This window comes from Alcaligenes sp. CHO6 (genome assembly GCF_037120595.1).
GTDB classification, from domain to species: Bacteria; Pseudomonadota; Gammaproteobacteria; order Burkholderiales; family Burkholderiaceae_B; genus Alcaligenes; species Alcaligenes ammonioxydans.
Map to the genome: position 1 here is coordinate 328,511 of NZ_JBANCI010000001.1, position 114,971 is coordinate 443,481.

Sequence of the window (114,971 nt, forward strand, 5' to 3'; positions counted from 1 at the left end):
TCGCGGTCACGGTTGAATGCGGGGCGTTCACGGCGCTCACCGGAGAACTCACGACGTTCACCCGATTGTGGGCGGCTGTCGCGGTCACGGTTAAATGCGGGGCGTTCGCGGCGTTCACCGGAGAACTCACGACGCTCACCGGATTGTGGGCGGCTGTCGCGGTCGCGGTTGAATGCGGGGCGTTCACGGCGCTCCTGATCGCGCTTTTCTACGTAGGGACGGGCCTCTCGTTGGGCACCGCCCTGGCGGTCCTGCTGCAGGCTGGCTGCTCGGGCGCGTGCACCCGAACGCACGCGGGGTTCCGCGTTGCTGGCTTTCTTTTTGGCGCCTGGGTTCAGGCTTAGTGTCTTGCGTTCAGATTGGTCTGACATGAATAAGGTATTAGAAGGGTTTTATAACCACCAGGATGAGGACCAGCAGCAGAACGATGACCGGAATTTCATTGAACCAGCGGAAGAATACGTGTGAGCGGTTTTGCTGTCCTTGCTGGAACTGCCGCAGATAGCGTCCGCACACACCGTGAAAGGCAAACAGAACCAGAACCAGGGTCAGCTTGGCGTGCATCCATCCCTGTCCTTTGCCTATGCCGTAATACAAAAACAGCCCCAGGCCCGTCAGCAAGGTCAGGACGGCTAGGGGCGCCATGAAGCGATACAGGCGTCGAGCCATGCCCAGCAGCGTTTCATGGGTTTTGGGGTCGTGCTCCTGGGCCAGGTTGACATAAATGCGGGGCAGGTAGAAGAGCCCGGCAAACCAGGAGGTCACAAACAGGATGTGAAAGGTCTTTAGCCAAAGCATCATTTAACCACGCATCTGGCCGTTGCCGTGCAACACCCATTTATAAGTCGTCAGCCCTTCCAGGCCGACTGGACCACGGGCATGAAGACGGTTGGTGGAAATGCCGATTTCGGCTCCCAGGCCATACTCGAAGCCGTCGGCAAAACAGGTGGGCAGGTTTACCATGACAGAGCTGGAATCGACTTCACGTTGGAAACGTTCGGCCTGGCTCAGGTTTTCCGTCACAATGGATTCGGTGTGTTCGGAGCTGTACTGAGCGATATGGTCCATGGCTTGATCCATGGAGTCCACAATGCGTACGGCCAGTATGGCCGCGGCAAACTCGGTCTCCCAATCCTCTTCGGTAGCGGGAGCGACATTGGCGACCAGCGCACGGGTCTGCTCACAGCCTCGTAGTTCCACGCCTTTTTCCTGTAGTTGGCGGGCCATTTCCGGCAGGAAAGCAGGTGCAATGCTGCGGTGAACCAACAAGGTCTCCATCGTGCCGCAAATACCATAGCGGTAGGTTTTGGCATTAAAGACAATACGATTGGCTTTTTCCAGATCGGCGAACTCGTCCACGTATACGTGGCAGTTGCCATCCAGATGCTTGATCAGCGGCACGGTTGCTTCGGCGCTCAGGCGTTGGATCAGGCTTTTGCCACCACGCGGCACGATGACGTCCACGTAGTCATTCATGGTCACCAGCAGGCCGACGGCATCGCGGTCGGTCGTGGGCACTACTTGCACGGCGTCTTTGGGCAATCCGGCGCGCTCCAGACTGTTGGAAATAATCTGCGCCAAAGCCTGGTTGGAGTGGAATGCTTCGCTGCCACCGCGCAAAATCGTGGCATTGCCCGATTTCAGGCACAGGGCGGCGGCGTCAATGGTCACGTTGGGGCGCGATTCGTAAATGATGCCGATCACGCCCAATGGCACGCGCATCTGGGCGACGCGCATCCCGTTGGGGCGAGTACGCGAGGCGCTGATCTGTCCGACCGGATCGTCCATGTCGGCAATCTGACGCAGGCCTGTGGTCATGATCTCCAGGGCACGGTCGGACAGGGCCAGACGCTCGATCATGGCCGGGGCAATCTGACGTTCACGTGCCGCTTGCAGGTCCAGCTCGTTGGCCGCCTGCAACTGGGCTTTTTGTTCAATCAGGGCGTCAGCCATGTAGCGCAGGGCGTCAGCCTTGGCTTTGCCGGTGGCGGCGCGCATGCGGCGTGCAGCAAGCTGGGCACGCTTGCCCAAATCTTGCATCATGGAGGACAGATCGCCGACCTGGGTGGCGGCAGAGGACTGGGTGATATCGTTCATAGCCGTGTAACTCTCCGGTTCAAGAGAGCATTATCGCAACAATTAAGACATTAAGGGGTATTGGACGCTTAGCGACGGGGCGCTTGTGTCGCGACCGCGATACGCATGGTCAGGCGGCGCATTTCTTCCCACGGGTCTTGCTGACGTCCGTTGGGGTGCAGGCCTTTAATCAAACGGTCTATATCGTGGGCGTGCAGAACCGAGGCGGGCCAGCTGTGGGGCGGGATGCGATCCAGCGCCTGGCGTACCAGTTTTTCACGCGGACCGAAAATGCGGTATTGACGAAACAGGTTGGATAAATCCATCCCTTGCTGACGCGCTTGCGACAGGCGCGCCAGGGTGCGGACCTCTTCACCCACGGCCCACAAGACCAGAGGCAAGGCCTCGCCTTCTGCCTGCAAGCCATCCAGTATGGTGAGCGCCCGTTGGCTATGGCCCGCCAGCATGGCGTCGCGCAGATCAAACACGCTGTATCGTGCCACATTCAGTACCGCGCTCTCCAGTTCTTGCTGGGTGAGCTGTCCAGGTGGGTAAATCAGGGCCAGTTTCTGGATTTCCTGATGCGCAGCCAACAGATTGCCCTCAACCTTGTCAGCCATCCATTCCAGGCTGTTGCGCTCCAGGCTTTGGTCCTGAGCCTGGAGGCGCTGGGCAATCCAGCCCGCCAGGGAGTGGCGACTGATGGGCTGAATTTCAACCCAGTAGGCCGCTTGTTCCAGAGCTTGACACCATTTGCTGTTGCGCGTGGCCTTGTCCAATCTGGGCAGTTGGATCAGAAAGCTGGTGCCGTCCATCTGGCCACCGCTAATCAGTTCGCACAGTTTTTGCAGGGCGTCGCCCCCCGGTTTGCCGGGTTTGCCACTGGGGATGTTGATATCCACCAGCTTTTGATCGCCAAACAAGGAGATGTTCTGGGCCACCGCAAATAGCTGGGACCAGTCTGCGCGTGCATCCAGCGTAAAGCTGCTGCGTTCTGTAAAACCATCCTGACGGGCACGGGCGCGTACCGCGTCGGCTGCTTCAACCAGCAAGAGGGGCTCGTCGCCAGACACCACATAAAGTGGTTGGAAAGCGGCGGATGGCGTAGCCAGTTCGCGCAGCAAGGTGTCGTGGTCGGCCCTGCGTCCCATACTTACAACGGCGCCTGTTCTCGCGCGGGCAGCAGTTCCATCTCTTCCATCGAGCTGGCCTCGGGCTGACTGCGCAGGAAGTGGTAGGCGCTGGCGACATCGGGAGAGCTCAGGCGGCGCACGATTCGGTTGATCAGTGACTGTTCCATGTCACGGAAAATCATCTCGATCTCGCTGTCTTTGGCCTGAACCGCTTCAGCGTCATAAGGCACCTCTCGAATCACGTTCAAGGTGGTGGGAGGCAGGATGGGGCGGCCCTTGGCGTCCAGCAGTTCAAACACGAAGGTCAGCTGCAGCTCGTACTCTTCCACCTGACCTTTGGCGTTGATGGAGATCTCACGTTGATTACGGTTGAGCGAGAGCTGTTGCAAGAGGGCCTCTGCCTCTTGCGGGCGCTCAACAAAGCGGGTCTGCGGCGAGCTGGCCGATAAAGTGCGGCGCAGGTTCGCGCCAAAAGCGCTGTTGTCCGTAATGTTCGTGTATAGCGTGTCAAACGGCAGCGGAGACACGCCTTTCAGATGGAAACCGCAGGCGGTCAACACCAGGCTGAGCAGGACGATCAGGCCCGCCAGTCCCCAGAACCTGGGTGCAGGAGCAGACATGGAGCTGGAAGAAAACAGGCGGGCTGAGTGCATGATTAACCTACGACGTTAACGAGTTTGCCGGGCACGACGATAATGCGTTTGGCAGGGCGGCCTTCCAAATACTTGAGCACGGCGGCGTGTTGGGCAGCGGCTTGTTCAATGGCGGCTTTTTCTGCTCCCTGAGGCACGACCAGTGAGCCGCGCAGCTTGCCGTTGACTTGCAGCATCAGTTCAATTTCGTCGGCAATCAAGGCCTGTTCATCAACGTCGGGCCAGGCTGCATCGAGCAGATCACCCAGCGTATCAGCCCAACCCAGCTCACGCCACAACTGCCAGGTGATGTGGGGGACAACCGGGTACAGAACACGCAACAGGATGGAGGTGGTCTCGGCCAGCGCACGTTGTGCTGCCGGTGTGTCTTCCCACTGCGTCTGTTCCAGCGTGTTGAGCATTTTCATGCACGCCGAAACAACCGTGTTGTATTGAATGCGCTCGTAATCGTAATTGGCTTGCTTGAGCAGCGAGTGAATTTCCAGGCGTGCGCGCTTGGCAGCGGCGTCCAGATCACTCCAATCGGTAGCTTGGGCGTTGCCGGCGCGCAGCGCATCGGCGTGGTTGTAGCAGAAGGCCCACAGGCGACGCAGGAAGCGGTTGGCGCCATCCACACCCGAATCAGACCACTCCAGCGTCTGTTCTGGCGGGCTGGCGAACATGATGAACAGGCGGGCGGTGTCCGCACCCAGCGTGTCGATCAGGGATTGAGGGTCCACGCCGTTGTTCTTGGACTTGGACATGGTGCCAATGCCGTTGTACTGCACGGGCTGACCATCGCTCTTTAAGCGGGCACCGATAATCGCGCCTTTTTCGTCGTAAACGTTTTCGACAGTTTCAGGCCAGAAGTATTCGATACCCCCTTGTGGGGTGCGGCGGGTGTAGCTGTGGTTCAGCACCATGCCCTGGCACAGCAGGCGGGTGAAGGGCTCGTCAATCTTGACCAGGCCCATGTCGCGCATGACTTTGGTCCAGAAGCGGGCGTACAGCAAGTGCAGCACAGCGTGTTCGATACCACCGATGTACTGATCCATGGGCATCCAGTAATCGGTGCGTGGATCGGTCATGGAATCGTTCAGATTGGGTGTGGTGTAGCGCAGGAAGTACCAGGACGAGTCCACAAAGGTGTCCATGGTATCTGTTTCACGGCGTGCGGGTTTGCCACAAGAAGGGCAAGCGCACTTCAGGAAGGCGTCATGCTTGTTCAGCGGGTTGCCGCTGCCATCGGGAATCAGCTCTTCGGGCAAGACCACGGGCAGATCTTTTTCTGGAACAGGAACCGGTCCGCAATCGTCGCAGTGGATGATCGGGATCGGGGTGCCCCAGTAACGCTGACGGGAAATGCCCCAGTCGCGCAGACGATAGGTGGTTTGTTTTTCGCCCAGTTCCTTGGCGTTCAGGTCTGCGGCAATGGCATCCACGGCCGCGACGTGCGTCAGGCCGTCGTACTTGCCGGAATTGATGGTTTGACCTTGCTGCTTGTCGCCGTACCAGTCTTGCCATTGGGTGGCGTCGTATTCCTTGCCTTCTACCCCAATGACCTGATTGATAGGCAATTGGTATTTCAGGGCGAAGGCGAAGTCGCGCTCGTCGTGAGCAGGCACGCCCATCACGGCACCGTCACCGTAGCTCATCAAGACATAGTTACCGACCCAGACAGGAACGTCCGCGCCCGTCAGGGGGTGCTTGACGCTCAGGCCGGTCGGCAGACCTTCTTTTTCGCGGGTAGCCATGTCGGCTTCCGTGGTGCCGCCTTTCTTGCATTCTTCAATAAAGGCCGTCAGCTCGGGATTGTTGCGGGCAGCCAGGGCAGCCAGCGGGTGCTCAGGAGCAACCGCACAGAAGGTAACGCCCATGATGGTGTCCACGCGGGTGGTGAACACGTACAGACGACCGTCCTGAATCAGTTGGCCTTGCTCGTCACGAATGTCGTGAGGGAACGCAAAGCGTACACCCTGGCTCTTGCCGATCCAGTTCTCCTGCATCAGGCGTACACGCTCGGGCCATCCGGGCAGGCCGGTTTTCACGGTATCCAGCAGCTCTTCGGCGTAATCGGTAATGCGCAGGTAGTAGCCGGGGATTTCACGCTTTTCAACCAGCGCACCGGAGCGCCAGCCACGGCCTTCAATAACCTGTTCGTTGGCCAGAACGGTTTGGTCCACTGGGTCCCAGTTCACCGTCTGGGTCTTGCGGTAGGCAATGCCTTTTTCCAGCATCTTCAGGAACAGCCACTGGTTCCATTTGTAGTATTCGGGATCGCAGGCACACATTTCGCGCGACCAGTCGATTGCCAGCCCCATCGCCTGCATTTGCTTTTTCATGTAGGCGATATTGTCGTAAGTCCACTTGGCAGGCGGCACTTGTGACTTGATGGCGGCGTTTTCGGCGGGCATGCCAAAAGCATCCCAGCCCATGGGCATGAGAACGTTAAAACCGCGCATGCGTAGCTGGCGCGCCATCATGTCGTTGATGGTGTAGTTGCGCACGTGGCCCATGTGTAGCTTGCCACTGGGGTAGGGCAGCATGGAGCATGCGTAAAACTTGGGTTTGAGCGAGCCATCCGAAGCGGTGGCGTTCTCGACGGCACGATAGGCGTCCCGATCGGTCCAGTTTTGCTGAGCGAGTTGTTCGACCTCGCTGGGGTTGTAACGTTCCTGCATGAGTGGCAATACCGTTTTAGACAGAAGTAAAGGAGTATCCGCCATTATACGGGGCAAATCTCGCTGTGGACGGCTGCAAGGCGGGCAGTGTGCATGAGCGTAATGGCAGACAGGAGGCGGGCATGTCACAGCAGCCTGTGAAGGGCAAAAAAAACCCCTGCAGGGCAGGGGCTTTTTTGAAAACCAATCCGCTGCAGGAGCGGGCGCGAATTAACGCAGCTTGGTTTCTTTGTACTCGACGTGCTTGCGAACGACGGGGTCAAATTTCTTGATCACCATCTTTTCAGGCATGTTGCGCTTGTTTTTGGTGGTGGTGTAGAAGTGACCCGTACCGGCGGACGATTCGAGTTTGATTTTTTCGCGTATACCTTTTGCCATGATGAGCTCCTGGTTAAATGTTTAAGAAGCGCAGCTTAGTACTTTTCGCCGCGGGAGCGCATTTCGGCCAGAACGGAGTCGATACCGTTCTTGTCGATGGTGCGGATAGCGTTAGCGGAAACGCGCAGGCGAACCCAGCGGTTTTCACTTTCAACCCAGAAACGACGGGACTGCAGGTTTGGCAGGAAGCGACGCTTGGTCTTATTGTTGGCGTGCGAAACATTGTTGCCCGACATTGGGCCTTTTCCGGTCACTTGGCATACGCGTGCCATGGTCATACCCCTTGAGATCTAAATCAGCCTCCGCTAAACGAAAAAAGCCGCGGGCGATTGTAAAATTAGGATCGTGTTAACCCCAGTGCTGGGGTACAAAGAAGATTATTCTAATATGGAAAAATCACTTAGATCAAGTTTTACCGTGCTTTCCTTGCTGCATTGCGGCCAAACAGCCACGATAAGACACCACAGCCGGCCAGGACCGCGGTCAGGGGCAGGGCATCGGGAGATGCCCAACTGCTGACTGCAAAACCGGCCAGGGCGCCACATAGCATTTGCAAGGCTCCCATCAGGGCGGAGGCGGTTCCCAGGCGATGGCCCTGTTCGGACAGGGCCAGGGCGGCGGAGTTGGGGTTTACAAAACCCTGACACGCCATAAAGCCCATTAAGGTCACCATCAACCAGGTCAGGTCCAGCATGCCTAGCAGGGTCAAAATGGCACCCAGCAGGGTAAAGATCACCTGCAGTCCCTGTGCCACGCGCAACAAAGTGGGTGGGCTATACGTATTGAGCAAACGGGCGCTGATTTGAGAGAAAACAATCAGACAGGCGGCATTGGCGCCAAAATAAAAACCGAAATGACGCGGCTCGACAGAAAATAAATCAATAAAGACGCGGGGCGATCCGGCGATATAGGCAAACATGCCCGCAGAACTGAAACCGGCAGCCAGGGAATAAAACATGAAGGGCCGGTCGCGCAGCAAGGCGCTGTAATTATGAGCGATCAATTTAGGTTGCAATGGCAGCACACGCTCGGGAGCGAGCGACTCTTTCATGGTGAAAAAAGTCAGCAACCAGAGCAAGATGCCACTGCCGGTCATGAAGAAGAAAATGCCTCGCCAGTCACTGAACAGCAGGATCTGGCCGCCGATCAGAGGCGCCAGAATAGGCATCACTCCCATGATAAGCATTAGCATGGACAAGGCGCGGGCGGCTTCCCGGGTTTCAAAGCGATCGCGGATGACCGCGCGTGGGATCGCCATACCGGCCGCGCCCCCAAAGGCCTGGATAATGCGCCAGACAGTAAGCTCATCAATCGTGCTGGCGCGAGCACAGAAAAAAGAGGCCAATGTAAAGAGCAGGACGCCAAGCAGCAGCGGCCGCTTACGCCCGAAGCGGTCTGCCATGGGGCCATAGACCAGTTGCGCCAGGCCCACGCCCAGCAGAAAACCGGCCAGCGTGCGCTCTACCATGCCCGCCGAGGTATTCAGGCCCTGGGCCATCGCCGGGAAGGCGGGCAGGTACATATCAATGGCCAGGGGGCCCAGGGCAGTGAGCAGCCCCATCAAAACGAGCCAGGGAGGAAATGCAGGAGAGTGGTTGCGTGTCATCGGGCCAAGTATTAAGGTGAGGCAGATCCTGGCCGAGAGCCTGAACCCACTACCGTCTGCCGCGCATCAATACAAGCCGATGCAAAGGGCCAAAGGCAGGCAGTTTAGCATGGGGGACGATCAATTTCGGCGTAAGTGCTTTAGGTTTGAAGTACACGGTCCGTGACTTTAGTGCAACGGATTTAGGGTCAAGATGTATTAGGCTACAGGATTGACGGCTTACGGGCGGTGTGTCGACACAGATGACACATCGTCATCTTTGTTTGTTTACATACAAGGAGGCGAAGTTGAGTTCAATTTCATCAATGGTCCAGGCCAAACTCGATCAGCTCAGCATTCCGGTTCGGCTGACCCTGCCTAGCGGGGAACAGGTGGGCGATGCCAATGCGTCAGTGCATCTGAGCATCAAGGACAATGCGACGCTGGCGCAGTTGGCTGCCGGACAATCGGGTCAGTTGGGCGAGGCCTATGTGGAAGGGCGCATGGATTTTGAAGGCTCCATGCGGGATCTGATGCAACTGGCCGCCGATATTTTGCCCGGTTCGCCTGTTGATGCAGCCCAAGCAGGCTGGCTGACTTCGATCATCAAGCACTTGACCTCCGTGTGGCGTCACACTCAGGAAAAGGACGCCAGGCAGATTCAGTTTCATTATGATTTGTCGGACGACTTCTATGCCTTGTGGCTGGACCCTCGCCGGGTCTATTCCTGCGCCTATTATCGTGAACCGGACATGACGCTGGCGCAGGCTCAGGAAGCAAAGCTGGATCTCATTTGCCGCAAGCTGCGCTTGCAGCCCGGTGAGCGCTTTCTGGATGTAGGGGCCGGATGGGGTGGATTGTTGATGTGGGCCGCCGAAAACTACGATGTGGATGTAACAGGCATCACCCTGTCTCGTAACCAGCATGCCTATGTGAACGGGCTGATCGAGCAAAAAGGCCTGTCGGGCCGGGCCCGCATGATGTTGCTCGATTATCGCGAGCTGGATGAACTCAAACCGTATGACAAACTGGCGTCGGTGGGGATGTTCGAGCATGTGGGCCGCGCTCAGCTCAGCGCCTATTTTGACAAGCTGCGGCGTTTGGTAAAGCCAGGGGGGCTGATTCTCAATCATGGCATTACCGCCGGTGGGGTTGACAATAGCCAGCTGGGAGCGGGAATGGGCGACTTCATCGAGAAATATATTTTCCCTGGTGGAGAGCTGACCCATATCAGTCACGTCTTGCGTCACTTGGCCGAGGGAGGCTTGGAGGGGCTGGATATTGAGAATTTGCGCCCTCACTATGCCCGTACCTTATGGGCCTGGAGCGACGCCTTGGAGAAACAGTTGGATAAAGCCAGGGCAACCCTTAATTCCGAGCAGGGGGAAAAGTCCCTGCGTGCCTACCGGGTGTACTTGGCCGGCTGCGCGATGGGGTTTGAGCACGGCTGGATTGCGCTTCATCAGGTTTTGGCTCAGGCACAAAGCGCTGTCAGGGCGCAGGAGCTGGATTACGCGCCGAACTTGATGTATCCATGGCGCCGGGATTATATGTACCAGCGCTAACCTCTTGTTTTAAATGGCAAATGACAAGGTTTGATGCCTTGTCATTTGTTTTTCTCGTGCACGTAACGACCCTAGCAGCGCTTCGTTCCTGAGATTTTGAATTAATAAGTAACAAAAAAAAATTCATAAAATGGCTAAAACCACGTCAAACAAGGGTTTTGTTGTGTTTTTACCATTGACATATTCGCTGTTTTTTCGGTTTTTATACGGTAAGAATTTGTTTTTGATTGCAAAGGGCCGTAGAATGGCCTCCTTATCAGATTCATCAATTCGATTCAGAACCGCCCGAACAGCGTGTTTTGTTCGCAGCAATCATCGCCCCGCGCGGTGTAACCCTGGCCCAGCCGTGTTGTTTCGGTCAAGGCAGGGAGCGGTAGGAAAAAGGGGCTTGACCCCCTGACCGTTCCGGGTTTTTCGTGAGTGCCTGGCACTCGCTCTTTACGTAGGTATGTATTGGCGATAAGAGCATCGTCTTCCGCACACCCCTTTAGCCTTGGCGCCGACTGATCATGCAGGACGCGTCCACAGTAACTCAAGGAGGAGCATCATGTCTTCATACTTCCCTCACGCCGGTGCCAAGTCGCGCTTGCACCGTTTTCCCCTGATTCAAGCCTCTGTGCTGACCAGCCTTCTGCTGGGGCTGTCCTCTGCCGCGCAGGCGGCAAGTCCGGCAGCCTGCGAGCTGGACCGCGCAGTCCGCTTTGGTGGCATGAATTGGGAATCGAATCTGGTCCTGACTGAAGTTGAGCGTTTTATCGCTGACAAAGGTTATGGCTGCAAGACCGAGGTCGTCTCGGTCGAGACGCTCCCGGCCTTGGCTGCACTGGAGCGAGGCGACCTGGATGTCAACTCGGAAATCTGGCTCAACAGTGTGGCTGACCCCTGGAAACAGGCCGAGGCCAAGGGAAATGTAAAACGTATTGGCGACATCTATATGGGCGGCGAAGCCTGGTTCATCCCACGCTATACCGCTGAGCGCCTGCCCGAACTGAAGTCGGCAGCCGACCTGCCCAAATTCAAGGATGAGTTCAAGGACCCGGAAGAGCCTGGTAAAGGCCGTTTTTATGGCTGCCCGGCAGGCTGGGGATGTGAAGTGGTCAGTGGCAATTTGTTCAATGCCCTGAAGTTGGGGGATACCTACACCTTGTTCTCGCCCGGTACCGGTGCCACCCAGAAGGCTGCGCTGACTTCTGCGTATCAGCGCAAGGAAAACGTGGTGTTCTACTACTGGTACCCCACGCCACTGGTGGGCTCCATGGATCTGGTCAAGCTGGAACTGCCGGCTTACGACGAGAAAAAGCATGGGTGTCTGACCGACCCCAATTGTGCCAATCCAGAGCCTAGTGACTACCCCGAAAACCCGGTATTCACGGCCGTGAATACGGAATTCTCCAAGCAGGCTCCCGAACTGACGGCTTTCCTGGCCAATGTCAGCATGCCCCTGGAGCTGATGAACGAAACCATGGCGCACATGGAAAAAACCGAAGGTGAACCCGAAGATGTGGCGCACTGGTTCTTGAAAGAACACGAGGACACCTGGTCCAAGTGGGTGCCTATGGAAGTGGCTCAGCGCGTAAAAGCCGCTCTTTAGTATTCGTGATGGTGTAGGGCGAGGCCGGCCTTGGTGGCTGCATCCTGTCTGGGTGCAGGAACCGAGCCGTACCTCGCTTTTCTGCCTGGCCCGTCCTGGGTCGGCAGGATCATGGCCGGGCCACAAGCCCGCGCTGCAAGCACGAGTTTTACGGAGTGTTTTTTATGTTTCCTGAGTTGATTGATCCGCGCGCCTTACGTTTGCCCATCGATCAGTTCGTTGGCGATCTGGTGGCCAATTATTCCAGTACCCTGCGGGCCATGACCCAGCCCCTGCTGGATATGCTGGTTTTCATGGAGTCGGTCCTGCGCAGCAGCCCTTGGTGGGCCGTGGTGCTGGTGGTGGTTCTGCTCGGTTGGCTGGCCAGCCGCCGTGTGCTGTTCTCCGTGGCCATGGGGGCCATGTTGTTTGTGATCGGCCTGATTGGCCTGTGGGATGCGGCCATGCAGACCCTGGCGCTCATGATTGTGGCCGTTTTTCTGTCTGTGCTGATAGGCATACCGCTGGGTTTGCTGATGGCCAGCTTCAATTGGCTGCGTCGTATCATGATGCCGGTGCTGGATGTGATGCAAACCATGCCCAGCTTTGTGTATTTGATCCCCGTGGTGATGTTGTTCAATCTGGGCAAGATCGCCGCACTGATTGCCACGATTATTTATGCCATTGCTCCCGTCATTCGCCTGACCGATCTGGGTATACGCCTGGTCGACAGCGAAGTGCTGGAAGCCTCTCGCTCTTTCGGCTCCAATCGTTGGCAGCAGCTTTATGGCGTGCAATTGCCTCTAGCCATGCCCAACATCATGGCCGGCATCAACCAGACAACCATGATGGCCCTGGCCATGGTGGTGATCGCCTCCATGATTGGTGTGCGCGGGCTGGGCTACGAAGTGCTGCAAGGCATTAACCGCCTGCAAGTGGGCCGTGGCCTGATGGCTGGCCTGGGTATTGTGCTGCTGGCCATCCTGTTTGACCGGATTACGCAAGAGTTCGGCCGTCGCTTTCAGACTCGGGAGGCCTCATGAGCAAGATTGAAGTGCGCAATATTTACAAGATCTTCGGCTCTCAACCCGAGCGCTGGCTCGATGAGGCTCGCAATGGTGTGCGCAAGGACGAACTGCTGGCAAAAAGCGGCCATACCCTGGGCTTGCGTGACATCAGCCTGTCTATTGAGCACGGCAGCATTTACGTCATTATGGGCTTGTCCGGTTCGGGTAAGTCCACCTTGATCCGCCACTTCAACCGGTTGATTGAGCCAACTGCCGGGCAAATTCTGGTGGACGATGTGGATGTGATGAGTCTGGACGGCAAGGCACTGATGCAGTTCCGTCAGCAAAAGATCAGCATGGTCTTTCAGCGCTTTGGTCTGTTTCCGCATCGCACCGTGCTGGAAAATGCGGCCTATGGCCTGCAGGTACAAGGCATGGGGCGCGCGGCTCGCGAAGAAAAAGCCACGTATTGGCTTGAGCAGGTTGGGTTGCAGGGCTTTGAAAGGCAGTATCCGCACCAGTTGTCTGGCGGTATGCAGCAGCGTGTGGGTCTGGCTCGTGCCCTGGCAACCGATGCCGACATCCTTTTGATGGATGAGGCCTTCTCGGCTTTGGACCCCTTGATTCGGCGCGAAATGCAGGATCAGTTGCTGGAGCTGCAGGCTCGTTTGAACAAGACCATTGTGTTCATTACGCATGATCTTGACGAGGCCCTGCGATTGGGGAACCGGATAGCCATTCTGAAAGATGGCGAGCTGATTCAGGAAGGGTCTCCCGAGGACATCCTTCTGTCACCGGCCAGCGATTATGTTCAGGCGTTCCTGCAGGACGTGAACCGCAGCAAAGTGCTCAATGCCGCCCATGCCGTGCGCGATTCCAGCAAGACCCTGACCTTTACCATGCGTACCCGGGCGGTTCATGCGCTTGAGCGTTTGAGCGAGCGCGGCGTGCGTTATGCACCGGTGCTCGATGGCAAACGCTTGGCGGGCGTGCTGATGCGTTCGCGGGCGCAGGAAGCTGTGCAGCAAGGTGCGCGGGATATTTCCGCGTTCGTAGATGAGATGAGTTCGGTACCTGCCACCATGGGACTGGATGAGATTCTCGGTCAATTGCTGCGTAGCAGCGAGCCCTTGGCGGTTACCGGTGAGAACGACGAGTTTCTGGGTTTGCTCTCGCGCAGCAAGGTAGTGGATCTGGTTAGCCCCCTCATTGATGCGGTCGAGGCATCACCTAACACCGTCAAAGACGATACGGCGGCAGTTCTGGAGGCCATTGAGGGCAGCCAAGTGCGTTGACGAACGTGTTGTTGTGCCGCAGCAAACAAGAAAAGGGCCTGTTTCCTAACAGGCCCTTTTCTTGCTGGGTTCTTCGTGCTGCAGGCAGTACCGGATGGGTTTGTCGGCCCCCACTGGTAGGGGTGCCTGTTCCTCCCAACTCAGGGGCGCCTTTACCCGCCCTTTTATAAGTGCGGCGAGCTCAAGGCGCTAAGCGGCAGCCTCTTGCCTATTGATGGGTGCAAGTCTTGCGCCGCGCGGGATTGTAGAGACGCAATATGTGGCTGTACCAGAACAGCAGCAGCAAGGCGGAGGCTCCCAATCCCAGACTGGCCATGGTCCACAGGCTTGCGGCGCCTAGGGGAGCGCCGGGTGCCAGCCATTGAATGATACTGTCCAATGCTCCGGCGCCTGGGCCAAAACCAAACCACCAGCCTCCACCCAGGCCCAGCACGCTCAAGGCGAAAAACTGCAGCAGCATGGGTACAAAAGCCACTTTGTAAGCGCGCAGCAGATAGGAGATCAGGCACTGGAACGCATCGCAAAAGTGGAAGAAAGGCAGTAGCTGCAGCAAGAGCAGGGCCAGCAGGGCGACATCGGGATCGTCGGTGTAGGCATTGGCCAGGCTGGGTCGCAGCAGCACCAGCAAGGTAATGGTAAGGGCAACCCCGGCCAGTACGATGGCCAGGCTTAACATGCCCACATGGCGGGCACGATGAAACTGTCCCGCGCCAATCGCCTGTGCGCTGACTGAGGCGGCTGCTACGCCCACTGCCATAGGCACCATAAAGCAGACGGCGGCCAGATTGGCCATGATCTGGTGAGCGCCAGACGCAAATACACCTTCACGCGCGACGAGCAAGGCCATGAAGCTGAAGGCGCAGATTTCAATCAGGTAAGAGCCGCCCATGGGCAGACCCAGGCGCAGCAGTTCTTTCTGTGCTGCCCAGGTGGGCAGGCCCAGTTTGAGGCTAAAGGGTTGGTAATAGCGGTCGGCACGTAGCAGCCATAGGCCGGCGGCCAGCATCAGCCAGGATACGACCGTGGTCGCCAGACCTGAGCCTACGGCACCCATTGCCGGCAAACCCAGTTTGCCAAAAATCAGCACCCAGTTGAATAGAGCCTTGAAGGCCACGCTGAACAGGTTGATCAACATGACCGCCTTGGGATGCGAGGTTGCCGTCCCCAGGCAGTAAATTGTCCTGAACACCAGAGCGGCGGGCAAGGCCAGTATCAGGCTGCGCAGATACCAGGTGACCCGCTCATGAACCTCAGGGCTCAGGTCACCTGACCAGCGCAGCCATATATCCGGAAACGCCAGCCCCAAGGTGCCGATCAGGGTGAGCAAAAGGGCCAGCCATACTCCTTGCCCCCACCAGCGGCCCACTTCTGTAAGGCGGCGTGCGCCAAATTGCTGGGCAATGATCGGGATCAGGGCGTGGATGACCCCCATTAAACCGATAAAAACGGTGATGTAAATGGAAACGCCCAGGCCCATGGCCTGCAGGTCTATGGCGCTGCTGTGGCCAACCATCACCGTATCCAGAACGCCAAAAGCGATACCTGCCCAGGAGCCGACCAGCACGGGCCAGGCCTGGCGCAGGATCTGGCCTGCCTGACCCTTCCAGTTGTGATGAAACACGGAGGACATGATGAAAACTTAGTGAGCCTGTATGCGCAGCAGACGAAATGCTTCGTGACGATCTGGCCCGCGTTTGCCTTGCCAGAGCTGGACGGCATTGTCCGGAATAGGGGCCTTGCCGTCCTGCAGATCGCGCAAGGAGAACTGTTCCAGTACCAGGGAGCAGCGATTGTCGAAGTTGATGTTGATGTTGTCAAACACCAGGAAGGAGGCCCGTTGTCCCGAGCCCAGTCCCCAGGAGCGCAGGCATTCGCCGGGCTGCTTGTGTTCACGCAAAGCCGCGGACAATTCGCCAGACACTTCGCGGTAACTACGTACGTAGTCTAACGAAGGCATCCACAGCGTGACCAGCAGGAGCCAGGTCGTAATCAGGCCACCCGCCGACAAGACGGTACCGCGCAGCAAGCCAGGCGGATTGCTTGACAGCCGCCAGCGCACCAGCGCAATCCAGGCAAGCGTGCCGAGCACGGCAATGATCATGACCGGCCAGGAGATGAACGTGTCGTATCCCTGGGTCTGGCGGGCAATATTGTGTGAAATCTGCCGTGGCCAGCCCGTTTGCTGGGCGATCCAGCCCAGCCAGACCGTGGCTGCCGTCAGTGAGAAACACATGATGGCAAACCAGTCCAGGGTGTTGATGACCCCCCGACGCAAGGTGGGCAGCGAGAAGGCAGCCAGAATGGCGCAGGGAACCACCAGCAAGGCATATTCTGGCTCGAAAGCATCGCGCATGAAGAGCAGGCTGAGCAAGGGGATCAGAAAGCTGATGGCGGGCACATAAATGTGGGGCGCCTTGAGCCAACTGCGCCATTGCCACAGCGCCAGCAAGGCCAAAGGCCAGATCGGCCAGAGGAACCACAGCAGATCGCGCAGGTTGTTCAACTGCTCCTTGAAGCCGGCCCACCCCCAGGCGGCCAGATGCCAAAGACGCCATTGCTCGGTCCAATACACGCTGACCCGTTTGGCGGGTATCCACCATGCCATGATGATTGCCAGCGTCAGGACGGCACTGAGGGCCAGCCATTGGCTATGCTGGCGCAAGGGGCCCCGGGGAATAAAGCACAAAACGGTTGCCAGCATGATGGGGCCGGCTCCCAGCCAGCCACGGGTCAGGAAGCAGGCGCCCAGGGACAGGCCCAGCATGATCGCCCCCGATGCCGGGCGGTCGAACATGCGCACCAGGCTGTATAAAGCCAGTGCCTGCAAAGCGATGATGGCCGGCACTTCCGAGGTTTCGTGCATGCGCCAGATGATGCCCACGGTTGCAACGGTCAGCAGCAAGGTGGCATCGGCAATCATGCGTCCATATGCGGTGGAGGACGGCTCGCCTCCGAAGGGCAGACGCAGCGGTTGAGCCTCTGGGCGGCGGGCCAGCCAGTATGCACTGTGCCAGACCGAGGCCGCCAGCATGCCGAACCACAGCAGATTGGGCAGGCGGGATGCCACGATGTTGGCATTCAGCTCGGAGGTGAAGAGTTTGAGCAGGGGGGCAAAGAGCGTGATGAACAGGGCACCCAGCCAGGTGCTCAGTGGGCCGTCCTGGGCATGGGCCAGATCTCCTACCTGGGGCAACAACAGGGCCTGACCGCTGGGGTCAGACAAAGCGGTCAACATGGTCGCCAGCCCGATGACATCGTCTGCTTTCCAGGGGTCACGAAAAAACAGGCCCGCAAGAATATAGATGGTCCCAACAACAAGAAGAACCAGGCGGGGGAGTTTGACGGCAGCGGTGGCGGTCAGGCGGGCAGGGGTGGAGGTGGGTATGAGGCTGGATGACACGTCTAGGGTAAAACAGTCTGTTGATTCGCCCTATCTTAATGCAAAGGGGGCGCCTTGGCCGCGAAATTTGCGGTAAAAAAGGACCCCCACGCAGCGCCTTGGGCTTGCGCTCCACCTCGCGGCCTGAATGCGGCTTGGATTCGCCAGGCACACAGCAGTTCGCAATGAGCTGTTGTGTATCCGGACTCATCCCCGAGGGGGCTATTGACCTTGGGGCGACCCGGCGGATAAAAAAAGGCAGCCAAAGCTGCCTTTTTGCGCTGAACGCGGTATGCCGAGAAAGAGAGCTTATTCGCCTTTCTTGACGGTACCAGCCGTACGGGCAAAACGGGCGCGGAATTTTTCAACGCGGCCAGTTTCCACGATACGGGTTTGAGCGCCCGTGTAGAAGGGGTGCGACTCGGACGTCACGTCACACTTGAACAGCGGGTAGGTCTTGCCGTCTTTTTCGGTGGTTTCGCGAGTCTGGACGGTGGAACGGGTGATAAAGGAGTTGCCCGTTTGCAGGTCCAGAAACACCACGTCACGGTATTCTGGGTGAATGCCTTCTTTCATGATGATTCCTGTTTTGACAAGTTAGGACCGCCAGCAAGGCACGTATCTACAAAAAATGGCGTAAAGCAGGGCTCACGTCCTCGTCCTGTAAATACCGGCACTAAAAAGCTAGAGGACTGTTTTTTTAACCGGGTTTGTAAAGCGCCCGATTGAATAATGCCTAAAGACTTTTTGCCACGTATCCGATAAAGCCTGAAATTTTAGCATTGAGCAGGCGCTTTTCAAAGAAAACTCGGCAAAAGCGCGGCACAAGTGCAACAAGGCGTGGATTGAACCGCCCCGTGTCTGCCTGGAAAGCACGCAAAACCGTGCCTGGCCGTGCCGCAGAGAAGTGGCAGCTCTATGTGTTCGAACACGGGATGCCTAGTGCTGGTGGCGGGTGCTTCCTATCGTGCGGACGAGGTCGAGTCGAGAAGGTCAGTGGATGGTTGGCAGTTCGCGTCCTGCTGTCAGTCCAGAGAGCGGAGAATGGCACGAACCGGACTCGCATCTGCCTGAATCAGGGCCAGAGGCAAAGCGATGAGCTCGTAGTCGCCCGGAGCAATTTCGTCCAACACCAGATTTTCGAGCACGCGCATAGCATGATGACGTAGGACCTGATGACTTTCCAGTGTCTTGCTGCTGGCCGGATCGACGCTGGGCGTGTCGATGCCCACCAGTTGTATGCCCTGGTCGGCTAATAATTGCAAACTTGAAGGGGCGAAGGCTGTGAAATGATCGCTCCAGGCATCGTACTTGGCCTTGGCGGTGGTACTGACCAGGATGCGCGGCGGGCAATTGCTCAAATGAGGCAGCAGATCGGCTGGCTCGATCAGTGGGCGGCCATGACGGGCGTGGATGACGCGGCAGGGTCCCAGAAATGGCTCCAGCGCCATGTGGCCGGCACTTGGGCCGTGAGGGTCGTAGTGCAGGGGGGCGTCGGCATGCGCCCCCAGATGGGTAGACAAGCGGATTTCCGCCACATTGACCGGGCAGTGGGTGTCCAGGGTGGCTGTCCAGCGTTGCTGGTAGGCGGTGTCACCGGGGAAAACCGGCGATCGATCACTGACAGGCGGGGAAATGTCCCAGATCGTACGCATGCTGTGCTCGCTGCTGCTAAAAGAAGTAAGAGTCAGTGTAGAGGATTCCCGGCCCATTGGCCTGGCGGTGCGGTGCGCTTGGCTCTAGCCTGATCCGGGCGACAACGTGACAAGGTCCTGTATTGGGCATCGAAATCAGCGCATTACCCAGTCTCACTGCACGGGGCGCCACCATTGTGCGCTGTAAAAAAGCAGCCCGAAATCCGTGTCACGGTTGCGTTTCGGGCTGCGTCCCGCTCAAGGCGGGCACACTGTTTCAGCCTTTATGCTGCCGCTTGCGAAAGGACAGAATCCATAAGCCCACGGCCAGCTCCAGAGCCGCGATAATCCACAAGCCACTTTGGAAGCTGCCGCTGGAGTCTTTGAGGGCGCCCAACATAAAGGGCGCGCCAAAGCCGGCCAGATTGGCGACAGAGTTAATGAAGGCCACCCCGATAGCTGCCGCCGAGCCCGCCAGGACCGTGTTGGGCAATTGCCAGTAAACAGGAATGCATCCCATGGTGCCGGACACGGCAATAATCAGGCTGATAAAGGCCAGGGCAGTGTTATTGCCCAGGAACAGTCCTACCCCCGCCAGACCGATTGCTCCGATGATGACAGGGACGCCAGTGTGCAGACGGGCTTCGCGATGACGGTCGGCACTAAAGCCCAGCGCCAGTTGAAAGACCGCTCCAAAGACATAGACCAGTCCGACCAGCAGGCCAACCTGTAAAGGATCGCTGGGGCCCAGTGAGCGAACCAGGGTGGGCGCGAAAAAGGCCAAGGTGGAGTTGGCAGCCACAATGCCAAAAAACATCAGGGTCAAGGTCCACAGGTCGGGGTTGCCCAAGGCTTTTTTGAAGCTGTGTTCGCGTGGTCCTGCGGCCTTGGCGTCCAGAGCCAGTTCTTGCTTGATCAGATCTTTTTCCCGTTGACTGAGCCAACTGGCTTTTTCGGGGCTGTCGACGATGAACATCACGGCCAGAATGCCAGCAAAAATTGTGGGCAGCCCTTCAAGCAGGAACAACCATTGCCAGCCAGACCAGTCGTTGACCCCGTCCAGGCGGGTCATGATCAGGCCCGCCAGGGGCGCGCCTACGACCGAGGCCACCGCCGAGGCCGAGATGAAGACCGCGAAGGCTTTGGCTCGCCGATGAGCCGGGAACCAGAACGTCAGGAACAGCAGCACGCCAGGCTGAAAGCCGGCCTCGAACGCACCCAGCAAAAAGCGCATCACATAAAAGTAGGCAGCTGTTTTGGTAAACATCATCAGCACACAGATCAGCCCCCAGCCAAAGGCGATACGGGCCAAGGTCTTGCGCGCACCAATGCGCAGCAGCAACCAGTTGCTGGGTACTTCAAAAAAGAAATACCCCAGAAAGAAGATCCCCGCGCCTATGCCGTACACCGTTTCGGAGAACCCGAGTTCGGGCTGCATTTGCAGTTTGGCAAAACCAATATTGAGCCTGTCTATCCAGGCCAGCATCCACAGCAGAAAAATAAAGGGCAAGATCCGCCACATGACCTTCTTGTAGATCTGGTCCAGTTCTTGTTTATCAGCGGACAAGGCGCGCGCGCCGTCCACGAGGGTGCTGCTCGTCATTGAAGTCTCCTGAGGTGGGTACCGCGTGTTAAGGCTAAGTGGGGGGCAGGCGCTGGGCCATCAGCTCGCAGGCAGCAACGATGGGGTTGATGACGGGGACGGCCAGCTTGTTTTGCAGCGCCTGTGCGCTTTGTGCCAGGGGCCCGCCGCCGATGATGACGGCCCGCGCGCCGTCTAGCTCAATACATGCCGCGACGCTGTCGGCCAATTCCTGATACTGACGCTGCGGCGCCTGGGCCAGATCCAGCGGAGCGGTGGGGGTCAGGCGCAGGCCCGCGAATTGTTCGATCCAGCCATAGCGTCTGACCTGATTCAGAATCGATTGCTCCAGCTGTGGCGTGGTGGTGGCGATGCCAAAAGGGGAGCCTACCTGCACGGCTTGCTGCATGGCAGCCTGTCCTATACCGATCACCGGTATGCTCACGCTCTGGCTCAGGGGCTGCAGGCCAGGGTCACCAAAAGCGCCGATGATGACACCGTCCGCGTTCCTGACCTGAGCCAGTACCAGCGGGTGTTCCGCCATGGCGGCAGCCTGCTCCAACTCCTCCTGGGTGGTCAGCATGCCTGGGCCTTGGGGAGCGCTTAGCCCCCGGACCTGGATATCGCTTCGCTGCAGGCTTTGGAAGCACGCCTGGGCGAGCGCCACCATCATGTCCGTCGTGGGGCGGGAGGTGTTGGGATTGATGAGCAGTACGGTATGAGACATAAATACGAGGGCCGCAGCAACACGGCTTATCCAATTGAAATCAGGTATCGAGGGGGCGACCAAAGGTTTCGGGTGCCAGTTGCAGAACCGCGGCAAAGGTGATGTACATCCCCGCCATCAGGGAGAACATGCCGGCTACGCCATGAGCTTCCAGTACCCAGCCGCTCAGCGTCGGGATGAAAGCGCCCGCCAGGGTACCCAGGGCCAGAATGAATGCGGTTCCAAAGGCTCGCACACGGGTGGGATAAAGCTCGGGGGCGAAAATCCAGATGGTGGTGTTCAGCAGCAGGACGCAAAACTGGAAAGCTGCGCCAAACAGCAGCACCAGATAAATATTGGTACTTAGAAATCCGAAGGCCAGGCCACTGGCGCAGGCCAGCAAGGCTCCCGTGGTAAAGACACGTTTGCGGGGCAGACGCGACCCCAGCCAGGAGGCGGTCAAGGCACCCAGCAGACTGCCTGATTGCATCAGGATCGTAAAGGTGTAGCTTTTCACCAGCGAGTAGCCTTGTTCGACCAGCAAGGAGGGCATCAGCGTCAGAACCGTCAGTTGTGCCCCGTAGGTCATGCACACGGCGATGCCGGTGACCAGTGTACGCATGGCCAGAGGGCCTTGGAAAATCTCGCCCAAGCGCACACGTTCGACTTTTTGCCCTTGCGGACCGCTGTGCAGATAAGGGTAGGGCTGGGCAACAGGGCGGCCCAGCTTGCCCGAAGCCAGAATGTTCAAAACCTGATTGGCCTCCTCGATCCGGCCTTGCGACACCAGAAAACGCGGCGTTTCAGGTATGTAGCGACGATAGAACAGCACCATAAAAGCGGGCATGACCAGCAAGCCAAACACCCAGCGCCAGCTTTCAGGGCCGGGGAACAGGGTGAAGACCAGCAGGCCGAAAGCGGGGGCGAGCATATTGCCCAGGCCGCCGCCTGCCACGTTGATGGTGCCCACGGCGGTTCCGCGAAAGCGCGAGGAGCAGAACTCGGCCAGCATGGTGACGGCAATCGAGATTTCGCCGCCTAGACCAAAGCCCACAATGACCCGGCCCAGCCCTAACACCCAGTAGCTGGGGGCCAGGGCGCAGATCAGGGCTCCCAGCGTAAACAGCGCCAGATTGATGGTCAGCATGACGCGTCGACCATAGTGGTCGGCGATATAGCCCGAGAGCAAGCGCCCCAGGGCAGCAGCGGCGAAGGTCAGGGTGTTCAGAAAGCCGACGTCACGCGGTGTCAGCCCCCAGTGTTCCTGCAGCAGCGGGCCGACCAGGCCCACGGCATTTTGCTCCAGCACATCAAAGAGCACGCCCAGCAAAATCAGGGCCAGCACTTTGCGGTGCGAATGGGTGACGCCTATGGTTTCCAGCGAGTTTTCCAGTTGCTGCTGAACCGTAGGGTGATCGCTGGCCGTAGAACTGGCCGGTGCCGGCCCGGTGTCGGCTGGCAAGGTTTGCTGCTTGCTAGACATGGTTTCTCCTCGTTTCAGGACGCGTATGGCCCAACATCATTTTTTCACTCATTATGAAAATGAAAAAATATTTTCAAAACTAGGGTAAACGAGAAAGTTTTTGCAAATCTTGCGTAAGTCTAGGGCGGGATGTTGATATAAAAGGATTTTTAATAAAAAAAGGATCATCGCAATTTGCGTATGATCCTTATACGATTCCTGCCATGACATCGCCGGGGGCGGCCACACCTGCCTGGGTGGGCGTGCTGGATAAGTGCCTGTGAGGCGAGGGCGGTAAGCTACAGTTCCAGAAAGCTGTCGTGGAAAGCCTCTACCAGGCCTAAATGACGACGTCCGGCAGGACCGGCTTGATCCATGACCTGGCTCAGGATCAAATGGCAAAGGCCGATCACGGCCACATGGTTATCCAGCACACCGGGCGATTGGACGTCACAGCGCAGGGTCCAGCGACAGGCGCTTTTCTCTGCGCTGAGCTGGTCAGTGATGTGCAGCACATTCGGGTTCAGCTGCGCCATCTGTTCAATAAGCTGGTCCATATTGCGCACCCGACGGCGCAGGGCAAAAATGACCACCACGTCGTCGGCATGTATGCCTGCCAGATGTTCGCCCATGGTCTCACCCGGGCCAGGAATCAGTTGAGCCTCGGGGACGATTTGGAGCAATTGCCAGCGAAAGTAGCTGGCCAGGGCCTGGCTGGAGCGAAATCCCAGCACCCATACCTTGCGCGCATCCAGAATGGACTGAGCCACCTCCTTGAGCAGCGATTCGGGCAGGCGTCGGTATGTGGAGGCCAGATTGTTCTGACTTTGCTGCAAATGCGTCGTCAGTGATCGTTCGGCTTCCGTTTCGGTGGCTGCCAGCAGCAGAGGAGAACCCGCTTTTTTTTCAGATCGGACTTGTTTGCGGGCCGCTTCATAATTCCGATAACCCAGTCGCCGGATGAAGCGGGTGACAGTCGCATTGGATACATGGGCCAGGGACGCCAGTTCGGAGGCCGTGTAGCCCGCCAGATCCCCCGGAAAGTCCAGGGCAAATTCCGCCAGGCGTCGTTCAGATGGGGAGAGATCGTGAAGAATGTCACGTATGCGTCCGACAAAGGACTTCACGGCGGTATCAGACATAAGGTTCCGTACTCAGCGTTGGTGTGTTCTGGATTTTACGGGCAAGCGTGTCAAACGGTGGCAAAAACTGATATGCGCCGTCGGGAAGCAGGCTACAGATCTCCGCGTTCGGCCATGGAGACGGTCTGACTGGGGGTGACAATAATATGGTCCAGCAAGCGGATATCCACCAAGGCCAAGGCCTGACGAATATGGCGGGTCAGACGGATATCGGAGGCGCTGGGGTGCGCGGCGCCCGAGGGATGGTTGTGGGCCAGAATCAAGGCGCAGCTGTGATGACGCAGGGCTGAGCGCACAATTTCCCGAGGGTAGACCGATGCTTGATTTATCGTCCCCCGGGCGATCTCTTCCGCACAGATCAAGCGAAGCTGGTTGTCCAGGAACAGGGCCAGACAGTGTTCCACTGGCAAATGACCCAGATGGGCCAGACAGTATTCGCGCACTTTGTCGGCATGGTTCAGCACTGGCAGGCCGTTTAGGGATTCCAGGGCGCAGCGGCGTTGCAGCTCGCGGATGACCAATAGTTCCGTGCATTTGGCTGGGCCGATTCCATCCAGTTGGCGCAGGGCTGAAGCATCGGCCGATAATAATCCTTTGAGTCCGTTAAAATGATCGAGCAACATCTGGCCCAGCTCGACAGCGTTGCGCTCGCGTGTCCCGGTGCGCAGCACAATACCCAGCAGTTCAGCGGTCGTCAGACAGGTGGGGCCGTGCGCCAACATGCGCTCACGGGGCCCTTGGCGGCGTAAAGTGGATGTGGCCATAAGAAACGCTAAAATGCGGTAATTGAATGATTTTCTATAGTGAGCGATCGTGAGTAACTCTGCTAGTTCCGAGCTTGGAATTGTCCGTCAGGATTCCTACCTGACTTTGCACTATCGTATAGAGCTGGCCAGCGGCCCGGCAGCAGGCTCTGTGTTTGCGGATACTTTTACGGGCCGTCCGGCGACCTTGCAGATGGGCAACGGTCAGTGGGCCCCCGGTATGGAAGAGAAGTTGCTGGGGCACCGTGAAGATGAGCGTTTTCAGCTCGACATCGCCCCTGAGGAGGCGTACGGCGCCCGTAATCCTGACCTTTTGCAGCGTATCACCCGCGAAATGCTGGCCAGCAACGCCGCTGAAGGCGTGGAGTTCGTACCCGGTGATATGGTCGAGTTTGCTGCCCCTAATGGCAGCCGCTACTCGGGCGTGCTCAAGGAAATTGACGACAAGACTGCCTTGTTCGATTTCAACCATCCCTTGGCCGGTGTGGCCTTGCGTCTGGATGTTCATATTTTGGGGATTCTGTAATGAGTCAAGTTGCTCCTGTTCAGAACGCTGAGGTTGTTCTGGCCCAGCCCCGCGGATTCTGTGCGGGGGTTGACCGTGCGATTGATATTGTCGAGCGTGCTTTGGAGTTGCACGGCGCGCCTATCTACGTGCGCCACGAAATTGTTCACAACCGGTATGTGGTGGAAGATCTGCGCAGCAAGGGGGCCATCTTCATTAAAGAGCTGGACGAGGCCCCGGCCGGTGCGATCGTCATCTTTTCAGCGCATGGCGTATCGCGTCAGGTGCGTGACGAGGCCGAGCGGCGTGGCCTGAAAGTGTTCGATGCCACCTGCCCGCTGGTGACCAAGGTGCATATTGAAGTGTCCCGTATGCGGGCCGAAGGTCGCGAGATCATCATGATTGGTCATGTGGGCCATCCCGAGGTCGAAGGCACATTGGGTCAAGCCGACGGAGGGATGTACTTGGTCGAGACGCCGGAAGATGTAGCCAAGCTGAATGTGGCCGACCCCGACAAACTGGCCTTTGTGACGCAAACCACCTTGTCGGTGGATGATGCGGCGGTCGTGGCCCAAGCCTTGCGCGAACGTTTCCCCACCATTGTCGAGCCCAAGAAAAGCGATATCTGTTACGCCACCCAGAACCGCCAGGATGCGGTCAAGATCATGGCGCCGCAGTGTGATCTGGTTCTGGTGGTCGGCAGTACCAATAGCTCGAACTCCAATCGTTTGCGTGAAGTAGCCGAGCGCAAGGGCGCGGAAGCTTATCTGCTGGATAAGCCGGAGATGATTGATCCGGCCTGGCTGGTGGGTAAAAAGCGCGTGGGCGTGACAGCGGGCGCATCGGCACCGGAAGTTCTGGTCAATCAGGTGATTCAGCGCTTGCAGGAATTGGGCGTAGGCAAAGTGCGGGCCCTGGATGGGGTGGAAGAAAATATTGCCTTCCCGCTGCCCCGAGAGCTGTCGCGCAAGATTGAAAGCCTGAACAAATAAAAAAACGAATTTTGCAGGGTGGACAGGAGACAAGATGATTCTATATAGCTACTTTCGCAGTTCCGCCGCGTACCGGGTGCGGATCGGTCTGAATCTCAAAGGTCTGGATTACCAGATCAGGCCGGTTCATCTGCTCAAAGATGGGGGACAGCAGCATCAGCCCGATTATGTGCAGGTCAACCCTGTTCAACTGTTGCCCGCCCTGGATGATGACGGTCTGATCATTACGCAATCTCTGGCCATTCTGGAGTATCTGGACGAGCGTTATCCCGAGCTGCCTTTGTTGCCCAAGGCCTCGGCAGATCGGGCCTGGGCGCGATCCATGGCTCAGACGGTAGCCTGCGATATTCACCCCCTGAACAATCTGCGCGTATTGCAGTACCTGAAAAATGATTTACATGTTCAGGAGGATGCGCGCAACCAGTGGTATCGCCACTGGGTCAGCGTTGGCCTGGAAGGGCTGGAGGCCCTGGTGCTGCGGCATGGCAAAAAGGGTCAGGCCTTCATTTTTGGTGATCTCCCCAGCATCGCCGAGATTTGTCTGATTCCGCAAATGTTTAATGCCCGTCGCTTTGACATCGATCTGACCGCCTTCCCCCGCTTGTTGGCCATAGAAGAGAAATGCCTGGAACTGTCTGCCTTTCAGGAAGCAGCTCCCGACCGTCAACCCGATGCTGCTTGAACGCGCGGTGTGACGGTGATCCGGTCGGGGGCCGACCGGACGTTACCCGCCTGTCAGGCGGGTTTTTCTTGACTTCTTGCTGGGAGCTTCCTGGCAGGAGGGCGTAAAGGACGAAACATGATGATTGGTTTTTGTGGGCTGGGCCGGATGGGCCAGCCTATGGTGAGGCGTCTGTTACAGGCGGGTTATCAGGTTCGGGTTTGGAATCGTTCCCGGGACAAGGTGCTCCCCTTGGTAGAGGCTGGTGCCATTTGTTGCGATACGCCGGCACAGATGGCCGAGCAATGTGAGGCCGTGTTTCTGTGCGTTTTTGATGCGCAGGCGGTATACGATACCGTTCTGGGTGAACAGGGGCTGGCCAGCGTCCAGGGCGCGTTGCGCATCGTAGTGGACCATTCCTCGATTTCACCGCAGGCAAGCCGTGACATGGCAGCCCAGTTGCAGCAACGTTGTGGCGCGCACTGGCTGGACGCCCCCGTGTCAGGCGGTGTCGGTGGCGCCGAACAAGGTACGCTGGCCATTATGGTCGGAGGACAGGCAGCGGCATTGGAGCGGGTTCGTCCTGTGCTGGCCGCTTATTCACAGCGCGTGACCCTGATGGGCGCGGTGGGCGCTGGTCAGGTAACAAAATTATGCAATCAGACCATTGTGGCCACAACTTTGACGGCGATTGCCGAGGCGTTGAGCCTGGCCAATGACAATGGCGTGGACGCTTCCCGAATCAGCGAGGCGCTGGGGGGCGGCTGGGCCGATTCGGTTTTGCTGCAATTGTTCGTGCCCCGCATGACCCGTCCGGACACGCAGGTCAAGGCATCGGTGGACACCATGCTGAAGGATTTGAACACGGTGGCGCAGTTGGCCAGTGTCAGTCATACGAGCATGCCGGTGGCCCATGCTGCCCAACAAACGTACCGTAACGCCCACCGGATGGGACTGGGTAAGGAAGATGTCGCTCGCATTACGCAGGTGAATAGTTACAATTACGGGGAATAAACTACCATCAGTCAAACTTAGTTTCGGTATTATGTCGGCTATTTGAAGTTGGGACTGTAGGTCTACAAAAGGGAAGTCATGAAGAAAAGTACAGGGCTGGTCACACTGGTTGTCGTGCTAGCGGCCGCATATGGCGGTTCGACTTGGTACACCGGCAAGAAAACAGAAGCGCTCGTGGGCGAGAAAGTGGCCCAGTTCAACACCCTGGCTGCCGAGCAAATGCAGCAAATGGGAATGAACGAGACGGTCGTCATGAATGTAGTCGACTACCAGCGTGGCGTGTTTTCCTCTACCGCTCGTTACACCCTCACACTCACGCCAGCCGACGCACAAGAGCAACCCTTGGAGTTGACCTTCGACGACAAGATCAGCCACGGTCCGCTGCCCATGTCCGCCTTGGCAATGGGCAACTTCACCCCTGTTGCGGCCTTGTCGCACAGCACCCTGGTCAAGACCAAAGATACGGAAGGCTGGTTCAAGCTGACGGGCGACAAGACTCCCTTGTGGGCCGACAGTCTGGTGGGCTTTGACGGCGCGGTGGACTCCAATGTTCACTTTGAAGCCATCAAGCATCAAGGCGATGAGATCAAGGTCGAGTTCAGCGGCGGCCAGTTGCGTACCAAAGCCGGTGGCAAGAGCAAGGATATTGTTGTGACCGGCAGCTTCCCCAAGCTGTTTGTCGATGACATCAGCGAAGAGCCCTTGAAGCTGGAAGCCTCCAACTTCATCATGGACTTCAAGCAGACCGGTGACATCAATGTCAATGGTAACCAGGTCGGCAAGCTGAGCGTAGATGACGTCAAGATGCAGTCGGCCGAGACCGAGGGTATTACCTTCAAGCAGATCGCTGTCAATTCGGATGCCGTCACCAAAGACTCCATCAGCGATACCAAGGTGAGCTACCTGTTGACCGACCTGGTGTTTGAGGACAAGGTCAAGCTGGGCTCAGTTGAGCTGGTCATGGGTTTTGATCGCGTGTATGCGCCGGCTATCTCCGCCATCTCCAAACTGATTTCTGACACCAAGGTGCAAGACGATCTGGAAGCGGTTGACGGGCCTACCGCCCAGAAGGTGATGGAGCTGGCGCTGCAAGCGCTGGAGCACAAGCCTGTGCTGCGTATCGAACCCCTGCGTTGGTACACAGAGGCTGGTGAATCCAAGGCCAATCTGCGCATGGAGTTCCAAAAGCCCAATGCGACGCAACAAGAATTGCTGGAAAGCCCCGAGCTGTGGGTTGAGGCAATTCCTGCTGCCCAGCTGGATGTCCTGATCTCCAAGCCTATGCTGCGTGGTCTGGCCGCGGAGATGGACAAGGCAGAGGGCCTGTCCGCCGAGGAGGGCAATGCCGCCATGCTGGATATGGTTCTGGATGCCGCCGTGGCTCCTTATGCCGAGTCCAAGATGCTCAACAATGATGAGAACAGCATTTCGACCACGATCAAGTACAACGGTCAGGATCGTGTGTTCGACATCAACGGTCAGCGCTTTACGTCCGAGCAGTTGTTGGGCCTGGTCCTGATGGGCATGATGTAATTGGTCTGGACCTGGTCCAGTGCAAAGCCCACCGGAGTCCGGTGGGCTTTTTAGTGTGGGGCTGCAAACCGTGGATGTGGCCTTTTTTGTTTCTTGTGTTTAAAACGGAGCGGATTTAATGGCCAGCTTAGCGGATCAGTTGTCCAGATTGGTCTACAGCACGGACCAGGGGCGCGTATGCCCGGACTGTGAACAGCCGAAAAACCAGTGCTGTTGCGAGGAGAAGCGCCGTCAGGAAAAGCTGGCCCAGGAGCAGGGGCCAGTGCGTTTGAGTCTGGAGACCAAAGGGCGCAAAGGAAAAGGCGTGACCGTGGTCACAGGACTGGTGATGCCTGAGGAGCAGCTCAAGGCCTTGGTCAAGGAGCTGAAAAACGCCTGCGGGGCAGGCGGGACACTGAAAGAGGCAGGTCTGGAAATTCAGGGAGACCATCGAGCCCTTGTGCAGGCGCGCCTGGAAGAAAAGGGCTTGACGGTCAAACGGGTAGGCAGACCCTGAGAGCCAATTAGAAGCTGTAACCCAGGCCTACTCCGCCAAAGACGCTGCTTTTTTTCTCCACCAAGGGGCTGTCTTTGGCCTCTTCCCCCAAGGTGTTTACGCCCACCAGTCCTTGCAGGGACCAGCTTTCGCTGAGCTTGTGGGTGTACTGGCCGTACAGCGCATAGGAGCGCAGGCCAGCATCTGGGCGGTAGCGTTGCAACTGACCATTGCTGGCGGCGGCCTCATGCGATTTCACCCCGAAGTAGGTACGCATGGCTTTTTCATTGGACCATTTCAGTTCGGCACCCATCGAGAAACTGCTGTCCTGATCATTCCACAGGCGGTAGCTCAAGTCCAGAACGGCTGTGGCACCGTAGCCGCTTTTCAGCGCCTGATAGTAACTGCCCTCGATTTTGGCATTGCCCAGACGGTAGGCCGTAAACACCCCTAGGTTGCCGTGACGGTCAATATCGTCCGTGCCGTGCAGGCGGTCAGCATCACCCGATTTACGGGCACGGGCCAAAGACGCATAGGTGCCGATGGTCCAGTTGTCGGTCAGATTGGTTTGCAGGCCCAGGGCAGGCATGCCAGCTTTGGGGGCCAGAAAGAAGTGCCCATTGCGGTGTGACAGCAGGGGATAGAAGCGGCCGCCGTAGCTGTCAGCCCCCTCATACTTGGGTGCAAAACCGACACCCACGCCCACCGTGGTTTGCTGCGCCAGTGCCTGACTGGTTCCTACGGTACACAGAATGGCTAAAAGGCAGGGACGCAGTGCAGAACGAATGAGAGTGGGCATGGCAGATTTCCTTGTGATACAGGTAAAAACAGGCCCGCTTGTGGCGGGCCTCGTTATCGTATCAAGGTTTGGGGCAGCGGCGACAAAATCATGACCGGTCTGTATGGTCTGTTGTTCTGACCCTACATGCCCTCAGGCGCGAATATAAATCCAGTTTTCAGCCTGTAATTGCACCAGCGTCGTGATGGCTCCCTGCGCCAGAACCTGAAAGCGTTCAGGTGCGCGGAGCGACTGATTGCGCAGCGTATTCGGGCACAGGAAGGTCACGGTGTCCAGATCGTGTTCCATGCCCTGGACACAAGCCTGAACGGCCTGTGCGTTGGCAATGATGCGAATCTGGGCCTCGGGCATGTCCTTGAGCAGGTTACGCGCATTGCTGCGGGCCCGCTCCAGGGCGTCGGGGGTGGGGGCATGCAAGAGTACACGGCTTGTCATGAGTCGGTTTTCCTGGTGAATTAGCGAGGGCCGAAAACCCGTTCGCTGATGTCGGGTGAGGCTCCGGTCTGCATTTGGATACGGCCCTGCTCATCTTGCCAGATCATGGCGGGCGTGGCGCGCAGATCCCATCCCATCATCAAATCTTCGTTGCGGGTCAGGTCGGCCTCAATGTCGCTGGGCACGCTGTCCAGGCCTTTGATACCGGCGCTGCGGTCTTTCAGCATGGCCAGGGAATGCTCGTTCAAGGCCTGGGTGGGATTGTCGGCGGCGAGAATGGCAGCCGACTTCAGACTGCTGCTGGGAGCCAGAATACCCACCATCACATGGCGCAACTGCACTTTTCCGGACTCGACCCAGGGGCGGGCCATTTGCCAGAACTGCATGCAGTAAGGGCAGTTGGGATCGGTGAAGACATAGACTATGCGAGGTGCTGTGTCTTCGCCATCCTTGATCCAGCGGGATTTTTCCAGCTTGCCCAGCATGTCCTTGGCAATGACCGGCTGCACCAGCTTGTCCAGACCCGCCGGGCGTACTTCCTCGCCCTTGGCATCGATCATGGTGCCCACCATCATGTGTTGTCCATCGGGCAGCTTGTAAATGGCCAGCGCCTGATTACCACTGTAGGCCCCCCAGGCTTTCAGCCCGCCCGGGGCGTCAAATTCACCCACAACAGACAGCCCCTGTTCTTCCAGGGCTTTCAAGGCAGCCGGAAGCTCAGCCGCGTAAGCGGCGGTGCTGGCGTACAGTAGGCTGGCCAGAGCCAGACGAATCGAAAAAGAGGAAAGCGGCATGGTGTTAATCCTGCAAAACAGTCGGTGAATGTATATATCCAGAAAACATATACTAAGAGCCATATGGAATAAAAGAATGGGACTAGGTCGCGCAGGGATAGTTCCCCATTCCTGTTCCGAGCGGGCTGTATTTCCGCTGTGGTCTGGACTTAAGTACGCAGCTTCAGGTTGGCCAGCTCCAGCAGGCGGTAGGTTTCATGGACGGGCAGTCCCATGACACCGGTATAGCTGCCACTCAGGTGGCTGACAAACGCTCCGCCCAGACCCTGAATACCATAGGCACCCGCCTTGCCCATCGGTTCCCCGCCCGCGCAATATTCCTGGATTTCCTGCTCACTCAAGGTTTTGAAACTGACTTCACTGATGCTGATGCTTTCAAATTCCACTCCACCTACGCCCAGTGACAAGGCCGTCGTCACTTTGTGGCGGCGGCCCGAGAGTTCGCGCAGGATACGCGCCGCATCGCTCGGATCGGCGGGTTTGCCAAAAATGTCCTCGCCCATGCTCACGGTGGTGTCGGCGCTCAAAATGGCGCGCTCCTGATCCAGCTGGCTGTTTTGCGCGCGCCACTGCAGGGCCCGCTGTAGCTTGTCACGAGCCGTGCGACGTACGTACTCCAGTACGGTTTCTTGTGCCAGACGGGGTTCGTCCTCGCCGGGAGGGCTGGGAACAGCCAGAACCTCATGCGTGATCTGTATGCTGTTGAGCAGGTCGTGGCGGCGAGGACTGGCTGAAGCCAGGTAGATGGGCTGAAAAGGCATAGGAACCAGAAGTAAAAATAGGTTTAGGCGCGATGATAAGGGTGCCCGGTCATCACGGACCAGGCGCGATACAGTTGTTCGGCCAGAAAGATGCGGACCAGCGGATGGGGGAGCGTTAGCGAGGACAGACGCAACATGCCATGGCAGCTCTGCTTTAAGGTCGAATCCAGGCCATCCGGGCCGCCCACCAGAATCGCAATGTCCTGACCACTATTGCGCCAACGCTCCAGCTCCTGGGCCAGTTTGACGGTGGTCAGATCCTTGCCGCGTTCGTCCAGGGCAATGCGCATCGCCTGGGCGGGAATGGCCGCTTCAATACGTTTTGCCTCGGCCTGCATCATCTGGGCAGGCGTTTTGCCGCTGGTACGGGGTTCGGCCTTGATTTCACGGAGTTCTATGGCGCAGTCCTGGGGCATGCGGCGTGCATATTCCTGCCAGCCCTGTTCCACCCAGTCGGGCATACGCTGACCTACCGCGATGACAATGAGTTTCATGAAACGTCGTCAGAAGAAACAAAAAAGAAATGAAGGAAAAAAGGGCCCCCACGCTACGCCTTCGGCTTGCTTCTCCCGACGGGGCGCTTGTTACCTTGGGGCGGCCCGGCGGTAAAAAGCCCTCACGCTGCGCCTTCGGTTTGCGCTCCACCTCGCGGCCAGCAAGCCGCTTGGATTCGCCAGGGGACATTTTTTACCGCAGGCGCCGAGCTTTGGGAGCGGCCCGGCAATAAAAAGGCCGCAAGCTTGGTTGCGGCCTGAGTACCGCCGGGAAAGGGCGGAGGGGGTGCTTAGTCTTCGTCGTCGGCAGCGCTGGCGAAGAAGCCAGCCGGTGGGACCTGACGCGATTGCGGCAGCAGCTCCACTTCGACGGGGCGCTCGCCCCACAGTTCTTCCAGGTTGTAGTACTGGCGGATGGCGGGCTGCATGCAATGCACCACGATGTCACCCAAGTCCAGCAGCACCCATTCACCGGTGTCCTCGCCTTCATGCGCCAGGACTTCGACTTTGTTTTGACGTGCTTTATCAGAAACGCTCTGGGCCAGAGCGCGAGTTTGCCGGTTGGACGTACCACTGGCGATGACCACACGATCGAACAGGCCGGTCATGTGGGTTGTGCTAAAGACCTTGATGTCTTGAGCTTTGACGTCCTCGAGGGCATCGATGACGAGTCGTTGAAGTGTTTCTATATTCATAAAAAGAACTATACAGGGCGCGCCTGTGGGTGGGAAAGATAGAGCCGTTTTTTGTCAATGTATTGAGCGACTTTTTCCGGGACCAGGGCTGTGATGTTGTCACCACGCTGCACTCGCTCCCGAATCTGGGTCGCCGAGACATCCATGGGAAGAAAGTCGATCTGATGTAAACGGCGTTGAAGCCGGCTCAGTTCCTGCTGCAAGGCCGCGGGCGTTTCCAAGGGGCTGCCAGGGCGCTGGGCAACAGCCAGTTCGACGTGCTCGAGAATTTCCTGCCAGTCGTTCCAGCTGCAAAAATTATGCAACTGATCGCTGCCTAAAATCCAGAAAAACCGTGTTCCGGCAGGCAACTGGCGCACGGTGTCTATGGTGTAGGTGGGGCCGCCGCGTTCGATCTCTACCGGGTTCACCCGCAAGCCGGAGTGGCCTTGCGCCGCCAGTTCCGCCATGGCCAGACGATCCTGGGCGCTGGCGCCCAGCGCATCGCGTTGCCAGGGCTGGGCGGCAGGCAGAAGCTGTACCTGATCCAGCTGCAATTGCTCAAGCGCGGCGAGCGCCAGCGCGACGTGAGCCTTGTGGATGGGATCAAAACTGCCTCCCAGAAGCCCTACACGCTTTAAATCCATTCGCGCGGCACCAGATATTGCGCCAGGGCCGCTTCCGGCGTGCCCGGTTCGGGCGACCAGTTGTAGCGCCAGTTTGCTTGAGGAGGCATGGACAGCAGGATGGATTCAGTACGTCCTCCCGACTGCAGACCAAAGAGGGTGCCCCGGTCAAACACCAGATTGAACTCGACGTAGCGCCCACGGCGTATGGCCTGGAAGTCCCGGTGCGCTGGTGTATAGGCGTGATCCATGCGGGCACGCACTATGGGTACGTAGGCGTCGGTAAAGGCATTGCCTACCGAGCGCGTCAGTGCGAAGCTGGCCTCAAAGCCGGGCTCGTTCAGGTCATCGTAGAAAATGCCGCCAATACCGCGGGTTTCGTTGCGATGCTTCAGATAGAAATACTCGTCGCACCAGCGCTTGTAGCGCGGATAGTAATCCTCACCATGTGGGGCCAGGGCGTCGTGGCAGACCTGATGGAAATGACGGGCATCGTCCTCGTTCAGGTAGTAGGGCGTCAAGTCCATACCGCCGCCAAACCAGAACACATCGGCCTGGTCCGCTGTCTGGGCCTGAGCCACAAACATACGCACGTTCATGTGCGTGGTGGGCACAAAGGGGTTGCGCGGGTGAATCACCAGCGATACCCCCATGGCCTCCCAGGGGCGACCGGCCAGCTCTGGACGGTGAGCACTGGCCGAGGGGGGCAGGGTATGCCCCTTGACGTGGCTGAACAAAACGGCTGCCCGTTCGAACACGGGGCCGTTCTCCAGCAGGCGGGACAAGCCGCCCCCGCCTTCTGGACGATCCCATTGGTCCGACTCGAAGGGCGTGCCGTCCAATTGCTCCAGGGTGTCCACGATGTGGCTTTGCAACTGACGGAAATAAGCCTGGACGGTATCAATGGGTAAAGACATGGAAAGACCTTGCTGCGTAAATCAGGTTTCGCTGCTGGGCAGGGCGCGCCAGCCAATATCGGTGCGAAATTGTTTGCCGTCAAAATGAGTCTGGGAAATGGCCTGGTAGGCTGCTTCCTGGGCACGACGGATGGAATCGGCCATTGCGGTCACGCAGAGCACACGGCCGCCCGTGGTCACCACGACGCCGTCCTTCATCTGGGTGCCAGCGTGGAAAGTGATGCACTCGTCGGTATCGTTGGCAAACTGGGTGATGACATCGCCCGTGCGGGGTTCTTCGGGGTAGTTGGCCGCGGCCAGAACCACACCAATAGCAGTACGACGATCCCATTCAATCGTGGCTTCGTCCAGCTTGCCGGCCAGAGCCAGCTCGAAGGTTTCGGTCAGATCGCTCTTGATGCGCATCATGATGGGCTGGGTTTCAGGATCGCCCATGCGGCAGTTGAATTCCAGTACCTTGATGGGACGGGTGGCATCCGGGCCATCGCCAATCATGACGCCGGCATACAGGAAGCCGGAGTAGGGCAGGCCTTCCTTAGCCATTCCCTGCATGGTGGGGTGAATGACTTCGCGCATGATGCGGTTGTGCAGCGTGGGGCTGACGATAGGCGCAGGCGAGTACGCGCCCATCCCGCCGGTGTTGGGGCCTTGGTCGCCATCTTTCAAACGCTTGTGGTCCTGGCTGGTCGCCATGGGCAGCACATTTTTACCGTCACACATCACGATGAAGCTGGCTTCCTCGCCGGTCAGGCATTCTTCCACCACGACGCGGGCACCGGCAGCACCAAAGCGGCCATCACCGAGGATGTCGTCAATCGCACCCAGCGCTTCTTCCAGCGTGGTGGCCACGATTACGCCCTTGCCGGCGGCCAAGCCATCGGCCTTGACCACAATCGGAGCGCCTTGCTGGCGGATGTAATCCTTGGCCGCCTCGGGGTCGGTAAAGGTGGCGTAGGCCGCCGTTGGAATGTTGTGACGCACCATAAAGGCCTTGGCGTAGTCTTTGGAACTTTCCAACTGGGCTGCTGCCTGGGTGGGGCCGAAGATCTTCAGGCCGGCCGCCCGGAAAGCGTCCACGATACCGGCTGCCAGCGGGGCCTCCGGGCCGACGACGGTGAAGGCAATTTTCTCTAGCTTCACAAAGGCAATCAGTTCCTGGATATCGGTGATGGCCAGGTTTTCAATACGTTCGGCACGCGCAGTGCCGCCATTGCCAGGGGCAACGTAGACAGTCTGCACACGTGCAGATTGGGCCAGGCGCCATGCCAAGGCGTGTTCACGGCCGCCGCTGCCGACAACAAGTAGCTTCATAGTGATGAGTCGGGCAGGGCCCGCAAAGAGGAGGTTACAGAAATGGCTTATTCGGCTTCGTCCATGACGGCGGTGGTGTAGACCTCTTGAACATCGTCCAGGCCTTCCAGTGCGTCCAGAAGTTTTTGCATTTTGGCGGCGTCCTCGCCGCTCAGTTCGGTTTCATTCAGCGCCTTCATGACCACGCCTTCGACCTCAGGCGTCAGGCCCGCGGCCTGAAAGGCAGCCTGCACAGCCGGGTAGTCCGAGGGAGCGCACAGCACTTCAATCAGGCCCTCTTCGTCCGTGACGATATCGTCGGCACCGGCCTCCAGGCCGATTTCCATGATGGTGTCCTCCGAGGTGCCCGGGGCGAACAGGAACTGGCCGCAGTGGCGGAATTGAAACACCACCGAGCCGTCCAGACCCAGATTGCCGCCATTTTTGGTAAAGGCGTGACGCACATCCGAGACGGTGCGCTGACGATTGTCGGTCATGCAGTCCACGATCACGGCAGCACCGTTAATGCCATAGCCCTCGTAGCGAATTTCTTCGTAGTTGGCATCATCCGCGCCGCCTGCGCCGCGCTGGATGGCACGCAGGATATTGTCTTTGGGCATATTGGCTGCGGTTGCCTTGTCCCAGGCCATGCGCAAACGTGGGTTGGACTCGGGGTCAGGGCCGCCGGTACGTGCGGCCACGGTGACCTCACGAATGATCTTGGTCCAAAGTTTGCCCCGTTTTGCGTCCTGACGACCCTTACGGTGCTGAATATTCGCCCATTTACTATGTCCGGCCATAAAGTATTACCAATTCAGTAGACTACGTTCAAAGAAAAACAGATCTATTTTAACCTGTCTGGGCGACAAGGCCCGAGCTTGGGTGAAAGTCGCTAGAATCTAGGCACTTGGCATTCTATCTGGAAGAGAACAAACAATCATGGCCGATCCGATTTTGCTTGCTCAAAACAGCCATACTCCCGTCTATCTGCTGCCTGCGCTGGCCAACCGTCACGGTTGCATTACGGGCGCCACCGGGACCGGCAAGACCGTCACCTTGCAAGTGTTGGCCGAAGCCTTCTCCCGGCTGGGAACGCCCGTTTTCCTGGCCGATGCCAAAGGCGACCTGAGCGGCATATCCCAGGCAGCACAAGCCAACCCCAAACTGCAGGAGCGCCTGCAGCGGCTGGGCCTGCCAGAGCCGGTCTGGGGGGCAAACCCGGTCACCTTCTGGGACATCTTTGGCGAGCAGGGCCATCCGGTTCGCGCCACGATCTCCGACATGGGGCCGTTACTGCTCTCCCGGATTCTGGAATTGAACGATACCCAGGAAGGCATTCTGAATATCGTGTTTCGTGTGGCCGACGACGAGGGGCAACTGATTCTGGATTTGAAAGATTTGCGGGCTTTGCTGCAGGATGTGTCGGATCGTGCGGCCCAACTGCGCAGCCAGTACGGCAATATTGCCGCGGCCAGTGTCGGAGCCATCCAGCGCGCCTTGCTGCGTCTGGAAACCCAGGGGGCGGATCGTTTCTTTGGCGAACCTGCTCTGGATGTCATGGACTGGATTCGTACCGATGCCTCCGGGCGCGGCATGATCAATGTACTGGCTGCCGACAAGCTGATGCAGTCGCCGCGCTTGTACGCGGTGTTTCTGCTCTGGATGCTGGCTGATTTGTACGAGCGCCTGCCGGAGGTGGGGGATCTGGACAAGCCTCGTCTGGTGTTCTTTTTTGATGAAGCCCACTTATTGTTTACCGGCGCGCCAAAGGCCTTGCTGGAGAAAGTCGAGCAGGTGGTGCGCCTGATCCGCTCCAAAGGGGTAGGTATTTATTTCGTGACGCAAAACCCGCTGGATATTCCCGACACGGTATTGGGTCAACTGGGCAATCGGGTTCAACATGCTTTGCGCGCTTTTACCCCACGCGATCAGAAGGCGGTCAAAACGGCGGCGCAAACCATGCGTCCCAATCCCGGCCTGGACATTGAGGCGGCCATTACCGAGCTGGGTGTGGGCGAGGCGCTGGTATCCATGCTCGATGCCAAGGGTATTCCCACGCCTACCGAGCGCGCCTGGCTGGTGGCGCCGGGCAGTCGGATTGGCCCGGCTACGGAGGCTGAACGACAGATGGTGCGTCAGGCCTCCTTGCTCGGCTTGAAGTATGACCAGGCCATTGACCGGGAATCGGCGTACGAGGTGCTGGCGAAAAAGGCGGCGGATGCGGCTGCCAATGGGGCGGCTGGAGCAACACAAGCCGGTGGCCCAGCAGTCAAGGACGAAGGGCTGATGGGTGTGGTCAATGATTTTCTGTTTGGATCAACCGGGCCACGAGGTGGCAAAAAGGATGGTTTGGTGCAGAGCATGATCAAAACGGAAACCAAACGGGCCGCGACCAAAGTGCTGCGTGGGGTGTTGGGATCTTTGTTCGGGGGGAAGCGTTAATGCCAGTATCACAGCCTCATTTGATCATCGCTACGGCGCGGTCAACTGAAACCGCTCGGTGGGCGCAGGAGTTTCGCAACGCCTATCCCGATTGGAAGGTTGATGAGTTCGTCCCCGGACAGCCCAGCACGGGTGCGACTTACGCCGTGGTGTGGCAACCGGACCCGATCCTGTTTCAGCAGGAGCCCGACTTACGCGCTACGTTTAATCTGGGCGCGGGCGTGGACGCAGTGGCCGGTTCTATTCCGGCTGGCATGCCCTTATATCGCCTTGAAGATGCTGGCATGGCCGAGCAAATGGCGGAATATGCCTTGTACGGTGTTTTGCGTGCTGTGGGTCGTTTCACGCCTTATGAGGAGCAAGCGCGAAAGGGTACGTGGAAGGCGTATCGCCCGATTGATCGTCGCCAGTGGCCGGTCGCGGTGCTGGGATTGGGGGCGATTGGCAGCAAGATAGCCCAGGTGATCGCCAGTCTGGGTTATCCCGTACAGGGTTGGTCCCGTCGGCTGCGTGAAGCGGATTTCCCTTGCTATGCCGGTGATCAGGGGCTGAAAGACTGTGTCTCGGCCAGTCGTATTCTGGTCAATGCGTTGCCCTTGACTGCGCAAACCGAAGGTCTGATCAATCGCGAGCTTCTGTCGCATCTGCAGCCGGGCGGCTTTTTGATCAATGTGGCTCGTGGTGGGCATCTGGTGGATGTTGACGTGGTGGAAGCACTTCAAAGTGGCCATTTGTCTGGCGCCTTGCTCGATGCGTTTACCCAGGAGCCCTTGCCGGCTGATCATCCCTACTGGGGTATTGCCTCTGTGATGGTTACGCCGCATATCTCGGGCATCACCGTGCGTGACCTGGCCTTGGAGCAGATCGGCTCGCGTATCGTGCTGTTGCAGCAAGGCAAGCCTGCTTCAGGGCAAGTCGATCACACGCTGGGGTATTAAGCATTTTCAGTTTCGGTCAGCCTGCCAGCACCGGGGACGCGGGCAGGCCGCTTGCTGTTTCCTGAGCGGGGCAGCATCTTGTCAGAATAAGGCCGTTGCGGCCATGTAAAACCACAAGGAAAGAGGAATGAGTAACGTTCATCGTATTGCCGTGATCGCGGGAGATGGGATCGGCAAGGAAGTCATGCCAGAAGGGCTGCGTATTTTGGAGGTGGTCGCTCGTCGTCACGCCATCAGTTTTGATTGGAAGGTGCTGGACTGGAGCTCGGACTATTACCAGAAGCATGGTGTCATGATGCCCTCGGACTGGAAAGCCCAACTAATGGATACCGAGGCCATTTTCTTTGGCGCAATGGGGTGGCCCGATCTGGTGCCGGATCATGTTTCCCTGTGGGAGTCCCTGTTCAAGTTCCGTCGTGAATTTGACCAGTACATCAACTTGCGCCCGGTGCGCTTGATGCCCGGCGTGCGTTCGCCGCTGGCAGGTCGTGAGCCTGGCGATATTGATTTCTTTATCGTGCGCGAGAATACCGAAGGCGAGTACTCCAATAGCGGCGGCATCATGTTTGAAGGCACGCAGCGCGAGGTGGTGATTCAGGAAAGTGTGTTTACCCGTACCGGTACAGACCGTGTCTTGAAGTTCGCTTTTGAACTGGCAAAAAAACGCGGTAAACACGTTACTGCGGCGACCAAATCCAACGGTATTTCGATCTCCATGCCGTGGTGGGATTCGCGCGTGGCCGCCATGGGCGAGCACTACCCTGACGTGAAGTGGGACAAGTATCACATCGATATTCTGTGTGCGCACTTTGTGCAGCACCCGGACTGGTTTGATGTGGTGGTGGCTTCCAACCTGTTTGGCGACATCTTGTCCGATCTGGGCCCGGCATGTACCGGCACCATTGGCATTGCGCCGTCGGCCAACCTGAATCCCGAGCGCGTGTTCCCATCCTTGTTTGAGCCCGTACACGGCTCGGCACCGGATATCTACGGCAAAGGCATTGCCAACCCGGTCGGTCAGATCTGGAGTGGTGCCTTGATGCTGGATTTCCTGGGCTACCCCCAGGCAGCCGCCGAAGTGGTGCAAGCCATCGAGCAGGTTCTGGCCAATGGCCCACGTACGCCGGATCTGGGTGGGCAGGCCAGCACCGCAGAAGTCGGTGCCGCCATTGCCCAGGTTCTGGAGGCGATGGCCTAGCCCATTAGCGGGACTTGGGTGGACGCAAGCCTGCCCAAGTGATGGCGCCAATCATGATGGCACCGCCCAGCAGCGCACGGCTGCTGGGGTATTGAGCAAAAAGCAGTGCCGCAAAGGCGATGGCATAGACAGGCTCCAGGGCGATCACAATCCCGGCGCTGCGGGCATTCAGCACGGTGAGCGCAGAGACCAGCAGGTAGTGCGACAAGGCCGTACAAAACACCCCCAGCAGTGCAATCCATACCCAGTCCACCAGCGTGCTGTCGCCCAGCAGCGGTATGGCAAAAGGCCAGCACATCAGGGCGACAAACAGGTTTTCCCACCAGGCCACTTGTTGTGCCGACAGGTGCTTGGCCGCACGGCGGTTAATCAAGGTGAACATGGCAAAGGTAAAGCCCGAGGCAACCGCCCAGGCCAGGCCAATAGTGGATTGGTCCTGGAAGTCGAAAGATGGGGTCACCAGCAACAAACCAAAGGTGACCAGGGCCAGAATGACCCATTCCGATACGGTAACGCGCTCGCGCAGCACGGCCCATTCACACAAGGTAATGAAAGCGGGGAAGCTGGCAAAGCCTAGGGTGGCAATGGCCACACCGCCCACTTTGACGGCCACAAAAAAAGTGGCCCAGTGAATGGCCAGCATGATGGAGGCCAGGAGCAAGGTACGAAAGTCCGCTGCTTTCATGCCCTGACCCAAACCGCGCCCTTGTGAGCGGATGCTGATAAACAAGGCCAGAACCGCAAAGCTGGCTCGGCCTGCGGTAATCAGCATGGCGCCGACCTGGATCAGTTCACCAAAAATACCGGTCAGTCCGAACAGAATGGCCGCCACATGTATGGCAGCCAGGGCACGTCCATGCGTCATGGAAAGCGATCCCAGAAAAAAGAAGTCAATTTAGGCTATTCTGGTGTTTTATGTCAGCCAGTGATAGGGCGAGCGGGGCAGGCAATCGGTGCAAGGCATTATTCTAAGACATTGCCAAGGGCCCCTCATCAAAGGAGTAAAACAATGACCCAGATGGTCAAGGCGATACGGATTGAACGTAATGGCGGCCCTGAAGTATTGCAGTGGGCTTCGGTAGCCTTGCCTGCCCCGCAGGAAAAGGAAGTCACCATACGCCAAAAGGCGGTGGGTTTGAACTTTATCGATATTTATTTCCGTAATGGTCTCTATAGCAGCCCGTTGCCACATGGCTTGGGTTTTGAGGCCTCCGGCATTGTTGAGGCGGTCGGGGAGGGGGTGACGCACCTGAAAGTGGGCGATCGTGTTGCTTACGGTCAAAGCCCCTTGGGAGCGTATGCCGAGGCACGTAACGTGCCTGCCGATCGAGTCGTGCGTATTCCTGATGGAATCACGTTTGAGCAGGCTGCAGCCATGATGCTGAAAGGTCTGACCTGCTGGTATTTGCTGCGCCAGACCTATCGCGTGCACGAAGGCCAGACGATTCTGTTTCATGCGGCGGCCGGTGGCGTCGGTTTGTACGCCTGCCAGTGGGCGCGTGCCTTGGGCGTGAAGTTGATTGGTACGGTTTCCAGTCCCGAGAAAGCCGCTTTGGCGAAAGAAAATGGCGCTTGGGAAGTGATTGATTATTCCCACGAAGACGTGGTGCAGCGCGTACTGGAATTGACCAATGGCCAGAAAGTACCTGTTGTGTATGACGGCGTGGGCAAGGATACCTGGGAGCGCTCGCTGGACTGCTTGCAGCCACGCGGCTTGATGGTCAGTTTTGGCAATGCCTCCGGCCCGGTGACAGGCGTGAATCTGGCGACGCTGGCATCCAAGGGCTCCCTGTATGTGACTCGCCCTGTGCTGGGTGCTTATGTGCCGACACAGGAAACCATGCAGGCTGCTGCCGATGAGATGTTCGAGCTGGTACTGCAAGGCAAGATCAAGCCATTGATTGGTCAGCGCTTCCCGCTGGATCAGGTGGCTCAGGCTCATGAAGCCCTGGCGGGACGCCGCACGACCGGTTCCACGGTCTTGACCCTGGATTGACGCGGGCCAGGATTGTAGTGCGTGGTCGCGTTAAGACAAGCCGTCCGGGTTTTCAGGTGCACAGCCTCGTTTTGTATCGGCTTTATTCTGCTTGCCGCGAGGGCACAAGGCAGCTTGACCGCCCTGTCTTGCTGTAAACCCGACAGCCTTGTCGTATAAGAAGCGCTAAAAAAAAAATGGCCTCCGCTAAGGAGGCCATTGTCATCTGGCAGCGAGGTGGCTGCCGATACTCATCGGTCTGGAATCAGCCTTGCTCGTGATACTGACGCACGCGCTCGACTTCGTTGCGTGAACCCAGAATCACACCAATACGCTGGTGCAGTTCGGTAGGCTGTACGTCCAGAATGCGCTGGGTGCCGTCAATCGACATGCCACCGGCCTGCTCGACCAGGAAGCTCATGGGATTGGCTTCGTACATCAAACGCAGCTTGCCTTTGCGACCGGAGGCGCGCGCATCGCGTGGGTACATGAAGATGCCACCGCGGGTCAGGATACGATGGACGTCTGCCACCATGGAGGCAATCCAGCGCATATTGTAGTTCTTGCCCAGCGGGCCTTCGGGACCCGCCAGGCAGTCGTCGATATAGCGTTTTACCGGGGCTTCCCAGTGACGCATATTGGACATGTTGATGGCAAATTCCGAGGTGTCCTCAGGGATGGTGATGCGCTCGGTGGTCAGCACCCAGGAGCCCATTTCCTTGTCCAGCGTGAAGGCGGCCACGCCATCACCTACCGTCAGCACCAGCATGGTTTGTGGGCCGTAAATAGCATAACCGGCGGCCACCTGACGCACGCCGGGTTGCAGGAAGTCCTGCTCTTCGATCACGCGGTCACGTGCTTCGGGCGGTACGCTCAGCACCGAGAAAATGGTGCCAATGGAGACGTTCACGTCGATGTTGGACGAGCCATCCAGCGGATCGAACAAGAGCAGGTTTTCGCCCTTGGGGTAGTAGTCGGGAATGCGGTGCAGGGTGTCCATTTCCTCGGAGGCCATGGCCGCCAGGTTGCCGCCCCATTCATTGGCTTCCAGCAGGATTTCATTGGACAGTACATCCAGTTTCTTCTGCACCTCGCCCTGGACGTTCTCGGAGTCCAGAGAGCCCAGAACGCCGCCCAGCGCTCCTTTGCTGACGGCATGACCGATGGCCTTGCAGGCGCGAGCGACGGTCTCGAGCAGCAGGCGCACATCGGCGGTGACCGTTTTTTTCTGGCGTTGTTGCTCTACCAGATACTGAGTAAGGTTTTTCTTCAAGACAGACTCCGAGGTCAAAGAGTTAATGCTTTATTTACGATTTCAGCCACATTGCCCGACAGGCCGGGCTCAGCCTGAATGCGCTCCAGCGCTGCTTTGAGCGGGTCGCGGGCTTGGGGTTCAAAGCGGGCCCAGTTATCAAAGACCCGAGCCAGACGGGCAGAGATTTCCGGGTTGAGCTTATCCAGAGCAATCACTTGTTCAGCCCAGAAGGCATAGCCTTCCGGGGTATGTATGGCCTGCATATTATTCATGCAGAACTGAAAAATCAGCGAGCGTGCGCGGTTGGGATTGCGCATCGAGAAAGCTGGATGCAACATCAGAGCCCGTACCTGGGCGACCTGAGTGCTTGGGGCGGTAGCTTGCAGGCTGAACCAGCGATCCAACACCAGAGGATTGTCCTGCCAGCGCTGGAAAAAGTCGTCCAGGCCGTCCTGGCGATCTTCTGGGTCGCCATAGTTCACCAGGGCGCTGAGCGCGCCCAGACGATCAGTCATGTTGGTCGCCTGATCGTACTGGTTGCGCGCCAGTTGCGGGCCAGTGCTCACTCCCGCGACCAGTAAATAATTCAAGGCAAGATTGCGCAAGGAGCGCTGACCGGCTTGCAGCGCGTCGGGGCTGTAGGGAGCTTGCTCCAGGCTCAGGAACTGATAGAGCTCTTGCCAGTAGGGCGTCAGGGCCAGTCCCAGTTCGCGTTGTAGTTGACGGCGGGCCTGAACGATTGCGCGCGGGGTCATGGGCTGGGTCTGTTCCAGCAGTTCGCGCTCGCTGGGCAGGGACAGAATGCGGGCCTTGTAGGCCGGGCTCAGCGCAGGATCTTGCACCAGAGCGTGCCAGGTCTGCACCACGGTGGCCTGTTGTGCCGCCGAAGGAGTGCGTCCGGATGCTGAGGACAGAATCAGGCGGGTTGCCAGCAACTGAGCTGCTTCCCAGCGGGCAAAGGGGTCGGTGTCGTGACGGGCCAGCAAGGCCAGTTCGGCGTCCGGACGGTAATAGTCCACCTTGACTGGAGCCGAGAAGTTGCGCAGCAAGGACAGGACCGGTGCTTCAGGGATGTGCGTAAAGGTCCAGCTTTGCTCGGCCTCGGTAAAGTCCAGGACCAGCGTTTCGCCCTTTTGCCCATCCAGGTGCAGGCTGAGCGGCTGGCCGTGCTGATCGAGCATTCCCAGGGCAAAAGGGATGTGCAAGGGCGGTTTGACCGCGGCCTTGTCCTCGATCCCGGCGGGGGCATTGCTTTGGCGCAGAGTCAGCGTGGCAGTCTGTTTGGCTGCGTCATGAGTCAGGCTGACCTGCACGCGGGGTGTGCCTGCCTGCTGATACCAGCGGCGGAACTGATCCAGGCTTTGGCCTGGCTTGACCTGACGATAGACGCTGTCCATGCAGTCCACGAACTCATCGCAGGTGACGGCCTGCCCATCATGGCGTTTGAAGTACTCCCGAATGCCCGCCTGGAAATTGTCCTCGCCCAGCAGCGTGTGCTGCATACGAATGACTTCAGCGCCTTTCTCGTAAATCGTGGCCGTGTAGAAGTTGCTGATTTCCTGATAGCTCTCGGGTCGGATGGGGTGGGCCATCGGGCCGGCATCCTCGGGGAACTGAGCAGCACGCAGCACACTGACATCATCAATCCGTTTGACAGCGCGGGCGCTGGCCGCTTGGGCGCCGTCCAGGCCTTGAGCCAGCATGTCGGCGGAAAATTCCTGGTCACGGAAAACCGTCAGGCCTTCTTTCAAGGAGAGCTGGAACCAGTCGCGGCAGGTAACGCGGTTGCCGGTCCAGTTGTGAAAATACTCGTGACCAATGACGGCCTCCACGGCGTGGAAGGATGCATCAGTTGTACTTTCGGCATCGGCCAGCACATAGGCGGAATTAAAGATGTTCAGGCCTTTGTTTTCCATGGCGCCCATATTGAAGTCGCGGGCGGCCACGATCATGAAACGGTCCAGATCCAGCGCCAGGCCAAAGCGTTGCTCATCCCATCGTACTGAGTGCTCCAGGCATTGCATGGCCCATTCTGTTTTATCGCCGTCTCCACGATCGCAATAAACCTGCAACAGGGCAGGCTGGCCATTGGCTTTTTTGATTTCGCGCTCGCGTACATCAAAGTCGCCGGCGACCAGGGCAAATAAATAAGAGGGCTTGGGAAAGGGGTCTTCCCATACTGCCTGCTTACGGCCATCGTCCAAGGTGGTGCTTTCAAGCAAATTGCCATTGGAGAGCAAATAGGGGTAGAGCGTGGCATCGCCGCGCAGTACCACTTCATAACGGGACATCACATCAGGGCGATCGGGAAAGAAGGTGATGCGTCGAAAGCCCTGGGCTTCACATTGGGTAAACAGGCTGTTGCCCGACACATACAGGCCCATCAGCATGGTGTTTTCTTGCGGGCGACAACGGCTGACCAGGACCAGATCAAACTCTGCTGCTGGGGGCGACAGGGTCAGGCCCTGATCATTGAGCAGGTAATCCTGAGGGGACACCAAGTTGCCGTCAAGACTGACTTCCAGCAGTTCAATGTCCTCGCCATCCAGTACCAGAGGTTGAATCTGGCCGTCCCGGCTGCGGGCTCGAAAAGCCAGCCGAACCAGGGTTTGCTCGGCCGCCAAGTCAAACTCCAGCCGAACCTGATCTATCTGATAGGGGTAGGGCTGGTAATCGTGGCGGGAGATCGTGGGTAAGGTGTCTGTGCGCATGTAATCCTGGTCCGACAATCGAAAAAGATGGTCTATTGTAATGTTGTTTGAACGCCCACACTGGAGGGGGGAAACAGGCAGTAAACTAAATGCTCGTCGGCGCCTTGGCGCTGTGCTCAAATGGCTTGAACGTGTAAGTGAAAACAAGCAGGGGTGAAATGATGAGCTTACTTTCTGAAGTATTTTCCTGGCGCGCCCTGCGTCTGCTGAGTCTGGCGTTTGCCGCCTTGACCACGGCGTGCGCTGCGCCTAGTTGGTCTGCCAAATTGACACGCTATCAACAGTGGCCCGCGAACGCCAGTGGAGAGACCTATTACATTCAGCCTGTGCCAGGCGATGGCAATAATCTGGAGTACCAGTCTTTTGCCGATTCGGTACGCGCCTCGATTGGCGTGACCGGGCTGGTGGAGGCCCCGAACCTGAAGTCAGCGCGCTTTGTGGTGAAAATGGATTATGGCAATCCTCAGGAACAAAGCTGGGTGCCGCAATTTGCCGATAGTTTTTATGGCCCAACCGGGTGGGGAATGGGACGTGGCTATTATGCGCCAAATGATGGTTGGGCAGGCGGGTTCTTTTATTCGCCGAATGTCGTGAACGTTCCGGTTACCGTGTATAAGAATTATCTAAATGTAATTATTACAGATAATCGAAACTCGGGCACAGAAGTGTATCGTGCTACGGCCGTGTCTTATAGCCATTCCGACAACCTGGCCCAGCAGATGCCATTTTTGTCCCAGGCCATATTTGATCGCTTCCCTGGTAATAATGGACAGGTGATTGATATCCGCTATCCACTGCCTCGGGATTGAGTCGTCAGCAGTCTGGGATTAAGTCAAAAATTTATAACAATAAAAAAGGGACCGTTTGGAAAACGGTCCCTTTGTTTTGTTTGGTTCCAGAGCTTATTTGATAAGGAACTCTTCACGGCTGCGGCCATTGGCTTCTGCGTCAATAATCCAGCGTGGGGGGCGACCACGGCCCGTCCAGGTGTCCTGGGTGCCGGGGTGACGGTATTTGGGAGGCAGGCTGGTTTTGGGGCCGGTGGAAGCACCAGCACCACGACGAGCAGAGTTTTCCAGAGCTTCAGCGACTTCCTCAATCGTGATCTCGTTATCTTGCATGGATTTGACGATGGATGCGATGACAGGACGACGCTGTTTGACTCGAAGGGATTTCATCTGCTTTTGAAGACGCAGAATCTCTTTTTCTATCTTCTGCTTTGCGGAGCTGTAAGTTTCGACTGACATATAGGATTCCTGTTTCATGTTTGTAGTTATCTGATAAACCCTGCCTGCACGAGCTCATGTTTATCATGCGAAAACAGTGTACTTTGATTTCCTTGAAAATATAAGTGGTTTGAAAAAAAATAAACGTTAATTCAAAAAAACTGTTTAGTCTCTGTAATTGTTTATAGTCATTAGTCAATTCTATGGGGCGTGATTATTTAAACTAATCAGGGGTTATCATGATTTTGAATGGGTTTATACAAAAACCATATAGCTGAATTTTTAATTAAGAAAAATATAAAATAATTTTAATTAGGTATCAGAAAATGTCGTAATTGGAGTTTTGTGTCGCGATTAGGGGAGCTGCCCGATTCAGCGTCGGAAAGCCCGAAAATAGCCGGTTCAGTACGTGGGCATCGCATACGGTGGCACATTCTGTTTTAATGCTCAGATGGACGGAAACCGAATGGATGTCAGTGCGTCTGTCGGTACCCATTTTCGTCCCTTGCAGCCGTGGGCTTGCCAGGGATCTGTCAGTAGGAATAAACGATGAAGCTAGTTGATCCGGCAATCAATGCCCTGGAATGCGCCCGTGGTCTGTTGCTCGAGCCTTGGGGCTTGCATGAAAGCCACCTGTCCGGTGCGCTGGGTGAAATCTTCACCCATCAGGCTGACTATGCCGATTTATATTTTCAGTACACCCGCAGCGAGGGCTGGAGCCTGGACGAGGGCATTGTGAAAAGCGGCAGTTTCTCGATTGAGCAGGGCGTGGGTGTGCGCGCGCTGAGCGGCGAGAAAACCGCGTTTGCCTATTCGGACTCCTTAAGTCCTGAGGCCTTGCTGTCTTCGGCGCGCGTGGTGCGTTCCATTGCCCGTCAGGGGGGCTCGGGAAAAAGCGGGATTTTGGTGCCGGCCGATTCGCAGCGTGCGACGCTTTATACCGGAACGGACCCCATTGCCAGCTTGCCTGCGCCAGAAAAAGTGGCTTTGTTGGGGCGTCTGGACGCCTTGGCTCGGGCAGCCGATTCGCGTGTGGTGCAAGTTATGGCCAGCCTGGGGGCGGAATATGATGTGGTGCTGGTTGCGGGCAGCGATGGTCGTCTGGCCGCCGATGTCCGTCCCCTGGTGCATTTGTCCCTGTCGGTGATTGTTGAACAAAATGGCCGTCGTGAACGTGGTTCGGCAGCGGGTGGCGGCCGGGTGGATCTGTCGTACTTTTCCGACGACATGCTGCGTGCCTATGTGGACAAGGCCGTGCGCTCGGCCATGACCAATCTGGAGGCCAAGCCTGCGCCTGCCGGTCAGATGACGGTGGTTCTAGGCCCAGGCTGGCCTGGTGTCATGCTGCACGAAGCCGTGGGCCACGGTCTGGAAGGCGACTTCAACCGTCGCGGCAGCAGCCTGTTCTCGGGCCGTATTGGCCAGCGTGTGGCGTCCAAAGGGGTAACCGTCATTGACGACGGCACCCTGGAAAACCGTCGTGGCTCCTTGAATATGGATGATGAAGGCAATGCCACGCAACGTACGGTTCTTATCGAGGACGGTATTTTGAAAGGGTATTTGCAAGATACCCATAATGCGCGCTTGATGGGTGCGGCCATTACCGGCAATGGCCGCCGTGAATCCTATGCCAGCTTGCCTTTGCCGCGCATGACCAACACGTTTATGTTGGGTGGCGATAAAGATCCTCAGGAGATCATCGCTTCGGTCAAGAAAGGCTTATATGCTGTGGACTTTGGTGGTGGGCAGGTTGATATTACGAGCGGTAAGTTTGTTTTTTCCGCTTCGGAGGCCTGGGTCATTGAAAACGGCAAATTGATGTATCCCGTCAAAGGCGCCACCTTGATCGGCAGTGGCCCGGATGCCATGAATCAAATCAGCATGATCGGCAATGATATGCAGCTCGATCCTGGGGTAGGGACCTGCGGTAAAGAAGGTCAAAGTGTCCCTGTTGGGGTAGGGATTCCTACCGTGCGAATGGAAAATCTGACCGTGGGTGGTACCGCCTGATTTAATTTGCCAGCTAATTAAATGGTTATTCGCACCGCTTCTGCTTGAATTAAGCAGGAGCGGTTTTTTGTTTTTATATTGCGCCGTAACAAATCGCTTTTACTTTGTTATTGTTGCCCCGGGGGCCCCGCTGCGTCGGCAGAGATGCGTCGCGACTTTTCAGCAGGTTGCGCGTTCTTGAGCACTTTGGGCTGGCGAAGCCGGATGGCCAGCCAGCATAGCAAGGCGCCCGAGCACACCATGGCTGAGCCTTGCCAGAAGCTTGTCGCCAATGGCGTGCGCAGTAGCAGGCTGGACAAGGCCGCCGAAAATACCGGGATAAAGTAGGAGGCACCGGCGAGCAGGGTGATATTGCCGTGCAAAATGCCGACATTCCAGGCTGCATAGCCAAAACCCATCGCGCTGGCAGCCAACAGCAAATACACCAGAGCCGGTGTCGACACTGTCAGGCTAGGAGCTCCCTGAAACAGATGGTTCATCCACAAGGTGGCCGCGGTCAGCATGAAAAATAAGGTGATGCCATTTTTACCCTGCGCGATGCGTGCGGTCATGGTGCTGTAGCCAGCCCAGATCAGGGCCCCGCTCAGTGCCAGGCCATAGCTCAAGGGGTTGTCCTGCACGTTGAGCCAGACGCTGTTCGGATTCAAGCCTTGCTCACCACCGAGAATCCAGCTGATGCCCAACATGGACAAAAACAGGCCCGGGACGATCAGCCAATTGGCTTTCTGTTGCTTGAATAAAATGGCCGCCACGATGGTGAAGGTCGGCCAGAGATAATTGACCATGCCCACCTCAATGGCTTGCCGGCTGTTATGCGCATAAGCAATCGATAGGGCCAGGCAGAGCTCATAGCAGACAAAGAGGATGCTGCCCCAGAACAGATAAAGGCGCGGAAATTCGCGCAGCCTCACCCATCCAGCTGATAAAAGCAAAAAGACGGAGGCCAAGGTATAAATCAGGGCCGCGCCGCCGGTAGGGCCCAGATAGTCGCTGACGCTGCGGATCAGGCCGACAATCGTGCTCCATAAGATGATGGCCATCAGCCCGATCAGGGTGGCTTTATCAGATTGTTTCATGCGGGTTTCAATGTCTGCCGAGCGTGCCCTGGGCGGCAGGCGGCTTTACTTGCTGGGGACACTTATGGGTTAATGGGCCGGCTTTGTATCCGGATCTGGCTGTCTGTAAGCAGAGCTTGAGCGCCAGGGATGGGTGCTGACAGCGATCCAGGCCGTGTGGGCGGACCGTTTGTAGCAGTGTACTGCAGGCGCGGTGCGCGCTCGTACCCCTTGTGAGGACGCGAGGACAAGGATAACAGGCCATTTTGTCTGCCCGCCTGGAGAGGGCGACAAGTTGGAATACTTACATTTTCTTGAGTTTTGAGTCGAACCTTCTGTTTACGCTCCGTATGATTTTGAGTGTAAATCGGTTTGACTTGAATCTTTTCTGCGCATATCATTTCAACACGAATTAATAGTGCTGAATTATTTTGTTTGGCTAATTAAATGACTACGGATCAACATTACGATTTACGAATTTTGCGGGCTTTGCGCCAGATCACGCGCTCGATTGCCCTGCATTCCCGGCAGCTGTCGGCGTACAGCAATATCACCGCGCCCCAGTTGATCTGCCTGCGCACCATTATTGAGAAGGGGCCCTTGACGGCGACGGCCATCAGTCGCGAAATGCACGTCAGCCCCAGCACCGTAGTGGGGATTCTGGATCGTCTGGAAGACAAGAAGCTGGTGTTGCGTGAGCGTGGTCGGGAAGACCGCCGCATTGTATTTGTCAGTGCCACACCGGAAGGCAAGACCTTGGCCCGTGATACACCATCCCCGTTGCAAAAGAAGTTGTCGGACGCCCTCAAAGAGCTGCCTGAGCTGGAGCAAGCCACCATGACGCTGTCCTTGGAGCGCATTGTTCGCCTGCTTGATGCGGATCCGGATGTCGTGCTGGAGGCCGATGAGACGGCTTCCCCTATTCTAGAGGTCCCGGAAGGGGATGTGCCCCCCGAATCCGGGTTGGTGGTGTGACGGCCCGACCGGATACGGGCAGCGCGACAGGCAGCGTGGGTGCTGCCGGGCCTGCCCCCGCTGTTCCGGCGCTGGTATTGCGTGCGCCCGTGCTGCGTGACGCGGCGGCCATCCATCAGCTGATTGCCGCCTGCCCACCGTTGGATCTGAATTCTGAATATCTCTATTTGCTGCTCAGCGAGCATTTTTCCCGGACCTGCGTTGTTGCGCAGCGGGGGGAACAAATAGACGGTTTCATCTCTGCCTACTTTCTCCCCGACCGTCCCGATGTGCTCTTTGTCTGGCAAGTGGCGGTGCATGAGCGCGCCCGTGGGCAGCGTCTGGGACAGGCCATGCTGGAACACTTAAGACAAGGTCTGAGTGACCGTGACTGGCGCTTTCTGGAAACGACAGTCAGCCCCGGCAACCTGGCCTCGCGTGGCTTGTTTGCAGCGATGGCGCGCCGTTGGGGAGCACCCCTGCAGGAACACGCATTTTTTGATACTGCTTTGTTTGCCGCGCAGGCGCACGAGGCAGAACCTCTATTACGAATCGGCCCCTTGGACTCAGGATAAGGGGACTTTACGCAAAAGAACGGTAGAGCCGGTCTGGTTCGCTGATTGTTGTTTGTCGGCTCAAGACACGCCGTTCTATAACCAGGAGAGGAAATATGACTGACTTAAAAATATTCGACCGGATGGAGTCTGAAGTAAGGGGCTACGTCCGGTCCTTTCCGGTCATTTTCAACAAAGCCCGAGGCTCGGTTTTGGAGGACGAGTCAGGCAGGCAATACATCGATTTTTTCAGTGGAGCCGGTACGCTCAATTACGGGCATAACAATCCCCACTTGAAAGAAAAGCTGATTGAGTACCTGAACACCGACGGCTTGGTACATGGTTTGGATATGGCCACCAGCGCCAAGAAGTATTTTCTGGAAGCGGTGGACAAGATACTGCTCAAACCGCGCGGGTGGAATTATCGCCTGCAGTTTACGGGCCCGACGGGCACCAATGCCGTGGAGGCGGCGTTAAAACTGGCGCGACAGGTCAAGGGGCGCCAGAATGTGATTTCCTTTACGCACGGTTTCCACGGCGTCAGCACGGGTTCCCTGGCAGTGACGGCAAATTCCAAGTTCCGCAGTGCGGCAGGTGTGGCCCTGGGCAATACCTCGTTTATGCCGTATGACGGTTACCTGGGGCCGGACGTCAATACGATGGCCTATCTGGAGCGCTTGCTGGAAGACCCCAGCAGCGGCCTGGACCATCCTGCCGCGGTCATCGTGGAAACCGTGCAAGGTGAAGGAGGCGTGAACGTGGCCACACAGCGCTGGTTGCGCGAGTTGCAACGCCTGTGCCGCGAACATGACATGTTGCTGATTGTCGATGACATTCAGGTCGGTTGTGGTCGTACTGGTCGTTTCTTCAGCTTTGAACAGGCCGGCATCAGTCCTGACATCATTACACTGTCCAAATCGTTGTCCGGTTTTGGCTTGCCCATGTCCTTGGTCCTGTTGCGCCCTGAGCTGGATGTGTGGAAGCCCAGCGCCCATAACGGCACCTTCCGTGGCAATAACCTGGCATTTGTGACGGCCGCCCAGGCTCTGGAAAGTTACTGGGCCAATGAGGACTTCGAGACGGAAATCCAGGCCAAGGAGCGACAGGTGCGCGACTGGCTGGAAAATCTGGTGCACAGCTACCCGGATCGGGGCTTGAGTGTGCGGGGACGCGGACTGATTCAAGGTCTGGTCACGCCGCCCGGTGCGGGTCTGGCTAATGAAATTGCGGCCCAGGCCTTCAAGCAGGGTTTGGTCATTGAGACCTCGGGGGCCCACGACGAGGTGTTGAAGCTGCTGCCGGCGCTCACGATCAGCAACGAGGAGCTCAGCCAAGGTCTGGACATCATTGAGCGCAGTGTCGCCCAGTGCCTGTCCAAACGCGGCAGTCAGGCCAAGATTCTGAAGATTGGAGGAGCACGCTGATGCTGGTCAAAAACGTCAAAGATGTGATTGGAACCCGTGACGAGGTGCGCACGGACACCTGGGTCAGTCGCCGTGTCTTGCTCAAGAAAGACGGCATGGGCTTTTCTTTTCACGAAACCGTTATTTTTCCGGGCACTGAGACGCACATCCACTACCAGAATCATTTGGAGGCGGTGTGGTGCATTGAAGGCGACGGTGAAATTGAAACGGTAGCCGACGGCAAGAAGTACGAGTTGGGGCCAGGCGTGGTCTACGCCCTGGATCAGCACGATGAGCACTATCTGCGCGGTGGCAAGGAGCCATTGCGGGTGATATGCGTGTTCAATCCGCCCTTGACCGGTCAGGAAGTTCACGATGAGAAAGGGGTCTATCCCGCTATTGTGGAAGACTGACATCTTAAGGAGAGCATGATGACAGTGACCATGAGCGATCTGTACACATCCCGTACAGAACGAACGGCGGCCATCGTCAGCCGTCAGGAGCCGGTGGTGTATCCGGACCCGGTAGGTAGCCAGCCCTTGAATCGGGCCCAACTGCGCGAATATGAGGACAATGGCTTTTTGCTGTTGCCTGACTTGTTCAATGCGCAGGAAGTGCAGGCGCTGCTGAGTAATGTCCAGGCCATGAGTGCAGACCCCGCCATTTTGTCGCGTGAAGAAGCCGTGGTTGAAAAGGGCAGCCAGGCGGTGCGTTCGATTTTTCGGGTGCATGAGCTGAGCGACCTGATTGCCCGCCTGGTGCGGGACCCGCGGGTGCTGGATGTGGCCCGCCAGATTCTGGGCTCGGAAGTCTATGTGCATCAGTCCCGTGCCAACCTGAAGCCGGGCTTTACCGGCAAGGAGTTCTATTGGCATTCGGACTTCGAGACCTGGCATATTGAAGACGGGATGCCCCAAATGCGCGCCTTGAGTTGTTCGGTGCTGCTTACGGACAATAATGTGTGCAATGGGCCACTGATGCTGGTGCCGGGTTCACACCGTCAGTTCATTTCCTGCACTGGGCAGACGCCGGACAATCACTACAAGGAGTCCTTGCGCAAGCAGGAGTATGGCGTGCCTGACCCGATCAGCTTGCGTTTGCTGGTCGATCAGGGCGGAATCGAAGCCATTACGGCCAAAGCCGGTTCCGTGATCTTTTTTGACTGCAATACCTTGCATGGTTCAGCCAGCAATATTTCGCCTTGGCCACGAGCCAATGTGTTCACGGTCTACAATAGCGTGGAAAATTGTGTGGGTGAGCCCAAGCAGGGTCTGACCCCTCGGCCTGCACATGTAGCCACACGTGGACATTTCCCCGTCCTTAAGCCATTGGATGGGCCGCTGTTGGAGTCCTGAACAAGCGGAGGGTCTGTAGTTTTTGAGACCTTGGCTCGATAAAACGCTCCCTGGATTTATTTCCGGGGGGCGTTTTTTTGTATGGGCAGGTTTTCAGTGGCTGACTCAGGTTCTGACGCTCAGAAAAGCGCAGGTCAGACACTCGAGAGGGCGCCACGATACGGCAGGCAGGCCTGACGGGTGCGGGGCCGCCAGGCCCTTGGTTACCACGGCATTGGGATGGACGAGTGCCTCAGCCTTGAGTGCCAGCGGGTGCATGGTGTAAACGGCTTGAAGCCTCACCTTGCCGCCAGCGTCGCTAAAGAGGAGCATCTCAGTGGCAGAAGTGGCCCACCACTGGGGATTGACTACGCCGCTTGAATGAAATTGCTCAAAAAGGCCTGGGTCCGTGCTTCCTGCGGGTGACAGAACACTTGCTCTGGCGGACCGGATTCCACGATCACGCCTTTGTCAAAGAAACAGACGCGGTCTGACACCTCCTTGGCAAATTGCATTTCGTGGGTCACCAGCAAGATGGTCAGATCCTGTTCCTGGCTCAGCTTCTGAATCACGCCCAGCACTTCGCCGACCAGTTCCGGGTCCAGTGCCGAGGTGGGCTCATCGAACAGCAAAATGTTCGGCTCCATGGCCAGAGCGCGGGCAATGCCCACACGTTGTTGCTGACCGCCCGAGAGCTGACTGGGGAATTTGTCCGCATGGTCGATCAGACCCACCAGATCCAGGTATTTGGTGGCTCGTTCGCGCGCTTGCTCTTTGGACAGGCCCAGTACATGCATGGGGGCTTCGGTCACGTTGCGCATTACGGTCATGTGAGGGAACAGATTGAACTGCTGAAATACCATTCCCATTTCCTTGCGCATTTCGCGCAAATGCTTTTGGCTGGCGGGGACCAACTGGTCGTTGACACGTTCATGCCACAGGGGTTTGCCCGCGACCGTAATGACGCCGTCGTCTATGGTTTCCAGCGTCATCAGGATACGTAGCACCGTTGATTTGCCCGATCCTGAGGGGCCGATAATAGTGACTTTTTCACCCCGCCTGACTTGAAAGTTCAAGGCATCCAGTACGGTGACGTCACCGAATTTTTTGGTGACATGCTCAAATTCAATGATGGGCTTGGAGAGTGTGTCGATCATCGCAGAGGGATTCCTTGCTTGGGCAAACGTTGGTCCAGTGCTCGTATCCCCGCTGAAGCCAGCAGGGTCAGCAGCAGGTACAGGCCGCCCACCATGGACAGGGGAATGATGTAGTTAAAGGTACGGTCACCAATAATCTTGGCCACATTCAGCACTTCCAGCACCGATACAACAGAAAGCACGGGCACGTCTTTCATGATGGATACCAAGTAGTTGCCCATGGCTGGAATGATGCGGGGGATGGCCTGGGGCAGGGTGATGACCATAAAGGTGCGCAATGGGGAAATATCCAGCGCACGGGCAGCTTCAGTCTGCCCGTGGGTGACGGATTCCAGACCGGCCCGATAAACTTCCGACAGATATGCGCTGTACTGCACACCCAGTGCCAGTGCGCCGGTCAGGAAGGCGGGCAGAACGATGCCGTAGTCCGGCAGTACGTAGTACAGGAAAAACAATTGCACCAGCAATGGCGTGTCGCGCAGGAACTCGGTCAACACATAGGCGGGCCAGGAGATCAGGCGCAGACGCACGCTTTTCAGGCCTGCCAGAATCAGTCCTAACACGGCGGCAACACCAAAACCCAGCACGGCGGCCTGGATGGTCACCCATAAACCTTTGAGCAGGATAGGCAGGATAGACAGCGCAAATGCTCCATTGCTGCTGGTGTCCCATTCAATACCAAACAGCATGTTCAGCTCCTTTGCGCGCGCCAGCGGCCGGTTGCGCGCTCCAGCAATTTCATCAGGACGGTCAGTACCAATGCCATGCCAAAGTACATCAGCAAGAGCAGGGTGTAGATGGTGGTGCTGTCTTGGGTGAAGTTGCGTATTTGTTCAGCTCTAAAGCTCAAGTCCCCCAAGCTGATCAGGGAGACCAGGGCCGTATCCTTCAGGTTCTGCACGGCCAGATTTCCGAAACTGGGCATCATCTCTGGAATGGCCTGGGGCAGGCTGATGCGCCAAAGGGTTTGGCGTTCTGTAAAGTCCAGGGCCTTGGCGGCTTCCAGTTGAGAATGCGGTACGGCCTGGATAGCGCCGCGCACCACTTCGGCCCCATAAGCGCCAATGTTCAGGCCCAATGCCAGGGTTCCAGCCACGACCGGGTCCAGCCGCCAGTCCAGACCGAGCGACTCGCCCAGAATCGGCAAGGCAAAGTACAGCCAGAATAGCTGTACCAACAAAGAGGTGCCGCGAAACACCTCGATAACGGTGATGGACAAGGAGCGCAGGACCACAGATCGCGATAGCCTGCCTATACCCAGCGCGAAGGCGGCGATGGCCCCCACGACCGTTGAGTACAGGGTGAGCTGTATGGTGACCCAGGCCCCTTCCATCAGGGCCGAGCTGTAACTTAACCAATCCATATCAGATTCCGGACAAGGGCAGGCGGGGCACTCCCGGTGCGAAATGGGCCCTTGCGAGGGGCTACGCAGGCTCGTGCGGCCGCCTTACCCGCAGGTGAAGGATCAGGCTTTACACAGCTGTTCCGTGGATTTTTCAAACGAGTGCTTGGCGTCTTCCTCGGTAAAGCCGTGCTTGTCGAGGATCGCTTTCCATTCCTCGGTTTTCTTGAATTCGGCCAGCTCCTTGTTCACTGCGTCGCGCAGATCTTCGGATTCCTTGGCAAAAGCAAAACCGCCCCAGCTGCGAACCGGAGTGCCGTTGATGACGGGGTCCTTGAATTCGGCGGCCAGTTCCACCTTGCCGCTCCCTTTGGATGCCAGGTCACTGACGGTCTGGCCGGTGGCAGCATAGGCGTCGGCACGACCCGTGGCGACGGTAGAGATGGCATCCGCGTTGTTGGAAATCGTGATCATGCGATCATCGGGTACGCCCAGGGCCTGCATCATTTCCAATTGATCGGCACCGGCCATGATGGCGATCTTGTGATCGGTCTTGGCAAAGTCCTCGTAGGCGTGAATGTTTTTGGGATTGCCCTTGGCCACGAGCAGGCCTTCACCATACGAGCTGTTGGGCTCGGAGAACAGCACGGTATTGCAGCGTTGCGGCAGGATGGCCATTTCAGCGGCCACCATATCAAAGCGCTTGGCTTGCAGGCCGGGAATCAGGGAGCCGAAGTTGGCGGTTTCCCATTTGATTTCCTTGATGCCCAGACGCTCCAGGATGGCTTGCGCCACTTCAGGGCCTGCGCCCTGAGCCTTGCCGGACATGTCCATGTAACCGTAAGGAATTTCATTTGCAACGGCGACGCGAATCACGCCGCGCTCTTTGACTTGTTCCAGCGTGACCGCGTGGGCGCTGGAGGCGGCAGCGACGGTGCCCAGCAGGGCCAAGGCCAGCGCGCAGAGGGGCTTGGAGTGTAGTTTCATCATGAGTCCTTTTCTCGCCTTTACCATTTCGTTATGAATGATTTGTTTTACGAAAGATTTGCAGAGAAATCATAGCGCATAAAATCATTCGTACTCAAATTAAATGGATAGAAACTATCAACCAAAAGAACTGATTAGAATTTATATATAAGTAAAGAGTTTGGTCTTAGGGAAAATGCGTGGTGTCTTGAGTACGTGTTTTTACTATGCTCCCAAGGATTAAAGAGCGCTTGTCCTCTCAAAAGCGCCTGGCTTGTGCCTACCCCAGATTGATTCATGAATGAGTTCGGCGCGCCTTCGGGCGCGCCGACACCTTTTTGGAAAGTGCGCTTTACGGCGCTTTCAAACCCTGCTGGTGCGGGAAATGCACGGTATCAAGAACACTGTGCGGTCCCAGCAAGAGTGCTCATCCTACGCGGTGCTGCGCCTCTTGTACCGGCAGCTGGCGACTTCTTCAGATCAGAAGTACAGCCGGAAAAAAAGTTGGTGACAGACTTACTTAATGCAAAATCGTGGAGGCTCTATGAGCAGAGAAGAGGGCGGTTTTATAAAACAGCATCTGATTTGGGTGCTGGTTGCGGTGCTGGGGGCCTTTGCCCTGGGAACGGTGGCGCTAAGCCGGGGGGAGAGCATCAATGCTCTATGGATCGTAGTCGCCGCAGTCTGCGTCTATTTGATTGCCTATCGTTACTACAGCCGTTTCATTGCTCGTAAGGTCTTTGAGCTGGACGCCACCCGCATGACGCCTGCCTGGCGTCATAACGATGGTCTGGACTATGTACCGACCAATAAGCATGTGCTCTTTGGTCACCACTTCGCGGCGATTGCTGGCGCGGGCCCCTTGGTCGGGCCGGTGCTGGCTGCGCAAATGGGTTATCTGCCCGGCATGCTCTGGATTCTGGCCGGCGTGGTATTTGCGGGGGCCGTGCAGGACTTTACCGTTCTGTTCATCTCCATGCGCCGCGACGGGCGCTCGCTGGGGGATCTGATCAAGTCCGAACTGGGCACGGTGCCTGGCGTCATTGCGCTGTTTGGCGCCTTCATGATCATGGTTATCATCCTGGCCGTGCTGGCGCTGATTGTGGTCAAGGCCCTGATCAACTCACCGTGGGGCACCTTTACGGTGGCAGCGACGATTCCGCTAGCCATTTTCATGGGGATTTATCTGCGCTTCCTGCGGCCGGGCCGTATTGGCGAGGTCTCGGTGATCGGGCTGATCTTTCTGCTGGCCGCGATTGTGTACGGCCAGGACGTGGCCGCGCACCCCACCTGGGGGCCGTTCTTCACGTTGAATGGCGAAGAGCTGACCTGGGCACTGATTATTTATGGCTTTATTGCCGCTGTGCTGCCCGTTTGGCTGCTGCTGGCTCCGCGTGACTATCTGTCCACCTTCCTGAAAATCGGCACGATTGTGGGGCTGGCCATCGGTATTGTAATTGTGGCGCCCGATCTGAAAATGCCAGCGACCACCAAATTTATTGATGGCACAGGACCGGTCTGGTCCGGCAGCTTGTTCCCCTTCCTGTTCATCACCATTGCTTGCGGTGCCGTGTCCGGTTTCCACGCCTTGATTTCCTCGGGCACCACACCCAAGATGATCGAAAACGAAACCCAGGCGCGCTATATCGGTTACGGCGGCATGCTGATGGAATCCTTTGTGGCCATCATGGCTTTGGTCGCTGCTTGCGTGATCGAACCCGGCATTTACTACGCCATGAACAGCCCGGCTGCCCTGATTGGCACGACTCCTGAACAGGCCGCGCAAGTGGTGTCCAGCTGGGGCTTTCTGATTACGCCGGCCGATCTGACCCAGATGGCCAGCGACGTGGGTGAAAACAGCATTATTTCGCGTGCGGGTGGTGCTCCTACCCTGGCGGTAGGCATGGCCTTCATCTTGCATAATGTCATCGGCGGGCCGGCGATGATGAGTTTCTGGTATCACTTTGCGATTCTGTTCGAGGCCCTGTTCATCCTGACTGCCGTGGATGCCGGCACCCGTGCCGGCCGCTTCATGCTGCAGGATCTGATGGGCACCTTCGTACCGGGCTTGCGCCGTACCGAGTCCTTGGTCGCTAACCTGATTGCCACGTCCTTGTGCGTGGCGGCGTGGGGCTATTTCCTGTATCAGGGGGTGGTTGATCCGTTGGGTGGCATCAATACGTTGTGGCCTTTGTTCGGTATTGCCAACCAGATGCTGGCGGCAGTGGCATTGGTGCTGGGGACGGTGGTGCTCTTTAAGATGAAGAAAGATCGCTACGCCTGGGTGACCGTGGTTCCTACTACCTGGCTGTTGATCTGCACGCTGTTTGCCGGCTTTCAGAAGATGTTTCACCCTGATCCCAAGATCGGCTTTCTGGCGCATGCCAAGGTGTATCAACAAGGTCTGGCCGAACAAACGGTCATGGCTCCTGCCAAATCGCTGGAGCAGATGCAGCAGGTTATTTTCAACGATTATGTGAACTCGACCTTATGCGGTTTGTTCATTTTTGTGGTTGTGAGCATGGTGTTCTTTGGCATACGTTGCGTGTTGAACGCGCGCCGCAGTGCCGTGCCACATTCAGCCGAGACGCTGTATGAGCCTTTGCCGGCTCAGGCAACAGCAGGAGCGTGATATGAAAGGATTATTGACTGGAGCGATAGCGCGCGGAGCCCAGGCAGGGCGGGGGACGGGACGCTACCTGGCCACCACCTTGCGTCTGATGGTCGGTGTACCGGATTACGAGACCTATCTGACGCACATGCGGGTAAATCATCCGGAACAACAGCCGATGGCATACGCCGAGTTCTTCCGCGAACGACAGCAGGCGCGGTATGGAGGTAAAGGACGTATCGCGTGCTGCTAAGTGAGTCGGCTAAGGGTCAGAGCCAGGGTTCTGGCCCTTTCTGCATGACAGTCCGATGACAATAAGCCTAATTGTGTTCAGATGTAAAAATAAGACAAACCAAGGTTCTAAACGATTTATCGTGTTTTTTTGCGTCAGCACGAAACAAATGGGCCAATAAAATTCACTAAACGAAATATACGTTTCGTTTCATGGGTTTTTTTCATGGGTTCTTGGTATAAATATTTTGTTGTTATGCGGTTTTTTGGATGAATCTTGCTGGTTTTGTTTGGCGGCGCCTCAGGAACTGTGTTAGGATTTTTCCCATGACTTTCGCAAACCCCGTTTTCTTCTTTTATTTTTATGCTTTTCCGATGCCGCTGGTGGAGGAAAGGACGGGTTGCACCAAACAGAAGTAAGACCTAAATCCTGAAATAAGCCGCCAGCATAGACCGGGCGGCTTTTTTTTCGTTTGCCCCCGGACCTGGCAAACCAACTGGAGTTAAATCGTGTCGCACAATACTGATGATTTACGGATTCGTGAAATTAAGGAGCTCTCTCCCCCATCGCACGTGATGCGCGAGTTTCCGTGTACCTCTGCTGTATCGACGACGGTTCACAAGGCGCGCCGCAGCATCCACAAGATTCTTCACGAACAGGACGATCGTCTGGTGGTCGTGGTGGGCCCGTGTTCCATTCACGATACCGAAGCGGCCATGGACTACGCCCGCCGCCTGACAGAACAGCGCAAGCGTTTTGCGCCCGAGCTGGAAATTGTCATGCGCGTGTACTTTGAAAAGCCTCGTACCACCGTGGGCTGGAAGGGCCTGATTAACGATCCAAACATGGATGGCAGCTTCAATATCAATCAGGGTTTGCGCACTGCTCGTGAATTGCTGCTGGCTGTGAACCAGCTGGATTTGCCAGCGGGCTGCGAGTTTCTGGACATGATTACACCCCAGTACATTGCTGATCTGGTGTCGTGGGGCGCGATTGGTGCGCGCACGACAGAAAGTCAGGTTCACCGAGAACTGTCCTCGGGATTGTCTTGCCCGGTCGGTTTCAAGAACGGCACGGATGGCAATATCCGCATTGCGCTGGATGCCATCAAGGCGGCCTCCCAACCTCACCATTTCCTGTCGGTCACCAAGGGTGGTCACTCCGCCATTGTGTCCACCGTGGGCAATAACGATTGCCATGTGATTCTGCGCGGCGGCAAGGCGCCAAACTATGACGCTGAGCATGTCGAAGCCACCAGCCAGGCCATGATCAAGGCCGGCATGGTGCCGCGTGTGATGATCGATGCCAGCCATGCCAATAGCAACAAGGATTACCGTCGTCAGCCTGAAGTGCTGGCCGATGTGGCCGGTCAGATTGCGGGTGGCGATATGCGCATTTGTGGCGTGATGATCGAAAGTCATCTGGTCGGCGGCCGTCAGGACGTCGTCGAAGGCAAGCCGCTGACGTACGGGCAAAGCATTACGGACGGTTGCATTGATTGGGATGACACGGTGGCGGTGCTGGAGAACCTGGCCCAAGCCGTGCGTCAGCGCCGTCAGGCCCGGGTCGCACTTGAAGAAGGGGCACTTAGCCACTCATAATAAGGTTTTGCCTTTTTGGAATGTTCATGAATGCTCCCGCTCATGCCGAAATCGTGCGGCGCCCTTTACCTGAAGGTTTTGTAGAAGCCTTGCAGGCTCAGTTTCAAGAGCGTTGCTCGCTGTCTCACGCCGTGCGTGAGCACCATGGTCGGGATGAATCGCCTTATCCACCCATGCTGCCCGATGTGGTTGTGTTTGCCCGCAGCACTGAAGAAGTGGCCTGGGTGGCCCGTCATTGTCACGAGCATCATGTGCCGCTGATCCCTTACGGGGCTGGCTCCTCGCTGGAAGGACATTTCCTGGCAATTCAAGGTGGCGTCAGCCTGGATTTGTCCGGCATGGACGAGATCGTGGCAATCAACGCCGAAGACTTCACCGCCACGGTGCAAGCTGGCGTGACGCGCATGGCCTTGAACGAGCATATCCGTGATACGGGCTTGTTTTTTCCCATCGATCCCGGTGCGGATGCCAGCTTGGGCGGGATGGCGGCAACCCGTGCGTCGGGTACCAATGCCGTGCGCTACGGGACGATGCGTGAAAACGTCCTGACCCTGAAGGTCGTGACGGCAGACGGCCGTATTATCGATACCGCTAACCGCGCCAAGAAATCCTCGGCCGGTTACGACCTGACCCGTCTGTTCATCGGTAGCGAAGGCACGCTGGGCATCATCACCGAAGTGACTGTCCGTCTGTACCCTCAGCCCGAAGCTATTTCTGCCGCCATCTGTAATTTCCCCGATCTGCGCTCTGCCGTGCAGAGCGTGATCGAGGTCATTCAAATGGGTATTCCGATTGCGCGTGTCGAATTCATGGATACCGCAGCCGTACGTGCCACCAATGCCTACAGCAAGCTGACACTGAAAGAATCGCCCCTGTTGCTTTTTGAATTCCATGGCAGCCCCAGCGGGGTTCAGGAGCAGGCCCAGGTAGTTCAGGAAATCACCCGTGAAAATGGTGGCATGGATTTTGAGTGGGCCGACAAGGCCGAGGACCGTTCCCGTTTGTGGACGGCTCGACACAATGCCTACTTTGCCGGCTTGCAACTGCGCCCTGGGTGCCGCTCCAGCACCACGGACGTGTGCGTCCCTATCTCTGCGTTGGCAGAGTGCGTGGCCCAGACCGCGGCCGACATGGATCAGGCTCCGTTTCCGTACACCATCGTGGGCCACGTGGGCGATGGCAACTTTCACGTGCTGATGTTGCTCGATGCCGATAGTCAGGAGGAATGGGACGAGTCCGAGCGCCTGAACCGCCGGCTGGTGGAACGGGCGATTGCCATGCAAGGTACCTGTACCGGCGAGCACGGCGTAGGTTTGCACAAGATGGAGTTCATGCTGGCCGAACACGGTCAAGATGCGCTCGACGTGATGGGCAGCATCAAGCGGGCGCTTGACCCGCATAACATCATGAATCCCGGGAAGATGTTACCCGCACGCGCTCAGGCCTGAGCGCGCGCTTGCCCCTGACCAAGCCCAGTCTGTCCAGCCTGGGCTTTTGTGACCGGGGCGGCACAGCTTGTCAGAAACCCCGTGCGGGGACGGCCTGTCCCTGTACTTGCGTCAGGGCAGGCGTACAATGCTTTTTTTAGTTAGTCGGGTGCGCGCCGGTCCGTGGGTTTGCGGGCTGTGGCCCCGCTCATCATCACTGCAATGACTATTTCCACCAAAAAAGGTCGCGTCGTTATCGGAATGTCCGGCGGCGTGGACTCCTCCGTTTCGGCCTGGTTGCTTAAAGAGCAGGGCTATGAGGTCGTCGGCCTGTTCATGAAGAACTGGGAAGACGACGATGACTCCGAATTTTGCTCCTCGCGCCAGGACTGGCTGGACGCGGCCAGTGTGGCTGATCTGGTCGGTGTCGAAATCGAGGCAGTCAACTTTGCTGCGGAATATAAAGATCGCGTGTTTGCGGAGTTCTTGCGAGAGTATTCGGCAGGTCGTACCCCGAATCCCGATGTGCTGTGCAATGCCGAAATCAAGTTCAAGGCTTTTCTGGACCACGCCATGACCTTGGGTGCCGACTGGATTGCCACCGGCCATTACGCCCGTGTGCGTGGCGTGCCCATGGCTGGGGGCGGCACAGACTATCAATTGCTCAAAGGTCTGGATGCCTCCAAGGATCAAAGCTATTTTCTGCACCGCCTGAACCAGGCGCAACTGTCGCGCACTCTGTTCCCGTTGGGCGAGATCAACAAGCAGGAAGTGCGCCGTATTGCTGAGGAATTGAAGCTGCCCAATGCGGCTAAAAAAGACTCAACCGGCATTTGCTTTATCGGCGAGCGTCCTTTTCGCGAGTTCCTGAATCGTTACTTGCCCACTCAGCCCGGTCCGATCAAGACACCGGAAGGGCAGGTGCTGGGCCAGCACGTGGGCCTGGCTTTCCACACCTATGGCCAACGCAAGGGTTTGGGCATTGGTGGCGTCAAGGGCAAGCAGCGCGAAGATGGGACTGCCGACGCCTGGTATGCCGCCCGCAAGGACCTGGCCACGAATACGCTGTATGTCGTGCAGGGTCATGATCATCCCTGGTTGTTACAGTCCGAATTGAAAGCCGAGCAGACCAGCTGGGTTGCAGGTCACCCACCCGCGTTGGGCCCGATTCACGCCAAAACGCGCTATCGTCAGGCCGATGCGGCCTGCACGATTCTGGCTGCCGACGGTGATAGCTTGTCTTTACATTTTGACGAGCCTCAATGGGCCGTCACTCCAGGCCAGTCCGTGGTCTTGTATGACGGTGAGCGCTGCCTGGGCGGCGGCATTATTCAGTAAGAGGCGGGCATGGAACCCATTTTAGTCATCAGTTTGCTGGTGCTGGGTGCCGGTATTGGCTTGGCCGCCGGTCTGCTGGGGATTGGCGGGGGCATGATTCTGGTGCCATTCCTGACCTTTCTGCTGCCCCTGTTTGGTGTGCCGCAGGAGTTGGCCGTTCATGCCTCGATCGCCACGGCGATGGCCACCATCTTGTTTACTTCCTTGTCCAGCGTGCGGGCTCACCATAAGCACGGCGCCATCCGTTGGGATGTGGTCAAGGTGATGGTGCCCGGCCTGATAGTGGGAGGGCTGCTGTCGGGCGGTGCGGTGTTCGCCATGATAGACAGCACGGCGCTGGCTATTGTGTTTGCGGCGTTTGTCTTGTATTCGGCCTCCAAAATGGCCCGTAAATCGGCCCCGGTGCAAGGCCGATCCTTGCCGGCTCCTTTCTGGATTGCCGCCATGGGGGCGCTGATCGGTTTTGTGTCCGGTCTGCTGGGTGCTGGCGGGGCATTTCTGTCCGTTCCTTTTATGCTACGCGGCAATGTGCCGGTTCGGCAGGCGGTTGCAACCTCCGCCGCGCTGGGCTTTTTTATCGCCCTTGCCAATAGCGTGGGCTATATCTGGTCCGGTCAGGTGAGCTTTGGCAGTCATCCAGGCATGATTGGTTTTATCTACTGGCCTGCCTTGCTGATTGTCTCGGCCACCAGCATCTGTACCGCCCCCTTGGGTGCCAGTCTGGCCCACAAGATTGACCAGATGACGCTCAAGCGCATTTTTGCCGGCATGCTGACGGTGCTGGCGCTCTACATGATTGCGCAGGCCATTACACAGGCTTGATGAGGCGCTCAGACTGGACTTTGCCATCGCTAAAGTCCAGTGCATCCCGCTCGGTTTCCTCTAGCGGCTCAAAACTTTCCCCTTGTGTCCATCGCATCGCCGACCGTAGGGCGGTAAGTGCCTGCTCGCTTTGGGGCAAAGTACGGCCGTACGCATGAAACTCGTGCGTCATGTCCGGCCACACATCCAGGCGTACCTGGGCTCCCTGCCGGTGTGCCTCACGGGCAAAATCGCGGATCATATCGACCATGATTTCTTTGCCGCCTGCTTGGATATAGAGAGGGGCCAGATGACGCAGATCCTGGGCGATGGGAGAGAGCTGTGCATCGCTCCAGGGCCCCTCTCCTTTCAGCCACTGCCCATACCGCAGTGTCTGGTAGCCCTGCACCATATCGTAGCGATCATGGCCAAACTGACTGGCCCCTCGTCGTCCGGTATCAGTCCAGGGGCTTAGGGCCAGGGCCAGCGCAGGCTGGGGCAAGCCCGCCTGGCGCACTCTCACCAAGGTCATCAGTGCCAGATGGCCGCCCGCTGAGTCGCCACCCAGGACTATGTCTTGGGGGCGCAAGCCTTGGGCGAGCAAATAACGGTAGGCTTGCACCGCATCGTCCTGTTGGGCCGGATGCGGATGCTCCGGGGTCAGGCGATAGTCCAGGGCAAAAATCGTGGTTTGCAGGCGATGAGCGAGCAGACGAATAAAGTGCTGTGACACCGCGGGATAAAAAGCATAGCCGCCGCCATGGAAGTACAAAAGAGTGTGGGTCTTGTCAGCATGCTCGGGAATAAACCAGTGTCCCCTTGGCTCTTGAGCGGTGCTGGCCTGTACCCGTACCGGCAGGTCCGGTTCTGCAATTGTGTACAGACTGTCGAAGTAAGCCCGGCTTTGAGCGATGTTGTCCAGACGAAAGGCGTGATTGAACTGCTTTCGATAGAACAGGGTGGCGATCTCAAAGGAGATGGTCCAGCCGTGGACTTGTGGCCTGCCTATGGCCCGTCGGGCCAGAACATCCACCGTGGTGGCCCACAACGTAAGGACGCTGCGGCAACGGTGGGACCAGGAACCTTGCAGAATGATTTTGGGCATGGAGAGGAAGCTGAAGTAGGATACAAGAAGAGCAGTCAGTGTGGCCGGCCTTGCTCGGGCCGGATAGAACGGAAGCGACGTCTCATGACCACTTTGTCTCGTGCCTGCCTGTATCGTCCTCGCCGCCATACCGCGGCCAGCATCCATCTGGGGGTAGAGCGGGACACCCGCGGGCTGGATTTGCTGCCTGAGCAGCGTTTGAATTGTTATCCGGCCTCGCCGCTGGTGGTGTTGTCGTGGATTTTTCATGGCCAGCTGCATAGGGTTCGGATGCTGGCTGAGGGCGGTCCGATGGTTCTGTCAGAGGCTTTGTCCAGCATGGTGCTGGCTGGGCCCTCGCGCACCCCGTCCATGAGTTGGTCTCCGGGCCCCGTGCATGCCATTTCGATTGGGCTTTACCCCGATGCCGTAAGACAGATGTTTGGTATTGAGCCCCATGCCTTGATGGATCAGGTCTTGCCCATGGATCAGGTCTTGCCGGCTGCGGCCTGTCGGATTCTGGAGCAGGTGCAGCCTGGGCAGGGAAGGCTGTTCGAGCAACTGGAAGCAGCCATTTATCGCTGCACGCCTACTGAGCGCCTGGGCAGCAAAGCGGGGTCTGCCAACTTACATGATTGGTTACGAACCTTGGCGATGAGGGCGGCAATGACGCGCCCCGGAACGGGTTTGCGCCAATTGCAAAGACAGATCAAGCGGTGGGCTGGGCAAAGTCAGCGTGAACTGCAACTGTATGTGCGCGTAGAGCGTGCCTTTGACTTGCTGCAGCAGCAGGAAAAGACGGACTGGTCAGCGCTTGCGCTCCAAGCCGGCTACAGTGACCAGTCTCATTTTGGTAGGGAGGTCAAACGGATTACGGGTTATTCGCCAGCCCGTTTTGCCCAGCGTCTACAGACTGACGAGGCCTTCTGGATGTACCGTTTACTGGGCGAGTGCTAAGTCGGCAGACATAAAAAAACCCATTCAGAAGAATGGGCCCTGGTTTGCTGTCGCAACGCTCACTGCGTAGGCGGCAAGGTGCTGGCAAACGAGGGGCGCGTCTGGAGTTTCTCATCCAGGCGTTGCAAATTGCCATACTGCGAGCGCCAGTCCAGCTCCGGAAAGCGCAGGTCCAGATAACCCAGTGCGCAGCCCACGGCAATATCGGCCAGGCTAAAGCTGGTTCCCATGCAAAAGGACTGGTCACCAAGGGTGTTGTTCATGGATTGCAGAGCGGCGGTGATCTTGCTGTTCTGACGATCAATCCACGAGGGCAGACGCAGTGCTTCGGGGCGGCGGTTTTCCACCACGATGGCGACGGCGGCATCCAGCAAGCCATCGGCAATGGCTTCCCAGCATTTGACTGCAGCGCGATCACGTCCGGCTTGAGGAATCAGGCGGCCGACGGGCGAGAGGGTATCCAGATACTCGACGATCACGCGGGAGTCAAACAAATTAGCCTGATCGTCCATGATCAGACAGGGGATTTTGCCCAGGGGATTGTGTTTCAGAATATCGCTGTCATCGGCCCACACATCCTCCAGAATCAGCTCGTAATCGAGCTTTTTTTCCGCCATGACAACACGCACTTTGCGCGCGTATGGACTTGTGAGGGAAGCTAGAAGTTTCATAAAAAGCTATCAAAAGTTGCAGGCTCAAAAAGTATAGCAGGAACCTCCGGGCGAACGCCTCGCTAAGAAGGCATGACCCCATAGCGTGGAACAATGTCTTAAAACTGTGGTTTATTCGTCAAATAGCCTGGTGGCTGGTGGATTCTGTCCCTATGCCGAACACGTGGCATCCGGCTGCCAGTGCGCAATGTTAGAATGCGGGCTGACTTTATTCCCCCTTCTTTTCTGTAGAACGATGCACATAGCCGATACCCTGAGCACTCTGAATGCCTTGTCGCCATTGGACGGGCGTTATGGCAGCCGTACCGCCCCCTTGCGTGGCCTGTTGTCCGAAGCCGCATTTATGTGGCATCGCGTGGAGGTCGAAGTGGCCTGGCTGATCGGCCTGTCCGATGCAGGTTTGCCCGAATTGCCGCCTTTCTCTGCCCAGGCCCGCGAGGTACTCAAGACGCTGGTGCAGAACTTCTCGGAAGAGGATGCCGCTCGCATCAAGGCGATCGAGCGCACTACCAACCACGATGTGAAAGCCGTGGAATACTGGCTTAAAGAAAAAGTGGCCGATCACGCCGAATTGTCCGCGGCGGCCGAGTTCATTCACTTTTCCTGCACCTCTGAAGACATCAACAACACGTCGCATGCCTTGATGCTGACGCGTGCCCGTGAGCAGGTGATCCTGCCTCAGTTGCAAGAAGTGTGCGATGCCATCAAGGCGCAGGCCCGTCTGCATGCGGAACAGCCGTTGCTCTCGCGCACGCATGGCCAGCCTGCCAGCCCCAGCACCATGGGCAAAGAGTTCGCCAACGTGGCTGCCCGTTTGCAGAACGCGATTGCGGCGATTGCCGCCGTTGAGCCTCTGGCCAAATTGAACGGTGCGACGGGCAATTACAATGCGCACTTCTCGGCTTACCCCGACATTGACTGGCCTGCCTTTAGCAAGAGCGTGCTGGGTGGGCTTGGCTTGACGCAAAACGTCTACACCATTCAGATTGAGCCGCACGATTGGATGGCTGCCCTGTTTGATGCCATTGCCCGTGCCAACACCATTTTGCTGGACTTCAACCGTGACGTCTGGGGCTACATTTCCCTGGGCTACTTCAAGCAGCGTTTGAAAGAGGGCGAGATTGGTTCGTCCACCATGCCGCACAAGGTCAACCCGATTGATTTTGAGAACTCGGAAGGCAATCTGGGTCTGGCCAATGCCATGTTGCGTCACCTGTCCGAAAAACTGCCCATCTCCCGCTGGCAGCGCGACCTGACCGACTCCACCGTGCTGCGCAACCTGGGCGTGGCCCTGGGGTATAGCGTGGTCGCCTACGATGCCTGCCTGCGTGGTCTGGGCAAACTGGAGTTGAATGCCGCTGCAGTGGATGCAGATATTGATGCCTGCTGGGAAATCCTGGCCGAACCAGTTCAAACCGTGATGCGCCGCTATGGTCTGCCCCAGCCTTACGAGCAGCTCAAAGCGCTGACACGTGGCCGTGGTATTACTGAGGAAGCATTGCGCGAGTTTATTGGTGGTCTGGAGCTGCCCGCCGATGCCAAGAACTATTTGCTTGAGCTGACTCCACGCAGCTATCTGGGCGTGGCGGTGCAGTTGGCCAAGGCTATCTGAATCCAGGCGGCTGTACCTGAAAAATAGGGGGCAGCTGCCTTCGGCTTTCTTGAGCTAGTGCTTTATGAAGTGTTTTATGTTTCATCACACAGGAGTTCACATGAAGAAATTTGCGTTTCTGACCGCCGCTGCCGCCATGTGCGCGGCGTTTGTCGCGCCTGCTACGGCCCAGTTTGCCAAGCCAGAACAAGCCATTGATTACCGTCAGGCCAGCATGGCCCTGATCGGCTCGCACTTTGGTCGCATGGCTCCTGTAGCCAAAAAAGAAGCACCGTATGATGCGGCTGCGATCGCAAAGAACGTGGAAGTATTGACGGTTTTGGCTGCTTTGCCTTGGAGTGCTTTTGGACCGGGTACGGAAGGCGGCGAGACCAAAGCCGAGGCCTGGAGCGATGCTAAAGGTTTCAAGCAAGCAACCGACGAGTTCACTACTGCGATCGATAAGTTGAAAGTGGCCTCCGATTCGGGTGACTTCGATGCCTTCCGTGTGGCATTCGGCAATGTGGGCAAGTCCTGTAAGACATGCCATGATGCCTACCGCAAAGAAAAATAAGCGGCTGGTTTGCGTGTAAAAAAGCCCTCGAAAGAGGGCTTTTTCTTTTAGGCCTGTGCCTGTGTTTGAAGGGGGCAGTTTGCCTGCTGGCAAGATAAACACAAATCATGATCGGTACTCAGTGTTAGTAAGCTGTTTCGCCGTGGGTACGGATATCCAGACCTTCACGCTCATGGTCGGCGTCGACACGCAGGCCACCGCAAACGGCTTTGGCAATGCTAAAGGCAATCCAGGCAGCCAGGCCCGACCAGACCAGAGTGAGCAGTACGCCTTCGAGCTGAATCCACAACTGCATCCAGATACTGTTACCGGCGGCGGTACCTGGCCCCCCCAGAACGGGAGCGTTGAACAAGCCGGTGAGCAGAGCGCCCACAATCCCTCCCAAGCCGTGAATGCCAAAGACATCCAGCGTATCGTCGGCTCGCAGCCAGCGTTTCAGGCCGTTCACGCCCCACAGGCAAGCCAGGGACGTCATCAATCCAATGGCCAGTGCGCCAAGAGGTGCGACAAAACCGGCAGCCGGGGTAATGCCCACCAAACCGGCAATTGCCCCTGAACACGCACCGAGCAAGGAGGGATGGCCTTTGCTGATCCATTCGCCCAGTACCCAGGCGATGACGCCAATAGCGGCAGCCAACATGGTGTTAAAGAAGGCCAGGGTAGCGTTTTCATTGGCCGCCAGTGCCGAGCCTGCGTTAAAGCCGAACCAGCCCACCCACAGCAAGGCTGCGCCGATAAAGGTCAGTGGCAGGTTGTGAGGCGGCATGGCTTCACGACGATAATTCAGGCGCGGACCAATCAGCCAGGCACCCACCAGTCCCGCAATCCCGGCATTAATATGCACGACCGTACCGCCGGCAAAGTCCAGCGCACCACGGGAGTTGAGCAAGCCGCCGTGCTGGGGGTCGGCAAACCAGACCATATGGCAGATGGGCAGATAGGCCAGTGTGAACCAGATCACGGTAAAGACCAAAATAGCCGACAAGCGGGCTCGTTCGGCCAGACTGCCTACGACCAGTGCGCAAGTCAAACCGGCAAAGGTGGCTTGAAAGGACGCAAACAGCAGCTCAGGCAAAGAACCCGACATGGAGAACTGTTGGTCAGCGGCATTGAATAGGCCATTGAAAAAGACCTTGTCCAGACTGCCGATAAACGGATTGCCTGCCGTAAACGCCAGCGAATAGCCATAGATAAACCAAAGCACCACGCCCAGACTGAATACCAGCAAGGTCTGGGACAACATGGACAAGGCATTTTTTTGACGCACCATGCCTGAGTAAAACAGGGCCAGGCCCGGCGCGGCCATCATCAGTACCAGTAGCGTGGAGACCAGCATCCACGATAGATCAGCGTTGTTCATGAGGGGTTCTCCGGTTACAGGGCTTGCTCATCGCATTCGCCGGTGCGGATGCGGATGACATGGTCCAGCGGCTGGACAAAGATCTTGCCGTCACCGATGCGACCGGTGCGGGCACTGCTTTGGATGGCTTCCAGCACGCTGGGTAACTGCTCGTCGGGAATGGCCAGCTCAATGCGTATCTTGGGCAGAAAGTCGACCGCGTATTCCGCACCGCGGTAGAGCTCGGTGTGGCCTTTCTGGCGACCGAACCCTTTAACCTCGGTCAGCGTCATCCCCTGTATGCCCAGATCGGAAAGGGCCTCGCGTATCTCGTCAACCTTGAAGGGTTTGACGATGGCGGTAATCAGTTTCATAGGTGTTCCTGAAGTAAGCACAGGCAAGCCAGCCAGACGAATGCAAAGGAACACCGAAGGGGGGTAGGAGACGGTTGAGAGGGGGCCGACCAGGATGGGTAATCCTGATGGATGGCTTGAGTGCAACCGGGCATGGCCGGTTTGAGCGACTCTCCGGCTGTCAGCAAGGTGTGTGACAGCGCGAACGCAAGTGGTAGGCAAGCGGACCTGTGTTGTAGGTTGAAGAGCAACACAATTCCGGCAAGGCGAGTAAGCTAGCTAGGCACGTGACCCCGGTCTTGCCTAGTCGGTGGGCAGCGAGATAACAGCAGCGCTCTGTGACGCCTGTCTCCGCTCATCTCACCACCGCAGGAACAACGACTATGGAAAAATAATATATGTTGCGGCGCAACAAGTGCGCATTGTGTACCGATTTTTTTTTTGAATAGTCTTAACTTTGCAACATTCGGTTTGAAAAAATGCCCCGCCCGCGAACAGGCACGGTAAGCCTGTTTGTATCGCGAAAGTGTCTGGTCTGTAGGGGGGAGAGCCTCGCGGCGTCACGATCTTGGTGAACGCGGCGAGCAGGGTCAGCCTGCAACAAGGACTCAGGAGAGGGCGGTTGACAGGGCAGCCAGCGTCTAAGCGCTGCCCGGGTACGGATGTGGCCAGTTCTACAACTCGCAAGAATCAGGAAAGCAGGCCGGGGCCGGGGTGCAAGGGGCTGTTTGCGCCCGATGTGCTCTTTGAGGGGAAGGTAAGTGGTACATGCCGTCGGTTAAATGCCTGCAGGCCTCCTTGCCATAATTTGAATCCCAGGCAGGCGTCCCATTTGTCACGTTGATAGAGCCAGTGGGTCTGGCAAACGGTGCAGTGGTAAAGACTTTCCGTGCTTTGTTCGTCGGCGTCGTCGACTCGTCGGATGGGTTTGAGGTAGGGATGTCGTTGGGCGTTAGGTTGCGAGAGTGGAAGGGTTTGGCACATGATGCACATGGTGCCGCGATCTAGCTGGGCCATACAATGCTCCTCAAATAATTTTGCGGTTGATGTAATAGCGTTTGCAATTTGGCAGGCCAATCATCGTGGAGTGATGGCTTGTAATAAATGTCACTACGATTCACTGTACTGCAGAAAATGTAGCAACCATTTCAGGCCGCATCTCAATGTAATGACATGCGACCCGTTGAGGATATGAGCGCAGGGCTCGAACGCAGGCGAAGCAGCCGGTCTCGAGCAAAGGTTTACGGTTTTTTCCGGGCCGGAGGCTCATTGCCCGGGATCTTTTTGGGATCAGGTTCGGGGTTGGGCGTCTTGCCTGGAGGCGTGGTGTCGGGAGCTTTGGTGGGATCAATCGCATTTAGCATGAACATCTCCTGGCTAAAGTGATCTTCCAGCGTATCGGATTTCTGGCGCAGACATCGTAAACAACTATGACGACCTGGAAGGTCTTGCCCGTTTTTTTCGGTTGCAAGTCACGGCAAGTCTGCGTGTCGAGAAAGACGATCAGGCTTCCGTCCCGATAACCCGGCTGTGTAGCGTTGACACATGGCGTGTGAGTTGGCTGATTGGGGGGGGCACCTTGGAGCAGCTCGACACTGGATGGTCTAAGTTGGCCTTTGAGGGTGAGGACGCAAAAAAGCCCGCTCTATGGCGGGCTAATTTACGAGTTTGCGGAGCAATGTGTGATTTGCGGAGCAAACGTTTACAGAGAAATCTTCTGTAAGTCGCAAGATACTTGGTGGGTCGTGACAGACTCGAACTGTCGACCAATGGATTAAGAGTCCAGTGCTCTACCAACTGAGCTAACGACCCCCGTTTCCTGCGAAGAAAAAGATTATAGAACGGAAATTATTCACCACAAGGTATGGTTACATAATTTTACGTTTATCCAAGCTTCGGATCGGGCCGACTGAACGTGTCACACATTTTTAACTGACCGGTTTTATACCCTTCCATGAACCAGGCCATGCGCTGTTGCGAACTGCCATGGGTAAAGGAATCGGGCACCACATAGCCTTGAGATTGCTTCTGCAGCGTATCATCGCCTACTGCTTGAGCAGCATCCAGTGCGGAGCGAATGTCCCCCGGCTCCAGAATCTGGCGTTGGGCATCGGCGTGATTGGCCCATATGCCCGCATAGCAGTCGGCCTGCAGTTCCAGGCGCACGGAAGCCTGACGAGCCTGTGAGGCCGAGCCGCTGCGACGGGCTTCATCTACGCGACGCATCATGCCCAGTTGATTCTGAACGTGGTGACCAACCTCGTGCGCAATAACGTAAGCGGGCGCAAAGTTGCCTTTGACCCCCATCGCGTGTTCCATCTCGGTAAAAAAGCCCAGGTCAATATAGAGCTTTTGATCGGCAGGACAGTAAAACGGTCCCATTGCCGATTGGCCTGCACCACAAGCCGTGGGAGTCGATCCACGATACAGAACCAGCACAGGATCGCGGTAGCTGCCATTGGTCTGCTTGGCAAAAATATCGCGCCATACATCCTCGGTTTCACCCAGGATTTTGGCAATAGTCTGTCCCTGCGCATCCGAGGCGGGAACCGGTTGAGATTGTGGGGCGGGAGTCGGGCCCTCGGCCAGGTTCAGCACCACGCTGGGGTCGACCCCGAAGTACATGGCCACCAGGGCCAGAACAATGGTCCCCAAGCCGATCTTGCCGCCGCTCAGGCGTGGCCCATTGGCACGGCGGTCCTCGACATTACGGCTGGAGCGAGACTTATCCAGACGCATCACGCTCTCCTTGAATTTGAAAACGTCAATGTACTCTGATTTCGAGGCTGTGGCCGACTCGTTTTCGATTCTTGTCATCGGTTCCGAGCAGCGGGGCGTTCCTTACCTCCTGATGACAAGTTATTGAATTACCGAGATTAATGGGACTTGTCCAAAGGCTATCCCCGTGCTTGCCCACTGAAAATGTGGATAAGTGGACAAGTGGTTCAGGCAGACACTGGGGTATGCTAGTTTCTTCAGGCCTAGCCTACGGGAGACGCAGTATGTTGGGAGGAACCTTATTGGCCTTGCGCGACCATGCACGAGTCCGTGCCATTGGAGCAGTCATTGCTCGATATGGGATTGGCGATGTGATGCATCGGCTGGGCTTATCGGAGCTGTTGCCCGGCAGCAAAACCCCGATGGCGACGGAGATGCCTGAACGTTCGGCACCGGAGCGCCTGCGACGTGCGTTGGAGGAACTGGGGCCTACCTTTATCAAGCTCGGTCAGATATTGGCCACGCGCAATGATTTGTTGCCGCTGGAATGGACCCAGGAGCTGGAAAAGCTACAAGGTCATGCCGCGCCCGTGCCTTGGGAAACCATGAAACCCGAGCTGGAACGGGCCTTGGGGCAAACCGTGGAGCAGGCCTTTGCGAGTTTTGACAGGCAGGTGCTGGCTTCGGCGTCCATGGCGCAGGTGTATCGCGCCTGCCTGCGTGATGGTGCACAGGTCGTGGTGAAGGTACAGCGCCCCGGTCTGGAGCCCTTGATCCAAGCCGACCTGCGTTTGTTGAAACAGATTGCCCGCCTGGTCCAGCAGCAGGGCTTGCTGCCCGAGTATCGTCCTTACGATATTGTGCGAGCCTTGGCGGAGGCGATTGCCGATGAACTGGACTTTACGCGCGAAGCTGCCAATACCGTGGCGGTGCGCGAGAACATGCAGCCCTTCCAAGACATTGTGGTTCCGCGTGTCTATATGGAGTGGACCAGCGCGACCGTCATGGTGCAGGAGTTTGTGCCAGGGGTCTCGCCTATTCAAGAGGCACAGTTGCAGGCCATTGAGGCGGATCGTCCTTTGTTGGCCCGCCGTGGTGCGCTGGCTTTTCTGCATATGGTCCTGGAGGATGGGCTGTTTCATGCCGACCCACACCCCGGCAATATGATGGCTTTGCCGGGCAATAAGGTCGCCTTTATTGACTTTGGCCTGGTGGGTCATTTAACAGAGCGTCGTCGTCAACAACTGCTGATCTTGCTGCGTGCCATTGTGGATGGGCAGGCAGAGGGAGTGGCCACCACCTTGCTGGATTGGTCGGGAGCAGAAGATTTTGATTGGAGTCGGCTGGAAGAGAGTGCTCAGCGTTATGTAGCCCGACAAAGTAAAGGGCTTCTGTCCATCTCGGTTGCTTTGCTGGATTTCATGGCTCTGGCGCGTGAAAACCATTTGATTTTGCCGCCGGACCTGGCCTTGCTGTTCAAGGCTTTTATTACCGCCGATGGCGTGCTGAAACGCCTGGACCCTCAATTTGATGTGGTCGAAGTCGCGCAACCGGTCATCTTGGCCTTGATGCGCAAACAGTACTCGCCTGGCCGGGTGTATGCGGACTTGCAACGCAGCCTGCTGGAGTCCCGTCAATTGGCTATGGACGCCCCCCAGTTGCTGCGCCTGCTGATGCATCGGGTTCGGCAAGGAAAGATTTCAGCGCGCATTCAAGTTGAGGGGATGCCCCGTCTGGCTGCTTCACTGGAAAAGGCGGCAACGCGTTTGGCGATCGCCATAGTAACGGCTGCTTTTGTCTTGATTTTGGGGCCGGTGCTGGTGACGCGCGGCCCCTCCTGGCTGGGGCTGACGATTTTCAGTTGGGCAGGCCTGCTGGCCGCCTTGCTGGGTCTGGTTCTGGTTTTATGGGGGTTTTGGCGGCGGCGTTAAACAACACCGACGCCGATTTCAGGTCTTTTGTGCATAGAGTGCTCAAGCGGCTAGTCACCGCCCAGTTTAAAAGACGGCCAGTAAAAATGCGGCTCAGCCCAAACAGTCCCCGCATTATCCCCAGGTTTATTCACAGTTTCTGGGGATAAGTCGAGCTTACATAAAGTCATCCATGCCGCCCCCTGTGGGGGCCAGACCAGTCAGCCAATACACACCCGCGGCGATCAGTGCGGCGATGATCAGAGCGAGCAAACGGGTTTTCCAGGTGTCGGTACTGGCAGGCAGTGGGGCTTGAGCCGGAACAGGCATAGTGCCTTTGACCATGACACTGGTTAATTTCTGACCACGCAGCACGCGATACAGGAAAATGGCCAGGACATGCAAGCCAATGATGGCGAGCATGATGCCTTCGTTGGCTTTGTGCAGGCCTGTCAGTGTCTTGGACCAGTCGCTGCTCAGATAAGCCAGCGGGCCGGCGGTGAAGATGTCGTCATTGGCAAACAATCCAGAAACCGCCTGGAAACCAAAGACGATCAGCATGATCCAGACAGACCAGGCGCCGACAGGATTGTGGCCCGGATAGAGGTTTGGTTTGTCACGCAGGTAGCGCAGGCTGCGGGACGGATTGGGCAGGAAGTGGCTGAAGCGGGAGTAGTAACCGCCGACCAGGCCCCAGATCAGGCGAAAGGCCAACAGCCCCAGCGCCAGCAGACCAAAGCGTACATGCCAGTCCATCCACAGACCGCCAGCCTTGATGGTCACAAAGCAGCCCACAATGCTGATTACCAACAGCCAGTGGAACAGACGGGTGGGTAAGTCCCAGATAAGTAAAGGGCGAGTCGAGGAAGCGTGCATAGGGAAAATCCGCAGAGACAGAGACACCTGATTATAGTCAGTGTTGCTCTGAAATCTGCGTGACCCCGCCGCCTGCTTTAGGGTTTGGGCTGACGACGTTTGCGCAAGCTGATTTTGCGACCGTCGTAGCGATACTCGTCGATGACGCCGGGAGTATCTTGATTGGGGGTTTCCATGATCAAGGTGCGACCATGATTGCGAACCCGTATTTGCGCACTGCAGGAACCAAAGGCAGGCGAGACGTTGTAGCCCTTGGGTGAGACGGTCACCCAGTGGTAGTTGATGGAGCAGCCCCCCAGGCCCTTGTCGACTGAGATCAGCGCGGTTTGCTCGTTTGGCTGTCGGAACGCGTAGGGGATATTGATCAGGCCTTTGAGTTCAGGGGCGATGATCTGAGCGTCCAGTTGCAACTGGGCCTCATAAATATAGTCGCTTTGACTGACATGCAATGTTCCGTAGGGGCTGTCCAGGCTCAATTGCGAAGGCGGTTGCGGCCAGGTCTGGCTTGCCGCGCTATGGGCGACAAACGGTTGCAGGGCTAAGGTCAGCCCAATCACAACATGGCGAATAAAGACCGTAGAGGCGGGCATGATCGATCACGGTTGAGGATGATCCGGGCTAGGCGAGCAACACAAAGCGCCATAGATCATCTGTATTTGTAAGTTTCATAACATTTTATGTATTTACATGCTGCGTAGAATACCGGATCGCAGAACTTTTCGCTATAAGGATAGGCACATAAGGTCAGTCTTGCCTTGTGATCTCCTGGGTAAACAGGCTCGATTAGTCCTGAAAAGCATCGAGTCAAAGACATAAAGAAACAGGCTGAATTGGGCTATGATTGATAAGTTACCCTGTATGGGGTTCAGCCGCATTTCTTCGTTGCAGCAGAGACTTATTATGCAATCCATCCCGGATGCCGCACTGGTATCAGAATCGGGCTCCACGCTTGCCGCCCCGCAGGCCAAACCCGGCGATTTATTGGACTATGTCAGTTCCAGCCGTTTGCCAACACCTTGGGCTGTTTTTCAGATTCATGTGTTTGTTGAGCGTAGTAACCAAAAAGAACATGTCTTGTTAACTCTGGGCGATGTAGCCGATGGCGAACCCGTCCTGGCCCGTGTCCACTCCGAATGCCTGACGGGCGATGCCTTGTTCAGCTTGCGCTGTGATTGCGGGCCGCAGTTGCAGTTGGCTTTGGAACGGATTGCCACTGCAGGCCGTGGCGCCTTGATGTATCTGCGCCAGGAAGGGCGCGGTATTGGGCTGGTTAACAAGATTCGCGCCTATAACCTGCAGGATCAGGGGGCGGATACGGTCGAGGCCAATGAAAAACTGGGCTTTCCGGCCGATATGCGTCGCTACGATATTTGCAAGGATATGCTGTCCCATGTGGGCATCCAGAAACTACGTTTGATGACCAATAATCCCCGCAAGGTGAAAACCCTGCAGGAAATCGGGATTGATGTGGTCGAGCGTGTGCCACATCAAATTGAAGGCAATCCTTTTAATGCCAGTTATCTGAACACCAAGCGCTTGCGCCTGGGCCACTGGCTGGAAACGGACGAGTAGCGCAGTGCCAGTCTGGGCGCTGGCGCTTTGGCTTCAGCCTGGACGTTCTCGCTTGGAAAAAGGGCCCTTCACAGGCCCTTTTTTTGTGGGCGCCAGCCTACGATGACCTGGGTGGTGCGCCGGAGACGGGTCAATAGGCTGGACGCTAGAGACACAAAGCAGGACTGTGACAAAAGGCCAGACGCTATAAAAACAAAGCCAGACGGGACTGGGGTCGCCGTCTGGCAATGGGTCGGGTTAGCCTGAACTTTTGGGGGTGAAACAAGCCCCCGTTTCCGGGCGATGCCCTGTGGCGGTCCTATTGGCTTGGACCGCGTTTGTTTTTAAGCCGTACTCTTTTCCAGCAAGGCGCTGACACTGGCTTTGGCGTTTTCTATAATCTGCTCTCGCAGCTCCGGAGCCTTGCCCAGACCTTCTGCGTACACGATGCGCAGATCTGTCACACCCATGAAGCCAAACATCACACGCAGGTAGCTTTCCTGGTGTTCCATGGCCTGGCCCTGCTCCGACTCGGAGTAGATGCCGCCACGGCTCAAGACCAGATAAACCGTTTTGTTACCCGCCAGACCTTCTGGGCCATTGCTGGTGTAGCGGAAGGTGCGACCTGCCTGGGCCAGGCGATCCATCCAGGCTTTGAGCTGGCTGGGAATGGTGAAGTTGTAGAAGGGGGCGCCAATCACAACCACATCCGAGGCCAGGAACTGGCTCAGGTATTGTTCGGTGATCGCGTTCTCGGCGCGCTGACGTTCGGTCAGGGTGGCAGGGTCCAGGCCCAGGCGCATTCCCAGTGAATCAGCCGAGAAGTGAGGAGGAGGGTTCAGGGCCAGATCCACATGCTCCACTTCTACCTGCTCATTTTGCTGGCGCAACTGATCCACCACAAATTGGGAAAGTTCGCGGGAAACGGAGTGGGCGCCGGTGATGCTGGAGTCTACGTGTAGCAGTTTCATAATGTTGGGATCCAAAGCGATGAAGGAATGCTTGTCATTATGTTGGATGACCCTGCCTTTGATAAGCCGGCTTTTCTGAGAAAGATTATTCTACTTTTGTCTGTAATCCTGGAAAACTATCCTGTATGTATGACTTAAATGACATGGTGCTGTTCACCGAAGTGGTGCAACGGGGCGGCTTTAGCGCGGCTGCCCGGCACCTGGGCATGCCCCCGTCGCGTGTATCGCGGCGCCTGAGCCGTCTGGAGGCCGAGGTGGGCGTGCGCTTGTTGCAACGCACGACTCGTAGCCTGTCGCTGACCCCGGCCGGCGAGGTGTTCTTGCGCCATTGTCAGGCCATGCGAGATGAGGCCGAAGCCGCCTATGCGGCCGTCGCGCAGGTGCAGCAGGAGCCACGCGGGCTCTTGCGGATCAGTTGCCCGGTTACCCTGGCACATACGGTGCTGTCGACGGTGTTTGCGCAGTTTCTGGTTCGCTACCCCCAGGTCGAGCTGGAGGTGGAGGTCAGCAATCGCGTGGTGGACCCGGTAGCCGATGGTATCGATGTGGCTTTGCGGGTGCGCAGCACCTTGAGCGACAGCGCCAGCTATATCGTCAAACGTCTGGGGGAGACCGGCTCCATTCTGGTTGCTCAGCCTGCGTTGCTGGCGCTTTTTGAGCCGGTGCGTGGGCCGACAGATCTACTCAAGTTGCCCACAGTCGCGATGTCGGCCCGGCAAGGTCAGAATGAATGGGAGCTGTATGGTCCTGATGGCGCCAGTCTGACGATAACGCATCGGCCCCGTTACATGGCTTCCGATTTGCTCACCTTGCGCGAGGGGGTGGAGCAGGGAATAGGCGTGGGCATTTTGCCCGACTATATGTGTTGCGAGGCCTTGCAGGCCGGGCGTTTGGTGCAGGTTCTGCCCCAGTGGGCGCCATTGCCGGGCATTATTCATGCCGTATTTGCCTCCCGCCGGGGCATGGCCCCGGCGGTACGGCATTTCCTGGATTACCTGGGTGAGCAACTGCCGGTGCATCATCCCCAGATTTGACAGACTTACCGCTTGGGGGTGCTCAAGTGGCAGCTGGGTTGGGCAGGCACAATGGCCCAGTTCAGGTCGATCATGGGACTGCGCTCGGACGACCAACGCTGTTGCGCCAGCCCTTTGATGGGGGCCTGCTCGTATAGCTTGAGCAATGCTGCCGGTGGCTGTCCGCGGGTTTGCAGGCTGTACACGACGAGGGCCCCACACACCATGTCCCGAGGCAGGGTCAGCCAGGGCGAGGCGGCGGGATCGGCATCAATGAAGACCATCACGTCCTGTCCGGCATGGACCGCAATATTTCCGCCCAGCCACGTGTCGGCAACCACGACTTTCAGAGGGATGCCGGGCATATGTTCGTTCCAGATGGCCTGCATTTGGGCAGATATTTCAGGACCCGGAAAGGTAGAGCGTGAATCCCGGCCTTTGTACCAGGCCAGCGGGCCTCGGGCCAGCGCGTAGCCGGATGCCAGCAAAATCTGCAGCACGATCACAATAATGGCGACCCGCCGCAATTGGACCTTGTCCTTGCCGCGCATGAACCACAAGGCGAAAAAACCGTACAAGACAAAAAAGGTCGTGGCCCAGGAGGCGACCAGACGTGTCCCCAGGACGGCCGAAACCAGAACCGTGCTGACAAACGGTGTCAGACCTACCCACAGCAAAAACTGTTTGTCGCGCTGGGAAATATCGACAGCGTAAGACGGCGTGCCTGGCAGGCCAGGATCAGACGAGCTCCGCTGTTTTTGATCACGGCGATTCCAGATGCCCAGGGCAATCATGGCGACCAGCATGGGGCTGAGCCGACCGAGCTGATCCAGGCAGAAGGAGAGTAATTCCTTGTAGGCTTCCCAGCGGGTGTGGGTCTCCAAGGAGCCGTCCATATAGCGAAACGGCGCGAAGTCATTCTTGAATAACCAGTACAAATGCGGGGAGAGCACCACCACATAGGCGAGCAGAGCCAGACCCAGTCCTGCCCAGGTCTGCCGCTGTCGCCACATACCGCTGCGCAAAAAATACAGGAAAAATGCCGTGAACAAAATAACGGCACTGTACTTGGTGACCGTAGACAGGGCCGCGACGGCACCTAGCCATAACCAGTCAGCCGGTCTCTGGTCTCGCCCCGCCCGATAGAAAAACCAGGTGGCTGCGGTGACGGACCATAGTTGAGCGGTGTTGTGATTGAAAATGGTTCCGCGCAAAGAAAAGTAGATGCTGACCGAGCTGATGAGCAGCACCATAAAAGCGCGCTCGGGGTTCAGAAACTCGCAGGCCAGTTTCCAGATGAACCACAGACCCAGAACAGAAGCGCTCATGCCGGCGGCGAAGCTCAGCCAGGCAGGGCGCCCGACCACACTGGTCAAGGCTGCCATCACCCAGGAGGGTAAGGGGGGGTGTTTCAGGTAGCCTAGCTCGAAGCTGGCCGACCAGACCAGCTCTTCCATGCCGTCCAGGTCTGGTGCTTTGTGGCTGATGGCCATCAAAATGGTCCACAGCAACACCATAAACAACAAATACAGCAATACGGAGCGCTGATAGGCGTCGGATCGGGCAGATGCTGGGGTTTGGACAGTCATGCTTGGAGTGCGTAGGTGTAAATCAGCAAGTGTACTGTGTCTACGTTGAAACGCTTCAATTGGACAGGGACGATAATCTGGGCTACGATGCGCTTCGTCATTAGGGAGTAGCCGCTTCGACTTATCGAAGATCAGCGTCAACATACTTGACCTACACAAGGTCATGGCGCTGGTAGCAACTTAGCCTGGCAAGACTTTTGACCATAGACCTTCGCGTTTGGCCGGGGGGGTTTGTGGTCATCTGTCTCTTATCCGGCCAGGAGTTGTTATGGAAGCGTTGTTTATCTCCACGGGTGTGGTTGCCTTGGCAGAAATTGGGGACAAAACCCAGTTACTTGCCTTTATTCTTGCGGCCCGCTACAAACGCCCTTGGCCCATCATTCTCGCCATTTTCATCGCAACCCTTGTCAATCACGGTTTGGCAGGTGCCATTGGAGCCTGGGTTCCTGCGCTGTTGGACCCGAACGTATTGCGCTGGGTGCTGGGCATTTCCTTTCTTGCCATGGCCATCTGGATTCTGATTCCCGACAAGATCGATGACGCTGAAGCGACACGGACACGGTTTGGCGTGTTTGGAACGACCTTGATTACTTTTTTTCTGGCCGAGATGGGCGATAAAACCCAGATCGCTACGGTTGCCTTGGCGGCTCAATATCAGCAGTTCTGGTGGGTTGTGCTCGGGACGACCTTGGGCATGATGCTGGCCAATGCGCCTGCTGTTCTGTTTGGCGAGCGCATCGCCCGCCGTTTGCCCACCCAACTGGTGCACCGGATTGCCGCCTGTATCTTTGCTGTGTTGGGCCTGGTAGCCTTGCTGGGCGGAGTAGAAAGCCTGGGTTTCCAGGCCAGCTAGGTCCCTGATGCCCGCTGTCGTGGCCGGCCTGGGGGAACGGGCTGGCGACGAGCGCTTTCCAAGGTGACAACGGGTGCCAGAGCACGGGAATGGGCGGGAACAGGGGCATGGTGAGCCTTTTCCTTGTCACCATGATTCAGAACGCTGATGGCTTCCTGCAGCTCGGCGCCGTTCAGGTTTAATTCCCGGGCGGTTTCACTCAGATCCTGGACCAGCACGGCATTATCGCTGGTAATTTGGTCCACCTGCCGCAAGGCCTGAGTCAGTTGGCCCAGACCGATACTTTGCTCGCCGGTGGCGGCTGAAATCTCGCCCATTAAATGGGCGACCTCGGACACAGAGGTCAGAATTTCCTGCATGGTCTGGCCCGCATGGGCGGCATGGTCTGCACCTTCAGCACTCAAAGCCTGGGTTTGCGTCACCAGTTGCTTGATCTCATCAGCCGCTTGTGCCGCTTGCTGGGCCAGCGAGCGCACTGCTGAGGCAACCACCGCAAAGCCTTTGCCGGCCTCGCCAGCTCGGGCCGATTCAATAGAGGCATTGATCGACAGGATGTTGGTTTGAAAGGCGATGTTGTTGATCATCGCCACGATCGTGCCAATATGTTGCGAGCTCTCCAGGATCTGCTGCATGGACACGGTCACCTTCTGTACCGCCTCGTTGCCGCGACTGGCAATATCAGCGCTGCGGCTGGCCAGCTCATGGCTGGCTTTAGCGTTTTCCGCTGTCTGCAAAACAGTTTGACCAAAGGAGCTCATGCTGGCCGTGGTCTCTTGTATGGACGCGGCCTGCTCGTGCGTGCGGGCCTCCAGCAAGGTGCTGTTGTCGGACAGTTGCCGGGCCACTTGCTGATTGTTTGCACAACTGTTGTCGACATCCGTGCTGATGCTCATCAGGCTTTTGCGCATCAAATCCAGGTTTTGCCCCAGTGTTTCGAGCTTGCTGACCTCGGGCCCACGCGTATTGACGGTCAGGTTGCCTGCGGCAATCTGTTGGGCAATGTGGGTGGCGGTTCTGAATGAGCCCAGAACGCGCCGCATCAAAAGCGCCTGGTAGCCCAGGATCACCAAGGTTCCTGCACCTAGTGCACCGGCCAACAGAAACATGCTGCGCTCAGGCATCTCCGTATTCAGGATCATGGCGATGATGGTGCCGGTAATGCCCAGATTCAACAGGCCTTTACGTAAGAACGCTGCCAGCAGACTGGGGCCACCCAGGAAACGAAGGGCGGCAAAAGGGCGCCGCCAACTGCGGGCGACGATCTGGCCAGCACGCAAGGCTCGCGAACCGAGGCGACCTTGACGCAACTCCTGGTAAAACTGCTCAGCCGTTTGAATATCCTGAGATTTGGCTCGCACGCGCACTGAAGCAAAGCCGGTCAATTCACCTTGTTCAATAATCGGACTGGCATGGGCCATGACCCAGTAAAAACCACCATCTTTACGGCGATTCTTGACGATCCCCACCCACGAGCGCCGTTGCTTGAGCGTATGCCATAAGTCGGCAAAGACTTCGGCAGGCATGTCAGGATGGCGCACGATGTTGTGCGGAGCACCGATGAGTTCTTGCCGACTGAAACCGCTGACTTCCACAAATGCCGGGTTTGCATACACAATGCGTCCCGCCAGATCGGTCTTGGAAATCAGGTACTGTTCGTCCAGCAACTCGGTCTCGATGCCAGTAACGGGCAGATTCTTGCGCATGGCCTTCCCCCTTGCACTTTTGGATCAGAAACAGACTCCAGATGGAACTGATCAATTTCTTGTTGCGTTTTTTCGTGAATAGTATCATTTGAATCATTTTCTATGTCAAAAATAAAAAAATGATAATTAAATGAGGTTTTTCACCATAAAACGATATAAATTGAAATAAATGATCCGTGTGGGTGCCGGGAAGGGCGTGCGGTCAGGATGGCAGATACTGGGCGTGGAAGGCTTCGCTGAGCAGCTGCAGCAGCAAGGCAATAGGGATGGGCTTGGACAAAGCGGTCGCGTTGCTGGGCAGACCCCCGCGGGCATGGATGTCAGCCGCACTCAAAGCGGAAATGACATAGATCTGGGTGTGTTCGGTTTCACGAGCGTCTGCCAGGGCTTTGAGCATGGCAAACCCATCGAGCTTGGGCAGATTCAAATCCACAATCAGAACATCGGGATGAAAGTTGCCGGCGGCGATCAGACCCTTTAGTCCGTCTTGCTCACAACGTAGTTCGATCGGAAAGGGCAGATGCTCCATAGCCATACGGTAAATCGCCAGCAAATCCGGGTCGTCTTCAACGACCAGCACACGCAAGCACGGCTCACCGCTGCAAGCGGGTGCATCGGGGGAGAGTGGGGGTTCGGCGGCTTGCACCCCGGTGTGCCCCTGTCGCTCTTGCAAGACGGCTTGTACGGACGCACGGTCAATGCGTCGGTGCCCGCCTTGGGTTTTCCAGGCCTTCAGGGTCCCGGCTTCTACCCAAAGTTGTACGGTGCGTACAGACACACCCAGTAAATCAGCAGCCTGCCGAGTGGAGTAAACGGCGTCGTTCATGGAGTCAAATAATTGAAAGCAGGCCAGACCGGGGCAGTCCAGTCAATGCGCCCCGATGTAGCAGTGCAGAGTGTAGAGACGATATTAGTAAGTAGAAAAATACTAATAATGGCAATGGTAAGGGGCCTGTTCATGCCAAGTGATAGGCAGAGTATTCGACACACACGCTTCTAATATCTCCGTTTTTCAGATGTTCATGCTTCTTCAGGGAGCCACTTCAATCTGGCGGGTCTGTGAACCTGGACTCGCCTTGCTGATTTTACGCGTAACCCTTGCGCTGTCGTGTTACCGGACGAACCCAGTGTGGGCCGCTGAACACACTTGGAGTGTGACGTCGTGCTTGGGTTCCAGCGCGTAGCTGGCCGCAGGAGAGCAGCCCGAAAGGGTGTTAGCACCCTAGCATTTATTTTGGATGCTAACCTTGATTCTAATCAGTGTTTATGAAATAAATAGGGCGATATTTTGTCCAAGACTGCTGTTTTTCTCAAAGAAATTTTATGCGCCTTATGGTACGGCTGTTTACGTTTCTGAGCAGTAGGACGGGTTCGTCTGGTGCCGATCTTTTTAAAAATACAGATACCTTTCCCATCGTCGCGCTTAATTGTCATAAATTAAAGTTATTAGGCGCTTAATCGTTAATTTCACCTTAGCCGACACGAAAGCATCGGCATGTCACTCATCCCATCGAAAAAATGTCTGGCTCCTGGCTTGGACCTGCTTTTTTGCTGCATGGTGATGACAAATGCACTGAGGCAGGCGCAGTGCTTGTTTTGGGACGGAAATAGGGGATTGGATTGTTGCTCACACTATTTGCGAGTTTTTTGATCGGGCAACGCTCGTTTAGCAAAACGGCGGTACCCGTACGGCCCCGGCTTGCTTATACAAGAGTACGCCGCTCTGAACAGATGCTCGATGCCTTGCCCGACGCGGTCATTATGTTTGACTCCTGTGGACATATAGAAGGTAGCAATCGGGCCATGCGCGATTTGCTCGATCAGGCGGATATCAAAAAGGGGGTCTCTGACTTGTTCGATTTTTTTCAGGGACTGGAAAAAAGTTTGCGGGTGGACTTGACCTATCTGTTGCCCGGCATTAGCCGGGTAATTCAACGGATTCAGAATCCTTTTTTTTATCTTCATCAAGACGGGGAAGGGGAGCAGGTACGGGCCTTGGAGTTTCATGCTTACGCCGCGCCTGCGCCGGATAAGGCTACCTTGCTGATGATTCGCGATGTCAGTGCCAAAGTGCAGCAGGAGCGGGAGCGTGCGGACTGTTTTGCGGTGGCAGCCCATGAAATACGCTCTCCCTTGGCCGCCATTAGCGGCTATATCCAGTTGCTGCAGCTGGAAACTCCGCCCACGGCGCGAACCAACAAAATTTACACACAATTACATGAAAAAGTTCGCGGTGTGGATGTGCTGCTTAATGATCTGGCGCGCCTGAACCGTCTGGAGTATGAGGCAGGCGACGGCAAAGAGTGGCGCGAAGCAGATTTACGGGCCGTGTTGCGTTTGAGTCTGCGTGCTTTTCACGATCAGCGCCACCGCCTGCGTCTGGAGCTGCCTTCGCATGGCTTATGGGCTCGTGTGGATATGGTTCCTTTGCAGGTGGGTTTGCGCAATGCCCTGGAGAACGCGCTTAAGTATTCCGCCCCCGATACGATGGTGACCGTGCGTTTGCAAGTTGGAGAGCCCGGATGGGCCTGTATTGAAGTGCTGGACCAGGGGCCGGGCATTGACCCACTTTATAAAGAGAAGGTCTTTGACAAGTTCTTTCGTCTACCCGGTCAGCAGGTGCAAGGCAGTGGGCTCGGCCTGTCTATCTTGCGATCAGTGCTGCGGCATCATGGTGGCCGAGTCTATTTCAAGGAGCGCCCCGGTCCCGGGGCTCATTTGGTCATGGAGTTGGTTCTGCTGCCTTCCGCAGCGTATATACCTTAATCTTCTCTAAAATAGGGTTATTTTCATATATTTAAGTTTGATATAAGGTACAATTTGCGCTCTTTTCGATGAAGCGAGGTGATCGCCATTCCAGGTGCACCTCGCTTTACAGTTTTTACGTTGCGGTCATCTCGTTGGTAGGGAGCGCAAAATCCGTTAAAGGAGCACACGATTATGCAAGGCTTGCACTTGACCGCAGACCTTTACCAATGTGCATGCAGCCCCGAGCTGCTGATCGATGCCCAGAAACTGGCTGATTTTTGCCGCCAGCAAACTGTTGATGCTGGGCTGACGATCGTGGGTGAGGAGTGGCAGGCATTTCCCGATTTCGAGGGGCAGCCCGGCGGAGTAACCGGCGTCCTGTTGCTGGCCGAGTCTCATTTGGCCATTCATACCTGGCCCGAGCGGGGTGGCGTGACGCTGGACGTTTATGTCTGCAACTTCATGCAGGACAACTCCGGCAAGGCGACCCGTCTAATTAACGGGATTGAACAGGCTTTCAAGCCAGGCCAAGCACAGCGCAACCGTTTGTGGCGTGGTGAAGCGGATGGCCCGGCTCATGCGGGCGAGCTGCTGACTGAAAACCTGAACAAAGACGCCCTGTATGGCTTTCGCTTTACCGAGCGCCTGCTCGAGCGCCAGACCGCCTTTCAGCGCCTGGAGCTGCTGCGTTCCGAAACCCTGGGTACCACCTTGCGTCTGGATGGCTGCATGATGACGTCCGAGGCCGAGGAATTTTTCTACCATGAGGGCCTGATCCACCCGGCCGCCATGGCACACCCTGAACCCCGTCGCGCCCTGATCGTGGGTGGCGGTGATGGCGGCGCATTGGAAGAGCTGCTGAAATACCCCAGCCTGGAGCATGTCTCTTTGGTGGAGCTGGATGGCGAGGTAATCGAGGTGGCTCGTGAGCACCTGCAGTCCATTCACAAGGGGGCGTTTGACAACCCGCGGGTACGGATTCAGATTGAAGACGGCGCTCAGTTCTTGGCTAATACCCAGGACCGGTTTGATCTGATCTATCTGGATCTGACCGATCCGGAAACACCGGCAGGCCCCTTGTACACAACAGCATTCTTTGAGTCCTGCAAAGGTGCGTTGGCCAGTGGTGGAGCCTTGGTACTGCATCTGGGATCGCCGTTCCATGAAAGCCAGCAGGTCCAAGACCTGAGCCACTCGCTCGCCAGCGTATTTGCTCAGGTTCATGCTTATGGTCTGCATATTCCGCTTTACGGCTCGTACTGGGGGCTGGCGATTGCATCTGACGAACTGAACCCTCGTGCTTTCTCTGCCGAGCAGATCCAGGATCGTCTACAGCAGCGCATGAGCCGCGATAATCAGGATTCGCTGCAGTTTTACAATGCCGATGTGCATGGCGCCTTGTTTGCACTGCCAACGTTCTACCGCCGTCTGGTGCCGGTCAATGAAGTCAAGCTGGAAGAGGTCTGCTAAGACGGTTCTGTACCGTTAGGGTCTGACGACGGGCAAACTCTGCAATGGAAAAAAACCCTGATCGTGTGTCGATCAGGGGATTTTTTTTGTGCCGGCAATACACCTGCGTTGAACCGACCCAAGTCCTTGAACGCTTCGTCACGGGATGGGCACCCCCTGACCGGGCAGGCTGTGCCCGGGTTTTTCTGGGGTGTTTGGCCGGGCTGGCATCCGTGCAAAGCCGTGTATGGGACGCAGACTGTCCTATTCTTTATCGGCGCCACGATAGCGCTGATAGGGCAGTACGTTCCAGGTACGTATGCTGAGCTGCTTGGCAGAGATCACCGCCGGAATATCATCGAGCAGGCTGCGGGCGGAATGCAGCTCCCGCACGACTTCGTGTTTATCCTGGTACATGAATTCGTCCGAGGCTTCCTCCGGCGCCTGCTGCTGTTTTTCTTCCAGGTCGCCGATCAGACGTTCCTGTTGCAGGCGCAGGGCAGCGCGTGCGTCCTCAATCCAGGCGGCCTGCATGCTGCGGTTGTGATCCATGACGGCACTGTATTCGGTGTACACCCCGTTGTAGATATCGGCAGCGTGATGCCGCACATCGTGGTTGGCTATTTCCAGATCGCGCACCGTCAGTTGGGTCGGGTCCAGGGGTTCGCTGCGCTTGGCCCCGCCCAGACGCGTATAGTGCGTGTAGTAGGGAAACATGCTCTGGATCAGCTTGCCCACGGGCTGGATGGCTTCCCCTTGTTCGCATAGCCCTTTGGGTTGAACACCCTGCATGGCGGGCAAGATGGATTCGGGGCGGCAGATCTCTTTGGGCGGCATGATGCCGTGACGCAGCATCTCGCGAATGCCGGTGCCGGAGATGGTCAGTCTGAAGCGCTCGTCATGTGGACAGGTTTCGGAAGTGGCGTGGCAGGCGCAGCGCGTGCAATAGAACACCTCGTGAAACAGACGCACATCAATGCCCATTTCCTGCGGACTGAACTGGTCAAAAATGCTGTGGCTGGCGTACTTGTCGTAGTAGCTGCCAATGCCGGCGTGATCGCGGCCAATCAGCGCATGCGTACACCCATAGTTCTTCATGATCAGGGCATGCAAAATGGTTTCGCGCGGACCGGCAAAAATATAGGTGACGCGCAGCGGCGAGAGGATGGCGCGGTCTTTGGGATAGTAGGTATCCAGCACATTCCGGTAGGCCATCATGCGGAACTCATGGCGCACGTACTCACGCTTGGCCATTTCCACCAATGGCTGCAGGAACAGGCCATCAATCCCTTCCAGCGCATTGCGGTGTATGTATTCATGGCCCCGGTGCAGCGGGTTCGCGCCGGTGATAAAGCCGGCCACGGAATTGAATTTCTTGTCTTCGTAGAACAGGCGCCAGGTGTCTTTGGGTTCGCGCCGCAGCTTCTCGAACGGGCCCCAGTCCACACGCTGCAGCAGGTGCAAGGTGCCACCCAGGGACACGTCGCCCATGCGCCGGTAAATGGAGTCCACGCCGGGATGGTTTCTGTCCGTGGTGCCAAACAGTTGCTGGGCGCGTTGCTCTTTGTCGTAGGAGAAGATGTCCTCTACGCTCAGGATGGCTACCGGCTCGTTGTCGCTATTGGTCAGCGCCACTTCAGAGCCGACCGAAAGTCTTTTAATAATGTCGCGGTTGCGATCGCCAATCGGGGCGAAGCTCAGCGGCACAGGCCACACCACACCATTACTCAAACGACCCTCTTTGAGCACGGAGTTGTAGTCGGCCTCGTTCATGAAGCCTTTGTTGGGGGACAGCACACCCGTGGCGATCATCTCTATGGTGATCACCGCCTCCAGATCCACGCGGATGCTGGGCAGGGAGCGCGCACGTTCAATCTCGTTCTTGACGCGATCTTGCGGGACGACCTGGTTGACCAGCGTTCCACCGTGCGGTTGCTGTGGGTAGCGATCAAAATTCAATGTGGAATGGTTCATATTGCCTCCTTTAAGGTGCCCCGCGGTGACGATGAGAGATAGTTTTTTTGTCGGGGCGTTTTCGTTTGCCAGTGATAGATGAGTTGCAGGCCGCGGGACAGGCCCCTGGATTGCAAATGCTCTATTTCTTCTTGGGATGTCGAACGAAAAATCCTCGTCCGAACAGGTGATGCCGCACTGGTTTGCATGCCGTATGCGCATCGTTGTGTTGCGGTCGTTTGATACGGCATGACGACAAGGAAACAGGCATCGTGCCGGGCTGCTTGGCCGGTGGGGTGATCGTTACCCATGGCTCATGATGCTGCTGCTTGCCCCAGGAAAACCGCCTTGAAAATCAAATTGGGTATAGGTGATAAGCCCTAGCTTTCCATGAGCAGATCCCGCCGGAACTGCCTTAGTATTACTCACAATCGCGAGAAAAATCATCGCGTTATACCAAAGTAGGAGACAGTGCAGATGACGCCGGCTTGGGTGGTGTTGGCTTCCTTGATTTACGCTGCGATTTTGTTTGCGATTGCCTGGTTCGGGGATAGAAACCCCTTGTATACCCAGCGCCCCTGGCTGCGGCCCATGGTCTATAGCCTGGCTTTGGCGGTGTACTGTTCCTCGTGGACGTTTTACGGCGCGGTAGGGTCGGCGGTCCGGTACGGCATCGGTTTTCTGCCTATTTATCTGGGCCCGATATTGATGCTGCTGTTTGGCTGGCGAATCATCGAACGTCTGGCGCTGGTCGCCCAATCCCAAAATACCGTGTCCATTGCGGACTTTATGGCCAGTCGTTACGGACGCTCTCAACGTCTGGCGGCGATGGTGGCAGGTATTGCCGTGGTGGCGGCCGTGCCGTACTTGGCCCTGCAGTACAAGGCGGTGGCCCTAAGTCTGAGCGTGCTGGCCGGGACCGAGTTTCATGCAGGCCTGTTGGGCGACCCGGCCCTGTACGTGGCGATCCTGATGGCCCTGTTTTCCATTTTGTTCGGAACGCGGCAAGTCGATGCCACCGAGCACAGACCGGGTCTGATGCTGGCCGTGGCGTTTGAGTCGGTGGTCAAACTGGTGGCTTTGCTCGCGGTAGGCCTGTTTGCGGTGCGCTGGTTTGCCCACACGGAGCTCGATATGGTGGGGGCGGTCAGCACCTTGTTCGAAAACAGTCCACCGGTGGGATTCGTCGGTCAAACCCTGTTGGCATTTGCGGCGATCATTTGCCTGCCCCGGCAGTTCCATGTGGCTATTGTGGAGTGTGGAGACGTGGTGGACATACGGCGCGCACGCTGGCTGTTTGGAGCCTACCTGATCGTGGTCAGTCTTATGGTCTTGCCGATTGCCGCGGCCGGGGTCAGCTTGTTTGGTACTGGAGCCCAGGGGGTGGCGCCGGATAGTTTTGTGCTCGCCTTGCCCTTGTCGCAAAACCAGGTGGGACTGGCCCTGATGGTGTATATCGGTGGTTTCTCGGCGGCGACAGGCATGGTCATCGTGACCAGTGTGGCGCTCTCGACCATGGTGAGCAATGATCTGGTGATGCCCTTGCTGCTGCGTCGTGGCTGGGCGCAGTATCAGCAAAGCACAGTGGCTTCTACGGTTCTTTGGATTCGGCGTGTCGCCATTATGGTGCTGGCCGGCGTGGCTTACGGCTATTACATGCTTAGCGGCAGCGATACGACCTTGGCGGCCTATGGCTTGATGGCGTTTGTGGCGGTCGCCCAGTTCGGGCCTGGCCTGATAGGAGGGCTGTATTGGCGAGGAGCCAGCCGACAGGGCGTGGAGGCGGGGCTTTTGCTGGGCTTTGCCATCTGGGTCTATACCTTGCTGTTGCCTACCTTGGCCGAGGTGGGATGGTTGGCGGCTGACTGGCTGCACCAGGGGCCCTGGGGATTGGCCTGGCTACGACCTTATCATCTGTTCGGCGTTGAAGGGTGGGACCCCTTAACCCACGGCACTTTCTGGTCCCTGCTATGCAATATCAGCGCATTCTTGTGGGTGTCCTGGCGCCGGCGGCCGGGCCTGGGCGAGCGCCTGCGCGCCGAGCCTTTCCTGAATCCCTATGCGGAGCGGCAAACCCTGGCAGCTCGTCATGCTTATGGGGATTTGTCGGTGCAGGATCTGCAGGTGTTGGCTGAACGGATTGTTGGTAAAAAAATGGCAAGGCGGGCGTTTGAGACCCAGGCACGGCAAATGAAACAGCCGCTGGAGCCGGGACTGCGGGCAGATAGCGCCTGGGTGCATTTCACGGAACTGTTGTTGGCGGCAGCGGTGGGGGCGGCCTCGGCTCGTCTGGTTTTGACCAGTGCCTTGCGCGGTTCAGGCATGGAGGTGGCCGCTATCATGGCCGTGCTGGATGAGGCCGGTCAGGAGTTGCGTTTTAATCGGGATATCTTGTTGGCGACGCTGGAAAATATTGATCAGGGCGTCAGTGTGGTCGATGCAGATATGCGTCTGGTCGCCTGGAACCAGCGCTACCAGCAGTTATTCGATTACCCGCCCAGTATGTTGTATGTGGGACGGTCCGTGGCCGACCTGATTCGCTTTAATGCCGAACGGGGCAAGGTCGATGGCGTAGAGAGCATCGGGGTGGAACAGGCCATTGCTCGCCGGATTCAGTTTATGCGCGAGGGTTCCTCTTATGTGACCCAACGCATGCTCAATGACCGGCAAGTGATCGAACTGCGAGGCCGGCCCCTGCCCGGCGGCGGCTATGTCACCAGCTATAGCGACATCACCCATTACAAGCGGGTCGAGCGTGAGTTGCGGGAGATGAATGACAGTCTGGAGCAGCGCGTCGCCGTGCGTACGCAAGAGGCGGAAAAAGCTCAGGAGTCCCGAACCCGTTTCTTGACGGCTGTCAGCCACGATGTCCTGCAACCGATTAACGCCGCACGTCTGTTTGCTTCGGCCTTGCGCGATACACACGATCTTGCCGAAATGCCCAATCTGGCCGAGCGCGTCGATACATCTTTGCGTACCGCGGAGGAATTGCTGGAGGGTCTGCTGGATATTTCCCGTCTGGATGCCGGAGCCTTGAAGCCCGATCTGGGGGTGATCAATGTTCAGCACTTGTTGCAGCATCTGGCGGATCAATATGCGCCCATGGCGGCTCGGCGCGGCATTCAATTGCGGATTCACGCCCGTCCTTTGTCGGTGTATAGCGATCATCGCCTGCTGCGGCGGGTGCTGCAGAATTTTCTGGCCAATGCCTTGCGCTACACACAGGAAGGCCGGGTGGTGTTTGGCGTGCGGGTTCGGGGCGAAGAGCTGGAGTTCCAGGTCTGGGATTCAGGCCAGGGCATTCCGCCGCATCATATTCAGCAGATTTATGCGGAGTTCCATCGTTACGAGCAAGCTTTCGACTGGGATGGCCGGGGCCTGGGATTGGGCCTGTCCATTTGCCAGCGTATTGCGGTCTTGCTGGGGCACACGCTGGATGTGCGATCCGAGGTGGGGCGCGGCAGCATGTTCTCCATTCGCGTTCCCTTGAGCCACGCGACGCAAGCCAGCAGTCACCCAAGTAACGATTCCAGCAAGCCTGCCGATGGCTTGCCGTTAAAGGGCTTGCGAGTGCTGTGTCTGGACAATGATCTGGATATTATCGCGGGTATGGAAGTGCTGCTGGGCCGCTGGGGAGCGCAAATCATTACCGCCAATACGGTAGATCGTGCTTTGGAGACCATCTCCTTGAACCCCAATGTCTTGCTGGTGGATTATCACTTGCATGATCGGCTGGACGGTTTGCAGGCACTGCAATTGTTGCGCCTGCATTTGCCTCATGCGCAAGGCGCGTTGTTGACGGCGGATGGGAGTGATGAGCTGAAAGCAGCAGCTCGACAATATGGCTATCTGGTGTTGACCAAGCCGGTAAAGCCCGCTTCGCTGCGAGCTTTTTTGACCGCGCAAATTAAAACGTATTAGCGTCCTGGGATTCGTCCTGGTTCAGGCCAAGATGGCTGGCCATCAAGACGGCCTGGGTGCGATTGGAAGCACCCAGCTTGCGCAAAATGGCCGTCATGTGTGCCTTGATGGTGGCCTCCGAGACATTGAGCTCGTAGGCAATCTGCTTGTTCAGTTGCCCGGTGCTGAGCATTTGCAGTACGCGAAATTGCTGAGGGGTCAGCTCGCGCAACTTCGCGGCGACTTCACGCTCGTCCAGGCTGATGCCGGGGGCGGAAGAACCGATTTCCGGCAGCCAGGTGCCGCCATCCAGAACGACTTGCAGGGCGATACCCAGCGTTTGCGCATCAATGGATTTGGGAATGAAGCCCATGGCGCCGTGATCCATGGCGCGGCGCATGAAGCGGGCCTCTTCATGGGCCGTGACCAGAATGATGGGCAGACAGGGGTAGGTTGCACGCAAATGGACCAGTGCACTGAAGCCGATTGCCCCAGGTATATCCAGGTCCAGCAAGAGCAAATCGGCGTCAGGATGGTCGTCGACCAGCGGATATAGATTGGAGATGCGATCCGCTTCGTAGATGGCCGTGCCGGGAAACAGACTAGCTACGACACCTCGTAACGCTTCCCGAAATAGCGGGTGATCGTCCGCAATGAGCAGTTCATTCATGTGGGGATTATGCCATGTTCAAGTATCTGCAAGGATGCCCGCCCGGATGAGCTGTGTATCCGTAAAAACAGGGCACCGAAATGCCCTGTTTTTTCTTGCATGCTGACTGAATCAGCGTCAAAGCCTTAGTGAGCGCTGGCGCTGGCAGCCCCAATACCGGTTTGACTGCGTACGGTCAGGGCCTCGAACGCGGCGCGCTCTTTGACTGCGCGTGCGCTGTTATCCAGTGTTGAGAACAGCCAGATCGAGAAGAAGGCCAGCGGGATGGACAAAATGCCTGGGTTGGGGAAAGGGGTGATAGGCTCGGCAAATCCGAAGACATCTACCCAGACGGTGCTGCTCAAAACGACCCATGCGGTGGCGGTGACCAGCCCCAGAAAGCCGCCAATGGTGGCACCACGGGTGGTGCAGCCACGCCAGGCGATCGACAACACCAGAACCGGGAAGTTGGCGCTGGCCGCAATCGCAAAGGCCAACCCCACCATAAAGGCCACGTTTTGGTTTTCAAAAATGATGCCCAGCAAAATGGCCAGTACGCCCAAGACCACGGTGGAGATGCGCGAAATGCGCATCTGGTCTTTCTCGGTGGCTCGTCCCTTGGCAATGACGTTGGCGTACAAGTCATGCGAAATCGCGGCAGCGCCCGCCAGCGCCAGGCCGGCCACCACGGCGACAATGGTGGCGAAAGTGACGGCGGCCAGAAAGCCCAGCAGCAGGTTGCCACCGACAGCATTGGCCAGGTGGACCGCGACCATATTGGTGCCGCCAATCAGGTCGGTCAACATATTGAAGGAACCGTCAGGGCCGGTATGGAAGTACTCGGGGTGTCTGACCAGCAAGGCAATGGCGCCAAAGCCGATGATGAAGGTCAGCAGGTAGAAGTAGCCAATGAAGCTGCTGGCATAAATCACCGATTTACGGGCTTCCTTGGCGTCGGCCACGGTGAAAAAGCGCATCAGGATATGCGGCAGGCCGGCTGTACCAAAGGCCAAGGCAATGCCCAGGGACAGCACGTTAAGTGGGTTGCGACTGACCGCCGCGCCCGGCTCCAGAATGGCATGGCCGGTCGGGTGAGTGGCAACGGCCTTCGCCAGCATGGTATCCACGTCCCAATGGAAAGCAGCCAGCACCAGAACCGTCATCAAAGTGGCGCCAACCAGCATCAGTACGGCCTTGATGATCTGTACCCAGGTCGTGGCGGTCATGCCGCCAAAGGTCACGTAAATCATCATCAGCGAACCGACAATGACCACCGCCACGTTGTAGTCCAGCCCGAACAGCAGCACGATCAGTTTGCCAGCCCCCACCATTTGTGCGATCAGGTACAGGGCAATAATCAGCAAGGATGCGCTGGCCGCCAGAATGCGCATGGGATTTTGGGACAGACGAAACGAGGTCACGTCGGCAAAGTTGTAGCGGCCCAGATTGCGCAGTCGCTCGGCAATCAGAAACATGACGACCGGCCAGCCAAACATAAAGCCGATGGCATAGATCATGCCGTCAAAGCCGCTGACGTACACCATGCCCGCAATCCCCAGAAAAGAGGCGGCGGACAGATAATCCCCGGCAATCGCCAGTCCGTTCTGAAAGCCGGTCAGGCCACCGCCCGCGGTATAAAAGTCTGATGTGGTGCGGGTGCGTCGTGCGGCCCACCAGGTAATGGCCATGGTCCCGGCAATGAAGATCAGGAACATGACAATGGCAGAGGTATTGGCCTGACCGGGCGAGGCGGCCATTGCATGGCTGCTGGCCAAGCTGAACAGGCCCAAGCTCATGAGTAAGGTTTTCATGTCACGTCCCTCATGATTTGCGCCAGCAGGGGGTCATAGACCTTGTTGGAGATGTAGACGAACAGGGACACCAGAATAACCGCGCTGAGCAGCACAATGGCGGCGCTCAGCACGCCAATCGTCATTGTCATGGAGCCGACGGGACGGCTGAAAAGCTCGGGGTCAAAAGCCAGTGTCAGAATAAAGCCGGCGTACACAATCACGGTCAGACCAAAGAAGATCAGGCTCATGCGGTTGCGTTTTCGAAGCAGCTCTTGATAGGCCGGGTGTTGGGTCACTGCCGTGACGGCAGGATGGGCTGAATTCATGGTTGGTGTCTCCTTATGGGGTTTGATGATTCTTGGCATCGAGGCTCTCTACCTACAGTACGTACAGAGAGTGGGCGCGTGAGGGCGCTCTGTGTACAGCATGTATAAAACGAATCAGCTTTTCCCGACAGGCGACTTTGGTCGTAGAGGAGGGGGGGGCAGGGCGGCGCGTTGGGCGACTTCTTGGGTGCCCCTGCCCGTGTCATTCAAATACTGTCTCGGCCGGTGATGGTGCTTGTTTCGACTCATCCCGATCAAGGGCGTTGCATACGTTCGCGATCTCGGACAACAGCAGATGAGATAGGCTTGCCGCCGCCAGCGCATTGTCAGGCGTCTGTTCAGAACCGGGCTGACAGGGCAGGGGCCAGCGGCTTTTGGGGCGTTCCTTGTAGTCCTGGTCGGTGATCAGCACGATGTTTGCGCAGCGTGTTTCCAGGCGAAGCATGAGCGCTGGCATGCCCTCAGCTCGGGGATGCAGGTTGAAAATTATCACGACATCCTGGTGCTGAATGTCCGCCAGGTATTCGCAGACCGTCTGACCGGCGCCCGGGATCAGCCGCACCCCGGGCATGAGCTTGGACAGATGCCAGTAGAAATGCCCTGCCAGAAAGTAGTTTGCCTGCAAGCCCAGTACCCAGATTTGTCGTGCGCCACGGATGGCCTGGCTGGCCTCTTGCAGGACGGAATGGGACAGATGACGATACGTGTTGCTCAGCTTGTTGTAGCCATCTTGCAAATGGGATTGCAGGCTTGCCTCACCCACAGACAGTTGGGGGCTCGGCGAGAGAAGAGTGTCATCGGTTTTTTCCGTGCGAATCTGCCTGCGTGCCGCCTCGTAGTTGGCGTAGTCCAGGCGACGAATGAGGCGCGTGACGGTTGCGTTGGAGACTTGCGCCAGGCTGGCCAGTTCCGAGGCGTTATAACTGGACAGATCACCGGGGAAATCCAGCGCGAACTGGGCCAGACGGCGCTCGGAGGCGGGTAGATCAGTAAGGATGGCGCGGACGCGGTCAAGAAAAGAGAGTGGGCGCTTGTCGGGCATGGTGTGGGGCGAGGCCCTGTTTTGGAGTTGCGAAAAACGAGCCTGCAGGGAACCGCGGGTTGGGTTCGTCTTGTTTGACGGCGTGTCATTGATTCACAAGGTAAGCCGGTAGTTTGTTCTATAGAAAGTCAGCTGATGGCTTTGAAGTAATCCTGTGCGGCAAGCAAGGCATCGCTCAAGGAGCCATGCACAAATTCCGTGCTGATCGCGACCATCAGGTTCGCAGGCAGACCGAAGTCCTCGATCAGGGCGCCGTTGCGGTCGCGCCAGGTCTGGCTGGCAGGGTCCAGAACGACTGGGCTGTAGTGCTCGCGCACCAGATCCAGTACCGTATCGGCTGTGGAGCGGTATGTGAATACCGGCAGGCCCTGAGCTACCGCGTAGCCGATTTCAAAAGCCGTGCCCGTGTCGATCTCCGCGCCCCTGAACGCCGTGATATTGGCCACGACTGCATCGGCCTGATCCAGTAGGCGGATATTGTGGTGATAGATGGCAGAGGCCTCAATCTCTTCCTGATCAACGGGGTGCAGAGGCTGAAAACCAAAGTCTCGCACCAGTTGCTTGTGCAGTTTGGCACGCTCGACAGCGTCGCTGAAAAACACATCAGGACCCGCTAAATAGATACGCTTCATCGTGGCTCCTTGTTGGTTTTGGGAAGGCAGGCAACCAGGGGCCGCGTGGGCCCGGACGCTGATCTGCAGCGGAGGCACAACGAGGCCCTGTGGTGTCGGTCATGATCTACGTGATGATATACGATTCAAACCGTGGGAGCAGAACATCGGCGAGAGGTTTTTCCGGCCACCAGGACTCAATCGGATTCGCTGCGGCGGTACACGCTAAGGGCAAGCCCCAGCCCGGCCAGCATGCCTGCACAGCCTCGGTTCAGCCAGCGCATGGCCTGGCCCGAGAGCAGGCGCATGGCGTGATGTCCTCCCAGGGCGTAGACACTCATTAAGGCAATATCAATCAGGGCGGTGACCAATGCCAGCGTAATGTATTGAATGGCGATCGGGCTTTCAGGCCGGATGAACTGGGGTAAAAAGGCCGAAAAAAACAGCAAGGCTTTGGGGTTGGACAGAGCCACCAGTAAAGAACGCAGGAAGGCGGCCCGACCCGTACGGACTTTCTCTGTGGAGGGTTGCGACGGGACGGCGCTTACAGGGGCATGCCAAAGACCATAGGCCAGATAAAGCAGATAGCCGGCGCCAACCCATTTCACCAACGTGAAAAGCTGCTCGGAAGCCAGCAGCAGGGCGCCCAGCCCCCCGCCTACCGCGGCGATCAGAATCAGATCCGAGAGCGCGGCACCCGCAATTCCGCAGGCGGCAATGCGTTTGCCGCCATGGGCGCCATTGTTCAGGGCGAGCAGCATGGTCGGCCCAGGCATGACGGTGACAGCGGCCACGGCAACGACATACAGAGAGAGACTGGTTAAATCCACAAAGACTCCTTGAAAAGAACCGGGCGACAAAAGTGGGCGGTAAGAGGGGCCACGCGGGAGCAGGGCCGGGTTTTGAATGGATGCAGTCGTTCAGCAGGAGTTAAGCATAAAAAAGGCCAGCCTGAATGGCTGGCCCCCGTTGCATTAGGCCCTCATTCAATCAGGCCTGGCCTGGTTCGAGCGTTGCCGCAGCCGTGAACAGCACGTCGGTAGATGAGTTCAAGGCAGTCTCTACGGAGTCCTGCACCACCCCAATCACAAACCCGACTCCGACCACTTGCATGGCGACATCATTGGAAATTCCGAACATATTACATGCCAGAGGAATCAGCAGCAAAGAGCCACCAGCCACACCGGAGGCGCCGCAAGCGGCAATGGTGGCCACCAGGCTCAACAACAGCGCGGTAGGCAGGTCGGCGGGGATTTCCAGCGTATGTACCGCAGCCAGGGTCAGAACGGTAATGGTGACGGCTGCGCCGGCCATATTGATGGTGGCACCAAGCGGAATAGAGACCGAGTACGTGTCCTTGTGCAAGCCCAAGCGCTCGCACAATGCCATGTTCACCGGAATATTGGCGGCGGAGCTGCGGGTGAAAAAAGCGGTGATCCCGCTTTCACGCAGGCAGGTAAAGACCAGTGGATAGGGGTTGCGACGCAGTTTGGCAAACACGATGATGGGATTGATGATCAGGGCAACAACCAGCATGCAACCCACCAGCACGATCAGCAGCAGGCCGTACTGGCGCAGCGCCTCAAAACCGGACTCTGCAATGGTGACCGCCACCAGCCCAAAAATCCCCAAAGGCGCAAAGCGGATGACCAGACGCACCAAGGAGGAGACGGCATTGGCCATATCAGTGAGCAAATCACGTGAGCCTTGGGAGCCGTGCTTCAAGGCCAGGCCCAGCGCAATGGCCCAGGCCAGGATACCCATGTAGTTGGCGTTGAGCAGGGCATCGACCGGGTTCACGACAATGCTGGTCAGCAGGTCGAGCAAGACTTCAATAATATTGCCGGGCGGGTTCAAGGTAGAGTTGGCCAGATCCAGTTTCAGCGTGACGGGAAACGCGAAGCTGGCGATGACGGCCACCAGAGCGGCCAGAAAAGTTCCCAACACATACAGCACCAGGATAGGACCCATGCGGGTAGAGGACTGGACCTTTTGATTGGCGATGGAGGACATCACCAGCACGAACACCAAAATGGGCGCGACCGACTTCAAGGCAGAGACAAACAACTGACCGAGCAGGGCGATGGAGTGCGCGGCGTCCGGCGCAAAGCGCCCCAGCAAAATACCGGCGATCAAACCGATCACAATTTGCGTTACAAGGCTGCCATGCAGGATAAAGCCTAGTAGGCCTCTGGCTTGATGGGCGGGGTGGGCCATGAAAAGCGACTCCAGACAAAAGGGGAGGGATGAGTTACGTGAAAAACGCCCTGGCGAGGACTCAGCCAGAGCGCGAAAGAGGTTTATTCTAGCACTTTGGGCTATGCAATTTGTAGCCAATGTGGTATGGTTACTAATCCACATGGGGTCGACATGGCTTCGACGTGGGTCAAGAAGCAGATCAGGGCGTGTCGAGCACCAGTACGCTCGTAAATCCACTGGAAAACTACAAACGCCAACGACGAGCGTTTCGCTCTAGCCGCTTAAGGCTGGGCCACTGCACTAATTTGTCTTTGGGTTAGGTAGGGCAACCTACAGCAGTGTTATTTACAAAGAATCGAATCGGGCTGCGCCACGAAGTCCGGTTCTAAAACTTAGTGGATCGCCAAGGAAAGGCCTGTCAATTGGCATAATCCAAGGTTAAAACTTAAAGTTAATTGACTACACATGTAGAACTGTCTGTGGACGGCTTGCGGACGGGGGTTCAATTCCCCCCGACTCCACCAAAATTTCTTGAAAAATCAGTATGTTAGAAAAAGATCGTGTCAGAAATTCTGACACGATCTTTTTTTATTGCGTTGAGTGAAGAGCGATGAGTCGGTTGCGTACTACTTGGGTCCCGAAAGTGGCCTCCGCCTTCTCCCCTGCTTGGGAGTTTGCGTCAGGCATCCATTTTCCGTAGACCTTGGCAATCATCGTCCAGTCTCTATGTCCCATTTGTTTAGCGACCCACATGGGGTTTTCTCCGGCGCTGAGCATCATCGAGGCATAGGTATGCCTGGTTTGATAAGGCCATCTGTAGCGAACACAAGCTGTTTTGAGTAGCTGGGTCCAGGTATCTCTAATCGGTTTGTCACCTGTCCATCGCTGGTTGGTGCGTGGATTGAGGAAAATAGCTTCACCTTTGTTCGCGGTGTATTGACGCTGAGAGAGGAGGGCCTCTAGAGCAGGGGCCAGGATCTTGATTTGTCTGCGTCCTGCCATGGTTTTAGTGGTTTCAGCTACACCCTTGGCTGCCTGGGTAATGGCTCGACGGATATTGATCAGATTTCGATCGAAGTCGATATCGGCCCAGTTCAAGGCGATGAGCTCGCTCGTGCGGACACCTGTCCAGAACGCAAACTGTAGCTGATGCCGTAGCTGTGGGTCAGCAATGGCCAAGATAGAAGTTTGCTCGGATAGTGTGAATGGATCGATATCGTCGACCTCTTTGACTTTGGCCTTGCGTTGGTAGCAGTAGTTGGCCATGCAGTTGAGATCAAGCAGCTCGTCGTCAACCGCATCTGAAAGTGCTTTGCGTATCACGCTCTGGATGTTGACCAGTCGCTTGTTTCCGCATGGCATTGTTTCTAACCACTCTTTGATTGCCCGTCGTTTTAACTGAGGGAGCAGAAGGTCGCCGAATTGAGGAACAATCAGATTGTCCACAATTTTTCTATAGCCTTCGTAGCTAGATGCCTTTAAAACAGCTTTTTGTGAGCGGAGCCAATGTGTGAAGTAGTAGGAGATTTGCTCAGTGTGGCCACTAGTAGTTATGTGTTTTTTAACTCTAGGGCTGTTTGGGAAATGAGCGGCATATTCGAATGTCCCATCCTTGATGGTTCGTAGAATAACAGACCGCTTTTGCTGGGCTTCCTCAAGGTTCTTAGGAGTTGGAATTAGCGGAATAATCTCCCGATAACGTACTCCACCATACTGAAATGAAATTTGAATACTGGTTTTTGAGGCGGGAGTGACACCGCAACTATTTTTGCTCATAAGGTACTGAGATCCGTCACTGCCGCTACTGGGCAGTAAAAATTCCAGAACTTCATGTGAAGCCCAAAATAACGCTGTGTGCTAGACGGCTTCAGTCTGGCAACAGCCAGAAGATTGTGGGCACGTACAGCTGAAGCTGCATCGTGCCCTGCTTAATGATCCACTTTACTGTTTGGAGAACTAACTCAAGGAATCGAATTAGTTTGTCGAGAATTACCCGCCATCCTCGAAAGGCTGTCTCACGACAGTACGGCGCCCAAGATTGCTGGGTCGTCAGTGTTGACCTCTCTTATTGCTTACCCTACAAGCCTGAGGGACACTGATTTTTCACAGATTTATCTTCTGCCTCCGTGTTGTGTCGGGCAGCCGCGCAGTCGCTTACCGTTAGGGTAGGGCGCGGTGTTTATCGATTCGGTTTGTTAAAGAGCTGCTATTACTTAGCAATTGATCGTATTATTAGCCGTTGTCTAATTTTAGTCAACAGCTCTCTGCTCGTGAAATGTGCTTTATGAATTTTGATAATCAATCCCCGTCCGAAAATACAGATGGATCTGATCACGTGAAACGTGCCATTAAAATTGTTGGCAGCGGTGTGGCGTTGGCTGAACGATTAGGCGTTACCCCTGTCAGCCTCAACAACTGGGCATCTGGAAAGCGGCCTGTACCTATTATTCGATGTGTGGAAATTGAAGAGATAACAGGCGGGCAAGTGACTCGCAAACAGCTTCGGCCTGATGACTGGCATCAAATTTGGCCGGAGTTAAGAGAGAAAGTCTAATTTTGTACTAGGTCAAAAGTTTTAAATCATAACGCTGTTTGAATAAAAAGCCCACCTTGCAGTGGGCTTTTTTGTGGTTATTAGAAAAATCAGTTTAGATAGTGCTGTTGCTTGGCCATGTTTGATGATTCATCACTAGGATAGATTGACATCTGTCTCCATACCTATGCAAGCCGTTAGATTGGTTGCGGGTCTGCGTATCTAGTTCGTCTTCCACGTTATTCCCGCGTTCAAGGACAGCGTACTTGCTTTGCTAACGGTGGTGAACTATCTCGGATACTTAAGCATTGTGCTACTACGTAGCTCCCAGGTTTCAAGTAATTCCGCCTTAGTAGCTGGAAAGACAAGATGGCGGTATAAGCGCGACAGCAGGAGCTAATACCAATGCCGATGAGTTGCAGGTTATTTCTCATTTAAGGAACAGGACTTAATCAAAAGGATTGGAGTGAATCTAGACTGATTGGGTTCGGAGTGAATGCGATTTTGCTGGTTTTGGGGTTGGGTACTAGATGTTGTAAATTGTTTGGTAATAGGCACTACATGTAGTGATTTTAATTTTTCTGAAGTACAATTTTAATAACTAGAAAAACTGGGGTTTTTTATGATTTGGGTGAAGGAGCTTATTGATAAGCTCGTCAATTTTTATGTTCGTCCACGCAATATCGGTGTACGTATTATTCGCACGAGTTTTTCTTTGCTAGCAGTGCTTGCCGCTAGTGGTGGTATTAGCGTAGTTATTAGAAGCCTGGACTCCAGTAGTGAGCTCAGCCTTTCGTGGGGGGATGGCCCCGGTGCGATAGCTTTTTGGGTGCTGCTTGTGGTGGCTTTGATTGGTGTAGCGTTCGGCTTTTGGTTAGCCAAGCGACATGATGATTATGACCTCAATGTGAAGCAGGTCAGTCGCGTATTCGTAGTGGAGTTGAGAGGGTTAGTTGACACTACAGACTCACCACTGATAAATGCAGTGCCAGTCGAACTGGTTGGTCGTCGTGAGTCTTGCCTAGTGGATATACGGCGTCTAGTGGCAGGGAAGGTGCCAAATATTCAGGAGGCTCTTTCCGAATTGCTTCAATTACAAAGGCAGCTTCGTCTTGTCCGTACTGGCACGTCGCGTGAGCATGTGACCGTGGTTGTGGGTGGCGTGATGCAAGTCTCGTTGCTTTTCTACGCGGGGGTACTGTTGGACGATGAAGGTAAGGTACTGCTTTTTGAGTGGGAGCGGGCAGGCAAAAAATGGATGGAGCTTAGTCAACCGGATGATGGCGGTCGTTTCGATATCGTTGGCTTAGATGAGCTGGCCGTGCATTCCTCTGATGTGGTTGTTGCCGTATCAGCGACTTATTTCGTCGATCTTGTCGGTATTGCACAAACATTTCCGTCAATGCCAATAGTGCACCTTCAGCTTTCGGATCCTAAGCCAAATAGGTTGTGGTCAGAAGCAACACAAGTAGAATTGGCTCGGCAATTTACTGATTTGATGGCTGAACTGGCGAATCGTTCTGTCCGTACTGTTCATCTCATCCTTGCCGCGTCCCCGACTCTCTGCATTCGGTTTGGTCAGGCTTATGACCATAGAAATATGCCCTATGTGAATTGTTATCAGAGAGAGAGAGACCAAGTTCCGCCATATCCGTGGTCCGTACGATTAGAAGGAAATGAGCCCGGTAAGTTTGAGAAAACGTCGTCATCTGTTGTTTGTCAATGAGTCTGGAGATTGTTATGTCTGTGTATTCTGCTCCTTCGCAAAAACGATCGCGAGTGATCGCTGATGCAATCGTACGTCGTAATGAAAGCCAACAGTGGGAAGAGTTCATCGTCAGGATGCTGAGGAAGCTTGAGCTACCGGAAGATAAGAGACGAGCTGCTGAACGGCGCTATGGGGAATTTGCACGCCATGTGGCGAAAAAATTTGATATTGGGATGGATGATGTGCACGTGGTGGTCCAGGGGTCAATGCGCACTCAGACTACGATCGCAGGCGATGGCAGGGAGAAGTTTGATCTGGATGTTGTTGTTAAGTTGACCGGGCCGAAATTCTCACGACTAGTTTCCTCTGAGCCATTTTTTCAAGAGTTTGGTGCTGCGCTACAAGGAATAAAAGATGCCGGCGAGCCGAAAGCAAAGAGTCGCTGTTGGCGCCTGCAATATCCCGGCGAGCCTTTTTATTTTGATGTGACTCCGGCAATTCCGCTGGAGCCCTGGATTGAAGGTACTCATTTGCGAGTCCGCGACCCCCAAGTCGTGTGGAGTCCATCGAACCCAGAGGAGTTTGCTGACTGGTTCTGTGCTATCGCGAACCTGAGGTTTCCATTTCAGGCGGTACGTAGAGGTCTTGCCGTGGACGCTAAATCTACCGTAGACCCGATACCTCAAGAGAATATTCGGCTTGATGACATTCTTCGACGTCTGGTGCAACTAATGAAGTTGCATCGTGATAGCTACTTCAAAGACTTGATTGATTATCGTCAAGAAGCAAAGCCGATTTCTGTGATTCTCGTGACTCTGGCTGCTGAGGCATATCACCAAATGGTTGAAAACGAGCCGTATGAATTTACTAATGCCCTTGAAGTTGCACTTGAGGTTGTAGCTCGGATGCCGGATTTTATTAACCGAGATCGCTACGGGTACAGTGTTAACAATCCAGCCCTGTCCGGTGCTGTAACTGAAAATTTTGCAGATAAGTGGAATAGTGATAACAACTTGCGTGCTAAAGAGTTTGAGAAATGGCATGCTCGGTTGATTAGTGATTTGGAGGCATTGTTCTCCGAAGAGTATTCCAAGCGTTCCGAGGAGCGGGTCCGAGCAATCTTTGGAACATTGGGCGTGCAGGCTTGGAAAGCTAGCCAGGGGGCAAGCCCACTTGTTGGTTTGTTGAGTGGGATTACTGCTCCAACGACTCATCGCAAATCAGCCTCAAGTGATACCTTTGCCTAATCCGTCGCAAAAGCCAATAACGCCGTTCCGACAGGCGATCGAGGCTGTTGAGCATTGGTTGGATGGCAAAGGAGCTGCTTTTGTTAAGCGATCTAACAGGCTCGAGGCCCGACGAAAGGCTGCATCATGGGAGTTTGAGTTGGATCACCCTACCTTGGGAGCGCATATTGTCCAACTCGCAATAACACATGATTTTCCTGCAAATACGCCTCAGGTGTATTTCCCTGCAAGTCTTTGTCTTAAGCTGCCGCATATTGAGGAGGACGGTAAGTTCTGTCACGGAGTGGACCCTTCACCTAATGACTATGATGATCCGTGCAAAGTCATAGATGAGGTGCTTAAAAAACTATCGCAATTTTGGGTGAATAGCATCAATCCGGCCTGGGTTAATGCAGAGTTTCAGCGGGAGTGTTTAGCATATTGGAGCCGATTCTGTTACTTGTTCTATAGAAAAAATGGCATGCCCACACCTCGAAGTGTCTGTGCTGTGCTGATGCCAATTACTCAAGTAACCGAGGGTCGATTAGCCAGTTACCGTGCTAAGGAGCCAGGTCGGGCTGCTTCTCGCAGCGATAAAGAGCTTCGTAGCACAAGAGTTTTAACCACAATGGGATCTGCTGATCCACATGCTGTAGCCCTTCAGCATGGGTGGTCTACAGGGACACTAGTGCGTGGAGATGCTTTATGGGTTCCATTAGCTCCTTGTTCGTCTTGGACACCAAAAGATTGGCCGCAATCACTAGACGAACTTGAAAGCTTAGTGCGTATGGCTTCAGGCGATAAGCATTCGGTAAAGGAGTGGCTCACAGAAAAAACTGAACAAGAAGCAAAGGAGAAAACAGCTGGCCGTTATCGATCAAAACTTATAGTTTTGGTTCAGGGTGGAACCTGCTATGGATATTTGATTACGCCGAGTTTCATACCGTACCTTACGGCACCAAGCATTGTGCCAGTAGAAATTGAACGTGTTGATGCCGATTGGGCGTTGGCGAGGGATTATGACCTCACTTTGTTGAGAGGGAGGCGCAATAAGCGGGTGTTGATGATAGGGTGCGGCTCGCTTGGAGCCCCAATTGCAGAATTATTGGCTAAAAGTGGGGTTAGTGAACTTCACTTGGCTGACAAAGAGTTTTTTAGTATCGAAAATTGCGCCCGTCATGTGCTGGGGGCAGAGCATATTGGAATGGCAAAAGCTTCCGTTTTAGCAGACAGAATTCGACGACAAATCCCCGGTGTGAAAACTAAGCCACTTCGAGTTTTGGCAGCAGATTGGGTTTCACAAGTATGTTCGCCAGGATCTTACGATTTGATTATTGACTGCACAGGAGAAAGCTCTGTTAGGACGGTGCTTTCGCGCTTTAGAGAGAGAGCATTTGGAGATGTAGGTATAGTTCATGTTTGGTTAGAACCATTTGGGGCGGCAGCACACACTATATATGCGAACTCAGACCTGCCGTGGCCGTATGATGATCCATGGGAAAGAGTTAACGCTGCGCACTGGCCCCAAGATGTGCGCGTAAAACTGCCTGCATGCTCGTCTGGATTTAACCCATATGGTGCTGCAGATGCCTGGCAAGCCGCCGGTTTCGCCGCCGAGCGTATTTTGGCTTGCCTCAATTTAGAGGTACCAGAGTCCATGGTTTGGAGTTGGGTCAGATCCTCGGCATATTTTGATAAGCTGAACGTAGAGACGGGTCGTACCGAGCTCATTCCAGAAAAAGGGTCTATTTTTGACTCTTGCTATGTAACAAGATCTCTACAGACTGTATTAGCAGATGAATAAGGGGTCGTTGATTTACGAAATTCCGGGTGCGTCTTGGTCACTAGAGTTTCCAGCTGAAGTGTTGGGGTTTCTTGGATCTTACGCGCAGGTTGGGTTGAAAACCAAGGAAGCTGTAGGGCAATTCTATGCTAGGGATTTAACCACATCGTCTGTAATTGTAGATGTTGTGACATGCTTAAAGCCTAAGTCGTCTTGGTTCGCCGGGTTGAAAATTGATATCTCAACTGTTAACCGGGAGAGGGCCGAGATGTTTGCGCAGGGGCTTCATTGCTTAGGTTTCTGGCATTCACATCCAGAGGCAGTGCCACAACCATCATTCACTGATCGTGCTTTGGCCGCAAGTCATGCGAAAGCTGCAAAAGAAGAGTTTTCTGCCCTTTTATTCGTTATCGTCGGGACGGATCCATTTCCGAGGGGGCTGGGTGTTTGGTTTCATGATGGTACTGAGTTTTTGAGGGCGTATTACGTTCCATAGTTTAAGTAATGACGGTTCTCGTCGAAAAAAAGTAAGTTGAGTTTCCGGTGTGAGGCTTAGATCTCTGACAGGCCCTACATGAGGAGCTGACGCCAATCTCAGATATCCGCTAGACCTCCTTGGAGCATCTGTGTCCTATCACTCAACCGGCGCACCGCGTGAAACTTATCGGAGTGAGTCTTTGCCGTTCGAGGCCTTGGTAATCCCCCCACAAAAGCGATGCAGTCAGAAGTAGAATTTTCTCATTGAGGAGTTCTACAACATGAAGCGATCAAGATTCACAGATAGCCAGATCATTGAGGCCATCAAGCGTGTGGAGTCTGGCTTGGCGGTGCCGGAGCTATGCCGGGAGCTGGGCATCAGCTCAGCGACGTTCTACAAGTGGCGTTCGAAGTACGGCGGCATGGACGTGTCGCTGATGGCGCGCATGAAGGAGCTGGAAGCCGAGAATGCGCGGCTACGCAAGATGTATGTCGAGGAGAAGCTCAAGGCCGAGATTGTGACGGAGGCACTCGAAAAAAAGTGGTAAAGCCATCTCGTCGCCGCGAGATGGCCCAACGTGCCGTACAAGACCGAGGCCTATCCGTGCGTTTGGCCTGCGCGGCGTTTGGTATCAGTCAGACTTGCTATCGGTATGTCGCCAAGACCGACGTCGAGAACGAGGAGATCGCCCATTGGCTGCTGCGCCTGACCGACAACCATCGCAACTGGGGCTTTGGATTATGTTTCCTGTACCTGCGCAATGTGCGAGGATTTGGCTGGAACCACAAGCGTGTGTATCGGATCTACCGCGAGCTTGAACTGAACCTGCGGATCAAACCCCGAAAACGTCTGGTTAGGCAGGCTCCTGAGCGGTTAACGATACCGTCGCATATCAACCAGGTCTGGTCGATGGACTTCATGCACGATCAACTTGCAGACGAGCGCAGCATCCGCGTACTCAACGTAATCGACGATTTCAACCGCGAGGCGTTGGGTATCGAAGTCGACTTCTCGCTGCCCTCTGAACGGGTGATCCGCACACTAAAGCAGATCATCGGATGGCGAGGCAAGCCTTCAGCCATTCGCTGTGATAACGGTCCGGAGTACCTGAGCACAGCCATCGTAGAATGGGCGGGCGCATGGGACATCAAGCTCGAATACATCCAGCCGGGCAAGCCGCAACAAAACGCCTACGTTGAGCGGTTCAACAGAACCGTTCGATACGAATGGTTGTCCCAGTATCACTGGGACGATCTGGATCACGTTCAGCGCGTCGCCACGCAGTGGATGTGGTCATACAATCATGAGCGCCCAAATATGGCCTTGGGCGGAGTTACCCCAAAACAGCGGTTGGCCATGGCCGCATAGCATGCCTACTTCTGGCAATTGCTAAAAATGGGGGGATTACCCTGCACCGCCGACCTGGTAAGTTGATCAGGCAGCCGCCTCGCGAAGCACGGGGTCATTCTGCGCGACGGTTTGCTCGTCATCTCCATCGAAGGAGCTCAGCACGTCATTGATGTCGTAGCGCAGGGTCGGACGTTGTTTGATGATGTTGACCACGACGGGCTTGACCAGTAAATTGGCAAATGCCTTGCGAGAGGCGCTGCCATACATGGTCTCTAGCGCCTTGGGCGTAATCACTGCATTCAGGTTGGCGCTTAGGTTCTTGATCTCCGGCTCGGTCAACATGAATAGAATGGCCAGGTATTCGACTTGTCGCTGAATGATCGCAAGCATTAGCTCGCGATCCTCTGTCACCAAGGTCTTAGCGATCGAGTTCGTGACTGCGCCAGCCAAGGCCCCACCAACCATGCCGCCAGCAAACTTACCCACCCAGATTCCGACGGGGCCGAACGAGGCACCCAGTGCACCGCCCGCGATCGCGCCGACTGCGCCGCCCGCCGTGCTGCCTGCAGTCACTGCGACATTTTTAGTGAACTGAGCACTTGACATACGGCCACGGATCATCTTTACCAGATCGGGGCCAGAGGTGACAGCGACGACGACCAGCGAAGCCACTACTGTGCCCCGCAGGGCCTGATTGAGTTGACGCGTGTTATTGACACCCATGCTCTTCTGCAGTGCCAGCGCCATCGGCTCCGATAGGTTGCTGACGTCGATGATCTTTACCGCCGCCTGCACGGTCGCCAATCGATGCAATTGTTGCGTCCCGACATAGACGATCAGTGTCTTGCTGAATGCGCGGCCGCCTTGCAAGCACGCGGCGCGTAACGCTTGCCGGGCATCGCCGGTGTTCAAGTAGGAAATCGTGGCGGTGATCGCAAAGCTGATTCCGCCCGCTCCAACCGCAATGATCGAGCCCTCTGCGATGTCGTAGCTGACGGACTCGAACGTACCGAACCGCGTAATATTTTTAGCCTGCTCGTACGTAAGGCTACCTTTGATGACGAGATCTTTGGCGCGGGCGGGATCCGTAACGCCAGGAATCTTGTTGTCCGCGATCTTCTTCTCCATAGTCTTTACAGCCTGGGCGTACTGATCTCGAGGCACCTCAATCGGCATGGGTTCGCCGTTGGCGTCCCAGTAGCGGAATCCGCCATCGCCCTTGTTGTCGAATGCGCTGCCTATACTGCGCGCGCCTGTGCTGCAATATTTGGTCTGGATTTCTTGCCCATCGACGAGGCGATCCGCGCCATTGAGCGCGTTGTCGCCGCCCACCACCTTGGCAGACTTGCCGCGCATCTTGTCGATCAGGGTATTTCCTTGCTCGGCCGCAAATCCGTGGCCCTGACCTCCTGTGGCAAAGACCTTGTGGTTCTGCGACCAAGCTCCGCCCGCAGCAATGACCACAAAACCCGTTGCGGCTGACTCCGTCAGAAAGTCCTCGAGTGGCTTTTCCTTGATAGAAACACAAAGCTTCTCGGTTTCCTCGCAAATGGGCGAACAAAACCATTCGTCGTTCGGGGTCCCGTTATGTATCTCGGCAAGACCGCAAGACACGCAGTGATTCAGGTCACTGCGGCGCAAGTGCGCGACAAGATACTCGCCGTCGGCAAAGTCGCATTGGTCCACGAAGTCTATGTAACGTTCGAAGTAGTCTTCCGCATCCGCGTTTGGCAGGGGCAGGCGATCAAGAAACTCCCGTTTCGCATTTTCCCGGTCATGCCGAAGCGAACTGCCCAGATGTAGCTCGAACTCCCCAATCGCTCGATCGTGAGACGTTTTCTCGAACAACCAGATGTGCCCGCGCAGCTCGACCATCTCGATCAAACCGGCATTGCGGGCTGCATTGGCGGTACCGATGACAATCAACTCGACATCGGCCGCCCTAACTTGCGTGTTTTCTTTACCGAGCTCGGCTATGGTTTGCGTCAAATCTAGGGCGCCTTTATTGGCGGCTATGACGGACTTCATGTCACGCAATATGCTTACATAGCCATGCTCGATCACGATGACACCGATCAACGCGATAGAGGCCACGACACAATAGCCAACATCGACCCAGCTCACCATTACAGAATGAGGGAAGACCAGCGTGATCAATGCAGGAAAGACGACTTGCAGTAATACCGGAAACATCCAAATCGCGGTAGCGCACAAAAGCACCTGATAAAACTGCTCCGACTTGGCCGTTGGCAGATCAGCCCCATAATCCGCCTGTTCTACCGTCTGTCTGATCCGATGCATTTTCCAGGCGGCTAACCCCAACAAAGCCGGGATCAGGTATTTCGCACTGGCTAGCGACAGCCCGGGTACCCAACCATA

101 protein-coding genes, 1 tRNA gene, 1 other RNA gene, 1 pseudogene and 1 riboswitch (1 of these 105 cut by a window edge) are annotated in these 114,971 nt (G+C 56.6%); of the genes and pseudogenes, 44 read left to right on the forward strand and 60 right to left on the reverse strand.

The genetic code is table 11. From position 1 onward, the window contains the following. The 9 genes and pseudogenes from V6936_RS01495 to V6936_RS01535 form a co-directional block, all read right to left on the reverse strand. Positions 1–371 (reverse strand): annotated as a pseudogene (locus tag V6936_RS01495) (DNA methyltransferase); the annotation flags it as partial. Between the two features lie 10 nt (positions 372–381). After that, positions 382–798: a CopD family protein gene (locus V6936_RS01500; protein ID WP_003802776.1), complete on the reverse strand. Its 417-nt coding sequence runs from the start codon at positions 796–798 to the stop codon at positions 382–384. Positions 799–801: 3 nt separating this feature from the next. After that, positions 802–2,097: a glutamate-5-semialdehyde dehydrogenase gene (locus V6936_RS01505; protein WP_131070721.1), complete on the reverse strand. Its 1,296-nt coding sequence runs from the start codon at positions 2,095–2,097 to the stop codon at positions 802–804. 68 nt (positions 2,098–2,165) lie between these two features. Then, on the reverse strand, positions 2,166–3,227 hold the full coding sequence (holA, locus tag V6936_RS01510) for a DNA polymerase III subunit delta (RefSeq protein WP_003802778.1): 1,062 nt from the start codon (positions 3,225–3,227) through the stop codon (positions 2,166–2,168). 2 nt (positions 3,228–3,229) lie between these two features. Further along, a complete protein-coding gene (locus tag V6936_RS01515; protein ID WP_003802779.1) occupies positions 3,230–3,862 on the reverse strand; it encodes an LPS-assembly lipoprotein LptE in 633 nt (210 codons plus the stop codon). 2 nt (positions 3,863–3,864) lie between these two features. Continuing rightward, on the reverse strand, positions 3,865–6,522 hold the full coding sequence (gene leuS, locus V6936_RS01520) for a leucine--tRNA ligase (RefSeq protein WP_240209420.1): 2,658 nt from the start codon (positions 6,520–6,522) through the stop codon (positions 3,865–3,867). A gap of 210 nt (positions 6,523–6,732) precedes the next feature. Continuing rightward, positions 6,733–6,900, reverse strand: a complete 168-nt coding sequence (gene rpmG / locus V6936_RS01525; RefSeq protein ID WP_003802781.1) for a 50S ribosomal protein L33 — start codon at positions 6,898–6,900, stop codon at positions 6,733–6,735. 35 nt (positions 6,901–6,935) lie between these two features. Beyond that, positions 6,936–7,172 (reverse strand): 50S ribosomal protein L28, encoded by a 237-nt coding sequence (gene rpmB / locus V6936_RS01530; RefSeq protein WP_003802782.1) that lies wholly within the window; start codon positions 7,170–7,172, stop codon positions 6,936–6,938. A 140-nt stretch (positions 7,173–7,312) separates the two neighbouring features. Then, positions 7,313–8,461, reverse strand: a complete 1,149-nt coding sequence (locus V6936_RS01535) for a Bcr/CflA family multidrug efflux MFS transporter (RefSeq protein ID WP_336579275.1) — start codon at positions 8,459–8,461, stop codon at positions 7,313–7,315. Between the two features lie 350 nt (positions 8,462–8,811). On the opposite strand from V6936_RS01535, the gene V6936_RS01540 reads away from it, so the two are divergent. The 4 genes from V6936_RS01540 to V6936_RS01555 all read left to right on the forward strand — a co-directional run bounded on the left by V6936_RS01540 (position 8,812) and on the right by V6936_RS01555 (position 13,922). Continuing rightward, on the forward strand, positions 8,812–10,050 hold the full coding sequence (locus V6936_RS01540) for a class I SAM-dependent methyltransferase (protein ID WP_003802786.1): 1,239 nt from the start codon (positions 8,812–8,814) through the stop codon (positions 10,048–10,050). Between the two features lie 547 nt (positions 10,051–10,597). Beyond that, positions 10,598–11,641: an ABC transporter substrate-binding protein gene (locus V6936_RS01545; RefSeq protein WP_003802787.1), complete on the forward strand. Its 1,044-nt coding sequence runs from the start codon at positions 10,598–10,600 to the stop codon at positions 11,639–11,641. Positions 11,642–11,805: 164 nt separating this feature from the next. Beyond that, positions 11,806–12,663: an ABC transporter permease gene (locus V6936_RS01550; protein WP_003802789.1), complete on the forward strand. Its 858-nt coding sequence runs from the start codon at positions 11,806–11,808 to the stop codon at positions 12,661–12,663. Further along, the gene (locus V6936_RS01555) at positions 12,660–13,922 is read left to right on the forward strand and encodes a quaternary amine ABC transporter ATP-binding protein (protein ID WP_131070720.1); all 1,263 of its coding nucleotides are present in this window, start codon (positions 12,660–12,662) and stop codon (positions 13,920–13,922) included. Before V6936_RS01550 ends, V6936_RS01555 begins: the two co-directional genes overlap by 4 nt. 208 nt (positions 13,923–14,130) lie before the next feature. On the opposite strand, the gene V6936_RS01560 is transcribed toward V6936_RS01555, so the two are convergent. From V6936_RS01560 to radC, 9 genes are all read right to left on the reverse strand, one after another. Continuing rightward, on the reverse strand, positions 14,131–15,552 hold the full coding sequence (locus V6936_RS01560; RefSeq protein ID WP_003802793.1) for an MATE family efflux transporter: 1,422 nt from the start codon (positions 15,550–15,552) through the stop codon (positions 14,131–14,133). 9 nt (positions 15,553–15,561) lie between these two features. After that, the gene (locus tag V6936_RS01565) at positions 15,562–17,322 is read right to left on the reverse strand and encodes an ArnT family glycosyltransferase (protein ID WP_301605883.1); all 1,761 of its coding nucleotides are present in this window, start codon (positions 17,320–17,322) and stop codon (positions 15,562–15,564) included. 288 nt (positions 17,323–17,610) lie between these two features. Then, positions 17,611–17,877 (reverse strand): type B 50S ribosomal protein L31, encoded by a 267-nt coding sequence (locus tag V6936_RS01570; protein ID WP_003802796.1) that lies wholly within the window; start codon positions 17,875–17,877, stop codon positions 17,611–17,613. A gap of 449 nt (positions 17,878–18,326) precedes the next feature. Beyond that, positions 18,327–18,956, reverse strand: coding sequence for an arylformamidase (kynB, locus tag V6936_RS01575; RefSeq protein ID WP_003802798.1), 630 nt, complete (start codon positions 18,954–18,956; stop codon positions 18,327–18,329). A 256-nt stretch (positions 18,957–19,212) separates the two neighbouring features. Next, complete coding sequence (locus V6936_RS01580; protein WP_301605882.1) at positions 19,213–20,538, reverse strand: MFS transporter; 1,326 nt, start codon at positions 20,536–20,538, stop codon at positions 19,213–19,215. Between the two features lie 34 nt (positions 20,539–20,572). Further along, on the reverse strand, positions 20,573–21,244 hold the full coding sequence (locus V6936_RS01585) for an aspartate/glutamate racemase family protein (RefSeq protein ID WP_301605881.1): 672 nt from the start codon (positions 21,242–21,244) through the stop codon (positions 20,573–20,575). Between the two features lie 40 nt (positions 21,245–21,284). Then, the gene (locus V6936_RS01590; RefSeq protein WP_301605880.1) at positions 21,285–22,706 is read right to left on the reverse strand and encodes an MFS transporter; all 1,422 of its coding nucleotides are present in this window, start codon (positions 22,704–22,706) and stop codon (positions 21,285–21,287) included. A gap of 278 nt (positions 22,707–22,984) precedes the next feature. Further along, positions 22,985–23,827, reverse strand: coding sequence for a MurR/RpiR family transcriptional regulator (locus V6936_RS01595; protein WP_003802806.1), 843 nt, complete (start codon positions 23,825–23,827; stop codon positions 22,985–22,987). A gap of 92 nt (positions 23,828–23,919) precedes the next feature. Further along, positions 23,920–24,591: a RadC family protein gene (gene radC / locus V6936_RS01600; protein WP_003802807.1), complete on the reverse strand. Its 672-nt coding sequence runs from the start codon at positions 24,589–24,591 to the stop codon at positions 23,920–23,922. A 49-nt stretch (positions 24,592–24,640) separates the two neighbouring features. On the opposite strand from radC, the gene V6936_RS01605 reads away from it, so the two are divergent. The 6 genes from V6936_RS01605 to V6936_RS01630 all read left to right on the forward strand — a co-directional run bounded on the left by V6936_RS01605 (position 24,641) and on the right by V6936_RS01630 (position 29,792). Continuing rightward, positions 24,641–25,117 carry an FKBP-type peptidyl-prolyl cis-trans isomerase gene (locus V6936_RS01605; RefSeq protein WP_230406177.1) on the forward strand — a complete coding sequence of 159 codons (477 nt, stop codon included), beginning with the start codon at positions 24,641–24,643 and terminating at the stop codon, positions 25,115–25,117. Then, positions 25,117–26,088, forward strand: coding sequence for a 4-hydroxy-3-methylbut-2-enyl diphosphate reductase (gene ispH, locus V6936_RS01610; protein WP_003802811.1), 972 nt, complete (start codon positions 25,117–25,119; stop codon positions 26,086–26,088). Before V6936_RS01605 ends, ispH begins: the two co-directional genes overlap by 1 nt. Positions 26,089–26,122: 34 nt before the next feature. Then, on the forward strand, positions 26,123–26,770 hold the full coding sequence (gene maiA / locus V6936_RS01615; protein WP_003802813.1) for a maleylacetoacetate isomerase: 648 nt from the start codon (positions 26,123–26,125) through the stop codon (positions 26,768–26,770). Positions 26,771–26,887: 117 nt separating this feature from the next. Beyond that, the gene (locus V6936_RS01620; RefSeq protein WP_059317977.1) at positions 26,888–27,763 is read left to right on the forward strand and encodes an NAD(P)-dependent oxidoreductase; all 876 of its coding nucleotides are present in this window, start codon (positions 26,888–26,890) and stop codon (positions 27,761–27,763) included. Between the two features lie 78 nt (positions 27,764–27,841). Further along, the gene (locus V6936_RS01625) at positions 27,842–29,296 is read left to right on the forward strand and encodes a YdgA family protein (protein WP_003802816.1); all 1,455 of its coding nucleotides are present in this window, start codon (positions 27,842–27,844) and stop codon (positions 29,294–29,296) included. A gap of 118 nt (positions 29,297–29,414) precedes the next feature. Then, complete coding sequence (locus tag V6936_RS01630) at positions 29,415–29,792, forward strand: translation initiation factor (RefSeq protein ID WP_059317975.1); 378 nt, start codon at positions 29,415–29,417, stop codon at positions 29,790–29,792. Positions 29,793–29,799: 7 nt separating this feature from the next. Here the strand turns inward: V6936_RS01630 and V6936_RS01635 are convergent, their stop codons facing one another. From V6936_RS01635 to V6936_RS01680, 10 genes are all read right to left on the reverse strand, one after another. Further along, entirely contained in the window at positions 29,800–30,570 is a 771-nt protein-coding gene (locus V6936_RS01635) for a MipA/OmpV family protein (RefSeq protein ID WP_059317974.1), read from the reverse strand. Between the two features lie 132 nt (positions 30,571–30,702). After that, a complete protein-coding gene (locus V6936_RS01640; RefSeq protein WP_003802825.1) occupies positions 30,703–31,005 on the reverse strand; it encodes a DsrE family protein in 303 nt (100 codons plus the stop codon). Positions 31,006–31,025: 20 nt separating this feature from the next. Then, positions 31,026–31,799, reverse strand: a complete 774-nt coding sequence (gene dsbG / locus V6936_RS01645) for a thiol:disulfide interchange protein DsbG (protein WP_336579276.1) — start codon at positions 31,797–31,799, stop codon at positions 31,026–31,028. Between the two features lie 149 nt (positions 31,800–31,948). Beyond that, on the reverse strand, positions 31,949–32,560 hold the full coding sequence (locus tag V6936_RS01650; protein WP_003802832.1) for a Maf family protein: 612 nt from the start codon (positions 32,558–32,560) through the stop codon (positions 31,949–31,951). A gap of 23 nt (positions 32,561–32,583) precedes the next feature. Further along, positions 32,584–33,054: a 23S rRNA (pseudouridine(1915)-N(3))-methyltransferase RlmH gene (gene rlmH / locus V6936_RS01655; RefSeq protein ID WP_003802834.1), complete on the reverse strand. Its 471-nt coding sequence runs from the start codon at positions 33,052–33,054 to the stop codon at positions 32,584–32,586. 290 nt (positions 33,055–33,344) lie between these two features. Then, entirely contained in the window at positions 33,345–33,749 is a 405-nt protein-coding gene (gene rsfS, locus V6936_RS01660; protein ID WP_039943627.1) for a ribosome silencing factor, read from the reverse strand. Positions 33,750–33,757: 8 nt separating this feature from the next. Beyond that, positions 33,758–34,375 (reverse strand): nicotinate (nicotinamide) nucleotide adenylyltransferase, encoded by a 618-nt coding sequence (gene nadD, locus V6936_RS01665; protein ID WP_003802838.1) that lies wholly within the window; start codon positions 34,373–34,375, stop codon positions 33,758–33,760. Next, positions 34,366–35,271, reverse strand: coding sequence for an oxygen-dependent coproporphyrinogen oxidase (hemF, locus tag V6936_RS01670; RefSeq protein ID WP_003802840.1), 906 nt, complete (start codon positions 35,269–35,271; stop codon positions 34,366–34,368). The genes nadD and hemF overlap by 10 nt, the downstream gene beginning before the upstream one ends. 21 nt (positions 35,272–35,292) lie before the next feature. After that, positions 35,293–36,582 carry a phosphoribosylamine--glycine ligase gene (purD, locus tag V6936_RS01675; protein ID WP_336579277.1) on the reverse strand — a complete coding sequence of 430 codons (1,290 nt, stop codon included), beginning with the start codon at positions 36,580–36,582 and terminating at the stop codon, positions 35,293–35,295. A 47-nt stretch (positions 36,583–36,629) separates the two neighbouring features. Further along, positions 36,630–37,361 carry a YebC/PmpR family DNA-binding transcriptional regulator gene (locus tag V6936_RS01680; protein WP_003802844.1) on the reverse strand — a complete coding sequence of 244 codons (732 nt, stop codon included), beginning with the start codon at positions 37,359–37,361 and terminating at the stop codon, positions 36,630–36,632. A gap of 139 nt (positions 37,362–37,500) precedes the next feature. Here V6936_RS01680 and V6936_RS01685 point away from each other — a divergent pair, with 139 nt between their 5' ends. The 3 genes from V6936_RS01685 (at position 37,501) to V6936_RS01695 (ending at position 41,139) form a co-directional block, all read left to right on the forward strand. Further along, the gene (locus V6936_RS01685) at positions 37,501–39,003 is read left to right on the forward strand and encodes a helicase HerA-like domain-containing protein (RefSeq protein ID WP_003802846.1); all 1,503 of its coding nucleotides are present in this window, start codon (positions 37,501–37,503) and stop codon (positions 39,001–39,003) included. Further along, the gene (locus V6936_RS01690) at positions 39,003–39,941 is read left to right on the forward strand and encodes a 2-hydroxyacid dehydrogenase (protein ID WP_336579278.1); all 939 of its coding nucleotides are present in this window, start codon (positions 39,003–39,005) and stop codon (positions 39,939–39,941) included. The genes V6936_RS01685 and V6936_RS01690 overlap by 1 nt, the downstream gene beginning before the upstream one ends. Before the next feature lie 127 nt (positions 39,942–40,068). Next, the gene (locus V6936_RS01695) at positions 40,069–41,139 is read left to right on the forward strand and encodes a tartrate dehydrogenase (protein ID WP_336579279.1); all 1,071 of its coding nucleotides are present in this window, start codon (positions 40,069–40,071) and stop codon (positions 41,137–41,139) included. A gap of 4 nt (positions 41,140–41,143) precedes the next feature. Here the strand turns inward: V6936_RS01695 and V6936_RS01700 are convergent, their stop codons facing one another. After that, positions 41,144–42,004, reverse strand: a complete 861-nt coding sequence (locus V6936_RS01700) for a DMT family transporter (protein WP_003802851.1) — start codon at positions 42,002–42,004, stop codon at positions 41,144–41,146. Between the two features lie 144 nt (positions 42,005–42,148). Between V6936_RS01700 and V6936_RS01705 the strand changes: the two genes are divergently transcribed. Continuing rightward, a complete protein-coding gene (locus V6936_RS01705; RefSeq protein WP_039943629.1) occupies positions 42,149–43,135 on the forward strand; it encodes a quinone oxidoreductase family protein in 987 nt (328 codons plus the stop codon). A 244-nt stretch (positions 43,136–43,379) separates the two neighbouring features. On the opposite strand, the gene V6936_RS01710 is transcribed toward V6936_RS01705, so the two are convergent. Together V6936_RS01710 and pepN are read right to left on the reverse strand one after the other, a co-directional pair. Continuing rightward, entirely contained in the window at positions 43,380–44,405 is a 1,026-nt protein-coding gene (locus tag V6936_RS01710) for a class 1 fructose-bisphosphatase (RefSeq protein WP_003802856.1), read from the reverse strand. Further along, entirely contained in the window at positions 44,402–47,080 is a 2,679-nt protein-coding gene (gene pepN, locus V6936_RS01715) for an aminopeptidase N (RefSeq protein WP_003802858.1), read from the reverse strand. Before pepN ends, V6936_RS01710 begins: the two co-directional genes overlap by 4 nt. 158 nt (positions 47,081–47,238) lie before the next feature. Here pepN and V6936_RS01720 point away from each other — a divergent pair, with 158 nt between their 5' ends. Next, entirely contained in the window at positions 47,239–47,889 is a 651-nt protein-coding gene (locus tag V6936_RS01720; RefSeq protein WP_336579281.1) for a DUF4136 domain-containing protein, read from the forward strand. A 93-nt stretch (positions 47,890–47,982) separates the two neighbouring features. Here V6936_RS01720 and V6936_RS01725 read toward each other — a convergent pair whose 3' ends face one another. Continuing rightward, positions 47,983–48,327: an H-NS histone family protein gene (locus V6936_RS01725; RefSeq protein ID WP_003802861.1), complete on the reverse strand. Its 345-nt coding sequence runs from the start codon at positions 48,325–48,327 to the stop codon at positions 47,983–47,985. Positions 48,328–48,855: 528 nt separating this feature from the next. On the opposite strand from V6936_RS01725, the gene tldD reads away from it, so the two are divergent. Then, positions 48,856–50,316 (forward strand): metalloprotease TldD, encoded by a 1,461-nt coding sequence (gene tldD, locus V6936_RS01730; RefSeq protein ID WP_059317970.1) that lies wholly within the window; start codon positions 48,856–48,858, stop codon positions 50,314–50,316. 107 nt (positions 50,317–50,423) lie between these two features. Here tldD and yddG read toward each other — a convergent pair whose 3' ends face one another. Then, a complete protein-coding gene (yddG, locus tag V6936_RS01735) occupies positions 50,424–51,392 on the reverse strand; it encodes an aromatic amino acid DMT transporter YddG (RefSeq protein WP_059317969.1) in 969 nt (322 codons plus the stop codon). A gap of 426 nt (positions 51,393–51,818) precedes the next feature. Here yddG and V6936_RS01740 point away from each other — a divergent pair, with 426 nt between their 5' ends. The 5 genes from V6936_RS01740 to thpD all read left to right on the forward strand — a co-directional run bounded on the left by V6936_RS01740 (position 51,819) and on the right by thpD (position 55,637). Beyond that, on the forward strand, positions 51,819–52,346 hold the full coding sequence (locus tag V6936_RS01740) for a MarR family winged helix-turn-helix transcriptional regulator (RefSeq protein ID WP_003802867.1): 528 nt from the start codon (positions 51,819–51,821) through the stop codon (positions 52,344–52,346). Then, a complete protein-coding gene (ectA, locus tag V6936_RS01745) occupies positions 52,343–52,900 on the forward strand; it encodes a diaminobutyrate acetyltransferase (protein ID WP_003802869.1) in 558 nt (185 codons plus the stop codon). The genes V6936_RS01740 and ectA overlap by 4 nt, the downstream gene beginning before the upstream one ends. 95 nt (positions 52,901–52,995) lie before the next feature. Then, positions 52,996–54,303 carry a diaminobutyrate--2-oxoglutarate transaminase gene (gene ectB, locus V6936_RS01750; RefSeq protein ID WP_003802871.1) on the forward strand — a complete coding sequence of 436 codons (1,308 nt, stop codon included), beginning with the start codon at positions 52,996–52,998 and terminating at the stop codon, positions 54,301–54,303. Next, entirely contained in the window at positions 54,303–54,695 is a 393-nt protein-coding gene (locus tag V6936_RS01755; protein WP_059317968.1) for an ectoine synthase, read from the forward strand. Before ectB ends, V6936_RS01755 begins: the two co-directional genes overlap by 1 nt. An 18-nt stretch (positions 54,696–54,713) precedes the next feature. After that, positions 54,714–55,637: an ectoine hydroxylase gene (thpD, locus tag V6936_RS01760; RefSeq protein WP_003802877.1), complete on the forward strand. Its 924-nt coding sequence runs from the start codon at positions 54,714–54,716 to the stop codon at positions 55,635–55,637. Between the two features lie 347 nt (positions 55,638–55,984). On the opposite strand, the gene ehuA is transcribed toward thpD, so the two are convergent. From ehuA to ehuB, 4 genes are all read right to left on the reverse strand, one after another. Further along, the gene (gene ehuA, locus V6936_RS01765; RefSeq protein ID WP_003802881.1) at positions 55,985–56,773 is read right to left on the reverse strand and encodes an ectoine/hydroxyectoine ABC transporter ATP-binding protein EhuA; all 789 of its coding nucleotides are present in this window, start codon (positions 56,771–56,773) and stop codon (positions 55,985–55,987) included. Beyond that, positions 56,770–57,462, reverse strand: coding sequence for an ectoine/hydroxyectoine ABC transporter permease subunit EhuD (gene ehuD, locus V6936_RS01770; protein WP_003802883.1), 693 nt, complete (start codon positions 57,460–57,462; stop codon positions 56,770–56,772). The genes ehuA and ehuD overlap by 4 nt, the downstream gene beginning before the upstream one ends. A gap of 2 nt (positions 57,463–57,464) precedes the next feature. Continuing rightward, the gene (gene ehuC, locus V6936_RS01775; RefSeq protein ID WP_003802885.1) at positions 57,465–58,136 is read right to left on the reverse strand and encodes an ectoine/hydroxyectoine ABC transporter permease subunit EhuC; all 672 of its coding nucleotides are present in this window, start codon (positions 58,134–58,136) and stop codon (positions 57,465–57,467) included. A gap of 102 nt (positions 58,137–58,238) precedes the next feature. Then, on the reverse strand, positions 58,239–59,105 hold the full coding sequence (ehuB, locus tag V6936_RS01780) for an ectoine/hydroxyectoine ABC transporter substrate-binding protein EhuB (RefSeq protein ID WP_240208533.1): 867 nt from the start codon (positions 59,103–59,105) through the stop codon (positions 58,239–58,241). 520 nt (positions 59,106–59,625) lie between these two features. Between ehuB and V6936_RS01785 the strand changes: the two genes are divergently transcribed. The 6 genes from V6936_RS01785 (at position 59,626) to V6936_RS01810 (ending at position 67,112) form a co-directional block, all read left to right on the forward strand. Then, entirely contained in the window at positions 59,626–61,713 is a 2,088-nt protein-coding gene (locus V6936_RS01785; protein ID WP_336579283.1) for a carbon starvation CstA family protein, read from the forward strand. A 1-nt stretch (position 61,714) separates the two neighbouring features. Further along, a complete protein-coding gene (locus tag V6936_RS01790) occupies positions 61,715–61,945 on the forward strand; it encodes a YbdD/YjiX family protein (protein ID WP_003802891.1) in 231 nt (76 codons plus the stop codon). A gap of 485 nt (positions 61,946–62,430) precedes the next feature. Beyond that, complete coding sequence (gene aroG / locus V6936_RS01795) at positions 62,431–63,525, forward strand: 3-deoxy-7-phosphoheptulonate synthase AroG (RefSeq protein WP_272942518.1); 1,095 nt, start codon at positions 62,431–62,433, stop codon at positions 63,523–63,525. 26 nt (positions 63,526–63,551) lie between these two features. Continuing rightward, on the forward strand, positions 63,552–64,973 hold the full coding sequence (locus V6936_RS01800; protein WP_003802895.1) for an FAD-binding oxidoreductase: 1,422 nt from the start codon (positions 63,552–63,554) through the stop codon (positions 64,971–64,973). A gap of 201 nt (positions 64,974–65,174) precedes the next feature. After that, entirely contained in the window at positions 65,175–66,290 is a 1,116-nt protein-coding gene (gene mnmA / locus V6936_RS01805; RefSeq protein ID WP_039943632.1) for a tRNA 2-thiouridine(34) synthase MnmA, read from the forward strand. 9 nt (positions 66,291–66,299) lie between these two features. Continuing rightward, positions 66,300–67,112 (forward strand): sulfite exporter TauE/SafE family protein, encoded by an 813-nt coding sequence (locus tag V6936_RS01810; protein ID WP_003802898.1) that lies wholly within the window; start codon positions 66,300–66,302, stop codon positions 67,110–67,112. Here V6936_RS01810 and V6936_RS01815 read toward each other — a convergent pair. Next, positions 67,099–68,196 (reverse strand): alpha/beta hydrolase, encoded by a 1,098-nt coding sequence (locus tag V6936_RS01815; RefSeq protein WP_301605877.1) that lies wholly within the window; start codon positions 68,194–68,196, stop codon positions 67,099–67,101. The two genes, V6936_RS01810 and V6936_RS01815, sit on opposite strands and share 14 nt — an antisense overlap. An 84-nt stretch (positions 68,197–68,280) precedes the next feature. Between V6936_RS01815 and V6936_RS01820 the strand changes: the two genes are divergently transcribed. Next, positions 68,281–69,132: a helix-turn-helix domain-containing protein gene (locus V6936_RS01820; protein WP_301605876.1), complete on the forward strand. Its 852-nt coding sequence runs from the start codon at positions 68,281–68,283 to the stop codon at positions 69,130–69,132. 59 nt (positions 69,133–69,191) lie between these two features. On the opposite strand, the gene V6936_RS01825 is transcribed toward V6936_RS01820, so the two are convergent. Beyond that, complete coding sequence (locus tag V6936_RS01825; protein ID WP_003802903.1) at positions 69,192–69,803, reverse strand: glutathione S-transferase family protein; 612 nt, start codon at positions 69,801–69,803, stop codon at positions 69,192–69,194. Positions 69,804–70,038: 235 nt separating this feature from the next. Between V6936_RS01825 and purB the strand changes: the two genes are divergently transcribed. Beyond that, positions 70,039–71,415 (forward strand): adenylosuccinate lyase, encoded by a 1,377-nt coding sequence (gene purB / locus V6936_RS01830; RefSeq protein ID WP_059317963.1) that lies wholly within the window; start codon positions 70,039–70,041, stop codon positions 71,413–71,415. Positions 71,416–71,515: 100 nt separating this feature from the next. After that, positions 71,516–71,968: a c-type cytochrome gene (locus V6936_RS01835; RefSeq protein WP_003802907.1), complete on the forward strand. Its 453-nt coding sequence runs from the start codon at positions 71,516–71,518 to the stop codon at positions 71,966–71,968. Positions 71,969–72,092: 124 nt separating this feature from the next. Here V6936_RS01835 and V6936_RS01840 read toward each other — a convergent pair whose 3' ends face one another. The 5 genes from V6936_RS01840 to ypfJ form a co-directional block, all read right to left on the reverse strand. Beyond that, a complete protein-coding gene (locus V6936_RS01840) occupies positions 72,093–73,328 on the reverse strand; it encodes an ammonium transporter (RefSeq protein ID WP_003802908.1) in 1,236 nt (411 codons plus the stop codon). A 14-nt stretch (positions 73,329–73,342) separates the two neighbouring features. Next, positions 73,343–73,681 carry a P-II family nitrogen regulator gene (locus V6936_RS01845; RefSeq protein ID WP_003802910.1) on the reverse strand — a complete coding sequence of 113 codons (339 nt, stop codon included), beginning with the start codon at positions 73,679–73,681 and terminating at the stop codon, positions 73,343–73,345. 1,220 nt (positions 73,682–74,901) lie between these two features. Further along, entirely contained in the window at positions 74,902–75,024 is a 123-nt protein-coding gene (locus V6936_RS01850; RefSeq protein WP_003802911.1) for a hypothetical protein, read from the reverse strand. Positions 75,025–75,396: 372 nt separating this feature from the next. Then, a tRNA-Lys gene (locus V6936_RS01855) sits at positions 75,397–75,472 on the reverse strand. Between the two features lie 72 nt (positions 75,473–75,544). Continuing rightward, a complete protein-coding gene (ypfJ, locus tag V6936_RS01860) occupies positions 75,545–76,399 on the reverse strand; it encodes a KPN_02809 family neutral zinc metallopeptidase (RefSeq protein WP_003802913.1) in 855 nt (284 codons plus the stop codon). A 263-nt stretch (positions 76,400–76,662) separates the two neighbouring features. On the opposite strand from ypfJ, the gene V6936_RS01865 reads away from it, so the two are divergent. Further along, entirely contained in the window at positions 76,663–78,309 is a 1,647-nt protein-coding gene (locus V6936_RS01865) for an ABC1 kinase family protein (protein ID WP_003802915.1), read from the forward strand. A 156-nt stretch (positions 78,310–78,465) separates the two neighbouring features. Here the strand turns inward: V6936_RS01865 and V6936_RS01870 are convergent, their stop codons facing one another. Both V6936_RS01870 and V6936_RS01875 read right to left on the reverse strand, forming a co-directional pair. Then, positions 78,466–79,164, reverse strand: coding sequence for a cytochrome b/b6 domain-containing protein (locus V6936_RS01870; protein WP_131070709.1), 699 nt, complete (start codon positions 79,162–79,164; stop codon positions 78,466–78,468). A gap of 77 nt (positions 79,165–79,241) precedes the next feature. Then, the gene (locus tag V6936_RS01875; protein WP_003802918.1) at positions 79,242–79,754 is read right to left on the reverse strand and encodes a hypothetical protein; all 513 of its coding nucleotides are present in this window, start codon (positions 79,752–79,754) and stop codon (positions 79,242–79,244) included. A gap of 310 nt (positions 79,755–80,064) precedes the next feature. Here V6936_RS01875 and ribA point away from each other — a divergent pair, with 310 nt between their 5' ends. Beyond that, positions 80,065–80,736, forward strand: coding sequence for a GTP cyclohydrolase II (gene ribA / locus V6936_RS01880; RefSeq protein WP_003802920.1), 672 nt, complete (start codon positions 80,065–80,067; stop codon positions 80,734–80,736). Positions 80,737–81,059: 323 nt separating this feature from the next. Here ribA and V6936_RS01885 read toward each other — a convergent pair whose 3' ends face one another. Further along, positions 81,060–81,686 carry an FMN-dependent NADH-azoreductase gene (locus V6936_RS01885; protein WP_003802922.1) on the reverse strand — a complete coding sequence of 209 codons (627 nt, stop codon included), beginning with the start codon at positions 81,684–81,686 and terminating at the stop codon, positions 81,060–81,062. A 125-nt stretch (positions 81,687–81,811) separates the two neighbouring features. Between V6936_RS01885 and V6936_RS01890 the strand changes: the two genes are divergently transcribed. Further along, positions 81,812–82,720 (forward strand): LysR family transcriptional regulator, encoded by a 909-nt coding sequence (locus tag V6936_RS01890; protein WP_003802924.1) that lies wholly within the window; start codon positions 81,812–81,814, stop codon positions 82,718–82,720. A gap of 5 nt (positions 82,721–82,725) precedes the next feature. Here the strand turns inward: V6936_RS01890 and V6936_RS01895 are convergent, their stop codons facing one another. Next, on the reverse strand, positions 82,726–84,288 hold the full coding sequence (locus V6936_RS01895) for a glycosyltransferase family 39 protein (RefSeq protein ID WP_240208542.1): 1,563 nt from the start codon (positions 84,286–84,288) through the stop codon (positions 82,726–82,728). Positions 84,289–84,378: 90 nt separating this feature from the next. Beyond that, positions 84,379–84,556: riboswitch (yybP-ykoY riboswitch) on the forward strand. On the opposite strand from V6936_RS01895, the gene V6936_RS01900 reads away from it, so the two are divergent. Further along, positions 84,557–85,141 (forward strand): TMEM165/GDT1 family protein, encoded by a 585-nt coding sequence (locus V6936_RS01900; RefSeq protein WP_336579285.1) that lies wholly within the window; start codon positions 84,557–84,559, stop codon positions 85,139–85,141. Here V6936_RS01900 and V6936_RS01905 read toward each other — a convergent pair. After that, positions 85,138–86,844 (reverse strand): methyl-accepting chemotaxis protein, encoded by a 1,707-nt coding sequence (locus V6936_RS01905; RefSeq protein ID WP_131070708.1) that lies wholly within the window; start codon positions 86,842–86,844, stop codon positions 85,138–85,140. The two genes, V6936_RS01900 and V6936_RS01905, sit on opposite strands and share 4 nt — an antisense overlap. A 202-nt stretch (positions 86,845–87,046) precedes the next feature. Further along, the gene (locus V6936_RS01910) at positions 87,047–87,670 is read right to left on the reverse strand and encodes a helix-turn-helix domain-containing protein (RefSeq protein ID WP_240208544.1); all 624 of its coding nucleotides are present in this window, start codon (positions 87,668–87,670) and stop codon (positions 87,047–87,049) included. Between the two features lie 935 nt (positions 87,671–88,605). On the opposite strand from V6936_RS01910, the gene V6936_RS01915 reads away from it, so the two are divergent. Both V6936_RS01915 and speE read left to right on the forward strand, forming a co-directional pair. Continuing rightward, on the forward strand, positions 88,606–89,610 hold the full coding sequence (locus V6936_RS01915) for a sensor histidine kinase (protein ID WP_230406176.1): 1,005 nt from the start codon (positions 88,606–88,608) through the stop codon (positions 89,608–89,610). Between the two features lie 174 nt (positions 89,611–89,784). Beyond that, on the forward strand, positions 89,785–91,062 hold the full coding sequence (gene speE, locus V6936_RS01920) for a polyamine aminopropyltransferase (protein WP_336579286.1): 1,278 nt from the start codon (positions 89,785–89,787) through the stop codon (positions 91,060–91,062). A gap of 243 nt (positions 91,063–91,305) precedes the next feature. On the opposite strand, the gene V6936_RS01925 is transcribed toward speE, so the two are convergent. Further along, positions 91,306–93,015, reverse strand: a complete 1,710-nt coding sequence (locus tag V6936_RS01925) for a sulfate adenylyltransferase (RefSeq protein ID WP_131070706.1) — start codon at positions 93,013–93,015, stop codon at positions 91,306–91,308. 456 nt (positions 93,016–93,471) lie between these two features. On the opposite strand from V6936_RS01925, the gene V6936_RS01930 reads away from it, so the two are divergent. Next, a complete protein-coding gene (locus V6936_RS01930; protein WP_336579287.1) occupies positions 93,472–96,915 on the forward strand; it encodes a hybrid sensor histidine kinase/response regulator in 3,444 nt (1,147 codons plus the stop codon). On the opposite strand, the gene V6936_RS01935 is transcribed toward V6936_RS01930, so the two are convergent. The 7 genes from V6936_RS01935 to sstT form a co-directional block, all read right to left on the reverse strand. Then, on the reverse strand, positions 96,902–97,564 hold the full coding sequence (locus V6936_RS01935; RefSeq protein WP_003802940.1) for a response regulator transcription factor: 663 nt from the start codon (positions 97,562–97,564) through the stop codon (positions 96,902–96,904). The two genes, V6936_RS01930 and V6936_RS01935, sit on opposite strands and share 14 nt — an antisense overlap. Positions 97,565–97,689: 125 nt before the next feature. Next, the gene (locus V6936_RS01940; RefSeq protein WP_003802942.1) at positions 97,690–99,354 is read right to left on the reverse strand and encodes a cation acetate symporter; all 1,665 of its coding nucleotides are present in this window, start codon (positions 99,352–99,354) and stop codon (positions 97,690–97,692) included. Beyond that, on the reverse strand, positions 99,351–99,662 hold the full coding sequence (locus tag V6936_RS01945; protein WP_336579288.1) for a DUF485 domain-containing protein: 312 nt from the start codon (positions 99,660–99,662) through the stop codon (positions 99,351–99,353). The genes V6936_RS01940 and V6936_RS01945 overlap by 4 nt, the downstream gene beginning before the upstream one ends. A 202-nt stretch (positions 99,663–99,864) precedes the next feature. Then, complete coding sequence (locus V6936_RS01950; protein ID WP_336579289.1) at positions 99,865–100,704, reverse strand: MurR/RpiR family transcriptional regulator; 840 nt, start codon at positions 100,702–100,704, stop codon at positions 99,865–99,867. 128 nt (positions 100,705–100,832) lie between these two features. Next, a complete protein-coding gene (locus V6936_RS01955) occupies positions 100,833–101,336 on the reverse strand; it encodes a nucleoside 2-deoxyribosyltransferase (protein WP_003802946.1) in 504 nt (167 codons plus the stop codon). A 176-nt stretch (positions 101,337–101,512) separates the two neighbouring features. Continuing rightward, positions 101,513–102,145 carry a LysE family translocator gene (locus tag V6936_RS01960; protein ID WP_240208548.1) on the reverse strand — a complete coding sequence of 211 codons (633 nt, stop codon included), beginning with the start codon at positions 102,143–102,145 and terminating at the stop codon, positions 101,513–101,515. A 160-nt stretch (positions 102,146–102,305) separates the two neighbouring features. Continuing rightward, positions 102,306–103,532, reverse strand: coding sequence for a serine/threonine transporter SstT (gene sstT / locus V6936_RS01965; RefSeq protein WP_240208549.1), 1,227 nt, complete (start codon positions 103,530–103,532; stop codon positions 102,306–102,308). A gap of 144 nt (positions 103,533–103,676) precedes the next feature. On the opposite strand from sstT, the gene ssrA reads away from it, so the two are divergent. After that, positions 103,677–104,038, forward strand: a transfer-messenger RNA (tmRNA) gene (ssrA, locus tag V6936_RS01970). Positions 104,039–104,102: 64 nt separating this feature from the next. On the opposite strand, the gene V6936_RS01975 is transcribed toward ssrA, so the two are convergent. Beyond that, positions 104,103–105,290, reverse strand: a complete 1,188-nt coding sequence (locus V6936_RS01975) for a tyrosine-type recombinase/integrase (protein ID WP_336579290.1) — start codon at positions 105,288–105,290, stop codon at positions 104,103–104,105. Between the two features lie 508 nt (positions 105,291–105,798). Between V6936_RS01975 and V6936_RS01980 the strand changes: the two genes are divergently transcribed. The 6 genes from V6936_RS01980 to V6936_RS02005 all read left to right on the forward strand — a co-directional run bounded on the left by V6936_RS01980 (position 105,799) and on the right by V6936_RS02005 (position 112,610). Then, positions 105,799–106,068, forward strand: a complete 270-nt coding sequence (locus V6936_RS01980) for a transcriptional regulator (protein WP_336579291.1) — start codon at positions 105,799–105,801, stop codon at positions 106,066–106,068. A gap of 601 nt (positions 106,069–106,669) precedes the next feature. After that, on the forward strand, positions 106,670–107,773 hold the full coding sequence (locus V6936_RS01985) for an SAVED domain-containing protein (protein WP_336579292.1): 1,104 nt from the start codon (positions 106,670–106,672) through the stop codon (positions 107,771–107,773). Between the two features lie 14 nt (positions 107,774–107,787). Continuing rightward, on the forward strand, positions 107,788–109,002 hold the full coding sequence (locus tag V6936_RS01990; RefSeq protein ID WP_336579293.1) for a nucleotidyltransferase domain-containing protein: 1,215 nt from the start codon (positions 107,788–107,790) through the stop codon (positions 109,000–109,002). Then, positions 108,986–110,785: a HesA/MoeB/ThiF family protein gene (locus V6936_RS01995; protein WP_336579700.1), complete on the forward strand. Its 1,800-nt coding sequence runs from the start codon at positions 108,986–108,988 to the stop codon at positions 110,783–110,785. The genes V6936_RS01990 and V6936_RS01995 overlap by 17 nt, the downstream gene beginning before the upstream one ends. Before the next feature lie 7 nt (positions 110,786–110,792). Then, the gene (locus V6936_RS02000; RefSeq protein ID WP_336579294.1) at positions 110,793–111,260 is read left to right on the forward strand and encodes a Mov34/MPN/PAD-1 family protein; all 468 of its coding nucleotides are present in this window, start codon (positions 110,793–110,795) and stop codon (positions 111,258–111,260) included. Between the two features lie 262 nt (positions 111,261–111,522). Next, positions 111,523–112,610, forward strand: a protein-coding gene (locus V6936_RS02005; RefSeq protein ID WP_336579295.1) for an IS3 family transposase whose coding sequence is annotated in 2 segments (ribosomal slippage) — positions 111,523–111,775 and positions 111,775–112,610 — 1,089 coding nt in all. Because the reading frame shifts where the segments join, the coding sequence is not laid out codon by codon here. Positions 112,611–112,676: 66 nt separating this feature from the next. Here V6936_RS02005 and V6936_RS02010 read toward each other — a convergent pair. Further along, positions 112,677–114,971, reverse strand: the 3' portion of a protein-coding gene (locus V6936_RS02010) for a hypothetical protein (protein ID WP_336579296.1). Its footprint extends 249 nt past the window's final position; only the last 2,295 of its 2,544 coding nucleotides appear in the window; the start codon falls outside the window, past its right edge; the stop codon is at positions 112,677–112,679.

Excerpts from the sequence above, each read along its gene's own strand:
- V6936_RS01650 (WP_003802832.1), bottom strand. The coding sequence starts at position 32,560 with ATGCCTTTTCAGCCCATCTACCTGGCTTCAGCCAGTCCTCGCCGCCAC.
- V6936_RS01720 (WP_336579281.1), top strand. The coding sequence starts at position 47,239 with ATGATGAGCTTACTTTCTGAAGTATTTTCCTGGCGCGCCCTGCGTCTG.
- V6936_RS01915 (WP_230406176.1), top strand. The coding sequence starts at position 88,606 with ATGTTTGACTCCTGTGGACATATAGAAGGTAGCAATCGGGCCATGCGC.
- V6936_RS01625 (WP_003802816.1), top strand. The coding sequence starts at position 27,842 with ATGAAGAAAAGTACAGGGCTGGTCACACTGGTTGTCGTGCTAGCGGCC.
- V6936_RS01550 (WP_003802789.1), top strand. The coding sequence starts at position 11,806 with ATGTTTCCTGAGTTGATTGATCCGCGCGCCTTACGTTTGCCCATCGAT.
- pepN (WP_003802858.1), bottom strand. The coding sequence starts at position 47,080 with ATGCGCACAGACACCTTACCCACGATCTCCCGCCACGATTACCAGCCC.
- holA (WP_003802778.1), bottom strand. The coding sequence starts at position 3,227 with ATGGGACGCAGGGCCGACCACGACACCTTGCTGCGCGAACTGGCTACG.
- V6936_RS01940 (WP_003802942.1), bottom strand. The coding sequence starts at position 99,354 with ATGAAAACCTTACTCATGAGCTTGGGCCTGTTCAGCTTGGCCAGCAGC.
- V6936_RS01790 (WP_003802891.1), top strand. The coding sequence starts at position 61,715 with ATGAAAGGATTATTGACTGGAGCGATAGCGCGCGGAGCCCAGGCAGGG.
- nadD (WP_003802838.1), bottom strand. The coding sequence starts at position 34,375 with ATGGATTTAAAGCGTGTAGGGCTTCTGGGAGGCAGTTTTGATCCCATC.
- V6936_RS01870 (WP_131070709.1), bottom strand. The coding sequence starts at position 79,164 with ATGCACGCTTCCTCGACTCGCCCTTTACTTATCTGGGACTTACCCACC.
- kynB (WP_003802798.1), bottom strand. The coding sequence starts at position 18,956 with ATGCGTACGATCTGGGACATTTCCCCGCCTGTCAGTGATCGATCGCCG.
- maiA (WP_003802813.1), top strand. The coding sequence starts at position 26,123 with ATGATTCTATATAGCTACTTTCGCAGTTCCGCCGCGTACCGGGTGCGG.
- V6936_RS01725 (WP_003802861.1), bottom strand. The coding sequence starts at position 48,327 with ATGTCAGTCGAAACTTACAGCTCCGCAAAGCAGAAGATAGAAAAAGAG.
- V6936_RS01825 (WP_003802903.1), bottom strand. The coding sequence starts at position 69,803 with ATGAAACTTCTAGCTTCCCTCACAAGTCCATACGCGCGCAAAGTGCGT.
- V6936_RS01955 (WP_003802946.1), bottom strand. The coding sequence starts at position 101,336 with ATGAAGCGTATCTATTTAGCGGGTCCTGATGTGTTTTTCAGCGACGCT.
- rpmB (WP_003802782.1), bottom strand. The coding sequence starts at position 7,172 with ATGGCACGCGTATGCCAAGTGACCGGAAAAGGCCCAATGTCGGGCAAC.
- V6936_RS01555 (WP_131070720.1), top strand. The coding sequence starts at position 12,660 with ATGAGCAAGATTGAAGTGCGCAATATTTACAAGATCTTCGGCTCTCAA.
- V6936_RS01540 (WP_003802786.1), top strand. The coding sequence starts at position 8,812 with ATGGTCCAGGCCAAACTCGATCAGCTCAGCATTCCGGTTCGGCTGACC.
- V6936_RS01810 (WP_003802898.1), top strand. The coding sequence starts at position 66,300 with ATGGAACCCATTTTAGTCATCAGTTTGCTGGTGCTGGGTGCCGGTATT.
- yddG (WP_059317969.1), bottom strand. The coding sequence starts at position 51,392 with ATGAAACAATCTGATAAAGCCACCCTGATCGGGCTGATGGCCATCATC.
- V6936_RS01930 (WP_336579287.1), top strand. The coding sequence starts at position 93,472 with ATGACGCCGGCTTGGGTGGTGTTGGCTTCCTTGATTTACGCTGCGATT.
- V6936_RS01990 (WP_336579293.1), top strand. The coding sequence starts at position 107,788 with ATGTCTGTGTATTCTGCTCCTTCGCAAAAACGATCGCGAGTGATCGCT.
- V6936_RS01505 (WP_131070721.1), bottom strand. The coding sequence starts at position 2,097 with ATGAACGATATCACCCAGTCCTCTGCCGCCACCCAGGTCGGCGATCTG.
- V6936_RS01845 (WP_003802910.1), bottom strand. The coding sequence starts at position 73,681 with ATGAAACTGATTACCGCCATCGTCAAACCCTTCAAGGTTGACGAGATA.
- V6936_RS01890 (WP_003802924.1), top strand. The coding sequence starts at position 81,812 with ATGTATGACTTAAATGACATGGTGCTGTTCACCGAAGTGGTGCAACGG.
- V6936_RS01680 (WP_003802844.1), bottom strand. The coding sequence starts at position 37,361 with ATGGCCGGACATAGTAAATGGGCGAATATTCAGCACCGTAAGGGTCGT.
- V6936_RS01535 (WP_336579275.1), bottom strand. The coding sequence starts at position 8,461 with ATGGGGCTGCTCACTGCCCTGGGCCCCCTGGCCATTGATATGTACCTG.
- V6936_RS01585 (WP_301605881.1), bottom strand. The coding sequence starts at position 21,244 with ATGTCTCATACCGTACTGCTCATCAATCCCAACACCTCCCGCCCCACG.
- rsfS (WP_039943627.1), bottom strand. The coding sequence starts at position 33,749 with ATGAATATAGAAACACTTCAACGACTCGTCATCGATGCCCTCGAGGAC.
- V6936_RS01945 (WP_336579288.1), bottom strand. The coding sequence starts at position 99,662 with ATGAATTCAGCCCATCCTGCCGTCACGGCAGTGACCCAACACCCGGCC.
- V6936_RS01515 (WP_003802779.1), bottom strand. The coding sequence starts at position 3,862 with ATGCACTCAGCCCGCCTGTTTTCTTCCAGCTCCATGTCTGCTCCTGCA.
- V6936_RS01925 (WP_131070706.1), bottom strand. The coding sequence starts at position 93,015 with ATGAACCATTCCACATTGAATTTTGATCGCTACCCACAGCAACCGCAC.
- V6936_RS01580 (WP_301605882.1), bottom strand. The coding sequence starts at position 20,538 with ATGACGAGCAGCACCCTCGTGGACGGCGCGCGCGCCTTGTCCGCTGAT.
- V6936_RS01900 (WP_336579285.1), top strand. The coding sequence starts at position 84,557 with ATGGAAGCGTTGTTTATCTCCACGGGTGTGGTTGCCTTGGCAGAAATT.
- rpmG (WP_003802781.1), bottom strand. The coding sequence starts at position 6,900 with ATGGCAAAAGGTATACGCGAAAAAATCAAACTCGAATCGTCCGCCGGT.
- speE (WP_336579286.1), top strand. The coding sequence starts at position 89,785 with ATGCAAGGCTTGCACTTGACCGCAGACCTTTACCAATGTGCATGCAGC.
- V6936_RS01785 (WP_336579283.1), top strand. The coding sequence starts at position 59,626 with ATGAGCAGAGAAGAGGGCGGTTTTATAAAACAGCATCTGATTTGGGTG.
- V6936_RS01595 (WP_003802806.1), bottom strand. The coding sequence starts at position 23,827 with ATGTCTGATACCGCCGTGAAGTCCTTTGTCGGACGCATACGTGACATT.
- ectB (WP_003802871.1), top strand. The coding sequence starts at position 52,996 with ATGACTGACTTAAAAATATTCGACCGGATGGAGTCTGAAGTAAGGGGC.
- V6936_RS01620 (WP_059317977.1), top strand. The coding sequence starts at position 26,888 with ATGATGATTGGTTTTTGTGGGCTGGGCCGGATGGGCCAGCCTATGGTG.
- V6936_RS01905 (WP_131070708.1), bottom strand. The coding sequence starts at position 86,844 with ATGCGCAAGAATCTGCCCGTTACTGGCATCGAGACCGAGTTGCTGGAC.
- V6936_RS01690 (WP_336579278.1), top strand. The coding sequence starts at position 39,003 with ATGCCAGTATCACAGCCTCATTTGATCATCGCTACGGCGCGGTCAACT.
- V6936_RS01935 (WP_003802940.1), bottom strand. The coding sequence starts at position 97,564 with ATGAATGAACTGCTCATTGCGGACGATCACCCGCTATTTCGGGAAGCG.
- V6936_RS01800 (WP_003802895.1), top strand. The coding sequence starts at position 63,552 with ATGAATGCTCCCGCTCATGCCGAAATCGTGCGGCGCCCTTTACCTGAA.
- V6936_RS01820 (WP_301605876.1), top strand. The coding sequence starts at position 68,281 with ATGACCACTTTGTCTCGTGCCTGCCTGTATCGTCCTCGCCGCCATACC.
- V6936_RS01590 (WP_301605880.1), bottom strand. The coding sequence starts at position 22,706 with ATGTCTAGCAAGCAGCAAACCTTGCCAGCCGACACCGGGCCGGCACCG.
- ehuA (WP_003802881.1), bottom strand. The coding sequence starts at position 56,773 with ATGATCGACACACTCTCCAAGCCCATCATTGAATTTGAGCATGTCACC.
- V6936_RS01570 (WP_003802796.1), bottom strand. The coding sequence starts at position 17,877 with ATGAAAGAAGGCATTCACCCAGAATACCGTGACGTGGTGTTTCTGGAC.
- ehuD (WP_003802883.1), bottom strand. The coding sequence starts at position 57,462 with ATGCTGTTTGGTATTGAATGGGACACCAGCAGCAATGGAGCATTTGCG.
- V6936_RS01640 (WP_003802825.1), bottom strand. The coding sequence starts at position 31,005 with ATGACAAGCCGTGTACTCTTGCATGCCCCCACCCCCGACGCCCTGGAG.
- V6936_RS01560 (WP_003802793.1), bottom strand. The coding sequence starts at position 15,552 with ATGTCCTCCGTGTTTCATCACAACTGGAAGGGTCAGGCAGGCCAGATC.
- ribA (WP_003802920.1), top strand. The coding sequence starts at position 80,065 with ATGCAATCCATCCCGGATGCCGCACTGGTATCAGAATCGGGCTCCACG.
- V6936_RS01695 (WP_336579279.1), top strand. The coding sequence starts at position 40,069 with ATGAGTAACGTTCATCGTATTGCCGTGATCGCGGGAGATGGGATCGGC.
- leuS (WP_240209420.1), bottom strand. The coding sequence starts at position 6,522 with ATGCAGGAACGTTACAACCCCAGCGAGGTCGAACAACTCGCTCAGCAA.
- V6936_RS01635 (WP_059317974.1), bottom strand. The coding sequence starts at position 30,570 with ATGCCCACTCTCATTCGTTCTGCACTGCGTCCCTGCCTTTTAGCCATT.
- V6936_RS01980 (WP_336579291.1), top strand. The coding sequence starts at position 105,799 with ATGAATTTTGATAATCAATCCCCGTCCGAAAATACAGATGGATCTGAT.
- purB (WP_059317963.1), top strand. The coding sequence starts at position 70,039 with ATGCACATAGCCGATACCCTGAGCACTCTGAATGCCTTGTCGCCATTG.
- V6936_RS01975 (WP_336579290.1), bottom strand. The coding sequence starts at position 105,290 with ATGAGCAAAAATAGTTGCGGTGTCACTCCCGCCTCAAAAACCAGTATT.
- V6936_RS01700 (WP_003802851.1), bottom strand. The coding sequence starts at position 42,004 with ATGACGCATGGACGTGCCCTGGCTGCCATACATGTGGCGGCCATTCTG.
- V6936_RS01875 (WP_003802918.1), bottom strand. The coding sequence starts at position 79,754 with ATGCCCGCCTCTACGGTCTTTATTCGCCATGTTGTGATTGGGCTGACC.
- ehuB (WP_240208533.1), bottom strand. The coding sequence starts at position 59,105 with ATGATGAAACTACACTCCAAGCCCCTCTGCGCGCTGGCCTTGGCCCTG.
- hemF (WP_003802840.1), bottom strand. The coding sequence starts at position 35,271 with ATGTCTTTACCCATTGATACCGTCCAGGCTTATTTCCGTCAGTTGCAA.
- V6936_RS01545 (WP_003802787.1), top strand. The coding sequence starts at position 10,598 with ATGTCTTCATACTTCCCTCACGCCGGTGCCAAGTCGCGCTTGCACCGT.
- ispH (WP_003802811.1), top strand. The coding sequence starts at position 25,117 with ATGAGTCAAGTTGCTCCTGTTCAGAACGCTGAGGTTGTTCTGGCCCAG.
- thpD (WP_003802877.1), top strand. The coding sequence starts at position 54,714 with ATGACAGTGACCATGAGCGATCTGTACACATCCCGTACAGAACGAACG.
- V6936_RS01910 (WP_240208544.1), bottom strand. The coding sequence starts at position 87,670 with ATGAACGACGCCGTTTACTCCACTCGGCAGGCTGCTGATTTACTGGGT.
- V6936_RS01815 (WP_301605877.1), bottom strand. The coding sequence starts at position 68,196 with ATGCCCAAAATCATTCTGCAAGGTTCCTGGTCCCACCGTTGCCGCAGC.
- V6936_RS01895 (WP_240208542.1), bottom strand. The coding sequence starts at position 84,288 with ATGACTGTCCAAACCCCAGCATCTGCCCGATCCGACGCCTATCAGCGC.
- V6936_RS01835 (WP_003802907.1), top strand. The coding sequence starts at position 71,516 with ATGAAGAAATTTGCGTTTCTGACCGCCGCTGCCGCCATGTGCGCGGCG.
- dsbG (WP_336579276.1), bottom strand. The coding sequence starts at position 31,799 with ATGCCGCTTTCCTCTTTTTCGATTCGTCTGGCTCTGGCCAGCCTACTG.
- V6936_RS01885 (WP_003802922.1), bottom strand. The coding sequence starts at position 81,686 with ATGAAACTGCTACACGTAGACTCCAGCATCACCGGCGCCCACTCCGTT.
- tldD (WP_059317970.1), top strand. The coding sequence starts at position 48,856 with ATGAAGCTAGTTGATCCGGCAATCAATGCCCTGGAATGCGCCCGTGGT.
- V6936_RS01755 (WP_059317968.1), top strand. The coding sequence starts at position 54,303 with ATGCTGGTCAAAAACGTCAAAGATGTGATTGGAACCCGTGACGAGGTG.
- V6936_RS01740 (WP_003802867.1), top strand. The coding sequence starts at position 51,819 with ATGACTACGGATCAACATTACGATTTACGAATTTTGCGGGCTTTGCGC.
- ehuC (WP_003802885.1), bottom strand. The coding sequence starts at position 58,136 with ATGGATTGGTTAAGTTACAGCTCGGCCCTGATGGAAGGGGCCTGGGTC.
- V6936_RS01630 (WP_059317975.1), top strand. The coding sequence starts at position 29,415 with ATGGCCAGCTTAGCGGATCAGTTGTCCAGATTGGTCTACAGCACGGAC.
- V6936_RS01985 (WP_336579292.1), top strand. The coding sequence starts at position 106,670 with ATGATTTGGGTGAAGGAGCTTATTGATAAGCTCGTCAATTTTTATGTT.
- V6936_RS01685 (WP_003802846.1), top strand. The coding sequence starts at position 37,501 with ATGGCCGATCCGATTTTGCTTGCTCAAAACAGCCATACTCCCGTCTAT.
- purD (WP_336579277.1), bottom strand. The coding sequence starts at position 36,582 with ATGAAGCTACTTGTTGTCGGCAGCGGCGGCCGTGAACACGCCTTGGCA.
- V6936_RS01500 (WP_003802776.1), bottom strand. The coding sequence starts at position 798 with ATGCTTTGGCTAAAGACCTTTCACATCCTGTTTGTGACCTCCTGGTTT.
- mnmA (WP_039943632.1), top strand. The coding sequence starts at position 65,175 with ATGACTATTTCCACCAAAAAAGGTCGCGTCGTTATCGGAATGTCCGGC.
- V6936_RS01950 (WP_336579289.1), bottom strand. The coding sequence starts at position 100,704 with ATGCCCGACAAGCGCCCACTCTCTTTTCTTGACCGCGTCCGCGCCATC.
- radC (WP_003802807.1), bottom strand. The coding sequence starts at position 24,591 with ATGGCCACATCCACTTTACGCCGCCAAGGGCCCCGTGAGCGCATGTTG.
- ypfJ (WP_003802913.1), bottom strand. The coding sequence starts at position 76,399 with ATGCGTCTGGATAAGTCTCGCTCCAGCCGTAATGTCGAGGACCGCCGT.
- V6936_RS01865 (WP_003802915.1), top strand. The coding sequence starts at position 76,663 with ATGTTGGGAGGAACCTTATTGGCCTTGCGCGACCATGCACGAGTCCGT.
- V6936_RS01840 (WP_003802908.1), bottom strand. The coding sequence starts at position 73,328 with ATGAACAACGCTGATCTATCGTGGATGCTGGTCTCCACGCTACTGGTA.
- rlmH (WP_003802834.1), bottom strand. The coding sequence starts at position 33,054 with ATGAAACTCATTGTCATCGCGGTAGGTCAGCGTATGCCCGACTGGGTG.
- V6936_RS01705 (WP_039943629.1), top strand. The coding sequence starts at position 42,149 with ATGACCCAGATGGTCAAGGCGATACGGATTGAACGTAATGGCGGCCCT.
- sstT (WP_240208549.1), bottom strand. The coding sequence starts at position 103,532 with ATGGCCCACCCCGCCCATCAAGCCAGAGGCCTACTAGGCTTTATCCTG.
- V6936_RS01850 (WP_003802911.1), bottom strand. The coding sequence starts at position 75,024 with ATGCTAAATGCGATTGATCCCACCAAAGCTCCCGACACCACGCCTCCA.